The sequence below is a fragment of the Massilia sp. GER05 genome (assembly GCF_052056005.1).
GTDB lineage: Bacteria > Pseudomonadota > Gammaproteobacteria > Burkholderiales > Burkholderiaceae_D > Telluria > Telluria orientalis.
Genome location: NZ_CP178858.1, coordinates 3,434,136 through 3,549,478 on the forward strand (window position 1 = coordinate 3,434,136; position 115,343 = coordinate 3,549,478).

The following is a 115,343-nucleotide window of genomic DNA, read 5'->3' on the forward strand; positions in this document are numbered from 1 at the left end:
GGCGGGGTGGCCATGTGCGTGGCGATGGGCACCACGCCATGCTGTTTCAGTTCCGCCTCCAGCGCCAGGCGCCGCCGGTTGGCGCGCTCGTCGCGCGCGCAGATCGATGCGAAACGCCTGTAGCCTTTACTTAAAAGGTATTGCGCGACCTTTTCGCCGACCCGTTCCTGCGAAAAGCCGATGGCGATGTCGATGGGGGAGGGCGTCAGGTCCCACGCTTCCACGACGGGCACGCCGGTCGCCAGCAGTTTCTTGCGCACGCCGGGGTGATGATGGATGCCGGTGAGGACGATGCCGTCGGGCTGGCGCGACAGGATCGCCGTCAGCAGGTCTTCTTCCTTTTGGCGTGAATAGTTCGACACCGACAGCAGCAACTGGTAGCCGTGCGCCGACAATTCGTCGTTGAGGCCCTGCACCGTTTCGGCGAACATCGAATTCGACAGCTGCGGCACGATGGCGGCGATGAGCTGGCTGCGCTTCGTCGTCAGGCTGCCGGCCAGCATGTTCGGGATATAGCCCATCGCGGCCGCCGCTTCTTTCACGCGCGCGATCGTGTCCGGCTTGACGAGCTTGGGGTTGTGCAGCGCGCGCGATACCGTGATGGGAGAGAGGCCCGCCAGCCGCGCGACGTCCTTCAGCGTGATGCTTTTCGGGCGGTCTTCGTTGGTGGGGAGGGGGTCGTCTGCGGGATCCATCATGTTGTTGTGTTCTTTATCACTTGTACGACATCCGATCACAAAACGCTTGCGTTCGAAGATGATTGCGGTATCATACCAAACACCTCGGCCGACCTACCGGCCCTATTTTTAAGACAAGAATGATTGCGGTGTCATTTTTGCGCAAAGTGCGTGCTTGTTGTGCTTTGCTGTTAAATGATTGCGCAATCATGGAGACGCTGATGACTATCCCCCGCACCATCCGCATGCACGAGAACGACAACGTCGCCATCGTCGTCAATACCGGCGGCCTGCCGGAAGGCACTATCTTCCCGGACGGGCTGACCCTGGCCACCCGCGTGCCGGAAGGGCACAAGGTGGCGCTCGTCGACATCGCCCAGGGCGCACCCATCGTCCGCTACGACGTGACGATCGGCCATGCGCTGCAACCGATCGCCCGCGGCACGTGGATCGAGGAATCGCTGGTCGGCATGCCGGCCGCGCGCGGGCTGGACGACCTGCCGAAGCCCGTCCGCGACCGCGTACCGTTGCCGCCGCTGGAAGGCTATACGTTCGAAGGCTTCCGCAATCCGGACGGCTCGGTCGGCACGCGCAACATCCTCGCCATCAGCGAGACGGTGCAGTGCGTGTCGGGTGTCGTCGCGTTCGCGGTCGACCGCATCAGGAAGGAGCTGCTGCCCCGGTACCCGCACGTGGACGACGTCGTCGCCATCGAGCACACGTACGGCTGCGGCGTCGCCATCGACGCGCCCGGCGCCGAGATCCCGATCCGGACGCTGCGCAACATCGCGAAGAACCCGAACTTCGGCGGCCGCGTGATGCTCGTGAGCCTGGGCTGCGAGAAGCTGCAGCCGGCGCGCATGTTCCCGCAGGGTTCGATCCCGATCCAGACGCCGAAACAAGAGCTGGATACCGTGTGCCTGCAGGATGCCGCGCACGTGGGCTTCGGCGACATGATCGACTCCATCATGCGCACGGCCGAGAAGCATCTGGCGGTACTGAACGAGCGCCGGCGCGAGACGGTGCCGGCGTCGGAACTCGTCGTCGGCGTGCAGTGCGGCGGCAGCGACGCGTTCTCCGGCGTGACCGCGAATCCGGCCGTCGGCTTCGCGAGCGACCTGCTCGTGCGGGCCGGCGCCGCCGTCATGTTTTCCGAAACGACGGAAGTCCGCGACGGCATCGACCAGCTGACGGCGCGCGCCGCCGACGACGACGTCGCGCAGGCGATGATCCGCGAGATGGCGTGGTACGACGAGTACCTGAAGCGGGGCGGCGTGGACCGCAGCGCGAACACGACGCCGGGCAACAAGAAGGGCGGCCTCGCCAACATCACGGAAAAGGCGATGGGGTCCATCATCAAGTCCGGCACGGCGCCGATCGCGGGCGTGCTGGCGCCGGGCGACAAGCTCCAGCAGAAAGGCCTCATTTACGCGGCCACGCCGGCCAGCGATTTCATCTGCGGCACCCTGCAGCTGGCCGCCGGCATGAACATGCACGTGTTCACGACGGGCCGCGGCACGCCTTACGGCCTGGCCGCCGTGCCGGTCGTGAAAGTCGCCACGCGCGACGATCTCGCACGCCGCTGGCACGACCTCATGGACATCAACGCCGGCCGCATCGCGACCGGAGACGCCACGATCGCGGACGTCGGCTGGGAGTTGTTCCACTTCCTGCTCGACGTGGCGAGCGGCCGCAAGAAGACGTGGGCCGAGCACTGGAAGCTCCATAACGCGCTCACGCTCTTCAATCCGGCGCCCGTGACCTGACCGCACGGACGACCACACAAGACAGAGAACAGCAAGGAGACAATGTGAAGAAAGCAGTATGCATCGCCCTCGGCCTGGCCGCGGGCGCGGGCGCGCACGCCCAGACGAATGTGACCATCTACGGCATCGCCGACGCCGCGTTCGTCGGCGAGAACGGCGGCGCCGCCGGTCACCGGACGAAGATCACGAGCGGCGCCGCGTCCGCATCGCGCATCGGCTTCCGCGGCACGGAGGACCTGGGCAACGGCATGTCCGCGTTCTTCACGCTGGAGACGGGCGCGAAGATCGATACGGGCGAGCTCGATGCCGCGAACACGATCTTCAACCGCCAGGCGTTCGTGGGCATGAAAACGAAGGCGGGCGCGATCGCCTTCGGCCGCCAGTACACGCCTTACCACCTCACGCTGACGTCCGTCGCCGATCCGTTCGGCACGGGCTACGCGGGCACGGCGAAGAACCTCTTCCCCGACAACGGCACCAATGTCCGCACCAGCAACACGATCACGTACACGTCGCCCAAGGTGAACGGCGTGCACGCGGAACTCGCGTACAGCGCCGGCGAACAGACCGAATTGTCGGCCGGTCGCCAGTTCGGCGGTGCGCTCGACCTGGCCCGTGGCGCCCTGCGCGTGCGCCTCGCCTACAACAGCAAGAACACGGACGTGGCGGCGGCGGGCGTGAACCACGACCTGGGCCGCAACGTGCTCCTCGGTGCCAACTACGACTTCAAATGGATCAAGCTGTATGGCGCATTCGAAGTCGACAAGGGTTATAACAGCGCCACCCTGGGCAACGCGAACAACCCGTACGGCGGGGTGAAGCCGACGCCGTCGACGGACGGCCGCGAGATCCTGCTCGGGTTCTCCGCGCCCGTCGGGCCGGGCACGCTGATGTTCTCCACGCAGCACAAGGACGACCGCACGCACTTCGACCAGGACGCCCGCGAGTGGGGCATCGGTTACCTGTACGCGCTGTCCAGGCGCACGGGCCTGTACGCCGCGTACGCACATATCCATAACAAGAACGGCGCCGGCTACACGGTCGCCAACAACACGGAGCCGGGTACGGGCAACACCGGCTTCAACCTGGGCATCCGCCAAACGTTCTGAGTCCGGCGGCCACACCAATCTCTGGAGGGACCATGGAGCACACAACGACCGCCGCCATACCGGCCGCAACCACCAAACTCGCGTCGCGCACGCGCTGGGGCATACTCGCCATCCTGTTCATCGTCACGACGGTCAACTACGCCGACCGCGCCTCGATCTCGATCGCGGGTCCGGAAATCCGCAAGGCCCTGGGCCTGTCGCCCGTCGAGATGGGCTTCGTTTTTTCCGCGTTCGCGTGGTCGTACGTGGCGGCGCAGCTGCCCGGCGGCTGGCTGCTCGACCGCTTCGGCTCGAAGATCACCTATTTCTTCAGCATTTTTCTCTGGTCGCTGTTCACGCTGCTGACGGGCGGCGTCGGCTTCCTCACCGGCGCCGCCGCCGTCGGCACGCTGTTCGTGCTGCGTTTCCTCGTCGGCGCGGCCGAGGCGCCTTCGTTCCCCGGCAACAGCCGCATCACGTCGGCGTGGTTCCCCACGCACGAGCGAGGGCTCGCGTCCGCGCTGTTCAACTCCGCGCAGTATTTCGCGACCGTGCTGTTCGCGCCGATCATGGGCTGGCTCGTCCACGCGTTCGGCTGGGAGAGCGTGTTCATCGTGATGGGCGGCCTCGGGATCGCGCTGGCCTTCGTCTGGCTGAAGGTCATCCACGGCCCGAAGGACCACCCGTCCGTCAGCGCCGGCGAACTGAAATACATCGAGGAGGGCGGCGCGCTCGTCGACCTGGATGGCGGCAAACGCGCATCGCAGGCGCCCGCGGTCGACACGCTCGCCTGCGTCAGGGAGCTGCTGTCCAATCGCATGCTGCTGGGCGTGTACATCGGCCAGTACTGCATCAACACGCTGACGTACTTCTTCCTCACGTGGTTCCCCGTGTACCTCGTGCAGGAGCGCCACATGACGATCCTGAAGGCGGGCTTCGTCGCATCGCTGCCCGCCATCGCCGGCTTCCTCGGCGGCGTCGTGGGCGGCGCGATCTCGGACCGCCTCGCGAAGGCCGGCTTCTCGCTGTCGATGTCGCGCAAGGTGCCGATCGTGTGCGGCATGCTGCTGTCGATGAGCATGATCGCCTGTAACTACATCGACACCGACGCCGTCGTCGTCGCCGTGATGGCGCTGGCCTTCTTCGGCAAGGGCGTCGGCGCGCTGGGCTGGGCCGTCGTCGCGGACACGTCGCCGAAGGAAGCGGGCGGCCTGTCCGGCGCGCTGTTCAACACCTTCGGCAACATCGCCGGCATCACGACGCCCATCGTCATCGGCTACATCCTGCAGGGCACCGGCTCGTTCGCGGGGGCGCTCGTGTATGTCGGCGCCAACGCCGCCGTCGCGATCTTCAGCTATGTGTTCATCGTGGGCGAGATCAAGCGCGTGAAGCTGGTGAAGTCGCTGACAACGGCTTCGTAGATAGTTTGAATCCGATCGGCGGGTCGCTGCGTACAGGAGGGAGCGGGGGAGGCTGTTCTGTCCGCGTGCGGCGGCCGCGTCGTCGACGACGCGGCCGCCGGCCCGCTGGCCGATCCGAAGGAAGTTCGCCCGGTTCATGGTCGACCTGGCGGCCGTCATGACGCAGGCCACCTTGACGGCCGCGCACTTGCCGCAGACCGGATTGTCCGTGCGCGAGCAATACCTGTCCGCACGAATGTAATCGTTTCCAGTCCTGTCATTGTACGGTTACAATGTTTTCATTAAATCAATGACAGGGGCGACGTGAGCCAGGAGACCGACCAGGACGACCAGCTATACCACCTGCTCGCGGCCGTGGCCCTGCAGGACCGCGCCGCGTTCCGCAGGCTGTACGACGCCACGTCGGCGCAGCTGTTCGGCTTCGCGCTGCGCGTGGTGCACAAGGAAGAACTGGCCGAGGAGGCCGTGCAGGATGCGTTCGTCGCGATCTGGTACGCGGCCGCCGGCTATCAGATGCACCTGGCGTCGCCGCTCACGTGGCTGGTGACGATCGTGCGCAACAAGGCGCTGGATGTTCGCCGCCGCGCGCTGGCGGACGGCGGCGACGTCCGGGCCGAGCTCGAGGATGCCGACGGCCTGGCCGACATGACGGCGGGTCCGCACGGACAGGCACAGCTCTCGCGCGACGCGCAGGCGCTGGCGCGCTGCATGGACGCGCTCGCGGACCGCCAGCGCCAGGCGATCGGCATGGCGTACCTGCACGACCTGTCGCATTCGGAGGTGGCGGCGCGTCTCGCCCTGCCGCTCGGCACGGTCAAGACGTGGATCCGGCGCGGCCTCGACCGGCTGCGCGATTGCCTGTCCAGACGGGAGGCCGCATGAATATCCGCGACAACGCGCCGCTGCGCGACCGGCTCGCGGCCGAATACGCGCTCGGCACCTTGCGCGGCGGGGCGCGGCGCCGCTTCGAGACGTGGCTGCGCGACGACCGTCAATTGGGCGCCGCCGTCGCCGACTGGCAGGGCCGGCTCGCGGCGCTGGCCGAACTGCAGCAGCCGGTGACGCCGCCGGCGCGCGTGTGGGAAGGCATCGAGCGCCGCCTCGGACCTGCGGTGCAGACGCAGTGGTGGCAGTTCTGGCGCACGTCCGCCGCGCGGCCGTGGGGCGTGCTGGCGCTGGCCGCGGGCGCGGCCGCGCTCGTGCTGGCCGTGCGCCTCGCCGCGCCGCCGGCGGCCGCGCGGCAGACGCAGCAGATCGCCGCCCTGTCCGACGCCCAGTCGCAGACCGCCATGGTCGTCACGGCCGACACGCGCCACCGCCGCCTGCAGGTGCGCGTGGCGGAAGACGTCCACGTGCCCGCCGACCGCACCCTGCAACTGTGGGCGATCACGCGTACGGGCAAACCCCGCTCGCTCGGCATCCTGCCCGGCAACCGCAGCACGGACCTGGCGCTGGACGCGCGCGCGACCGCGCCGGACGTGGCGCTGCTCGCGATCAGCCTGGAGCCGAAGGTCGGCTCGCCCGATCCAACCGGACCGACGGGACCCGTGCTGTACAAGGGCAGCTGGGCAAGGCTGTAAATCCACTCTTTCATCATCGAGGTGTCGTCATGCGCATGTTCGCCGTCCTGTCCTTGTGTTGCCTGACCGGCGTGGTCCACGCACAGGACATCGTGCCGCGTCCGGCCCGGCTGGAGCGCGGGACGGGCGAGTACGTCCTCACGCCGGCCACCCGCATCGTCGCCAGCGGCGCCGCGCGGCCCGAGGCGTCGACCCTGCGCGACTACCTCCGCCCGGCCACCGGCTTCGACCTGCCGGTGACCGCGCACGACGGCGCCAACGCGATCCGCCTGCGCCTCGACCCGAAGGCGGACCTGGGCAAGGAGGGCTACCGCCTCGTGAGCGACACGCGCGGCGTGACCATCTCGGCGGCGCAGCCGGCAGGCCTGTTCTACGGCATCCAGACCCTGCGCCAGATGCTCCCGGCCGACATCTACCGCCAGGCGCGCGTGAAACGCACGTGGACGCTGCCGGCCGTGGCGATCGAGGACGCGCCCCGGTTCTCGTGGCGCGGCAGCCACCTGGACGCCTCGCGCCACTTCATGCCGAAGGAATTCGTGCTGAAGCACATCGAGCTGCTGGCCCAGCACAAGATGAACGTCTTCCACTGGCATCTGACGGACGACCAGGGCTGGCGCATCGAGATCAAGCGCTATCCGCGCCTGACGCAGGTGGGCGCGTGGCGCCGCGACAGCATGCTCGCGTACGATCCGCCGCGCTACGACGGCAAGCCGCACGGCGGCTTTTATACGCAGGACGACATCCGCGAAGTGGTCGCCTGGGCGGCCGCGCGCCACGTGACGATCGTGCCGGAGATCGAGATGCCGGGGCATGCGCAGGCCGCCGTCGCGGCGTATCCCGAGCTGGGCAACCGGCCGGATCGGACACTCCAGGTCGGCACCGACTGGGGCGTGATCCCGCACGTGTTCAACGTGGAAGACGGCACGATCGCCTTCCTGCAGAATGTGCTGGACGAGGTGATGGACCTGTTCCCGGGCCAGACCATCCACGTGGGCGGCGACGAGTGCCCGAAGACGGAATGGGCGCAGTCGCCGGCCGCGCTGGCGCGCATGAAGCAGCTGGGCCTCGTGCCCGCCACAGCCACGCTGCAGGACATCCAGAACTACCGCGACGCGCAGGGCAAGCCCGCCGAACATCCCGCGCTGCACGGCCTGCAGAGCTGGTTCATCGGCCGCATGGATGCCTACCTGACGCGGCACGGCCGCCGCCTGATCGGCTGGGACGAGATCCTGGAAGGCGGCCTCGCGCCGGGCGCCGCCGTGATGAGCTGGCGCGGCGAGGCGGGCGGCATCAAGGCCGCCGGCGCCGGACACGACGTCGTCATGACACCGGAGCGCGAGACCTATTTCGATTTTTACCAGGCCGACCCGAAGAGCCCCGGCTTCCGCGAACCGATGGGCGTGCGCGACGTGACGACGCTCGCGCGCGTGTACGCGTACGACCCGCTGCCGGCCGCGCTGCCGGCGTCGCAGGCGCGCCATGTGCTGGGCAGCCAGGCGCAGTTGTGGACGGAATACATGGCGACCCCGCGCGACGTCGAATACATGGCCTGGCCGCGCCTGGCGGCGCTGGCCGAGGGCCTGTGGACGCCGAAGGCGCTGAAGGAGTACGCCGGGTTCGAGGCGCGCATGCCGGCGGCGCTGGACCGCCTGCAGGTGCAGGACGTGAACTATCGTCCCCTGGAAGGTCCGAAGTAACGATCGCCCGCGGATGCCCCGCGGGCTGCAAGACCTACTGCATGAACCAGCCGTGGCTGACGACGATCGACTGGCCCGTCAGCGCGTTCGACGGGAACGTCGCGAGGAACAGCGCCGTGTGCGCGACGTCTTCCACGGTCGTGAATTCGCCGTCGACCGTCTCCTTCAGCATCACCTTCCTGACGACGTCCTCTTCGCTGATCCCCAGTTCCTTCGCCTGCTCCGGGATCTGCTTGTCGACGAGCGGCGTGCGCACGAAGCCAGGGCAGATCACGTTCGCCCGCACGCCGTGCTTCGCGCCTTCCTTGGCGACGACCTTGGCCAGGCCGACGAGGCCATGCTTCGCGGCGACGTACGGCGCCTTCAGCACGGAGGCTTCCTTCGAGTGCACGGACCCCATGTAGATCACGGTGCCGCCGCGGCCCTGCGCATACATCCGCTTCAGGCATGCGCGCGTCGTGAGGAAGGCGCCATCGAGGTGAATCGCGAGCATCTTCTTCCAGTCGGAGAACTTGAATTCGTCGACCGGCGCGACGATCTGGATGCCCGCGTTCGACACGAGCACGTCGATGCCGCCGAATTGATCGGCCACTTGCGCGATGCCCGCGTCGACCTGTTCCTCGTTCGTCACGTCCATCGCGACGGCCAGCGCGCGTTCGCCGGTGGGATCGAATTCACGCGCGACGGCCTGCGCGGCCTCCAGGTTGAGGTCCGCGATGGCGACCTTCGCGCCATGGTCGAAATAGGTCTTCGCGATCTCTTTGCCGATGCCGCTGGCGGCGCCCGTGACGACGGCGACTTTGTCCTGCATGTTCATGTCGGTTCCTTTTCTGCGGAGGTGGGGAGGGGAAGGGGATGCGCGGGCGGCGTCAGGAAATCGTAGGTGGCCGGGTTGCACTCGAAGCGCGGCAGCCGGAAGATCTCTTCATGCGCGAGCGTCTTCGTCGCATCCGCGTAGCCGGCCTGCCAGTGTTCCTTCATCGTGCGGCGCGAGAATTCGAAATCCTTGTACTGGCCTTCGTAGGTCGGCGAGCGGTAGACCAGTTCGACGATGTTGTACAGCGCGGGATCGGACGCTTCCGCCAGCATTTGCGCCTGCGGCGTCGCGGCCAGTTCGGGCGGCATCATCGCCAGCAGTTCGTTGAAGGCCGTGCGCAGCTTCTCCGTGCGGCGGAATGCGTCGGTCGCGGTGCGCGTGCGGCTCGAATACTGGATCTCCTTCATGCGCGTCGCGACGGCGGCAAGGTCTTTCGGCACTTCGCCGCGCGCGCTCCACAGGTCGACCTGGAACACGAGCGTGTGCAGGCGCGAACGCGCCGACAGTACCCAGTCGAGCGGCGTGTTCGACACCATGCCGCCGTCCCAGTACCGCTCGCCGTCGATCTCCACCGCGTCGAAGCCGGGCGGCAGCGCGCCGCTGGCCATGACGTGTTCCGGCCGGATGCGGTCCTTCGCATTGTCGAAGTAGGCGAAGTTGCCGGTCCTGACGTTGACGGCGCCGATCGACAGCCGCATCTCGCGCGCGTTGATGCGGTCGAAGTCGACGAGGCGCTCCAGCGTCGCCCGAAGGGGCGCCGTGTCGTAGAAACTCGTCGCACCCAGGCCGGGCCACGACAGGTACGGCGGCGGCACGCGCGGTTCGAAGAAGCCGGGCACGCCCTGCATGAGCACTCTTCCGGCCGCGATCTGGTTGACCCACGCGTGCAGCGTGTCGACGAGCGGCACGCCGGTCCACCGGTCGCCCACGATGCCGTCGCTGGCCGTGCTGACCAGTTCCCAGAATTCGCGCAGGCGTTCGACCCGCCGCTCGCGCGGATTGCCCGCGATGATCGCGCTGTTGATGGCGCCGATCGAAATGCCGGACACCCACGTGGGCTCGACGCCCGCTTCCAGCAGCTTTTCGTACACGCCGGCCTGGTACGCACCGAGCGCGCCACCGCCCTGCAGCACGAGTGCGATGCTGTCGAATTCGGTGGCGCAGGCTTTCGGTACTTCGGCGGGCGCCCGCGTGCCTTCGTGCAGTACGCTTTGATCCCGTGTGTTCACGTGCCGGCTCCGTCGCGGAGCGCTGGGGTTGGGTTCATCCATTCCTCGCTGTGTCAATACGAATCGCAAGCGACCTTGCGTTTGGTCAACGTGTCGCTTGGCCGATATTCTCACAAATTTGCGGATGAGGCTGTCGTACGATTGGATGATGCACACCATGTTTACGCGGCGCTGGTATAGTCGCCGGCATGGACGACACCTGGCATCCGCAACTGGACGAACACGGCCGCAAGGTGCGGCTGCGCGCGCCGTCGTGCGAAGCGAACCTGGCTGCGCTGGCCGACCCGCGGGCCGCGGTGACGTTCGTGCCGGGCAGCGTCTGCGCCGGCATGCTGGATGGTGTGCCGCTCGCGGCGTGCACGCGCGCCATGGTCGATGCCGCTTGCGCCGGTGGCGCCACGCTTGTCGAACCGCCGTTCGTCCTCCCGCCGGGGAAGCACGCGGCGGCCGGCGCCGTTGTGCGCGAAGCCGACGGCCGCATCTGGCTCGTGGCGCCGTCGAACGGCTTCGGCGGCTATGCGGTGACCTTTCCGAAAGGGCGCGTCGAACCGGGCCTGCCGCTCCAGGCCACGGCCATCCGCGAGGTATGGGAAGAATCGGGGCTGCTCGTGGAACCCGTGGCCTGGCTAGGCGACTTCCCTCGCACCCAGACCTTTACACGCTTTTACATCGCGCGCCGGATCGGTGGCCATCCCGCGCACATGGGGTGGGAATCGCAAGCCGTCCACCTCGTGACGCCCGCGCAGGCGCGTGGCCTGTTACACCGGGATACCGATCACGCGGTACTCGACGCCCTGAACGCATTTGAGGCGCATCAAGCCTGACGCCAGCCACGCGAGACACGGCAGCCTTTCCAATCTGTAATGTTCGACGACCCTGTTTTTAATTTTCGCTTCAGGTTCGCGGCGTACCGTTTTCATTGCATATCGGAAGCATTTCTTGCCCTGTCCGTCGTCCCTTTTAAGGCTGTCGCCCCGTGAAACTCGCCGCTTACCAAGAGCTCGCCCCGCAGGACCTCGCTCCACCGCAACCCGGCGGCCTGGCCATCCTCGGGGACGATCCCGCACAGCACCGCCAGGTCCTCGACAAGCTCGACGAGCTCGGCTTGCGGCCCTATCTCGCGCCGTTTGAACACGGCCGCGGTTTCGCGCTGTCGGCGGACGCCGCGCATGCGCTCGTGGACGATGGCGACACGCTGAACCTGTGCCGCGATCTCGGCCTCGACACCGCCGCGAACATGGTCCACCTGGAACGCGAGATCGTGCTGGCGCTGCTGGCCGCGCCGCGCCTGCTGCGCTTTGCGAGTGCCGCAGAATTCCTGGCGGCGGTCGCGATCCGGCGCAACATCGTCGTGGCCGCGCGCGCCACCCAGCTCGCGTTCGGCACGGCCGAAGCGGACCGCCCGGCCAGCCACTGGACGTACGACGAAGACCGCGGCTTCACGGTCTTGCCCGGACAGCCGCTGATCGAGGCCCTCACGCTCGCGACGCAGCCCGGTTCGGGCGACGGGCGCATGTACGCGTTCTCCTGCTACCGCGCGACCGAATACGTGATGCTGCTCGGGATCGCGCGCGAACTCGAACGGACCAACCCGCCGCTGCTCGCAGCCTTGCAGCGGCAGTGGGAGACGTCCGCGATCCAGTCGGGCGCCTTCCACGACGTCTTTCTCGTCGAATACGGTTCGTTCGACGCGCCGCTGCCGCCGCGCTGGTACGTGCCGGGCGATCGCGTGTGGTTCCGCAATCCGGACGCGCTTTCGTCGGACGCCTCCGGCTACGAAGGGTCGTGGGTGATCTATCTCGGCAACGGCCTGTTCAGCAATTTCTGGCAGCGCGACCGCCCGTACAGCCTGGTCGCGAAATGCCTGGAGATCTACCACTGGCGCCACGGCACGTATGTCGACGCCGCCGGCGACTTGCGGATGAACGAGGCGATCGTCGCCGCGCACGTGGCGGAGACGGCCGCCAACCCGGCCGCGCTGGCATCCGTCGTCGCGTGCATGTCGCGCCTGCGTGACACGCGCGGCGTGTATGCCGATGGCGGCTGCATCGACGTCTCGCGCGAATTCTCGCGTCCTGTCTGCCCCGGCACCACGGGCATCGTGCTGCCGGGCTGACGGCGCACGGCTGACGGCTTACGGCCTACGGCTTACGGCTCCAGGACGTAGTGGCCGGGCGCATCACGCACGCTGCGTCCTTGTGGAGGCGGCGCCACCCATGGACCGGCCAGGCGGGCCAGCCAATGTTCCCACGCCGGCCACCAGCTGCCTTCCCGCACGCGCGTCTCGGCCTGCCAGGTATCGGGATCGACGTACGGCGCGTCGTGCTCGTGCGTGCTCATCTGGTAACTGCGGTTCGGCGTACCCGGCGGCGACACGACGCCCGCATTGTGGCCGCCCGACGTCAGCAGGAACGTCACCGACGTATCGCTCAGCGGAATGATTTTATAGACGGAGCGCCACGGCGCCACGTGGTCCGTCATCGTGCCGACCGCGAGGATGGGGATGTGGATGTCGGTCAGCGCCACCGGCCGCCCGTTCACGAGGTAGCGCGAGCTGGCCAGGCTGTTCTGCAGGAACAGGTTGCGCAGGTATTGCGAATGCATGCGGTAGGGCATGCGCGTGGCGTCCGCATTCCACGAGGCGAGGTCATTGTCCTTGTCGGGGATGTCGAGCAGGTAGTGGCGCAGGCGGCGCGACCAGATCAGGTCGTTCGAGCGCAGCAGCTGGAAGGCGCCCGCCATCTGGCGCGTATCCAGGTAGCCCTGCTGCCACATCACGGCTTCCAGGAAACTGACCTGGCTCTCGTCGATGAACAGCGACAGCTCGCCCGGCTCCGTGAAGTCGACCTGCGCCGCCAGCAGCGTCATGCTGGCAAGGCGCTCGTCGCCGTCGCGCGCCATCGCCGCCGCCGCGATCGCGAGCAGGGTGCCGCCAAGGCAATAGCCGCACGCATTGATCTGCGGGGCGCCGCTCTCGCGCACGACCGTGTCCAGCGACTCCATGATGCCGTGCCGCCGGTAATCGTCCAGCGACAGGTCGCGGTCGTCGGCCTGCGGATTCTTCCACGAGATCATGTACACGGTGTGGCCATGCTCGACGAGGTAGCGCACGAGCGAGTTGTGCGGGGAGAGGTCGAGGATGTAGTACTTCATGATCCACGCGGGCACGATCAGCAGCGGCACGGCATGCACCTGCGGCGTGACGGGATCGTAGCGCAGCAGTTCGACGAGGTGGTTTTCCATCACGACCTTGCCGGGCGTAATGGCGACGTCGCGCCCGGGCCGGAGGCTGACGGGCGCCGACGTGCCGGCCAGCGCGCGGCGCATGTCCGTGCCCGCGCGGGCCATGCCGTGCACGAGGTTCTGCCCGCCGCTGGCGAACGTGACCTGCTGCGCGACCGGATTGGTGGCGATGAAGTTCGACGGCGCGATACCGTCGAGCAGCTGGCGCGCGACGAACGTGACCACGTCGCCGTGGTGCGACGACACGCCCCGCACGCCGGCCGTGGCCCGGTGCCACCATTGCTGCGTGAGCAGGAAGCCCTGGCTCAGCTGGTTCCACGGCCACGCATGCCAGAGCGGATCGCTGAAGCGCTTGTCCTGGGCCAGCGGCTGCACGGGCTCGGCCGGCGTGCCGAACATGGCGCTGGCACTGTACTGCAGCCAGCGCTGCATGTTGCTCGCGGCCTGCACGCCCAGCTCCAGCTGCTTGGCGGGCGAGAGCAGCAGGTGGGTGGCCCAGTCGTGCCACGCGCCGGCCAGCGCCGCCGGCGACACGTAGCCGGTCAGGCGCCCCAGCGCGGCGTTCAGCGCGAGGTCGACGTGCGCGTGTTCGACGCTGGCCTCGGGATAGCGCGGTCGCGCGCCGCCCTGCCACGTGCTGGCCTCGCGCCGCTGTTCGCTTGGCGGGATGTCGGACAGGATATTCATGATGCGATGCCTCCGAAGCAGGGCTGGAAGCACGTTTGACCAGAATCCGGCGAGTAAGTGCCGCACCATGGCGGTGCGTTCGCTTGATATGGCACAGATGCCCGTCATGGAGAGCCGTCTATCATTGTTTACGGCGAGGTAGCAAAGCGGTTATGCGACGGCTTGCAAAGCCGTTCAGACGTGTTCGACTCACGTCCTCGCCTTTCACTCTTCTTCCACACCGCTCCCCCACTTGAAGTTGTTGACCCCGGCCCGAAAAGCCGATAGCATTCGGTCAAATGACAACGTTGGACAATCTGCGGTGAGAGACAACCGCGACACCAGCGCTGACCAGTTCGAAGACCCGAAAGGGCGGAGGAGACGAGGTGTCGACCATTCACGATGTCGCCGAAAAAGCCGGCGTATCGATCAAGACCGTGTCGCGCGTGCTGAACGATGCGAGCAGCGTGTCGGAAAAGACCCGCCAGCGGATCGAGCACGCCATGCAGGCGCTCGACTTCGCGCCGTCCGCCGCCGCGCGCATGCTGCGCGGGCGCCCGACCGATCTCGTGGCCGTCATCGCGGACCAGCTCACCACGACGCCCGATTCGTCCGAGATCATCAAGGGCATCCAGTCCGTCTGCGAAGACCTGGGCAAGATGCTCATCATCGGCGAGACGGGCGGACAGGCGCACGTCGCCAGCCGCCTGGTGGCCGACATGCGCACCCGCCGTGTGGAGGCGATCATCTTCGCCACCACGTTCCACCGTCCCGTGACGGTCACCGACACGCTGGGCCAGACGCCGGCCGTGCTCGCGAACTGCTTTGAAGCGGCATCCCGGTTCGCGGAGGTCATCCCGGACGACGAGGGCGGCGGCTATGCGGCGGCCGAGACCGTGCTGCGCGCCGGCCACCGCAAGATCGCGTTCCTGCAGCTGATCGAGGGCATGGTGGCGACGCGCCTGCGCCTGCAGGGTTTTCGCCGCGCCATGCAGGACCACGGCGTAAGGCCGAACGCCGCCTGGCTGCTGCACGGCGCCACGCCCGGTGTCGAGGACGAGTTCGCGCAGTTGCGGACGACGATCGACGGCCTGTTCGCGGGCGCCGAACGTCCGACGGCCATCCTGTGCGGGAACGACAAGATGGCGATCCGCGTGATCTTCCTGCTGCAGCGGCGCGGCCTGCGGGTGCCGGAAGACGTGTCCGTCGTCGGCTTCGACGACTTCCGGCTTCTGTCGGAGGCGTCCGATCCCGGCCTGACGACCGTCACCCTGCCATATCGCGAGATCGGTGCGCTCGCCGCGCGGCGGGCGCTCGCCAAGGACCTGGAGCCGGGCATCGTCCGCGTGCCATGCCGCGCCGTGCTGCGCGGTACCGTGGCGGCGCCGTCGGGTGGCAAGGCGGGACAATGATGAAACGGGCGCTGCTTCCGGTACTCGCCATGGTGGCGCCGCCCGCCCTGGCGGCGCCCATCGACATTACCGTGTGGCGCCACGATACCGGCGACGCCGAAATGGTCGCGAGCCGGAACATGGTCGACCGGTTCAACCGCGCCCAGGACAAGTGGAAAGTCGTCGTCGAGACGATCCCGCAAGGCACGTACACGGAATCGATCACGGCGGCGTCCCTCGTCGGGCACCTGCCGTGCGTCATGGCGATCGACCAGCCGGCCGTGCCCAACTTCGCGTGGGCCGGCACCATCCGTCCGCTCGACCGGCTGCTGCCGGCGTCGGCGCTGCAACCGTTGCTGCCGGGCGGGCGCGGCACGTACCAGGGACGGCTCTACAGCGTGGGCCAGTTCGACGTCGTGCTGGCGCTGTTCGCGCGCCGGTCGCGGCTCGCCGCCGAGGGCATCCGCGTGGCGACCATCGATCAGCCCTACTCGGCGCGCGAACTCCACGACATCCTGCTGAAGGCCAAACGCGCCGGCCATTATCGCTATCCGCTCGACCTGAACGGCAAGGCGACAGGCGAGTGGTTCAGTTATGCCTTCTCGCCCTGGCTCGAGAGCGCCGGGGCGGACTTGATCGACCGCGGCAACTACCTGCGCGTCGAGGGTGTGCTCAACGGCGACGCCGCCGTGGGTGTCGCCCGCTACTACGGCCGCCTGTTCAGGGACCGTCTCGCCGAACGCAATCCCGCCGACGACAAGAGCTTCGAACAGGGGCGCTCGCTGCTCCAGTACACCGGGTCGTGGAAGGCGCGCGACTACAGCGAACGCTTCGGCGACGATCTCGTCGTGATGCCGCCGCCCGATTTCGGCCATGGCCCCCGGATCGGCGCGGCGTCCTGGCAGTGGGCGGTGTCGAGCAGCTGTCCTTATCCGGCGGGTGCCGCGGCGTTTCTCGAGCACGTGCTGTCCGCACGGGAGATGGCCGAGTTCTCGCGCATGACCGGGCTGGTCCCCGTCACGGCGGATGCCGCGGCGCTCACGGCGCACTACCGCCCGGGCGGCGCCTGGCGCATCTATTTCGACTTCGCCGCTCGCTATGCGCGGCCGCGGCCCGCGACGCCGGGTTACCCCGCGATCTCGGCCGCGTTCGAGAAGGCCATGGCGGACGTCCGTGCCGGGAAGGATGCGGCCGAGGCGATGGACGAGGCGGTCGAGACGATCGAACACGACATCGCCCGCAACGGCGGCTACGGGTTCATCCGGCACGACGCGGTGGCGCGCCAATGAAGACACTGCCCGGCCGCGACCATCCGCTGGCGATCGCCGGCTTCGCCGGTCCGGCGCTGCTGCTGCTCGGCTTCTTCATGCTGTTGCCGCTGCTGATCGCGGCCGGCGCCACGTTCACCGATCACCGGCTGGTGTCGCCGGCGCCGACCCGCTACGTCGGCCTGGAGAACTACCGGCGCCTGCTGGCCCTGCAGGTGGTCGAGGTCGGGCCGCTGCGCGACGCGGCCGGCGCGGCGTTGCGCGACGAGGAGGGCATCCGCTTCCCCACGTGGCGCCAGACGCGCCGCGCGCAGCCGCAGCTGGCGCAATACCGGCCGGCGTGGCAGGTCCAGCTGGGCGAGCGCCGGTTCGTGCTGGCCGCGACGGACCCGCTGTTCTACCGCTCCCTCATCAACACCTTCCTGTTCGCGCTGCTGGTGCTGCCGCTGCAATGCGGCGCGGCGCTGGGGCTGGCGCTGCTGGTGAACCAGCGCATCGCCGGGCGCGTCTTCTTCCGCACCGTGTATTTCGCGCCCGTCGTGACGTCGATGGTGGTCGCGTCCATCGTCTGGTCGTTCATGCTGAACACCGACCGCGGCATGATCAACGAACTGCTGCGCGCCGTGACGGGCGATCCGAACGTCGGGCCGGACTGGCTGGGCGAGCCCCGCTATGCGCTGCCCGCCATCGCCATCATGTCGGCCTGGCAGGGCGCAGGATTCCAGATGCTCGTGTTCCTCGCCGGCCTGCAGTCGATCGCGCCGGAGCTGTACGAGGCCGCGACCCTGATGGGCGCGAATGCGTGGCAGCGCTTCGTGCACGTCACCTTGCCGGGGCTGCGCAACACCATCGTCTTCGTCGTCGTGTCGACCCTGCTGCTGGCGTTCGGCCTGTTCACCCAGGTCGACGTGATGACGCAGGGCGGACCGCTCGATTCGACGACGACCGTCGTGTACCACGCCGTGCGTACCGGGTTCCGCCAGCAGGACATCGGGTACGGCTCGACCATCGCCATGGTCTTCTTCGGCATCGTGCTGCTCGTCGCCGTGCTGCAGCGCGTCCTCGTCGCGCGGGGGGAGAACGCATGAAGCCGTTCCTCCGCATCGCCTTCCTGGTCGCCGTCATGGGCGTGCTCGGCGTCGTGTTCGCGGCCCCGCTGCTGTTCATGTTCGCGTCGTCGTTCAAGCGCGACGACGCCATCTTCGCCAACCTCGCCAGCTGGTCCGCGTTCGTCCCCGATGCGGGATGGTCGCTGGCCAACTACGCGGCGATCTTCGAGCGCAGCAACCTCCCGTTGTTCCTGCTGAATTCCACGACCATCGCCGCGTGCGTCGTCGTCGGCGGCGTCCTGGTCAACAGCATGCTCGCGTTTTCGCTGAGCCGCATGCGCTGGCGCGGCCGCCGCGCGGTGCTGGCCGTGGTGGTCGCGCTGATGATCGTCCCGTTCGAAGTCATCGCCATTCCCCTGCTGTCGCTGGTCGCGCGCCTGCCCTGGCCCGGCATCGAACAGGGCGCGCTGACGTGGCACATCGGCTGGTTCAACAGCCTGCACGTGCAGATCATCCCGTTCCTCGCCAACGCCTTCTGCGTCTTCCTGTTCTACCAGTTTTTCCGCGACATCCCGCGCGAGCTGGACGAAGCGGCCAGGATGGACGGCGCCGGACCGTGGACCCTGTTCTTCCGCATCATCCTGCCCAACAGCCGCCCGGTGATCGCGACGGCCGCGATCGTGCTCTTCATCGCGGCGTGGAACCAGTACCTGTGGCCGATCATGGTCGTGCAGGGCGAAGCGGCGCGCCCCGTGCAGCCGGGCATCCAGCAATTCTTCGGGCGTTCCAATTCCTGGGGCCAGATCATGGCCTACGCGTCCGTGGTCACGCTGCCCGTGCTCGCCGTATTCCTCGCGTTCCAGCGCCAGTTCGTCGCCTCGGTGGCGGGTTCCGGCATCAAGGGCTGAATCGATTCAATCATCATGACACTCAAACTCGACGACAAATACATCTGGGATTTCTGGCACTACGCGGAAGGCGACGCCCAGCACCTGTTCATGCTGCAGGCCGACCGCGCGATCGGCGATCCGGACCTGCGCCACTGGAACGTCTCCATCGGCCACGCCGTGTCGCGTGACCTGCGGCACTGGGACTACCGCGGCACCGTGTTCGGGCCGTCCGCCGGACCCGCATGGGACGACTTCACGACGTGGACCGGTTCCGTGATCCATGCGGAAGGCCGCTACCACCTGTTCTACACGGGGACGTGCCGCGCCGAGAACGGGCTGCGCCAGCGCATCGGCCACGCGACCTCGAGCAGCATCGACGGCCCGTGGACCCGCGTCGGCGACGGCCTCGCGCTGGATCTCGACGAACGCTTTTACGAAGAACATGCGGAGGGCCGCTGGCACGACCGCGCGCTGCGCGACCCGTGGGTGCTGCCGGACCGGATCGACGGCATGTACCACATGTTCTTCACGGCGCGCCGCAACGACGGCCCCACGTTCGAGCGCGGCGTCATCGGCCATGCCGTCTCGCCCGACCTCGTGCACTGGGAAGCGACGGCGCCCGTGTACGAGGGCGGCCACTACGGCCAGCTGGAAGTGCCGCAGGTGTTCGCGCGCGACGGGCAGTGGTTCTGCACCTTCTGCAACGTGCGCGACCACTGGGCCGAGGCGCAGCGCGCGCGGCAGGGCGGCGGCGTCTCGGGCACGCATTACCTCGTGGCCGGGAATCCGCTCGGCCCGTGGCAACCGGCCGAAGGCTTCCTGGATGGCGACGTACCGTGCCGGCGCTATGCGGGCAAGATCCTGCGCGACCCGGTGACGGGCGAGGACTGCCTGATGGCCTTTCTCGATGCGGGGCCGGACGGCCGGTTCGTCGGCCAGATCAGCGACCCGATCCCGCTGCGCTTCGAGCATGGCCGCTACCGGCTGGACGACATTTTGGCGCCGGAATGACAACGATGGACAACCATCCTTGAGGAGACACCGTGATTCCCTTTGACCAGACAAGCCGGCCGTGGCGGCGCGGCGTGGCTGCAATGCTGCTGGCGCTGATCGCGCCGGCCCGTGCCGGAGCGGCTGCCGACATCGCCGCCTGGCCGCTCGACGAGCAGCGCGGCAGCAGGACGACGGAAGCCGTCTCGGGCCGCCACGACCCCGTCGACTACGTCTTCAACCATGCCCGCTTCAAGCCGGATTCCGACCCGCTGTGGCGCCCGGCCACGGCGTGCGTCAAGGGCGGCTGCCTGCTGTTCGACGGCTACTCCACGGACATCACGGCACCCGGCCTCGCGGCGGCGCAGCTGGGCGCCGGCTGGACGATCAGTGCGTGGGTGGCGCCGCATGCGTTCGAATGGGGCGACGGCGGTCAGTACTCGGCGTTCCTCAGCCAGTTCGACGAGGGCAGCAAGACCGGCTTCGCGTTCGGGATGTATCGCTTCGGTACCTGGGGCATCAAGCTGGGATTCGGCAGCGCGGAATTCGACCTGCGCGTGAGCGACCGCAAGCTGCCGAAGGACGCGTGGTCGCACGTGGCGGCCAGCTACGATCCGCGCGGCCGCGTGGTCCGGCTGTTCCTCGACGGCGAACAGGTGGCGGCCGGCACGGCGCCGGCGGAAGGCAACTTCGCGTTGCCCGCGCGGGCGCTGACGATCGGCCGCTATTCGCAGCCGCGCACCGTGGAGGGCGTGTTCCAGCTGAATACCTTCCTCGGCCTGATGGACGAGGTCCGCATCACGGCGGGCGCCGCGACGGGGGAGGATATCGCCCGCAAGGTGCACGCCGACCTGGCGTCCCGCGGCGGCAGGGCGCCCGTGCTGGCGCAGGCCGACGTCACCATCGCACCCGTCACGTTCGCCGGCGACCACCATCGCCCGCAGTACCACGCGATGCCGGATTCCGGCTGGATGAACGAACCGCATGCGCCGTTCTACCAGGACGGCCGCTACCACCTGTTCTTCCAGAAGAACCCGTTCGGCCCGTTCTGGCACCAGATCCATTGGGGGCACTGGGTCAGCCCGGACATGGTCCACTGGCGCGAGCTGCCCATCGCGCTGGCACCGGAAGACGACACGCTCGCGCCGGACGGCATCTGGTCCGGCAGCGCCACGCATGCGCGCGAAGGCACGCCGGTGCTGTTCTTCACGGCGGGAAACGACAAGGCGCCCATCCACGAGCGCACCGGTCTCGCGCGGCCTGCGGATGCGGACCTGGTGCGGTGGACGAAGCATCCGGTGCCGGTGACCGAGCAGCAGCCGGGCCCCGGGCACACGGGCGATTTCCGCGACCCGTTCGTGTTCCGCGACGACGCCGGCGACCGCTGGTTCCAGCTCGTGGGCTCGCGCATCGCGGGCGGTAGCGGCACGGCGCTCGTCCACGAATCGTCCGACCTCGTCCACTGGCGGTATCGGGGGCCGCTGTTCACGCTCGATGCGCAGCGCTATCCCGGCTTCGACAAGACGTTCGAGCTGCCCGTGCTGCTGCCGATCGGGATGGGGACGGACGGCCGCCCCCGTCACGTGTTCCTCACGGACGTGGGGGCGCAGGCGTACTACTGGATCGGCGTGTTCGACCCCTCCGCCGCGCGTTTCGTGCCGGACCGCGAGGCCCCGCGCGTGTTCGACCTGGGCGATCACCATTTTTCCGGTCCCAGCGGCTTCGTCGATGCCAGGACGGGACGGACCATCGTGTTTTCGATCGCCCAGGGCGAACGCACCCTGCGCGACGAATGGGCGAGCGGCTGGGCCCACAACGCGGGCCTGCCCGTGACGCTCGCGATCGGCCCGGACGACGACCTGCGCCTGGCGCCCATCGACGAACTCCGGAGCCTGCGCCAGGAGGTGTTGCTGGACCTGGCCGACGTCACGCCCGCCGCTGCGGCGGCCCGGCTGGCAACGATCAAGGGCGACGCGCTGGAAGTGGAACTGGACATGGAACTTGAACCGGCGGCGGACGGCCATGCGCGGCGCGGGCTCGTCGTCCGCAAGACGCCCGACGATGCGGAGCACACGGACCTCGTCGTGGATACCGCGCGCAAGCGTTTCGAGATCGACCGCACGCACACGACGCGGGATGCGGACGCCCGCTCGCGCGGCGTGCAGGGCGGCGCGTTCGACCTGCGCGGCGAGCACGTGCGCCTGCGCGTGTTCGTGGACCGGTCGATGGTCGAAGCTTATGTCAACGAACGCAAGAGCATCACGAGCCGCATGTATCCGTCGCGGCTTGACGCGACCGGGCTCGGGTTGATCGCGGCGGCGGGCGACCGTGTCGTCTGGCTGAAAGTATGGCGCATGGGCGGGCTGGATGCGGAGGCCTCGACATGGCATCCATCACGTTGACCGGCGTGGGCAAGACCTACGCAGGCAAGCGCGCCAACCGCGTCCTCGAGGACATCTCGTTCTCGATCGCGGACGGCGAGTTCGTCGTGCTGGTCGGTCCTTCGGGCTGCGGCAAATCGACCGTCCTGCGCATGATCGCGGGCCTGGAAGAGGCGAGCGGCGGCGAGATCCGCATCGACGGCGCGCGCGTCAACGAGACGCCGCCGGCCCGGCGCGGCCTGGCGATGGTGTTCCAGGGCTATGCGCTGTACGCGCACATGACCGTGTTCGAGAACATCGCCTTCGGCCTGCGCCTCGCACGCGTGCCGAAGAAGGAGGTCGAGGCATCCGTACGCACGGTCGCGCGCATGCTGCAGCTCGAGCACCTGCTGGACCGCAAGCCGCCGCAGCTGTCGGGCGGGCAGCGCCAGCGCGTGGCGATCGGCCGCGCCATCGTGCGCAAGCCGCGCGCCTTCCTGTTCGACGAACCGCTGTCGAACCTGGACGCCGCCCTGCGCGCCGACATGCGCGTCGAGATCGCGCGGCTGCACAAGCAGCTGGGCGCGACGATGGTCTACGTGACCCACGACCAGGTCGAGGCAATGACCCTGGCCGACCGCATCGTCGTGCTGGGGCCGACGGGCGTGCAGCAGGTCGGGGCGCCGATGTCGTTGTACGAGCGGCCCGCGAACGTGTTCGTCGCCGGCTTCATCGGCATGCCGAAGATGAACCTCGTCGACGGCACCGTCGACGCGCAGGGCCGGCTCGCGCTGGGCGGCGTGGCGCTGGACTGGCGCGGCCCGGCCGCAAGCGGCACCCCGGTGACGGTCGGCGTGCGGCCCGAACATCTCGTGCCGGATGCCGCGGGGCCGATCCGCGGCGGCGTCGCGCTCGTCGAGCGGCTCGGCGCGGAATCGCACGTGCACCTGGATGTCGCGGGGCTGGCGCGGCCCCTCGTGGTGTCCATCAAGGAGACGCCGCCGCCGCCGGGCAGCGCCTGGGCCGTCGCGCCCGCGGACGGCGCGCTGCACGTATTCGGACCGGACGGCAGGCGTATCGAAAACAATGTCAATCAGCAGGAGGAAGCATGATCGTAGTGTGTGGTGAAGCGTTGTTCGATGTGTTCGCGGCCGGGGAGGGGGAGAAAAGCGGGCGGCCGCCATCGACCTGTCGGCCTGCCAGGGCGGTTCGCCGTTCAACCTGGCGACCGGCGTGGCGCGGCTGGGTGGCACCGCGTCGTTCTTCGGCGGCCTGTCGCGCGACCTGTTCGGCCGCAAGCTGCACGCGGCGCTGGCGGCCGAGGGCGTGGACCTGTCCGCCGCGCCGCGTCCGGACGCGCCCACCGCGCTCGTGATGGTCAGCGTCGACGAGCGCGGCGTGCCCCTCTACACGTTCTACGGCAGCGGCACGGCCGACCGCATGGTGACCCAGGCCGACCTGGCGAGCGTGCCCGCCGACGCGGCCGCGATCCACGTGGGCTCGTACTGCATGGTCGTCGAGCCCGTGGCGTCCGCCTTGCGCGCGCTGGTCGACCGGCAGCGCGGCCGCAGCCTCATCGTCTACGACCCGAACGTCCGGCTGACCATCGAGCCCGATGTCGACACGTGGCGCGAATCCGTGCGCTGGATGCAGCGCCGCGCCGACGTGCTCAAGGTCAGCGAGGAAGACATCCACGCGCTGTATCCGGGCATGCGCGTCGACACGTTCATCGCGCAGTCGCTGGAAGCCGGCGTGGCCCTCGTCGTCGTGACATGGGGCGAGCGGGGCGTGGTGGCGGTCACGCGCTCGCAGCTGGCGGTGGAAGTGCCGGCCGTCCCCGTCACGGTCGTGGACACGGTCGGCGCCGGCGACACGTTCCAGGCCGGCCTGCTCGCCTGGCTGCAGCGCGCCGGCAAGCTCACCCGGCGCGCGGTGGAAGGCCTGGTCCAGGACGAACTGGTGGAGGCGTTGCGTTTCGCCGCGCGCGCCGCCGCCGTCACCTGCTCGCGCCGCGGCGCGGACCTGCCGTACACGAGCGAACTGGCCGATGTGGAAGGTTTCGAATTTTTTTAAGAATTTTTTCAAAAGAAATGACAACGTTGGACATCCGGTTCAAAAGACCGGCAGCTGGAAAAGCGAAGGCAAAGAAGTCAATATCACACAGGAGATAAATACAAATGCGTTACTCGCTCACCCCCTATATCGGCCGCTCGGCCGCCCTCGTCATCGCGCTGGCGCCCGCCCTCGCGTTCGCGCAGCAGCAGGCTGGCGCGGCCGCGGAGCAGTCCGCGGCCAAGGCCGACGAGCCCAATAACGTCGTGATCGTCACGGGCGTGACCCGGACGACGACGAAGAAGAACGCCACGTTCTCGATCAACACGCTGAGCGCGGAAGACATCCAGCGCCTGGCGCCGATGAGTACCGCCGACCTGCTGGGCAACCTGCCGGGCATCTATGCCGAGGGCAGCACCGCCGGCGAGGCCAGCAACAACATCACGGTGCGCGGCCTGCCCGTGGTCGGCGGCTTCCGTTTCGCGCCGCAGCTGATCGACGGCCTGCCGGCGTACGAGGAATCGGAAGCCCCGTTCCTGAACAACGACGTGTTCGTGCGCGACGACCTGATGACGGAAAGCGTGGAGGCGGTGAAGGGCGGCCCCGGCGGCATCCTGTATTCGAACGGCCTGGGCGCGACCATCAACCACATCACGCGCACGGGCGGCGACCACCTGGAAGGCGGCTACAAGCTCGAATACGCGGACTACGGCTTCATCCGCCAGGACGCGTTCGTGTCCGGCCCGCTGGGCAGGAACCTGACCGGCGCCGTCGGCGGCTACTACCGCAGGAGTCAAGGTATCCGCGATACGGGCTACACGGCGGACCGCGGCGGCCAGATCCGCGGCAACGTCATCTACACGAGCGACGACCGCCGGACGACGGCCCGCTTCGACGCGCTCGTCATCAACGACCGCACGGCGTTCTACCAGAACCTGCCGATCTCGGTGCCGCGCTTCACCCAGTCCGGCACGCCGGCGCATCCGACGGTCCTCAGCCAGGACACCATCCAGCCGCTGGGCATCGATTTCGCGCACGGCACGACGGCGTCGCCCTACAACCGCCGCTTCAACATGATCGGCGAATACGGCACGCGCACGATCGACCAGGCCGACGGCATCCACCCCGACTTCAAGATGTTCACCTTGAAGCTGGGGCATGACTTCGACTCCGGCCTGAAGGTCACGGCCGGCCTGCGCCACACGGGCGGCAGCAGCGGGTTCAATTCGGTCTTCACGGGCAACGACACGGCGACGGCGGCCACGTTCCTGAACGCGCGCTTCCAGAACGACGTGATCTCGCCGGCGCACGGGGCGGCGCTGGGCTGCAACCTGAGCAATGCGAAACTGGTCGGCTACTTCAAGAGCGGCACGTGCGCGGACTTCGCCAACATCAGCCGCGAGGACTTCATCGCGAAGTACGGAAAGGGCGCCGGCGTCGTCGGCACCTACCGGAACGACGGCACGCGCGTGGCGCCGGGGACCTACATGAACTTCCTGGTGCCGTTCATCGCGGACACCGACGCGGCCAGCACGGTGCTCGACCTGAAGGGCCAGCAGACGTTCAAGGCGGCCGGCACGCACGACCTGACGTTCGGCGTGTACCGCAGCCACTACACCTACGATCCGAACTTCCAGGCCGGGCTGCTCGTGTCGGAAAGCGCCCCCAACGCGCGCCTCATCGACCTGACGGTGGTCGATGCCGCCGGCAACCAGGTGGGCCCGTCGCTGACGTCGGGTGGCGCGATCCTGCCCGGCTGGTTCGGCTGGGTCAGCCACATCAAGGCCGATGGCCATGCGGCCTACCTGCTCGACCACTGGGAAACGCTGCAGGGCAAGCTGAAGATCGACGCGGGCGTGCGCTGGCAGGACGTGCGGGCCAACGTCGACCGCCGCGACCGCAACACGGCGGTCGACCTGACGCCGGCGAACGTCGTCGTCGGCTCCACCCAGGATACCGCGGCGGACAACGAGATCCAGTTCCCCGGCCAGCCCAACCTGCTGAACAAGACCTATCACGGCATCGGCTGGTCGCTCGGCGGCAACTACAGCTTCAGCCGGCCCCTCGCCGTGTACGCGCTGGCGTCGTACTCGTTCCGCCTGCCGAGCCTCGAGGACCTCAACAACCTGAGCACTGCGGGCGCAGTGGTGGTAAACGGGCGCCCGGTCGAGCTCAGCGCCGTCGAGCACATCCGCCAGTACGAAGGCGGCCTGCGCTACCTGACGCGCGAGTTCGGCGCCTCCGTTGCGCTGTTCTACAACAAGTTCTCGCCGCGCAGCGCCGTGAACATCTACAAGGACTTCCAGTCGCCGGCATGCTCCACGCTCGGCGGCGTCACGCAGATCAACTCGTGCCCGGACGTGGCCCAGCTGTACAAGCGCGGCGTGCGCAACGTCGGCACGGAGATCGAACTGAGCTGGCGTCCGCGCATGATCGAAGGGCTCGAACTGAAGGGTAACGTCGTGGCGCAGAATCCGAAGGTCGACGGTGCGCGCTACCAGATCACGCAGGAGGACAAGGATCCCCAGGGCGTGATCACGGGCTACCACTACGTGCAGATCAGCGAAGACGGCCGCCGTCCGCGCCGCCTGGCCAAGATCATGGCCAACTTCCAGCCGTCGTACGACCTGCTGGCCATGACGGGCATCCCGATGACGGTGTACGGACAATACCAGTACGTCGGCGACCGGTTCTCCGAGGCGACCGATACCAACGTGACCCTGCTGCCGTCCTACCACATCATCAACATGGGCGCGCAATACCAGGTCTCGTCGCGCTGGATGGCGCAGCTGCACGTGGCCAACCTCACGAACCAGCTGTCGTTCACGGAAGGCGATCCGCTGTTCTCCGACCTGCTGTCGCCGGACGGTACCCGTAACCGGGGTATCGCGCGGCCACTGTTCGGCCGCACGATCCGCGCCAGCCTCACGTACCGCTTCTGAGCGCACCGACGACTGCACCACGGGCGGCCGGGAGGCTGCCCGTCTCCGACACCAACAAGGAATTCCTGTGGCTTTGACCTTCCGATTCTCTTTGCTCGCCCTCGGCGCGGCGCTGCTGGCCGCCGGCTGCGCGAGCGGCTCGCCCGATCCCGCCCCGACCTACGGTGAGCCATTCCGCCCGCAACTGTCGTTCTCCCCGCAACGCAACTGGATGAACGATCCGAACGGCCTCGTGTACCACGACGGCGAGTATCACCTGTTTTACCAGTACAACCCGAACCAGAACACCTGGGGCGACATGTCCTGGGGCCACGCGGTCAGCCCCGATCTGCTGCATTGGACCGAGCTGCCGCTGGCGCTGCCCGTCGAACAGGATGCGAGGGGCCAACCCACGCAGATGTTCTTCTCGGGCAGCGCCGTCGTCGATCACGCCAACACCAGCGGATTCGGCCAGCCGGGCAAGCCGGCCATGGTGGCCATGTATACGTCCATGTTTCCGCAGGCGCGGACGGTGAACGGCAAGCCTGTGCGCGCGGGCACGCAGGCACAGTCGATCGCCTACAGCCTCGATCGCGGCCGCACGTGGACGCAGTACGCCGGCAACCCGGTGCTGCCGGAGCCGCCCGCGCCCTACGCGGCCGAGTACCGCGAATTCCGCGACCCGAAGATGTTCTGGTACGAGCCCGGACACAAGTGGGTATTGGCGACGGTCGCCGCGAAGCAGCACAAGGCATTGTTCTACAGTTCGCGCGACCTGGTCCACTGGGAGTGGACGGGCGAGTTCGGCCCGGCCGGCGCGACCGGCGGCGTGTGGGAGTGCCCCGACCTGATCGAATTGCCGGTCGACGGCGACCCGGCGCAACGCAAATGGGTTCTCGTCATCAGCCTCAATCCCGGCGGTCCGGCGGGCGGGTCGGGCATGCAGTACTTCGTCGGCGACTTCGACGGCAAGACCTTTACGCGCGACCGCGATGCCGCGGGCGACGCGCCGCGGTGGCTCGACTACGGCGCCGATTTCTACGCGGGCGTGACGTACAACGATGCGCCGGGCGGCCGCAAGCTGCTGGTCGGCTGGATGAACAACTGGCTGTACGGCGAGAAGGTGCCGACAGCGCCGTGGCGCAGCGCCCAGTCGCTGCCGCGCGAACTGGGGCTGCGCACGGTGAACGGGCAGGTGAAGCTCGTGCAGCAGCCGATCGCCCAGGCGCAGGGTTTGCGCGGCCGGTCGCTGTACAGCGGGGCCGGACAGGCCATCGCGCGCGGTACGAAGGCGGTGCCGCTGGCCGGCACGGCGAGTGCGCCGCTGGAATTGAAGATGGTCCTGCAACCGGGCACCGCGACGCGTGCCGGCATCCGCCTGGGACAGGGGACCTATACCGAGATCGGCTACGACGCGAAGCAGGGCGCCGTGTACGTGGACCGCACGACGTCGGGCGAAACCGGCTTCCATCCGCAGTTCGCCGCGCGCCACACCGCGCCGGTCGCGCTGCGCGCTGGGGGGCTGCCGCTGCGCATCTTCGTGGACCGGGGCTCGGTGACGGTGTTCGCCGGCGACGGCGAGGCGGTACTGACCGACCAGGTGTTCCCGCCCGCCGGGGCGGGGGGCGTGAGCCTGTTCAGCGTGGACGGCGACGCGCAGGTGCGCGACCTGGACATCTGGTCCCTGAATTCGATCTGGAAGGAAGCACGATGAATACGTTGTTGAAGGGAACCCTGGTCGGCGGCCTGGCGGGGCTGCTGTTCGGTTTCGATACGGCGGTCATCGCCGGCACCACGCAAGGCCTCACGCAGGCCTTCCGGCTCGACCCGTCGGGCCTCGGCATGACCGTGTCGAGCGCGTTGTGGGGCACCTTGCTGGGCGCGCTGTTCGCGGGCCGCCCGGGCGACCGCTTCGGGGCACGCAACTGCCTGCGCGCCATCGCGGGCCTGTACATCGTCTCGGCGCTGGGCTGCCTGTTCGCGCCCAGCCTGGCGGTGCTGGTCGCGGCGCGCGTGCTGGGCGGGATCGCCATCGGCGCCTCGTCCGTGCTGGCGCCGATCTACCTGGCGGAGATCGCCCCGGCGCACCGGCGCGGGATGCTGGTCGGCGCCTTCCAGTTCAACATCGTGCTGGGCATCCTCGTCGCGTACCTGAGCAATTACCTCGTCGGCCTGGCCGACCTGGGTGCCGACGAGTGGCGCTGGAAATTCGGCGTGGCGGCGCTTCCGGCGCTGCTGTTGTGCGGCCTCCTGTTCGTGATTCCCAACAGCCCGCGCTGGCTGGCCGTGAAGGGCAGGACGAAGGAGGCGGAACAGGTGCTGCGCGAGATCGGCGCCGCCGACGTCGCGGGCGAGCTGGCCCGCTACGCGCGCAGCCACGTCGCCGCGGGTTCGACGCTGTCCTGGAGCCGCTACCGCAAGCCGATGCTGCTGGCGTTCGCGATCGCGGCGTTCAACCAGCTGTCGGGCATCAACGCCATCCTCTACTATGCGAACGACATCTTCGCGGCGGCCGGATTCGGCAAGGTATCGGCGGACCTGCAGTCGGTGATGATCGGCGCGACGAATTTGCTGTTCACACTGCTGGCGCTGACCGTCATCGACCGCCTGGGCCGCAAGACGTTGCTGATCGTGGGCTCGGTCGGCATGGTCGTCGCGCTGACGGGAACGGCATGGATCCAGTGGAGCGGCATGCACCGCGACCTGCTGCTGTGGGCGCTGGTGCTGTTCATCGCGGCGTTCGCGTTCTCGCAGGGCGCGGTGATCTGGGTGTACATCTCCGAGATCTTCCCGACCGAGGTGCGGGCGCGCGGGCAGAGTCTTGGCGCGTCCACGCACTGGCTCATGGATGCCATCGTCGCCGGCGTGTTCCCGGCGATGGCGGCGCGCTCGAACGGCCTGCCGTTCGTCCTGTTCGCGCTGGCGATGCTTGTGCAGCTGTTCGTCGTGGCGCGCTGGTTCGTCGAGACGAAGGGAACGCGGCTGGAGGATATCGACGTGTGACGGGCGTGCCCGCCAGGCCGTCAATGCGGGAAGACGGCCCTGGCGGCTGCATCCGGCCGGTCCGCCGGCTGTGCATACATCTGCATCTGCGAAACGGGATGGTAGCGCCGGTGCCACGGCCGCGTCAGGACGCGCAGCGCGACGTCGAACGGCACGCCGTTTTCGCACAGGGTGCGCGCCGCATACGCGGTACCCTCGGCGGCGCTCGCGCTGATCACGGCGTCGACGAGGAGGGCGGTGACCAGGTCGGTCCGCTGCCCGGAACCGGCGGGTGCCGCCTGTGAGGGGGGCGCGCAGTGCGGACAGGCCACCCGGAGCGTGCAGCCGCACCCGGTACACGTGCACTCGACGATGTTCTTCGTTGTCATCTTGCCATTCTACATCTGGAACGTGATAGCTGGATGACTCGGCCCGCTATTCGCAACCGATATTTTCCGGTCAATGCGCCAGCAACACCGGAATGCGCGCATCGGCCAGCACCGCGCGGCTGGCCCCGCCCAGGCAGAGTTCGCGCAACTTGCTGTGGCCGAAGCAGCCCATCACCAGCAGGCCGCAATGCAGTTCGGCGGCCAGGTCCAGCAGGTCGTGCCCTGCGTCCCGCCGCGGCGCCCGCACGAGCATGTGCGGCGTGACGCCGTGGTGGCCGAGGAACCGGAGCAGGTCGGGCCGCTGGGACTCCAGTTCCGCCGCGCCGGCGTCGGGGCCGGTGAGCGCGGCGATCGTCACGGCACTGGCGCGGTGCAGCAGGGGCAGCGCGGCGGCCAGGGCGTGCGCGGCTTCCTTGCCGCCGTCCCATCCCACCAATATGTCGCGGGCGGCGCCGGGCGCCGCGTCCGTGCGCGGCAACACGAGCACGGGTCGGGGGCTGTTCAGGATCACGTAGTCCGGCAGGTGGACGGCCCGGTCCGGCAGCGCCTCGTCGGGGTCGTCCTGGCTGATGACGACGAGGTCGGCGAAACGGGCCAGCCGCGCCAGCCCGTCGTCGGCCTGGTCGCACACGAAGCGGGACTCGTGGGGGACGCGCATTGCGGTGGCGATCGCTTCGAATTGCACCAGTGCCCGCCTGGCGTTCTGCTCGAGGGGATCGAAGTAGCTGGCTTCGAGCGTACCCGGTCTCGATGTGTAGCCGAGCGGGAAGATACTGCGCGACACGCCGAACATGGCCGCGCCCAGCAGGTGCGCCTGGTGCGCGTGCGCCAGCGCGGCCGCGTAATGCATGCGTGCGGGCGCGTGGGACGACTGGTCGACGTGCACGAGGATCGTCTTGAACATGTGGAGCTCAATGGGCCAGCAGCAACGGTACGGGCGCGCGCTCCAGCAGCTCGCGCGTCACGCCGCCCAGCACCCATTCGCGGTAGCGGCTGTGGCCGTACGCGCCGGCGACGATCAGCCCGGCACCCGCGGTGCGCGCGAGCGCCATCAGGGTGTCGCCGACGGTCGCATGCGTGCGCTCGAGCACGACGTCGACCTTCACGCCGTGGCGGGCCAGGTAGAGCGCCATGTCGGCGCCCGGCTGTTCGCCGTGCGCGCCGGACAGCTGGTCCGGATTGACGAGGACGAGCCGCACGCCGTCCGCGCGCGCCAGCAGCGGCAGGGCGGCGGCGAGGGCGCGCAGTGCCTGCGTGCTGCCGTCCCAGCCGGCGACGACGGTGGCGGCGATCGGGGCGTCCGCGTAGCCGGGCGGAACGACCAGCACGGGCCGCGGACCGCGCAGCGCCACGTGTTCCGGCAACCTGCGCACGCGGGGCGGGATGCCGGGCCCGGGATCGACGTCGCGGCTGAGCACGATCAGGTCGGCATAGCGCGCCTGCAGCAGCAGCGCGCCGTCGGCCGTGTCCTCGACGAGCCGCGTTTCCACCGAGGCGACGCCGAGTTTAACGGCCTGGTCCGTGAAGGCGCGCAGATGCAGCGCCGCGGTCTCGCGCAGGCCGTCGAAATCGGCTGGCGGAACCGGCGCGGCCATGGATCCGGTGAGTAACAGGTAGTCCGTCCACGAGATGCCCGTCGCCGCGCTGCCCACCAGGTGCGCGCCGTGCTCGCGGGCAAGGCGGGCAGCGGCGGCCATGCGGCTGTCCTGCTGTTCACTGCCGTCGACGTGAACGACGATGGTCTTGTACATCGCAAATCCTTTCGAAGACGCACGGCGCTGCCGAAATGGCGTGGTGCAGTCGTTCGACCGGGATTTGCCCGCTTGGTGCCACGTGTCGTCGTGGAAGCGCGCTGTCAAGCGCTTCGGTCAAGCCGGCACGGTGCCGACGAACGCTTCCAGCTGCCGGTTGAACTCAGCCGCATGCGTCACGTTCATCCCGTGCGATGCGCCGGCAATGGTCCGCGCCGCGGCGCCTGCGATCCATGCCGCGAGCTGCCCGACATTGTCGCGATACATGCGCGGGCTCTTCTCGCCGGCGATCAGCAGCGTCGGGCAACTGATGGCCTGTGCCGCGGCGCGGGTGTAGGCGGGCAGCGGGTCGCGGAACTGCATCGGCAGGGTGGCCGCGTTGTCGATCGCCATCGTGCGGAAGGCCGCGGGGCTCTTGCGCCAGATGCCCGGCAGGCTGACGGAATCGACGAACAGTTCCAGGCCCGCGTCGACGTCGCCGTCTTCGATCAGCCGGGCTGCCCTTGCGCGCAGGGCTTCCGTCGCGGGCGGCAGCGACGCGTCGGCGTGCAGCGGGCCGCCGGGATCGGCCAGGGTCAGCGATTTCACGAGGTGCGGATAGTCGCGCGCCAGGTGGAACGCCACGCAGCCGCCGCGCGAGTGGCCGACCAGGTGCACCGGACCGAGGCCCATGGCGGTGATGAATTCGGCGAGTTCGGCGACGTGCGTCCACCAGTTGAACGCGCCCTGCAGCGCGAGGTCGTCGGCCGGCCAGTAGTGGCTGAGGCTCACGGAGACGCACTGGAAGCGTTTCGACAGCGCGGTCGTCTGGCCGTTCCAGTAGCGGTAGTCGCACAGCGAGCCGTGGACGAACAGCAGCGGCTCGCCGGCACCGCGCATCACGTACGGCATGCGCACGCCGGACGGCAGGGTGGCGAAGTAGATCTCGGGGACGGACAGGGCGTGCTGGTCGGTGCGTGCGTTCATCGTTGACTCCTTTTGCGCTACTATGCCGCACACGAAGTCCCAAGAAAATCGCATAATACTGAATCTATCAATCAGATTTTCTGATACCAATGAAAACACTCGACCTCGACGTCCTGGCGATGATCGTCGCCGTGGCGGATACCGGCAACATCAGCCGCGCGGCGGAAGTGGTGCACCGCTCGCAGTCGGCCGTGAGCATGCAGATCAAGACCCTGGAAGGCGCGCTCGGCAAGCCGCTGTTCGTGCGTGGCCCGCGCAGCGTGACGCCGACACAGGACGGCGAGGTCCTGCTCACCTACGCCCGGCGCATGCTGGCCTTGCGCGACGAGGCGTGGGCCGCGGTCGTGCGGCCGGACATCACGGGCCGCGTGGTCATCGGCGTGCCGGACGACTACGCGTCGTCGCTGTTTCCGCCGATTCTGAAAAAATTCTCGGCGACGTATCCGAAGGTGCAGATCCAGGTCGTGGGCCTGCCGAGCGTGGCGCTGGCGCCGATGGTGAAGGATGGCTCGGTGGACCTCGTGTGCGCGACGCGCGTGAAGGGGCTGTCCGGCGAGTTCGTCCGGTTCGAGCCGATGGTGTGGGCCGCGACGCCGAGCAGCCGCGACCTCTGGCGCGAGCGGCCGCTGCCCATTGCCGTGTTCCTGCCCGGCAGCGTGGCGCGCGAAAACGCGATCCGCAGCCTGGAAAAGGCGAAGATTCCCTACCGGACGTCGTACGAGAGCCCCAGCCTGATGGGCCTGCTCAGCATGGTCGAGGCGGGCCTCGCCGTGGCCCCGCTCGCGCGCTGCGCCGTGCCCGCGCACCTGAGCCTGCTCGGCCAGGCACAGGGCCTGCCGGAAATCGACCCGCTCGAAGTCATCCTCGCGCGCAGCACCAAGTCGAAGCGGCCGCCGTGCGACTTCCTGGCCGAGAAAATCATGTCGGAGCTGCGGCGCTGACCGGCCGTCAGCGGGCCGCGACCTTGTCGATCCCGCCCGGTTCCCATCCGCCCCCGAGCGCCTTGTAGGCCGCCACGGCCGCCCGCGCCACGTCCGTCTGGGCCTGCGCGCGCGCATCGGCCGTGCGCAGCAGCGTGTCGTCCGCGCGCAGGACCTCGATCAGGCTCGCGGCGCCCCGCCGGTAGGCCGCGAACGACGCCGCGCGCGAACGGGCGAGCGCCTCCTCGCCGCGCACGAGGACGGCCGTTTGTTGCGTGCGGTTGGCCAGCGCCGAGAACGCGTTCTCGACGTCTTCCGTCGCGTGCAGTACGGCGAGGCGGTAGGCGGCGAGCGACTCCGCTTCGCGCCCCTTGGCCTGGGCGATCTGCGCGTCGATGCGGCCGAAGTCGAACAGGCGCCAGCGCACGCCGAGCAGGGCGGCGCCCTCGCCGGCACCGCTGCCGAACAAATGGCCGGCGGACAAGGTCGTCGCGCTGCCGAGCAGGGCGCCCAGCGACACGTGCGGATAGTATTCCGCCATCGCCGCGCCGATGCGCGCATTGCCCGCGGCCACGCGCCGCTCCGCCGCGATCAGGTCGGGCCGGCGCTGCAGCAGGTCGGCGGGCGTGCCCATCGTGCCGATGGCCGGCACGGCCGGGATGGAGACAGGCGCGCGCAACTCGGCGCGGTGCGTGCCGGGTGGTGTGCCCAGCATGACGTCCAGCGCGTTCGACGCCGCATCGAGCGCGGCCTGTAGCGCGGGCACGGCCGCTTCGGCCTGCGCCAGTTCTCCCTCCGTCTGGTCGACCTGGTATGCGGGCGCCACGCCCTTGTCGTGCAGCAGCCTGACCTTGGCGAGCAGGTCGCGGCGCGTGGCGACCTGCTGCTGCGCGATGCCGAGGCGGGCCTGCAGGCCGCGGATGCCGATGTAGATGTCCGCCGTCTGGGCGGCGACGGCGAGCCGGGCCGCGACGAAGTCCGCCTCGGATGCCTGGTAGTCGGCACCCGCCGCTTCGCGCCCGCGGCGCAGGCCGCCGAACAGGTCGATCTCCCAGCTGGCGGCCGCGTTCACGTCGTAGGCGGTGCCCCAGCGTTCGTAGCCCGGTGTCGCACCGAGGACCCGGCCCAGCGGCGTCTCCACCGACTGGTACGCGCGTGTGGCGGATCCATTGACCGTGCCGGACGGCAGCAGCGCCGCGTCGGCCGCGTGCAGGCCGGCGCGGGCCTGGGCGACGCGCGCGGCGGCCTGTGCGAGGTCGAGGTTGCTTGCCAGGGCCTGCGCGACGTAGCGCGCCAGTTGCGGGTCGCCGAAGCTACCCCACCAGGCGGTCAGGTCGGCGGCCCGGCCTTGCACGGTGACGGGTTGGCCGAGGTAACGGTCAGGGACGGGCGCATCCGGCCGCCGGTAATCGGGGCCGACGGCGCAGCCCGTTGCCGCGACGGCGACGACGGCGGCCGCGAGCAGGCGAATCGTGATCATGGTGTATCCTCGTGTTTTGTGACTAGTGACTATAATACTTATTGGTCACACTTTGTCAAACGTTTCTTCAACGCGTTAAGCTATCGCCATGAACACGACAATCACTTCTTCTTCCCCGAGCAGGGGCCCGCTGGATCACGACGTACGCACGCAGATCGTCGACGCCGCGACGGATTACTTCACCCGCTACGGCTATACCAAGACGACCGTGTCCGACCTGGCCAAGGCGATCGGTTTTTCCAAGGCCTATATCTACAAGTTTTTCGATTCCAAACAGGCGATCGGCGAAGTCATCTGCGCCAACCGCCTGGGCGAGATGATGCGCGCCGTCGATGCCGCGGTCGCCGCAGGGACCAGCGCATCCGACCGCTTCCGTCGCATGTTCCGGGCATTCGTCGACGTGGGCACGACGCTGTTCTTCGAGGACCGCAAGCTGTACGACATTGCCGCGACGGGCGCCAGCGAGGCTTGGCCGTCGGTGCAGGCCTACGAGCGCTATATCGAGGAGCTCATTGCGAAAATCGTCCGCGAAGGGCGCGAGGCGGGCGAATTCGAACGCAAGACGCCTCTGGACGAGACGGCGAACGCGATCTGCCTCGTCATGAAGCCGTACATCAATCCGCTGCTGCTGCAATACAACCTGGACGGGGCGCAGGACGCCACGGTGCGCCTGTCCAACCTCGTGCTCAGGAGCCTGGCCCCGTAAAAAATATCGGTTGTGACCATTGACTTATTTGGTCACTAGTAGAAAAATGGGGACTTTCTTACCAAAGGGAGCTCCCATGTCCATTCGCTCACGCGGCGCCCGCGCCCTGTATCTGCTGCCGATTGTCCTGGCGGCGTGCGGCGACAAGCCCGCCGCCGATGCCCGCACGGCGGCGCCCCTCGTCGAGACCGTTCTCGTCCAGGGCGCACCGGCCACCGCCCGTTCATTCACCGGCGTCGTCGGCGCCCGCGTCCAGAGCGACCTGGGCTTTCGCGTGCCGGGCAAGGTGGTGCAGCGCCTCGTCGACGTCGGCCAGGCCGTCCACCGCGGCCAGCCCCTGATGCGCATCGATCCCGTCGACCTCGGCCTGCAGGCGCGTGCGCAGGCCGGGGCCGTCACGGCCGCCCGCGCCCGCGCGCGCCAGGCGGCCGACGACGAGGCCCGCTACCGCGACCTCGTTGCGGCAGGCGCGGTGTCGGCCTCCTCGTACGAGCAGCTGAAGGCCGCCGCGGACTCGGCGAAAGCGCAGCTGAGCGCGGCCGAGGCGCAGTACGACGTCGCCCGCAACGCGGCCGGCTATGCGCTGCTCGTGGCGGACGCGGACGGCGTCGTCGTCGACACGCTGGCGGAGCCGGGCCAGGTCGTCGGCGCGGGCCAGACCGTCGTGCGCCTCGCGCACGCGGGACCGCGCGAGGCGGTCGTCCACTTGCCCGAGACGATGCGGCCCCGGCCCGGATCGCAGGCGCAGGCCACGCTGTATGGCGGACAGGCTGCCGGCGTGGCCCGCCTGCGGCAGCTCGCGGACGCCGCCGACCGCCTCACGCGCACGTACGAGGCGAAATACGTCCTCGACGGGCCGCTGGCGGACGCGCCGCTCGGCGCCACCGTCACCTTGCGCCTGGACGGTGAACGTGGTGGCGACAGTGACGGCAAGGTCGGCGCGCTGCAGGTCCCGGCCGCGGCCGTCCTGGACGCCGGCAAGGGCAGCGGCGTCTGGACCGTCGCGGGCGATCCCGCCAAGGTGACGTGGCGCCGCGTCGACGTGCTCGCGATCGGCGACGACATGGCGCGCGTGACGGGCCAGTTAAAGCCCGGCGAGCGCGTGGTCGCGCTGGGTGCCCATCTGCTGCACGAAGGCGACACCGTGCGCGTCGATCGCGTGCCGGGCCGGCTTGCCGCCGCAACCGTGTCGCAAACCGCGCCACAAACCGCGCCACACTTCGCGCCACACTTCGCGCCGGGAGCCGCACGATGAGCCGCTTCAACCTGTCCGCGCTGGCCGTGCGCGAGCGGTCGGTCACGCTGTTCCTCATCCTGCTCGTCTCGCTGGCCGGCGTGCTGGCGTTCCTGAAGCTGGGCCGCGCGGAAGACCCGCCGTTCACGGTGAAGCAGCTCACGGTGATCACGGCCTGGCCCGGCGCCACCGCCCAGGAAATGCAGGACCAGGTGGCGGAACCGCTCGAAAAGCGCATGCAGGAACTCCGCTACTACGACCGCACGGACACCTATACCCGTCCGGGCCTCGCGTTCACGACGGTCACGCTGCAGGACAGCACGCCGCCCGCCGACGTGCCCGACCAGTTCTACCAGGCGCGCAAGAAGCTGCAGGACGCGCAGGCTTCGCTCCCGGGCGGCGTCATCGGCCCGATGGTCAACGACGAATTCTCCGACGTCACGTTCGCCCTGTACGCCCTGAAGGCGCGCGGCAAACCGTCACGCCTGCTGGTGCGCGATGCCGAAACCCTGCGCCAGCGCCTGCTGCACGTTGCCGGCGTCAAGAAGGTCAACATCATCGGCGAACAGGCCGAACGCATCTTCGTGTCGTTCTCGCACGACCGCCTCGCCACGCTGGGCATCGCCCCGCAGGACATCTTCGCGGCCCTCAATGCGCGCAACGTGCTGACGCCCGCCGGTTCGATCGACACGAAGGGCGCGCAAGTCTTCGTCCGCCTGGACGGCGCCTACGACGAGCTGCAAAAGATCCGCGACACGCCGGTCGTCAGCCAGGGCCGCACCTTGAAGCTGTCCGACATCGCGACGGTCGAACGCGGCTACGAGGATCCCGCCACCTTCCTGATACGTAACAACGGCGAACCGGCGCTGCTGCTGGGCGTGGTGATGCGCGACGGCTGGAATGGCCTCGACCTGGGCAAGGCGCTCGATGCCGAAGTCGGGTCCATCAACAAGGACGTCCCGCTGGGCATGAGTCTCGCCAAGGTGACCGACCAGGCCGTGAACATCAGCGGCGCCGTCGATGAATTCATGGTCAAGTTCTTCGTCGCGCTCCTCGTCGTGATGGTTGTCTGTTTCCTCAGCATGGGCTGGCGCGTGGGACTCGTCGTCGCCACGGCCGTGCCGCTGACCCTGGCGGCCGTCTTCATCGTGATGGCCGCGACGGGCAAGAACTTCGACCGCATCACCCTCGGCTCCCTGATCCTCGCGCTCGGCCTGCTCGTCGACGACGCCATCATCGCCATCGAAATGATGGTCGTGAAGATGGAAGAGGGCTACGACCGCGTGCAGGCGTCCGCGTACGCCTGGAGCCATACGGCGGCCCCGATGTTGTCCGGCACGCTCATCACGGCCATCGGCTTCATGCCGAATGGCTTCGCGAAATCGACGGCCGGCGAATACACGAGCAACATGTTCTGGATCGTGGGCATTGCCCTCGTCACGTCGTGGATCGTCGCCGTCGTGTTCACACCCTACCTGGGCGTCAAACTCCTGCCGGCGATTCCGAAGATCGAAGGCGGTCATCACGCCATCTATGACACGCCGAACTACAACCGGTTCCGGCGGCTGCTGGGCACCGTGATCCGGCGCAAATGGCTGGTCGCGCTGATCGTGATCGGCACCTTCGTGCTGGCCGGCGCCGGCATGGCCGTCGTCAAGAAGCAGTTCTTCCCGACGTCCGACCGGCCGGAAGTGCTGGTCGAGGTGCAGATGCCCTACGGGACCGCGATCGGGCAGACGTCCGCCGCCGCCGCGAAGATCGAGGCGTGGCTGGCGAAGCAGAAGGAAGCGCACACCGTCACCGCGTACATCGGGCAGGGCGCACCGCGCTTCTACCTGGCGATGGCGCCGGAGCTGCCCGATCCGTCGTTCGCCAAGATCGTGATCCGCACCGACAATGAACAGGAACGCGAAGCGCTCAAGCTGCGCCTGCGCGGCGCCATCGCCGACGGCCTGGCGCCGGAGGCCCGGGTGCGCGTCACGCAGCTGGTGTTCGGCCCGTACTCGCCGTATCCGGTCGCGTTCCGCCTGTCCGGCCCCGACCCGGACACGCTGCGCGCCAGCGCCGCGAAGGTGGAAGCCATCCTGCGCGCGAGCCCGCAGATGCGCACCGTGAACACGGACTGGGGTACGCGCGTGCCGACCCTGCATTTCACCCTGGACCAGGACCGCCTGCAGGCCGTCGGCCTGACGTCGGCCGCCGTGGCGCAGCAGCTGCAGTTCCTGTTGAGCGGCGTGCCCGTCACGGCGGTGCGCGAGGACATCCGTTCGGTGCAGGTCGTCGCCCGCGCGGCCGGCGACGTGCGCCTCGACCCGGCGCGGATCAATGCCTTCACGCTCGTCGGCGCGGCCGGACAGCGGATCCCGTTGTCGCAGGTCGGCACGGTCGACGTCCGGCCGGAAGAACCGGTGCTGCGCCGGCGCGACCGCGTGCCGACCATCACCATCCGCGGCGACATCGCGGAGGGCCTGCAGCCGCCGGACGTGTCGCTGGCCATGCAGCAGGCGCTGCAACCCGTCGTGGCGGCGCTGCCGTCCGGGTACAAGCTCGCCATGGCCGGGTCGATCGAGGAGGCCGGCAAGGCGAATGCCGCGCTGCTGCCGCTGTTCCCCATCATGCTCGCGTTCACGCTATTGATCATCGTGTTCCAGGTGCGCTCGATCGCGTCGATGGTGATGGTATTCCTGACCAGTCCGCTGGGCCTGATCGGCGTGGTGCCGACGCTGATCCTGTTCCGCCAGCCGTTCGGCATCAATGCGCTCGTGGGCCTGGTCGCGCTGTCCGGCATCCTGATGCGCAACACGCTGATCCTGATCGGGCAGATCGACCACAACCGCGCGGAGGGACTGAATCCGTTCGACGCCGTCGTCGAGGCGACGGTGCAGCGCGCGCGCCCCGTCATCCTGACGGCGCTGGCGGCGATGCTGGCCTTCATTCCGCTGACGCACTCCGTGTTCTGGGGCACGCTCGCCTACACGCTGATCGGCGGCACGTTCGCGGGCACGGTCATGACGCTCGTGTTCCTGCCCGCGATGTACGCCATCTGGTTCCGGATCGTTCCGGCGTCCGAGCCCGCGCCGGCACTGGCCGAGGCGGCGCCGGCCTGAGGCCCAGCAAAAAGCCCGGGCGGGCCTTGCGGCACCGCCCGGGCTGGCGTCGGTCGTGACCGGAATCAGAACTGGTTCATCGTGTTGTGCTTGCCGCCGGCCTTCAGCGCCGCTTCGCCGCTGAAGTATTCCTTGTGGTCGTCGCCGATGTCCGAACCGGACATGTTCTGGTGCTTGACGCAGGCGATGCCCTGGCGGATTTCCTTGCGCTGCACGCCGGCCACGTAGCCCAGCATGCCCTGGTTGCCGAAGTAGTCCTTGGCCAGGTTGTCCGTGGACAGGGCGGCCGTGTGGTAGGTCGGCAGCGTGATCAGGTGGTGGAAGATGCCCGCTTCGCGCGCCGCGTCGGCCTGGAACGTGCGGATGCGCTCGTCGGCGACCTTCGCCAGGATCGAGTCGTCGTACTCGGCGCTCATCAGGTGGGCGCGGTCGTAGGCCGACACGTCTTCGCCGCGGGACTTCATGCCGTCGTACACCTGCTGGCGGAAGTTCAGCGTCCAGTTGAACGACGGGCTGTTGTTGTACACCAGCTTCGCGTTCGGGATGACCTTGCGGATTTCCTTGACCATGCCGCCGATCTGGCCGATGTGCGGTTTCTCGGTCTCGATCCACAGCAGGTCGGCGCCGTTCTGCAGCGACGTGATGCAGTCGAGGACGCAGCGCGCTTCGCCCGTGCCTTCGCGGAACTGGAACAGGTTGCTCGCCAGGCGTTTCGGGCGCAGCAGCTTGCCGTTACGCTGGATCACGACGTCGCCGTTCTTCAGTTCGGCCGCCGCGATTTCTTCCGCGTCCAGGAAGCTGTTGTACTGGTCGCCCAGGTCGCCCGGCTCATGGGTGACGGCGATCTGCTTGGTCAGGCCGGCGCCCAGCGAGTCGGTACGGGCGACGATCACGCCGTCGTCCACGCCCAGCTCGAGGAACGCGTAGCGCACGGCGCGGATCTTCGCGAGGAAGTCCTCGTGCGGGACCGTGACCTTGCCGTCCTGGTGGCCGCACTGTTTTTCGTCCGACACCTGGTTTTCCAGCTGGATGCAGCAGGCGCCCGCTTCGATCATCTGCTTGGCCAGCAGGTACGTCGCTTCCGCGTTGCCGAAGCCGGCGTCGATGTCGGCGATGATGGGCACGACGTGCGTGACGAAGTTGTCGATCTTGTCCTGGAGCGCGGCCCTGGCGGCGCCTTCGGCCGCGTCCAGCTGGCGGAACAGGCCGCCCAGTTCACGGGCGTCGGCCTGGCGCAGGAACGTGTACAGCTCCTTGATCAGGGCGGGGACGGCGGTCTTTTCGTGCATCGACTGGTCCGGCAGCGGGCCGAATTCCGAACGCAGCGCGGCGATCATCCAGCCCGACAGGTAGAGGTAGCGGCGGTCGGTGCTGTTGAAATGCTTCTTGATCGAGATCAGCTTCTGCTGGCCGATGAAACCGTGCCAGCAACCCAGCGACTGCGTGTACTTGGACGGATCGGCATCGTAGTTCGCCATGTCGCGGCGCATGATCGCGGCCGTGTAGCGGGCGATGTCGAGGCCGGTCTTGAAGCGGTTCTGCGCACGCATGCGGGCGGCGGATTCCGGATTGATGGCGTCCCAGCCGCTGCCGTAGCGCTGCTTGAGGGTGGCGATGGCCTGGATATCGTTTTGGTACTCGGACATGTCGAACTCCATGAAAAGTGAATCGAAAGTGGTGAAGCGCATGGGTTCATCATAAGAGATCCAAGTGTCTAAATCTTCTGTCTTATATAAGACATAAAACTAAAATTAAACGCTAGAATTCAATGAGTTATCTCAAGCATTCCGCAATGCGGCAAAGAATTTTGCGGAATGGGATATTCATTCCACTTGCTGAAAGGTTGAGATTTCATATCGTGGAAAGCTATTCAGCCGAGTGAAAAATTCGGGGTCAGAGCACATTTCGAATTCAATTCGGGGTCAGAGCCTGACCCTTCCCCTCAAATTTTCACTACCTGCACCAGATTGATCAGTGTAAGTCGGGCGAGCTGGAAGGCGTGGCGATCCAACGGAGGTCGTACGCAATCGGCCAAATAATGACGTGCCAGGGTTAGTATTGAGAGCGTGGGCCCCGACTTCTTCGTGTTGCCGTAATTGATGTGGTAGCCAGCGCTTGCCGCCGCCAAGCCGATCAGCCAGAGGGCATAGCTGATCAATGCTCCGAGCATCAAGAGTACTTCCAGACGTTGGGGCGCGCGCGTCTGGCTCTCTGATAATGCCGTTCCCCATTGAGCATTTTTTAAATCCCGGAAGGTCTGCTCGATCTGCATCCGGCCAGCGTAGATCTCCACTACCTGTTTCGCACTCAACGCTTCCAGGTCCGGGGAGACGGCGAGTAACCACGGTTCAACTTGAGCAGCCCTGTTTTTCTTGCTATTGGAGCTCGTCGTCTTCTTGCCGAAGCTGGTGCGATGATGGCGCCCTTGAGGTGCCTTTTTGTACAGCACCAGCTGACATGGCGTCGCGTTGGAGCGTGCGTACTCAAAACGGCCAAGACAGCGTGGCTTTGCTGTCGCTCCGGCATACCAGGTCTTGCAGCCGTCCCATTGTCCGGATCCTTCGGCACATACCATGTCACGGTTCCGGATGCGCCCAACCCACGAAATGTGCATTCCCGTGGCCAGCTTGAACCACGTTGCCCGGAACCCGGCATCAGTGACCAGTATCGGCTGGCATTGATCGGGCAATAGCGAACATAACGTCTCGAGGAAGCGGCGGTGTACCTTCGAAGATCCCAGGTCGCATTCCGCATGCACCTCTTCGTAAAGAACCAAGGCACGTCCCTTGACGGTGACTGCGGCGCGCAAGAGATGCAAGCTTCCGTCAGGCACCAAATCGGACCAGTCGACACTAATGGCAATGTGCCGATGACCAGCCAGGACGGCTTCGTCCAGAGCACGAAAAATCGTTAGCCGCTCAGCCGGCAAATGACGATTACTCAGCAGACGATCACAGCACTTGATGCGATGACGAATGCTCGTCTTCGTGTCTAGACAGCGCCCCATCTTGACGACACCAAGCCCGCCGATTCTGCCGGCCTCTGCCACTTTCGCTATACAGTCGCGGCGCTTGGCATGGATCTCGGGACACTTCGTGTCCAATAGATTTTGTATGATGCGGTGTGCGTGCATGGTTGCTTCTCCTTCGCAGTTTGGACGCTACGAAAGAGAGGGCTAACACAGCCATGCATGCACCAGCTTTTTTCACCGGAAGCTAACAGCAACCCCGTCCACCTACAAGAAAAATATGTGGGGAAGGGTCAGGGTCAGAGCCCATTTCTGATCAATTTCTACATGCATTGTTGGTGCTTGCGGGCAGCGCGTCGAGTCGCGTCGACGTTTCGGTGGCTGTGGGGAGAGATCATTCGCGGCCAGAGCGTAGAGTTGCCGCAAGAACTGTGCACCGAAATGTGCTCTGACCCCGAATTTGAGAAATGGCCGGACATTCAGCCGGGAACGCAGGGACAAAAAAAAGCCCGCTGGTTGGCGGGCTTGAATCTATTTTCTTGGAGGAAGATAGAGGAGACAGGAAGCATTATGCTGCGATGCACAAAAACCGTCCAATGATGTTTCGTGATGACTGTCATCCGCCAGGCGCATGACTGCGCATGCGCGACGGTCAGAGGTGGTAGTGACCGGCGCGTTCCGGCTGGTAGATCACCTCGACGACTTCCACGCCGAGCGTCCGGCCGTCCGGGTGGGTCCACTCGATGCGGTCGCCTTCCGCCAGGCCCAGCAGGGCGCTGCCGACGGGCGACAGTACGGAGACCGTGTCGTCGCCCTCGCCGATTTCCTTCGGATAGACGAGCGTCTTGCACCACTCGCTGTCCTTGCCGTCCAGGCGGAAGCGGACGGTGGAACGCATGGTCACGACGCGGGGCGGCATGTCCCAGGGCGCGACGACGTCGGCGCGCGCGAGTTCATCGGATAGCGCGTCGCGCGCGGCCGCCTGGGCCAGCGGGAGCCGGTCCAGCATCAGGTCGATGCGGTCGAGGTCGAGCGTCGAAATGGTGATGGCGGGATACATGGCGGTCCTCCTTCAGTCGACATGGAGCAGCAGCCAGCCGAGCGGCAGGCAGACGGCGAGGGCGAGGCCGATGCGCTGGCGCAGGCGCTTGCGGTGCGCGATCAGGTCGTTGATGGCCCGGATGCTGGGCGGGCGGCGGAACAGCGAAGGTCGATCGAGTTTCATAATAAGTCTCTTGATGTCCTGGACAGGAATGGGGCATGGCCGCCCGATGCGGGTCGGGCGGATCGTTATGTTCTGTGGAGCCCGGCCAACGGCTGTGCCGCCGCCGAGCTTAATGAAGCCGGGCGAGAACGCGCGGCAGGGCGTAATCGAGCAGGCGCAGGCAGGCCGCCGTCGCGCGGACGGGGGCGTGGGGCTGTCGGCAAATCGGGAACTTCTCGTGAGCCATTGCGCTGCTATGTCACAAAGATCGATGGTTCATTGTACATCCGGTTGGGGCAACGTGGCGCGCCGATAGGCGTGGCCAGGCGCCGGTCCCATGCGTCGATAAACGAAGTAAGATGCAGGATTGTTGATACACCGTGTAATGAATGGAGCCTTCGATGAGCCGCCAGTTCGACGACATCCTGCTCGGCAGCATCGAGCTGTTCTGCTCCGCCGCGGAACTGGGCAGCTTCACGGCGGCGGCCACTGCGGCGGCCGTCACGCCGGCCGCCGTCAGCCGGGCCGTGTCGCGCCTGGAAGCGCGCCTCGGCGTGCGCCTGTTCGTGCGCACCACGCGCACCCTGCACCTGACGGAAGCGGGCCGCGAATATTTCGACCAGTGCCGCCAGGCGCTGGCCCAGCTGGTCGAGGCCGAGCGCGCCGTCACGGGCCGCCAGAGCGCCCCGTCCGGCCTGCTGCGCATCAGCATGCCCACGCCGTACGGCCATTACCGCGTGCTGCCGATCCTTCCCGAATTCACGCGCCGCCATCCCGACGTGAAGGTCGACTTCCACCTCAGTAACCGCAATGTCGATTTCGGCGACGAGGGTTTCGATCTCGCGATCCGGGGCCGCGCGCCGGCCGACTCGACGATGATCGCGCGGCCGCTGGAAGACGCGGAACTGGTCGTCGTCGCCGCGCCCGACTACCTGAAGCGCATGGGCACGCCGAAGACACCCGACGCGCTGCCCGGCCACAACTGCATCCAGTTCGCGCTGCCCAGCACGGGCCGCAACATCCCGTGGCTGTTCCGCGTGAACGGCGCGGACGTCGAACTGCCGACGGCAGGCCTGTACTGCTGCGCCGAGGACATCCTGGGCGCCGTCACGCTGGCGCGCGCGGGCGGCGGCCTGTTCCAGACCTACCGCTTCATCGCCGACGCCGACCTGAAGGCCGGCCGCCTCGTCGAGGTGCTGCCCGGGTTCGGCGGCCGGTCCAGGCCGTTTTGCCTGATCTACCCACATAACCGGCACGTGGCGGCGCGGGTACGCGCGTTCGTCGATTTCCTCGTGGAGCATTTGCGCGAACCCCCGCGATTCATTACATGATGTATCGATTGTCTTGCTGTAACCCATCTTTTTCCGGCCGCGGCCTGTTCATATAGTTGTCTCCATGGACGACGCATCCGCGCCGTCGACAACCCGGAGAACAGCATGAACGCAGCAGTCCATCACCCTCGTACCGTCGTCATCACCGGCGCCTCCAGCGGCATCGGCCTCGCCCTGGCGAAGGCATACATCGACCGCGGCGACAACGTCGTCGGCAACGCCCGCGGCGCGGCCCGCCTGGATGCCGCGGCGGCCCAACTGGGCAACCCGGCCAACTTCGTCGGCGTCGCCGGCGACATCGCCGACCCGGCCACGGCGCAAGCCCTGTTCGACACGGCGATCGCGCGCTTCGGCCAGGTCGACGTCCTGATCAACAATGCCGGCATTTTCAACGCGAAGCCGTTCCACACCTACACGCCGGACGAAGTCGACCGCCTCGTCGACACCAACCTGAAAGGCTTCTTCTATCCGTCGCAACGGGCCGCCGCACACATGGCCGCGAACGGCAGCGGCCACATCGTGAACATCACGGCGGGCATTGCGGTGCAGCCGAACGTGAAGGTCCCGGCCGTGCTGCCGGTGCTCGTGAAGGGTGGCCTGAACAGCGCGACGCGCGCGCTGGCGATCGAACTCGCGGCGAGCGGCGTGAAAGTGTCGGCCGTGGCGCCGGGGATCATCGAGACCCCGCTGCACGGGGACTACGAAGGCACGCGGGCCTTCTATAACACGCTGGCGCCGAGCGGCACGACCGGCACGACGGACGACGTCGTCGACGCGGTGCTGTACCTGACGGACGCGCGCTTCACGAGCGGCGTCGTGCTGAGCGTGGACGGTGGCGCCTCCGCCGGCACGTGGTAAGGCGGCCATCATGCCCTACATCCTCATCCAGGTGACCGACGAAGGGGTCACGAAGGAACAGAAGGCGGCCCTGATCGCGGGCGCGACCGACCTGATGGTGAACGTGTTGAACAAGGATCCGGAAACGACGTTCGTCGTCATCGACGAAGTGAATACCGATAACTGGGGCCACGGCGGCGAAGTCGTGACGAAGCGCCGCCAGCGCGCGGCGGACGGGCGCAAGGCCTGAAGCCATGGACGACCAGCGCGCCATCGTCGCCGTCCTCGGCGATTACTTCAAGGGCCTGTACACGGGGGACACGGCGCTGCTGCGCGCCGTGTTCCACCCGGACGCCACGCTGTTCGCGGAGCGGAGCGGGCAGCCGTACCACAAGCGCCTGGACGACTACCTGGACGGCGTGGCGGCGCGGGCGTCGCCCGCGGCGCTGGGGGAGCCGTACCGCATGCAGGTGCTGGCGATCGACGTCACCCACGACATCGCGATGGCCCGCGTGCACGTGCCGGCGCTCGGGTTCGACTACGTGAATTACCTGTCGCTCGTGCGCTGGCACGGGCGCTGGATGATCGTCAACAAGGTGTTTACGGATGTGCGGGTTAGCGGGTGACCGTCAGCGCGACGACGATGCCCAGGATGGCGAGCAGGACAATCCAGCACAGGCGCCGCAGGCCTTTGTACCTGCGCAGCTGGACGTTGAGGACGCTTTCGGCGATGGCTTGCAGGATCACGTCACCCGCCATGGGTTTCTCCGGTGGTATGCTGGTCGGCATATATTGACAGATGCGGCAAGTCGTTGCAACCGGGCAGCAACGCATCCATCCAAAGACGGAGTCGTATTCGCGGGCGCGGGTGTAGATTCGGGCAATCCGTTTCAACCATCAAGGAGTCATCATGGCTACACCCGACCTGAACCTCGCCAACGTCCGCGCCGCCGCGCCCGCGGACGGCCTCGACCGCACGGTGCGCACCGCGGGCCGCGTGCTCGTCGGCGTGCTGTTCCTGTGGGCCGGTATCGACAAGGTGCAGGGCTGGCAGGGCGCGCTGCAGGAAGTGGTGGCCGGCGGCCTGCCGGCGCCGACACTCCTGCTGGCGCTGACCATCCTGCTGCAGGTGGCCGGCGGCGCCGCGATCATCGCGGGGCGGCTGTTGAAACCCGCGTGCTGGGCGCTGGCCGGGTTTACGGCGCTGGCGACCGTGCTGTATCACGGCTTCTGGCACGCGACCGGTGCCGCGCGCCATGCGGAACTGATTCCGTTCATGGAGCACGTGTGCATCGTGGGCGGCCTGCTCGTCGTGTCGACGCTGGAACCCAGGCGCCGTTGATCAGCCGCCGACCGGGTTGCGCCACACGACCCGGTTCCTGCCTTCCTGCTTGGCGCGGTACAGGTGTTCGTCCGCCGCCTCGAACAATTCGGCCGCGCTCTCCGGCCCATGGCCGCCGAGCGTCGCGCCGCCCACGCTGACCGTCAGCACCGGCGCGACCTGCGACGCCGCATGCGGCATTTCCAGCGCGGCGATCGCCGCGCAGATCTCGTCCACCACATGGCGCGCCTGGACGATGTCCGTGTCCGGCAGCAGCAGCACCAGTTCCTCGCCGCCGTAGCGCGCCGCCAGGTCGGCCGGGCGGCGCAGGCCGGTCGCCGCCGTGCGCGCGATGGCGCGCAGCGCGCGGTCGCCGGCCGGGTGGCCGTAGTAGTCGTTGTACTGCTTGAAGGCGTCGATGTCGAGCAGGGCCAGCGACAGCGGCCAGCCATTGCGCTGGGCGCGCTGCCATTCCTGCGCGTACAGCTCGTCGAAGCGGCGCCGGTTCGCCAGTTCCGTCAGGCCGTCCACGTGCGCCAGGCGTTCCAGCATGCGGCGCTGGCGCACGAGCTGCAGGTGCATGGCCACGCGCGCCATCACGACGGTGGCGTTGAACGGCTTGGCGATGTAGTCGGCGGCGCCCAGCTTGAGGCCGTTCGCCTCGTCTTCCGGGCTGTCCAGGCCGGAGATGAAGATCACGGCGATCTGCTCCGTCTGCGGATCGGCGCGCAGCCGGCGCAGCACTTCGTAGCCGTCCAGGTCCGGCATCATCACGTCGAGCAGGATCAGGTCCGGCGCGTGGCGCGTGGCCCGTTCCAGCGCCTGTTCGCCGTTCTTCGCCAGCAGCACCGTGTATTCCGGCTTGAGCAGCTCGGCCAGTACCTGGCGGTTGATCACGTCGTCGTCGGCGATCAGGACTTTTTGCGGTTCCACGTTCACGATGCGGCCTCCACGCGGCTGTCGATGGCGTGCTCCAGCAACTCGAGATGGACCAGCGCGCGCTCGTATTCGATCTCGTCGACGGCCGCGCGGATGGCCGCCAGCGGCGCCGCGTGGCGCGGGTCGGCCAGCGCGGCCTGCACTTCGGCCAGCGCGTCCTCGGCACGCGCGTCATCGGTCTCCAGGAAGCCGCGCAGGCGCGCCAGCAGGGCGCCCGCATCCAGGCCGGTGACGGCCGGCGCCTGGACGGCGTCGATGCGCGCGAGGCCGGACAGCACGCTGTCCAGCGCGACGATCAGGTCCGGCGCGAGCACCGGCACCCGGTCGATACGGCCGGCGCGGAGTTCCTGCTCCAGGCTGCCCGCAAGCGTGGCCAGCGGCATGGCGCCGATGTAGGCCGCGCCGGATTTCAGGTTGTGCGACAGGGACTGCAGCGGCGCGTAGTCGCCGTGCGCCAGCGCGTCGCGCATCGCCTGCGGCGCCTGCACGTACTCGCGCAGGAAGCTGGCGATGCGGCGACGCAGGCGCTGCTGCTGGCCGCCGGCGTTGGCCAGCGCGCGGTTCCAGTCGATGCCGCGCACGAGCGGCAGCGCCGTCGGCGCGGAGGCGGGCACCGGGACTGGCGCTGCGGCCTGCGGCGCGGTGCGGCCCTGCAGGCGGGCCGGCGCGATCCACTTGACGAGCGTGCGCAGCAGCAGGTCCGGGTCGATCGGCTTGACGACGTGGTCGTTCATGCCGGCGGCCAGGCTCTTTTCGCGGTCGCCGGCCATGGCATGCGCCGTCATCGCGACGACCGGCACGTCGGCACAGCCGGGCAGGGCGCGGATCGCGCGGGTGGCCGTGTAGCCGTCCATCCCGTGCATCTGGATGTCCATCAGCACGAGGTCGTAGTCGCCCCCCTTCGCCATGCGCACGGCTTCCTGGCCGCCCGTGGCGACGTCGATCCGCATGCGCGCCACGGCCAGGAAGTCGAGCGCCACCTCGCGGTTGTTGGCGTTGTCGTCGACGAGCAGGATGCGCGCGCCGGCCAGGCGGTCGGCGTCCGGACGGTGGTCGGCGGGCGCGGGCGGCTTGTCCGCCGGCGCGGCCAGGTCGGGGCGCAGCACCTGCAGCAGGCTGTCGTACAGCAGCGCCGGGCCGACGGGCTTGGTGAGGAAACCGTGCAGCGGCAGGTCGCCTTCCTGCTGCAGCACGCCTTCGCGCGTGCAGGCGCTGACCATCAGGATCGCGGGCGGCGCCGCGAAGCGGGTGTCGGCGCGGATGCGGCGGATCGTCTCCACGCCGTCCCAGCCCGGCATCATGTAATCCATCAGCACGACCTGGTACGGGCTGCCTTCCTGCACGGCCTGCGCCAGCCGCGCCAGCGAGTCCTCGCCCGACGCGACGGCGTCCGCATGGATGCCGAAGCCGTCCAGCATCTCGACGAGCGCGTCGCGCGCGCCCGCGCTGTCGTCGACGACCATCACGCGCATGCGCTGCAGTTCCGCGCCCGGCGTGGTCGCGGCCGCGGCGTCGGCGTCGGCGATGCCCAGCGGGACCGTGAACGTGAAGCGGCTGCCGACGCCCGGCGTGCTGGTGACGGCGATCGTGCCGCCCATCAGTTCGACGAGCTGCTTCGAGATCGACAGGCCCAGGCCCGTGCCGCCGTACTTGCGGGTGATGGAGTTGTCGGCCTGCGTGAACGACTGGAACAGGCGCGCGATCTGGTCGGCGTCCATGCCGATGCCGGTGTCGCTGACGGAGAAGCGCAGCACCACGCGGTCCGCCTCGCGTTCGACGACGTCGACGGCGACGACGATCTCGCCGTCCTCGGTGAACTTGACGGCGTTGTTGGTCAGGTTGATCAGCACCTGGCCCAGGCGCAGCGGATCGCCCACGAGGCGGCCCGGCACGCCGCGCGGCACGCAGAACACGAGTTCGACGCGGCGCGCATCCGTCTTGATGGCGGCGATGCTGGCGAGGTGCTCGAGCATGTCGTCGAGGTCGAACGGCACCTTGTCGAGCGTCATGCGGCCGGCCTCGATCTTGGAAAAGTCGAGGATGTCGTTGATGATGCCCAGCAGGTGCTCGCCCGCGCCGAGGATCTTGCCGAGGTAGTTGCGCTGCTTTGGATTCGGATCGGCCATCAGCGCGAGGCGGCTCATGCCGATGATCGCGTTCATCGGCGTGCGGATCTCGTGGCTCATGTTGGCCAGGAATTCCGATTTCATGCGGGTCGCCGCTTCCGCGCGGACCATCGCGTCCTGGATGCTCTTGGTGCGCAGGCCCAGGATGCGCATGAACACGAGCATGTCGAACGTGCCGCCGAACTGCGTCGAATTCAGCGTCCAGTAGGTGGCGTCCATGCCGCCCTTGATCACCTGCGCCTGGACGACGGAACTCATGAAGCTCGCGGCCCAGCCGACGAGGAAGTAGATGCCGACCGTGTCGCCGCGGCGCGCGCGGTTGAACGCGCCGGGGAGGCCCAGCAGCATCGGCATGATGCCCAGCGAGCCGACGACGGCGACCAGGGCCTCGTCGTGGATCAGGCCGAGCCCGAACGCGACCGCGGCGATCACGCACAGCACGGCGCCCGTCTGCATCAGGCGCGGGAACACGCGGTCGACGCCGGGCCGCGTCAGCGCGGAGCCGACGAACAGGTAGGCGCCGCACGACGTCATCAGGGAGATGATGCCGGTGGCGTTCGCGGTGGCCCACGCGCTGGCGCCCCACAGGTATTCGGCGCCGAGGCCCCACCACGCGATGTTGTACAGCGCCAGGCCGCCGATCAGCAGCGAGTACTTGGCGAACAGGCTCTCGCGCAGGTTGGCCCATTGCGCGAGGCTGTACAGCAGCAGGCACAGGAACAGGCCCGTGAGGATGCCCTGCACGAGGCGGTCGCGCAGCGCTTCCTCGTAGAACACGCCGGGCTTGGCGAAGCTGATCGGGAGGATCTTCGGACCGTTGGCCTCCACGCGCAGCAGCACGTCGTAGCGCTGGCCCGGCTCCAGTTGCAGCAGGAAGGCCGGCACCGGGCCGCCGTGGAAGATCGACGGCCGTTCGCCCGTGCGTTCCGAGCCGGCCTGCGCATGGCGTTCGATGCGGCCGCCGCGCACGAGGTACATGTCGACGCGGTTCAGCAGCCCGAAATCGATCTTCAGCGTCCACGCGCCGTCGCTGCCGGGTGCCGGCTGCACGGGCACGCGCACCCAGACGACGCCTTTTTCCATGCCCAGCGTCGCGTACGCCGATTGCGGGACCGCGAAGCGCCCGGGCGCGGCGACGAGGTCGGCGACGTCGAGGCGGCCGGCGGGATCGCGCACGAGCGTGACGGCGGGCCATGCCTCGACGCGGGGCACGGCGTCGTCCAGCACGAGCGGCGCCGGGGCGGCATGGGCCACGTTCAGCAGGAACAACACGAACAGCGGCGCGAAGCGACGGAATACGGACATCGTTTATCCTTGATGGGCGGCGGGCTGGAGGCGCCCGGTGAAACGGCGTTCGAGGGCATTGACCCAGCGCGGCGCCTTGTCGTCATTGTGCCAGGCGTGGACGGCGTCGCCGACTTCGCCCAGCAGCGTGTCCGGCAGTTTCAGCGGACGGGTCTCGTCCATCAGCAGCTTGACCGTGAGGTTGTAGCCGAGGATGCGCGTGACGAGGCGCGAGATCGAGAACCCCGGGAACACGAGCCGCGCCATGGCATCGACGCCGCGGATGAAGCCGAACACCAGCACGAACAGGCCGCGCGACAGCAGCGACACGCGTTGATCGAGACCCAGGTCGCGCGAGGACGCCTTGCCGATCAGGTGGCGGGTGAGGAGCACCGGGAACGGTTTCAGGATGCGCGGCGGCAGGTAGCGCTGGATGTTCGCCATCAGCGCGCCGGCCAGCGCCGGGCGCGGGTCGTCCTTGCGCTGCCGGGTGCGCGTCTCCGCCTGGATGGCGGTGAACATGCGCTCCGCGTCCGCCATCGTGTCCGTCATCTGCTCGCGTTCGATGCCGAGCACGGCGCCCAGCACGTTCCAGGCGTGGATGTACGCTTCCTCGTCACCCTGGTCGAGGCGCAGGCCGAGGCGGCGCAGGCCCTGCAGGAACACATAATTAAACGTCAGCAGGGTGTAGCCCAGTTCTTCCTGGTTGCAGGGCAGGCCGAGGCGGTCGATGTCCCAGCCGTGCGCGTACAGCACTTGCGGCATCGTCTTCGCCTGCGTCAGCAACCGGGGCAGCCGGCGCGGCGCCACGAGGGCCTCGGCCACGTCGCCGCGCAGCACGAGGTGGCGGATCATGGCGTGGATCAGGCGCACCTTGATGGCTTGCGCGACGCCGCCGCCGGACGGTGCCGTCAGGCCGCCGCGCATCATGACGGGGAAGATCATGGCGGCGGTGGCGCGCACGCGGTAGTCCGTGTGCTGTTCGAGTTCGCCGGCCGCATGCAGCACGGCCGCGAGGTCCGGCATGATGTAGCACTGGGGCAGGCTCGCGCAGAACAGCAGCGTGCACGACGCCATGCTCATTTCCATGAACAGCACTTCGGCGCGCGCGATCTTCGCGGCGTCGGCCCAGTCGGGCAGCACGCGGGCCTCGACCACGTACGCTTCGAGCGCGGCGGCCATGTCGGGCGGCAGGCCGGGGCTGGCGCGCCAGCCGTCCAGGTCCCCGTTCAACTGCCAGCGCGCGATCTCCCGGTTCAGGAGGCCGATCGTCGCCATGTCCGGACCGCCGGGCCGGCCGGGGCCGAGGATGCGCGCGATGGTGGCGTCGGCCAGCGGGTCGGCGCGCAGCGCCGGGTTGTCGGCGAGGCCGGGTTCGAGGACGTCGCGTCTCACGCGGCCTCCTTCAGCGCTTCGGGCGGCACGGCAGCCGTCGGTTCGTCGATGGCCGGACGGGCCAGGATGCCTTGCCGGTGCAGCAGGCCGATGGTCGCCGCGAGCAGCGGGAATCCCATCGCGAACAGCGCGATCGTGCGCGCCTCGACGGGGTAGCCGAGCAGCACCTGGAACACCATCAGGCCGGCGTAGACGCCCAGCGGCACGAACACGTGGCGCATCGTCGGCAGTACTGCGCCTGCGTCTTCCGGCGCCGTGCGTACGCGCGCGAGGCGGCGGAACGCGAACAGGATCGCGAACGACACCGTCATCCAGCCGGCGAAGCCCTGCACCGTCTCGCCGAACCACCAGCCGTCCTTCTCCGTCATGATCCAGGCCTTCAGCACGTAGACCATGTACGGGTCGACGCCGAGGTCGTAGCACGTGACGACCATCGCGCCCAGCAGCGCCATGAGCGCGTCGTGGCCCGGCGACGCGGGGCGGTCGACGGGGTCGTGCCACACGATCAGGTTGGCGATCACGTAGCCGACGTACGCCAGCGCGAACCACATCAGCGGGATCACGACCGGGACGTCGCCCAGCGCGGGCCCGAGCACGGGCGTGTACGTGTAGCTGCCGAAGAACCAGCCGTACGACGACCCGAGCTGCTCGGCCAGCCAGCCGACACTCGTGGCGATGGCGACGAGGCGCAGCGCGGCACCGCCGCCCAGCAGGTGGGCGGCGCTGGCCCAGCAGCAGCCGAACATCAGCAGCGAGCTGGCGACGAGGGCGACGGTGGTGTCGCCGCCGATGCGCTTGGCCAGGACGAGGAGGAAGGCCGCCAGCAGCGTGGCGGCAAGGACGGGCAGACGACGGCGCAGCAATGGGGTCATATGAGGCTCCAGGGGCACGACGTAACGGTGAAAATGCGGCCACCGGCGACCGGCGGCCGCGCTTGAAATCAGAAGCGGTAGTCGAACCGGACGTCGGCCGTGCGCGGTTCGGTCGGCACGGCGAGGCCCGACGAACTGATCGTCATCGGCCGCACCTTGTCTTCCACGTTGCGCACGCGCGCGAGCACGCTCCACGGCGCACCGTCCGGCTCCCAGCCGAGGCGCAGGTCCGATTCCGTGTGGCCGGGTACGCGGAACTTCAGGCCCGCCTGCGGCACGCCCAGCAGGTAGCTCGCGCTCGCGCGCGTGCCCGCGCCGGCCGTCAGCACGCCGCCGTTGATGCGCGTCCGGTGCTCCCAGCCGAGCGACAGCGTGCGCGCCGGCGTGCGGTCCAGCTTGACCCCGGCCCACGAATGCACGCCGTCCGGCAGGTAGCTGGCGTAGTGCGCGTCGAGCAAGGTGAGGGCGTACGTGAAGCGGTCGGCGCTCGTCGCGAGCACCTGGCCATCCGCTTCCAGGCCGCGGATCGACGCCGCGCCCGCATTCGTCGTCTCGTAGCGCGGCCGGCCGTTGATCACCACCTCGTTCGACAGCTGCAGGTTGCGGTAGTCGTAGTGGAACACGGCTACGTTGAGTGTCGCGCGGCCGTCCCGGAAGCGGGTCTTGACGCCCGCCTCGTAGGCGCGCACGGTCTCCGGCCGGTACGTGAGGCTGGCGGCCGGCAGCGCGGTGGCGGCGGGACACCCGACGCCGTTGCGCGCATCGCCCGCGGCGCAGCCGTCGTTGAAGCCGCCGGCCTTGTAGCCGGTCGCGATCGAGCCGTAGACGAGCGTGGCCGGGGCCAGGTCGTAGTCGAGGCCCAGGCGCCAGGTCGTCTTGTCGGTGGAGATGCTGCCGGCGTTCAGTTCGCGCAGGTCGGTGGCCGCGTTGAAGGCCGCGGTGCGCTGGTAGCCGATCGTGCCGGTGCGCGACTTGTCGTCTTCCGTGTAGCGGGCGCCGGCCGTGGCGCGCAGGCCGTCGGCCAGGCGGACCGTCGCCTGCCCGAACACGGCCTTGCTGCGCGCTTCGACCGGGTCGTTGCCGAACACATAGTAGGGCGGTAGGCCGACCGCTTGCAGGTCGCGGAAATAATAGGTGTCGCGCGCCCGTTCGCGGAACCAGTACACGCCGCCCTGGGCGGTCACGGGGCCGGCCCCGTTCGTCGCGAGGCGCAGCTCGTGCGAATCCTGGCTGTACGTGCCGGTGAACGGCTGGCGCACGCCCAGCGCGATCGTCGGCGCCACGCGGTAATAGAAGTTGTACAGGTAATCGTGGTCGAAGCTGCGGTGCGCGCCCAGCCACGACAGGGTCGCGGGGCCGAGGTCCCAGCTCAGGTCCGCCGTCAGGCTGGACGCCTTCTTGCGCGAATAGCCCTGTTCGAAGCGTGTGTTCGGCGGGTTGAAGCGGTAGGTCAGCTGGCGGTCGGTCGAATCGCCGTTCCACACCGGCTGGCCGGTGGCGATGCCGTTATAAAAATTCGAATCGGGCACCGTGCTGTCGTTGTTGCTGTCGTCGCGGCTCGCCTCGTAGCGGACGAGCAGCGTGGCGTTCTTTGCGAGCGCGAGCCTGGCCGACAGGCGCGCGGCGCGGTCGCCGCGGTCCAGGCCCAGGCCGCGCGGCGTGTTCGACCCGTTCTTCAGGTAAGCGTCGTGCTCGTTCCAGGTGGCGGCGGCGCGCAGCGCGAGCACGTCGTTCACCGGCACGTTGACCATGGCGCCGACCTTGCGCTCGCCGTGGTTGCCGACGGCCGCGTTGACGTCGCCCTCGAAGCGGCCGACGGGCGCCTTCGTGATCACGTTGACGACGCCGGCCGTCGTGTTGCGGCCGTACAGCGTGCCCTGCGGACCGCGCAGCACTTCGACGCGCTCGACGTCGTACAGCGCCGTGTTCTGGCTCTGCGGCCGCGCGACGTAGACGCCGTCGACCATGAAGGCGGCCGACGGGTCGCCCTTTTCCGTGACGTCGGCGTTCGAGACGCCGCGGATCGTGATGCGCAGGCCGTCGTACGAATTTTCCAGGTACGTATTCGGCAGGCGCGCGGCGAGGGCGCCCGGCGTGTCGGCGCCGATGGCGTCGAGCTGGCGCGCCGTGAGCACGCTCATCGCCACCGGCGTCTTCGATGCCGGCGCGGCCGTGCGCTGCGCCGTGACGATCACCTCCTGGATGCCGTCGCCCTGTGTCTCCACCTGCGCGCACGCCGGCGCGCTCCATGCGATCGCCGCGATCGACATGGCGAGCAGGTTGGGGGTCAACCGACCCTGCTGATTCTTCATGAACTATCCCAGTTTTTTTATAGTCGTTGCTTGGTGCGCCGTGTCGTTTGCACTGGCGTCGCCTGCCTGCGTGATTTTCGTGAGACTTTATTGCAGGCGGGTGAAACGGAGGAGTCTATCAGGTAGTGCGAACGGGCAATAGTGCCCAGTAACCACAAAGTGGTGCAATAAGGTTCACAAGTTGTTGTTTCCGGGGCACGCGCACGACTGATCCGGCGCAAACGCGCACAGCCTCGCCTCCTTATGCTTGTTGCATGGCGACGACATCTTTCCAACCCCGCGTGAGCGTGCTGGTGCCGACCTTCGACCAGGCGCACTTCATCGCCCGCGCACTCGCGAGCCTGCAGGCCCAGACGCTCGACGCGTGGGAGGCCGTCGTGGTGGACGACGGCTCGCGCGACGCCACGGCGGCCGTCGTCGCGCCGTTCCTGGACGATGCGCGCATCCGCTACCTCGCGCTGGACGCGAACGAGGGGCTGGGCCGGGCGTTGAACGTCGCGCTGGACGCGACGACGGCGCCGCTCGTCGCCTACCTGCCCGCCGACGACGTGTTCTATCCGCGCCACCTGGAGACGCTGGCGGCGGCGCTCGGGGCGGCGCCGGAGGCCGTGCTGGCGGTGTCCGGCGTGCGCTGGCGCTACAACCGCGAGGCGGAAGGACCCGTTCCCGGCGAGGGCCTGCAGCTCGTCCAGGCGATGCACCGGCGCACGGGCCTGCGCTGGACCGAGCGCGCGGCGCTCGAGTCCGACGACCTCGACCGCCTGTACTGGTCGCGCCTGCAGGCGCTGGGAGCCAGCGTGGGGACGGGCGTCGTGACCTGCGAATGGGTCGACCACCCGCGCCAGCGCCACAAGCTGATGCGCGAACCGGCAGGCGGGATCAACCCGTTCCGCCGCCACTACCGCGTGCGCGCGCCGCTGCGCTTCCACACGCGCAGCGGCAACGCTATCGACGAGGTCGCGCTGTACCGCCGCCTGCGCGAGCGATCGCCCACACCGCGCGCAGCGGACGGCCTCACGATCCTGCTCGTGGGCGAACTGGCGTACAACGCGGAACGGGTACTGGCGCTGGAAGAGCTGGGGCACACGCTGTACGGCCTGTGGACGGACACGCCGTACTGGTTCAACACGGTGGGCCCGCTGCCGTTCGGCCACGTCGAGGATCTGCCCCGCGACGACTGGCGCGCGGCGCTGCGAAGGCTGCGCCCCGACGTGATCTACGCGCAGCTGAACTGGCAGGCCGTGCCGTTCTGCCACGACGTCCTGCTGGCGAGCAGCGGCATCCCGTTCGTCTGGCATTTCAAGGAAGGGCCGTTCATCTGCCTGGAACAGGGCACATGGCCGCAACTGCTCGACCTGTACCGCATGGCGGACGGGCGCATCTTCAGCTGCCCCGAGGCGCGCGACTGGTTCGAGCTGGCGGCGCCGGGCCTGGCGCGCACGCGTCCGTGCCATGTGCTCGATGGCGACCTGCCCAGGCGCGACTGGTTCGACGGCCCCGTGTCACCGCCGCTGTCCGGCGCCGGCGGCGACGTGCACACCGTGGTGCCGGGCCGCCCGATCGGGCTGCATCCGCCCACCGTGGCGGCGCTGGCGGCGGCCGGCATCCACCTGCATTTCTACGGCGACTACACGCACGGCCAGTGGCGCGAGTGGATCGCAAAGACGCAGGCGCTGGCGCCGCACCACCTGCACCTGCACGGCAATGTGGCGCAGGACCGCTGGGTCGAGGAATTCTCGCGCTACGACGCCGGCTGGCTGCATTGCTTCGCGAGCCGCAACGGCGGCGACCTGCGCCGCGCCGACTGGGACGACCTGAACCTGCCGGCCCGCATCGCCACATTGGCGGTGGCCGGCCTGCCGCTGATCCAGCGCGACAATGGCGATGCCGTCGTGGCCGCGCAAGCGCTGGCGCGCCGGCTCGGCGTGGGGGTGTTCTATGACGGCATCGACGACCTGGCCGCGCAACTGCGCGACGGGTCCCGCATGGGCGCACTGCGCACGCGCATGTGGGCGCAGCGTGAGCAGTTCTGCTTCGATACGCATGTGCCGGACCTCGTGGCCTTCTTCCGGCACGTCATCGCCACCGCGGGACGCGGTCCGCGGGTGGCGGGCTAGGCGCTCATGGCGACGCGCGATCCTGGTGGTCGAGGTGATCCAGATGATCCAGATGATCCAGATGATCCAGATAAGCGGCGGCTTCGTTCACGCCTTCCTCGGCCGCCTTGTGAAGCCATGTCCGCGCTTCGGCGATATTTTTCTGGATGCCATATCCCTCCGCCAGGGCCACGCCATAGTGATAGCGGGCCAGGCTCGGATAGGTCGAGCCGTCGTCCAGCTGGGCCGCCCGGCGCATCAGCGCCGTCGATTGTGCGGCGTCCTGCCGGATGCCGATGCCGGTTTCGTACATCTGCGCAAGACCGATCATGGAAAACACGTCGTTCCAGCGCCGGATGCAGTCTTCGAAGATCTGGATGGCGGCCGCGTGGTCGCCTGTCTTGTTCGCCGCATAGCCGTACAGGCATTTGATGCGCTTGTCGCTTGTCACGTAGGACCGATAGCTCAGTTCGTTTTCCGCGGACTTGATGTCGGGTGCGCCATCGCCTGGCGGCCGGGCATGCGCCGCCGTGCCGTAAAGGGTGGCGCAGCATACGGTCGAGATAAGTAACGTTCGCATCGGATCTCCCTGGTTGTGAAGGTGGTTGATCCTCGAGCAATATCCGGGCCACATGTTGGCCGCCGGCGAGCGCGACGATGTGTCACGTTATGGCACATTCTTGTGCCCCCGCTGTGTTCAAGGCTGCCGCAACAGGTCCGCGCGCGGATAGCCCCAGTCCGGCATGGGACGGGGGCAGGGCGTGTCTGCGAGGTGGGCATAGTCCAGCGTCGAGAAATTGGCGCTGCCCAGCGGGCTCCAGCGCGCATCCGTCGCCGTCGTGCCGTCGATCGCCGGCGCGCGGGCGAACCGCATCCAGGCGTTGAAGTGGCAATTGTTCTGTTGCAGGTCATGCAGTCGCGCGAGGCTGTCGCGTGCGTCGCCTTGCCAGGCCAGTTGCGCATCGTTGCCGGCGGCACGGCCCGCGATCCCGGCCGGGCAGGAGGCGACCGGCGTGATGCCCGGTGCGACGCTGAGCTGGCCGCGGCGCAGGTGATAGCTGCCGTGCGCGGCATCCGTGGCCACCGTCACGAACGACCAGCACAGCGGATTGGCGGGATAGGCGGACAGGGCCGTATCGAGCAGGCGCTCGCCCGGGTCGAGGCGGGCGATGGCGGCAGCGACCGTGTCCCGTGCCGTGTGCATGGCCGCCGCCTGGACGAGGACGAAGGCGAGCGCCGCAGCCAGCCCGGCAGCCAGTGCGGTGCGGCCACGGTCGCCGCCGGCTCGCCGCGCGCGCCAGCGTGCGATCCCCGCCAGGAAGCTGGCGAGGACCAGCAGCCCGGCCAGCGAACCCCATTGCAGGAACCCGGCGAACGTGACGGCGACGGGCACGCCGACCAGCAGGGCCAGCAGCAGTCCGCGCCGCAGCGGTCCCCTCGCCATGAAGGCGAGCGGGATGCCGAACGCGATCCAGAACACGGGTTCGACGATGAAGATGAGGTCGCCGTAATACCAGCGCGCATCGAATGGCCAGAACGGATGCACGCCGTAGACGTTGAGTCCGTCCATCGAGATGTGCAGCACCATGCCCACGCAGGCCGTCAGGAGCGCTGCGAACCGGGCACGCGGGCTGGTGCGCAGCAGTCCGCGCGCCGCCGGCCACAGCAGCCAGACCAGGCCCAGCAACAAGGCAACTTCGCCGAGTGCCGCCAGCAATGTGTGCGTATGGCCGCGGTGATGCAACAGATAGCCCAGCGGTGCCTCGAGCAGCTTCGTGAGCACGAGGTCCAGGTCGGGGAAGTTGCTGGCGAGGCAGCCGATGGTGAGAAGCAGGCGCGTGCGGACGCGCTGCGCGTCGGATGCGGGCTCGGCAGGCACGCTGCGGTCGATCAGCGCGCCGATGCCGAGGCCGACGACGGAGTGGGTGAGATTATCCATCCTGCAATCTTACCCAAACCGCAAGCTGGCGGATCGAACGGCTTACTGCGCCGACGGTGCGTTCAACGCGGTCCGGCAGATCCGGGCCGCTTGCAAGCCCAGCCAGGCAGCGTTCGTCCAGAAGAAGACGTAAGGCAGGGCGACGAGGGCGACGCCGGCCGTCCGCGCGTAGAACGACAGCAGGATCGTGACTGCGCCGCAGAACGAGGCGAGCACGAACGCCGCGCCATGCCGTGCAGCCGTTTCCGACGTGCCGGCCGCGAAGCCGATCAGCAGCGCGATGGCGAGGCAGATGGCGATGACGGCGGTCGAGGCGATCCCGGAAAAGCTGTTGTGGAGGTGGGCAAGGACGACGACGGTCGCGAGGTATCCACCCAGGAAAACGGTAAGTTGGCGTAATTTCATTGGAAACTCAGGCAAGCGGTGGCATCGTCGATCAACGCGCGCGACGATGCGGGAATGCCGCGAGTATACCTGCACTCAGGAAAGCTTGCCTGGACCAGCCTTACTGCAAGAAAGGAATGCCCTGCAATTTATCTGGGTTTCTTACTACGTATATCTGCGAAATGGTGCCGTCGCGAATGCAAAACGATTGCACCGATTCGACTTTCCCATCGATGTACCGAACCAATCCTGGTTCGCCATTCACGCGTGCCATCTTGTAGACGACGCGTTCACGGAACGCATGTTCGACTGCCCAATACAGTCCCGCCACGCGTCCCGTCCCGATGAGAACCTTGTGCAGGGACTCTACTTTTCCTCCGCCGTCCGCCCGGAATTCGACATCTGCCGACAGGAGCGTCTTCATCGCATCGCGATCGGCGTTGGCGGCCGCCTGCATGAATTTTTCGAGGACGAGGCGATGCATCGTCTTCGAGACCGTGAAGCGCGGACTCTCCTGCCGTATCCGTTCCCGGGCCCGGTGGACGAGCTGCCTGCAGGCGGCTTCGCTTTTGCCAAGCATGGTCGCAACATCACCATAATCCTGGTCGAATACTTTGCGCATCAGGAATGCGGCCCGCTCTTCCGGCGTGAGCCGTTCCAGCACCCAGAGCATGGCGACAGAGACATCGCTTGCCAATTCGGCGGCGGCCTCGGGCGTGTCTTCGACGATCTCGACGACAGGTTCCGGAAGCCACCAGCCGGTGTAGGCGTCACGCTCGGTTTTTCGGCTGCGCAGGCGATCGATCGACAGTCGCGTCGTGATGGTCACCAGCCAGGCTTCGGCCGACCTGACGTCGTCACGCACGCTTGCGCTGTACCGCAGCCAGGCGTCCTGGACGACGTCTTCCGCGTCGGCGCGCATGCCGAGCATGCGATAGGCAATCAGGAAAAGACGTGGGCGTAATGCTTCGAACACATGCGGGTCGGCGGACTTCATGGCTACCCCAGGGACTTGAACAATACTGACTAGACGATCCGGCACCGACTGTTGTGACGGATCCGTCCGGTGTGTCACGGCAGCGCGCGGCCGCACGTCTTGTGGAAAGCGGCGGGCAGGGTTGCCAACCGCATGACCAATCACCGCATGAAAGGAACACGCACGATGAATCGCGCAAACTGGTTTCAAGTGTCGCAGGAAGGCGCCAAGGCGCTGGGAGCACTCCACCATTACGCAACGACGGGTACGGGTCTGGAACCGGGACTCATCCACCTTGTTTTCCTCAGGACGTCGCAATTGAATGGTTGCGCACATTGCATCGACGTCCACACCCGCGATCTCATCAAACACGGGATGTCCGTCGACAAGATTGTACTGGTGCCGGTATGGGAAGAGGCCGCCTATCTGTTTTCGGACGGGGAACGGGCGGCCCTGGCGTGGACGGAGGAAGTGACGCGCGTGAGCGAGACCCATGCATCGGACGCGGCCTACGCGGCGGCATTGGCCGCGTTTGGAGAACAGGCCCTGGTCGAACTGACGATCGTGATCGCGGCCATGAACGCGATCAATCGCATGGGCATCAGCTTCCGGTTGAAACCGCGCGCAAAGGCCTGAAACGGCGCCGGTACCGACGGACCGTCAGCGCTGCGGACATGGCGCGGGCAGCACCGCCACGGTACCCGCGTAACCGTCCGGCAGCACCAACGACAGGCAGGTGCACGCCGCCAGCAGGGGTTCGTCGCACGCCCCCCATTCCGCCAGCGCCAGCCCCCGGCATTTGAGCCTGGCTTCGCGCTCGCTCCACGCGCGCGCGAACGCGGGCACGCCGGCCAGCGTGGCCGCGGCCGCCGGGCCGAGATAGTCGCGGGCGACGGCTTGCCAGTCCGGGACGTCGGCGACCTGCATGACGTCGATGCCGACGGCGCCGCCGTCCAGCCGCAGGGCCGCCACGGACAGGTCGCCGTCGTGGCTGATCGACAGTGCGAAGCGGCGGCCATCGTCGAGCAGCGCCCAGGGCGCTGCGCCCGGCGCACCACACAGCCGGATCGATGACGACGGAAGCCCGCTCGCCTCAGCCAGCGCGGCAAGCAGCGCCGCACGAATCGTGCGCCGCGCCGTCGCGCGGTCGGGTTGCCCGCGCACGCCGACGATCTGCACGCCCGAAGCGTAAGCAGGCGCATCTGCAAACCGGCCCCCGTGCCACCAGCGTACGGGCAAAGCGCGATCCATCACACCCGCTGCGGCGCCGCCGGCAACCCGTTCCAGCTCGTCGCGGCCGGAATGTGCTCGCCCTTCATGACAAGGGTCAGCGGCCCGATGCGGGCATTGTCCCCGACCTTCGCGCTGTACAGCACGGCGCTGCGCGGGCCCAGGTACACCTTGCTGCCGATGTCGACGTGATCGATCTTCATCACCCGGTCTTCGAACAAATGGGTCTGCGGGCAGGACAGCGCGTTCAGCTCGCTATGGTCGCCGATCGTCACGCAGTCGAATTCCGTGATGTCCGTCGTGTCCATGTAGACGCCGCGGCCGATGCGGCAGCCGAGCAGGCCGAACGCGACCGGCAGCCAGGGCGTGCCACGCAGGTAGCGCATGAAGTTGGGCACGGCGATGCCTTCGTACATGTTCGTGACGCCTTCGGACAGCCAGACGAACGGCGTCCACATCGGCTCGGCCCGCTTCTTGTAGCGGCCCAGCAGCAGCCATTTGAACGCGAGCACGAACAGGTAGTTGCCGATGCCGTAGGCGAGGCTGATCAGGGCGAGGTCCCAGATCACTTCGCCCCAGCGGCCGGCCCCGGCGATCGGCATCAGGTCCAGCACGACCGTGTAGCCGACGGCGATGACGACCGCGTGCGGCGCGACGATACGGAACGCTTCGACGAGCGCGCGGCCCAGGCGGCGCGCCGGCGACGGGCGGTAGGTCAGGTGTTCCGGGTAGCCGCTGACCTGTTCGCGCGCGGGCAGGTGGATCGGCGGCGAGCCGAGCCACGTGTCGCCGCCCGTCATGCGCTCGTTCGCGGGCGCATGCGTGTGCACGCCCACGAGGACGCCTTCCGGCAGCACGGTGCCGTCCGGGATATAGCTGCCGTTGCCGACGAAGCTGCGGTTCGAGACGACCGTCGCTTCCATCGTCATCCAGCCGCCGTCGATCTGCTCGTCGCCCAGCATGACGGCGTCGGCGATGAAGGTCTCGTCGCCCAGCGTCAGCATGTCGGGGACGACGCCCAGCGCCGTCGAGATCTCGGCGTCGCGGCCGACCTTCGCGCCCAGCAGGCGGTACCAGAACGGCGCGAACACGGTCGCGTAGATGCCGTGCAGGACGTTCAAACTCGATTCCTGGATATGGCTCACGAGCCATTTTTTGCAGTACGCGTCGCTGTGCACGGCCGAGCGGCCCGGCATCATGCGGGGCAGGAAGCCCCAGCGGATGGCGGCCGACACGAGCATCGTCAGCGCGATCAGCACGGCGGACGCGGGCAGTGCCAGCACGAAGTAGCGCAGCAGCTGGCCCTGGATCGAGTTCTGCGCGAGGATCGGCAGGGTGCCCCGTTCGTCGAACCAGTCGATCAGCACGAAGCTGGGGAACACGGGCATGAAGAACAGCGTGGCGACGAGCAGCATGCCGAACACGAAGAACAGGGCTTCGCCGGCGAGGCGGGCACGGCTGACGCGCGGGCGCGGCGGCAGGGTCGACGGATCGAACGCGCCGGCGTCGCGCGCGGGCGAGCCGTTCCAGACGCGGCCGGCGGGGACAATCCCCCCATCCGGCAGCGCGGATTGGCCCTCCAGGTGGCCGCGCCGGCCCACCTGCGTATTGCCTTCCAGGATCGCGTACGACGACACGCAGGCGTCGTCGTCGAGCGCGATGCGGCCGAGGATCAACCGGCCCCGTTCCACGCGCGCGTTCTCGAAGTTGACGGCATTGCCGATGCTGACGTTGGCGCCGATGGCGAGCAGGTCGGGCGCGCGGATCGTCAGCGAGCCGATCACGACATCGTGCCCGATCTTCGCGCCCAGCAGGCGCAAATACCAGCCGTACAGCGACGAGCCGGCCAGCAAATAGGTCGGGGCCGCCTCGACGAGGCGGTCCGCGAGCCACCAGCGGAAATAGGTCGCGCCCCACAGCGGATACACGCCGGGTTTCAGGCGGCCCGCGACGAGCCATTTGCCCCCGATGGCGAAGACGAATTCCAGCAGGGTCGCGAGCAGGAACACGCCGATCGACGCGGCGATGGCGCGCGCCACGGAGTCGCCCGGGTCGCCCGTGAAGAAGTGGTACGTGAAGAACGGCGCCAGCCATTGGGCCATGCGCAGCGTGATCAGCACGGGGACGGTCGCCAGCTGGGCGATGCCGCACAGCCAGCGGCGGGCTTCCGACGGCGGCGTCCAGTCCGGCTCGACGGCGGCCGTGCCGGCGGCCTGGTCCAGGCTCGACGCGATGGCGCCGATCTGGCGTTGCGAATAAATGTCGCGCACCGTGACGTGGGCGAAGCGCGGGTCGGCGCGCAGTGCCGTGGCGAGGCGGGCGGCGAAGAACGAGTGGCCGCCCAGGTCGCTGAAAAAGTCCAGTTCGCGGCGGATCGGCTGGCCCGGGAACAATTTCTCCAGCGCGGCGAACAGCGCTTCCTCGCCCGGCGTTTCCGCCACGTCCGATTCGGCCGGATCGCTCGGTAGCGGGGCCGACAGGGCCATCGCCTTCAGGGCTTTCCGGTCGATCTTGCCGGACGTCAGGCGCGGCATCACGGACAATTGTTCAAAGCGGCTCGGCACCATGTACGGCGGCAGCTTCCCGGACAGCGCGCGGCGCAACGTGGCCGGTGCGAGCTGTTCCCGCGTCGCGCCGGCGGCCGGCACGAGGTAGGCGACGAGGCGGTCGATGCCGTCGTCCTTGCGCAGCAGCACGGCCGTCGTGCCGACGCCGTCCTGTTGCGCGAGCTGGGCTTCGATCTCGCCCAGTTCGACGCGGAAGCCGCGGATCTTGACCTGGTCGTCCGTGCGGCCCAGGCACACGACCTGGCCGTCCGGCTCGATGCGCGCGAGATCGCCCGTGCGGTACAGGCGCGGATCGTCCGGGCCCGCGCTCCACGGGTTCGCGAGGAATTTCTCGGCCGTCAGGTCGGGGCGGCCGAGGTAGCCGGCCGACAGGCCCGGGCCGATGATGCACAGCTCGCCCGTGTCGCCGCGCGGCAGCAGTTGCAGGCCCTTGTCGGTCTCGGTGGAAATGACCAGCAAACCGTAGTTCGGCAGCGGCGTGCCGATCGTGATCAACCGGCCCGGCTCCAGGCGCGCGAGGCTGGCCGACACGGTCGCTTCCGTGGGGCCATACGTGTTGAACATCTGGCGGCCCGGCCTGGAAAAGCGCTCGACCACCGTTTCCGGGCACATCTCTCCACCCAGGTTGATGATGCGCAGGCTCGGCACGTCGTCCGCGAACAGCGCGAGCAGCGTCGGCACCGCGTGCAGCACGGTGACGCCATTCTCCGAAAGCAGGCGCGGCAGCGCCTCCGGATCGCCGGCCGTCTCCTTTGGCCCGATCCAGAGCGTGGCGCCGACGAGGTAGGAAATCCAGATTTCCTCGAACGACATGTCGAAGGCGACCGAAAAGCCCTGGTAGACGCGGTCGGTGGCCTTGACGCCCAGCACTTCGTTCTCGCTGCGCAGGAAGTGGCAGATGCTGCGCTGGTCGATGAGGATGCCTTTCGGCTTGCCCGTCGAGCCCGACGTGTAGATGACGTAGGCGGGGGCGGCGCCGTCGACCTTGCCCCGGCGGCGCAGTTCGTAGCCGCCGGGCGCGGGCGCCAGCAGTGTTTCGGCGGTGTGGATCGGTTGCGTCACCGTGCCGAGACGGTCGCGCATGCGCTCGCTGCTCACGAGGGCGGGCGAGCCGGCGTCGTCCATGCACACGAGCAGGCGCTCGACGGGCGTGTCCTCGTCGACCGGCAGCCAGGCGGCGCCGGCCTTGGCGATCGCCGCCTGCATGACGAGCAGCTCGATGCCGCGCGGCATCCACAGGCCGACGATATGGCCGGGCCGGATGCCCGCGTCGATCAGGCGCGACGCGGCCAGGCTGGACAGGGCGTCGAGCTCGCGATACGTGAGGCGGCGGTCGCCGGCGATGAGGGCCAGCTGGTCCGGTGCGCGGGCCGCGCTTGCTTCCAGCAGGTCGGCCAGGATCTCGTCGCGCAACAGCTCGGGCTGGTGCGGGCCGTACAGGACATCGGGGTGCCGTGTCAGAGGAGAGATATCGTTCATCGACGGCTATGTTGGGGTTGGTTGAATTTCATCAAGACACAAAATGCAAACCTGGCAGCCACATCCGCGCAGGGTACGCCATTTTAACGGCCGGGCGGCGCATGTGTTCATTACGCCCGTGTTCACCAGCCAATCCGTCATTTTTGATCTGGATCAAGGATTTAGGCGGACCACATTTCATAAAATTTCCCAAAAACAATATTTCCTCACTAAAAGCCAGGAGCCACGCTTGCGTACCAACCTACCCGTCACGGGCATCGAATACCCGGTGCATGACGACCAGTCCATCGTGTCCAAGACCGACACCAAAGGCCGCATCACCTACGTCAACCCCACGTTCATCGAAGTCAGCGGCTTTACCGAAGATGAGCTGATCGGCAAGGCCCATAACATCGTCCGCCACCCGGACATGCCGCCTGCGGCGTTCGCCGACCTGTGGCAAACGCTGCAGGCGGGCGAACCGTGGACAGGACTCGTAAAAAATCGTCGGAAAAATGGCGATTTCTACTGGGTCGTGGCGAACGTCGTGCCCATCAGGCAGGAGGGGGCGACGGTGGGCTACATGTCGGTCCGCACCCGTCCCGCGCGCGACCAGGTCGAACGCGCCGAAGCGATCTATCAACGCCTGCGCGACGGCCGGGCCGAGGGGCTCGCGCTCCGGCGCGGCGCCGTCGTCCGCACCGCGTGGTGGGCGCGCCTGCTGGACCTGCGCACCTTGCCGCTGGGCCGGCGCCTGGGCGTCATGATGTGCACGCAGGCGCTGCTGATGGGCGTGCTGGCCTGTGCCACCCAGGCCTGGGGCTGGCGCCTGCTGGCGCTGGCCGGCGCGGCGGCGACCCTGCTGGCCTGGGCCGAGCTGCACCGGTCCATCGTGGCGCCCATGCACCGGGCGCTGGAGGCCGTCCACGCGCTGGCCGGGGGCGATCTGTCGCGCCCGCCCGAACGGGGACGCGACGACGAGATGGGCCGCCTGCTGCTCGCATTGCGCCAGTTGAACATCAACCTGACGGCGATCGTCGGCGACGTGCGCACGGGCGTCGGCGCGATCCATGCAGCCACGCGCGACATCGCGACGGGCAACCACGACCTCGCGCGCCGCACGGAGGCGCAGGCCGCGAGCCTGGAGCAGACGGCTGCGAGCCTCGCCCACATCGCGGCCAGGGCGGGCCAGAACACGGACAGCGCCGAGCGCGCCGACAACCTGGTCGGCGAAGCCTCCCAGGTGGCGGGACGCGGCGGCGCGGCCGTGCTGGAAGTCGGCACGACGATGGGCCAGATCAGCGGCTCGGCCACGCGCATCGTCGACATCATCGGCCTGATCGACGGCATCGCGTTCCAGACCAACATCCTGGCCCTGAATGCCGCCGTGGAAGCGGCGCGCGCGGGCGAACAGGGGCGCGGGTTCGCCGTCGTGGCGGGCGAAGTCCGCAGCCTGGCCCAGCGCTCGGCGGGGGCGGCGAAGGAAATCAAGGCGCTGATCGAGGATTCCGTGCACCAGGTCGGGCAGGGCAACGAGCTCGTCGACGCGGCGAGCCAGACGATGCGCCAGGTCGTGGGCGCCGTGCGGGACGCGGCCGCCATCATGGGCGACATCTCGGCGGCGTCGCGCGCGCAGAACGAGGGCATCGCGGAAGTGAATGCGGCGATGGTCGAGCTCGACGGTATCACGCGCGAGAACGCGGCCCTCGTGGAGGAGTCGGCCATGGCGTCCGCCAGCGTGGCGGAGCAGGTGGGGCATCTGGGGCAAGTCTTGTCGGTATTTAGATTGAGCCGATAGCGTTCGCGTGGGCACGGGGTGCCCACCCTACGATTGGCCGCCGTATGCTCTGGATGCGCGGCGGCACCGTGTCGCGCGGCCCGACGCAGGGGTAGGGTGGGCGGCCCCCGCCCACGCGTGTTAGCACACCGGCTTCGGCGATTTTTGATGCAAGTCAAGGATTTTGTGGACCCGCCTCAATAGACTCATCTTGTATGTTCACGCCGCAGGCCCAGGAGTTTCCCCGATGTCAGATGCAGTTTCCGCATTCCAGCCCGTCGTCGAGTTCGACGCGGACCTGATCGCCCGGCTGAGCCGCAACGGTCCCCGCTACACGTCGTATCCGACGGCGGACCGCTTCACGGAATCGTTCGGCTACCGCGATTTCCTGCACGCCGTGGCGGCCCTGCGCACGCGCGGCGGCGGCAAGCCGCTGTCGCTGTACCTGCACATTCCGTTCTGCGACACCGTCTGCTATTACTGCGCCTGCAACAAGATCGTCACGAAGCACCGCGAGAAGGCGGCGACCTACCTCGCTTACCTGAAACGCGAAGTCGAGATGCGGGGCCGCCTGTTCGCCGGCATGAACGACGTCGAGCAGCTGCACTTCGGCGGCGGCACGCCGACTTACCTGTCGGACGCGCAGATGGCAGACCTGATGGCGCACCTGCGCCGCTGCTTCCGCTTCGCGCCCGACGCCGTCGGCGAATACTCGATCGAGATCGACCCGCGCACGGTGTCGCAGGAGCGCGTGCACGGCCTGCGCCGCCAGGGTTTCAACCGCATCAGCCTCGGCGTGCAGGACTTCGATCCGGACGTGCAGCGCGCCGTCAACCGCATCCAGCCCGAGGCCGCGACGCGCGCCATCATCGCGGCCGCGCGCGATGCGGACTTCCGCTCCGTCAGCATCGACCTGATCTACGGCCTGCCGAAGCAGACGCCGGCCACGATGCGCACGACGCTCGACAAGGTGATCGATGCGGCGCCGGACCGCATCGCCGTGTACCACTACGCGCACCTGCCGCACCTGTTCAAGCCGCAGCGCCGCATCGTCGATGCGGACATGCCCGACAGCGACGCGAAGCTGCGCATGCTCCAGCTGTGCATCGAGCGCCTGACGGCCGCGGGCTATGTCTACATCGGCATGGACCATTTCGCCCGGCCGGACGACGACCTCGCCATCGCGCAGCGGCAGGGCCGGTTGCACCGCAACTTCCAGGGCTATTCGACGCATGCCGACGCGGACCTCGTCGCATGCGGCGTGTCCGCCATCGGCGCGGTCGGGGCCACGTACAGCCAGAACGTCAAGACGCTGGACGCCTATTACGCTGCGCTCGACCGCAACGAGCTGCCGGTGGCGCGCGGTGCGCGGCTGTCGATGGACGATGCGCTGCGCCGGACGATCATCCAGAAGCTGATGTGCCAGTTTGAGCTGTCGATCAGCACCATCGAACTCGCGTTCCCGATCGCGTTCCACGCCCATTTCGCCCGCGAGATGGCGCAGCTGGCGGCGCTGGAGCGCGACGGCCTCGTCGAACTCGCGCCGGACTGGATCAGCGTCACGTTGAAAGGGCGCCTGCTGATCCGCAACGTGTGCATGGTGTTCGACCACTATCTCGCCACGCGCGGCCCGGCCACGCATTCCAGGACGGTGTGACCCCATGAACGTCGCGCTCCTTCCCGTCCTCGTCGTGGGCCTGCTGGGCAGCGTCCACTGCGCCGGCATGTGCGGCGGGATCGTGGGCGCGCTGTCGGTGGCGCCTTCCGTCGGACGGGTCATCCCCGTGCGGGTAGCAACCGGGCGGGCGCCCGTCGCCAACGTCCTTGCCTACAACGCGGGACGCATCGGCAGCTACATGGTCGCGGGCGGGCTGGCCGGCGGCTTCGCACAAGGCGCGCAGGCGCTCGCCGGACTGCCGGCGCTGCAGGCCGGCGCGTACTGGCTGGCGAACCTGATGCTGGCCGCGCTGGGCCTCTACCTGATGGATGCGTGGCGCGGCCTCGCGCGCCTGGAGCAGGGCGGCCGCCTCGTGTGGCGCGGCGTGCAGCCCCTGCTGAAAAAAGTCGGGCCGCTGGACCGGCCCGCGCGCATGTTCGTCGCGGGCGGCCTGTGGGGCTGGCTGCCGTGCGGGATGGTCTACAGCGTCCTCGTCACCGCGATGCTGAGCGGTTCCGCCCTCCACGGCGCCCTCGTGATGCTGGCGTTCGGCCTCGGCACCCTGCCGATGCTGCTCGGCCTGGGCCTGATGGGCGCGCGCCTGCGCGGCTGGCTCGCGGGCCCGCGCGTGCGGCTCGCATGCGGCGTCGTCGTGCTGGGCTTCGGCCTGCTGGGCCTCGCGCGCGCGGCCGGCGGCCTGCCGCACGGCTGGGTGCGGGAGATCTGCGTCGCACCCGGAGCCGGCGCATGAGCGCGGCCGTCCTCGACACCGCCGCGTGCTGGCACTGCGGCCAGCCGGCACCGGCCGCGAGCCCGTGGTCGGCCGTCGTCGACGGCGCGAGCCGCACCATGTGCTGCCCCGGCTGCGCCGCCGCCGCGCAGACGATCGCGGACGCCGGCCTCGCCGACTATTACGACAACCGCACCGAGTTCGCCGCGCGCATCGGGGATGAGGCCGACCTGGCCGCCCTGCGCGCGTACGACGACGCGGTCGATGGGAACGATGTCGTCTTCACCATCGAAGGCATGCGCTGTGCCGCGTGCGTGTGGCTGATCGAACGCCGCATGAACGCGCTGCCCGGCGTGACGGACGCGTTGCTGAACGTGGCGACGGAACGCCTGCGCGTGCGCCGCGATCCCGCCGTGGCGAAGGCCAGCGACATCATCGCGGCACTGCGCGCGATCGGCTACACGGCGTATCCGCTGGATGCGGCGCGCCAGGCGGCCCACCTCGAACGGGAGCGCAAGACCCTGTTCCGCCGCCTGTTCGTGGCCGGCATGGCGATGATGCAGGTGATGATGTACGCCGTCCCGGTGTACCTGGCGACGGACGGCACGATGGACGCCGACATGCGCGCGCTGATGCACTGGGCCGCGCTGTTGCTGACCGTGCCGGCCGTCGCCTACTCGTCGTGGCCGTTCCTGCGCGGCGCGTCGACGGATCTGCGGCGCGGCGTGGCGGGCATGGACGTGCCGGTGGCGCTGGGCATCCTGGCCGCATCCGCCGCCAGCGTCGTCGCGGTCGTGCGCGGGCACGGCGACGTGTACTTCGATTCGATCACGATGTTCGTGTTCCTGCTGCTGGGCAGCCGCTACCTGGAACTGGACGCGCGCCGGCGCGCCGCGCGCGCGCTCGAGGGCCTGCAGCGCGCAGGGCCCGCGACGGCGCAGCGCTTCGTCGACTTTCCGGGCGCGCGCGCGACTGACACCGTATCCGCCGGCGCGCTCGTGCCGGGCGACGTCGTGCTCGTGCCGCCGGGACAGGCCGTGCCGGCCGATGGCGTCATCGTGGAAGGCGACACGGAAGTCGACCTCGCGCTGCTGACGGGCGAGAGCCGCACGCGCGCGCTGGGGCCGGGCGCGCCACTGCCCGGCGGCGCCGTCAACGTCGCGCAGGCGATCGTCGTGCGCGTGACGAGCAGTGCGCGCGACAGCACGCTGGCGCTGCTGGTGCGCCTCGTCGAGCGCGCCGGCCAGGACAAGCCCGCGCTGGCGTTGTGGGCCGACCGCGTCGGCGCGTGGTTCGTGCTCGCGCTGCTGGTGCTGACGGTCGGCGTGTGCGCGCTCTGGTATCTCGTCGATCCGGCGCGCGCGTGGCCGGCGGCGATCGCGGTGCTCGTCGTGTCGTGTCCGTGCGCGCTGTCGCTGGCGACGCCGACGGCGCTTGCCGCCGCCACCGACCGCCTGCTGCGCAGGGGCGCGCTGGCCGTCAAGCCGCATGTGCTGGAAACACTGGGCCGTGCGACGCACGTCGTGTTCGACAAGACGGGCACGCTGACCTACGGCCATCCCGTGCTGCGCCAGACGGTGACGTTCGGCGGCGCGAGCCGGCGCATGGCGCTGCAGCTGGCCGCCGCGCTGGAAGCGGGCAGCGCGCATCCGCTGGCGCAGGCGATCCGCGCTGCCGCCGGGCCGGCCGCGCTGGTCGCGAACCTGGTCAACCAGGTCGTCGGCAAAGGCATCGAGGGCGAGATCGGCGGCCGCCGTTACCGTCTGGGCAACGCCGCGTTCGTGGCCGGCATCGCGTGCGGCGACCTCCCGGGCGGCCAGCCGGGCGGCGTCACGGCCGTGTGGCTGGGCACCACGTCCGGCTGGGTCGCGCGCTTCGACCTCGTCGACGACATCCGGCCGGAGGCGCGCGACGTCGTGGCCGGCCTGCGCGCGGCCGGCAAGACGGTCGTACTGCTGTCCGGCGACGACGACGAGGCCGCGCAGGACGTCGCCATGCAGCTCGGCATCGCGCACGCGCTGGGCCACCAGTTACCCGAAGATAAACTGACCGTCGTGCGCGGCCTGCAGCGCGACGGCGCCGTCGTGGCGATGGTCGGCGACGGCATCAACGATGCGGCCGTGCTGTCGGGCGCCGATGTGAGTTTCGCGATGGGGCAGGGCGCGCAGCTGGCGCAGCTGCACGCCGACTGCGTGCTGCTGGGTGAGGGCCTGCGCCCGCTGGCGGCCGCACTGGACACGGCGGCGGACACCTTGCGCGTGATCCGCCAGAACCTGGGGTGGGCGATGGTGTACAACGTGGCGGCGATTCCGGCGGCGGCGAGCGGCGTGCTGAATCCGTGGCTGTCGGGCGTGGGGATGGCCGCGAGTTCGGCGCTCGTGGTGCTCAACGCGGCACGGCTGAGGAGGGAGCCATAATGGAAGCCTTGTATTTGCTGGTGCCCCTGAGCGTGATGCTCGTTGCGTTCGCAGTGTGGATCTTTTTCGGCGCGGCGGACAGCGGGCAGTTCGACGATCTGGAAGGGCCGGCGTTGCGGATTCTCAGCGACGACGATTGACGGACTCCGTCGTTCCCGCGCAGGCGGGAACCCATGCAGAAGATCAGCATTCAGTACGTCGGAAACACCCGGGCGGATCTCGGCGTTCGACTTCAGAGGCTCAGTATGGGTCCCCGCGTGCGCGGGGATGACGGTGATCCGCGCAAGCGAAGGTATTACATGCTCGGCCCGCGTCCCGTCCGCTGTTCCTTCTCGATCCGCTCCTGGCAAGCGATACACGTCCGCACCGTCGGCGTCGCCAGCAACCGCGCTTCCGGAATATCGCGCCCACACGACTCGCAGATCCCGATCGCGCCCGATTCCAGGCGCCCGATCGCCGCGTCGATCTCGTGCAGCAGGTTCGCTTCGTGTTCGGCCAGGTGTTCCTCGTTATGGCTGAGCATCTCGCCCGCCGGCGCGTCGTCGTTCTGGCCCATATGGGCATTCGGCGAGATCGCCGGGCGGTCGTCGGTATCGCCATCCGTGCGCGCACGCACGGCGGCCAGCGCATCCTCGCGCGCCTTGTGCAGGCGCTGGCCGAGTTGCTCGTGGAGTTCAGGTGAAATTGGCGGCATGGTCATCGTCCTCTTCGTTGTCAAAAGCTTCGGATCAGTGTGGCGGACCATCGAGCGTCATGTTTGACGCACCTCATATCGTCCTTTCAAAACGCCAGTCTGCTTTCAGCAACATCGAGGAAGAAGCCGGCTCCTTCCTTGGACCCAATCTGGAATTTTTGATTCACATCAAGGATTTGGAACCCCCAGGAAACCTACCCTGACGGTGTCGTCTTTCTTATTCTTCAGGGAGTGCACCTTGGACAGCAGTCTAAACTATAACTACAAGATCGTGCGCCAGTTTGCCGTCGCAACTGTCGTCTGGGGCGTGATCGGCATGCTCGCGGGCGTGTGGATTGCCGCGCAGCTCGCCTGGCCGGCATTGAACTTCGATATCCCGTGGCTCACGTACGGCCGCCTGCGGCCGCTGCACACGAACGCGGTGATCTTCGCGTTCGGCATCTGCGGCCTGTTCGCCACGTCGTACTACGTCGTGCAGCGCACGTGCCAGGTCCGGCTGTTCTCCGACCGGCTGGCCGCTTTCACGTTCTGGGGCTGGCAGGCGGTGCTCGTGGCGGCCGCCATCACCCTGCCGCTGGGCTTCACGCGCGGCAAGGAATACGCCGAGCTGGAATGGCCGATCGCCATCCTGATCGCCGTCGTGTGGGTCGCGTATGCCGTCGTCTTCTTCGGCACCATCGTCAAGCGGGCCGTAGCACACATCTACGTCGCCAACTGGTTCTTCGGCGGCTACATCCTCGCGGTGGCCATCCTCCACATCGTCAACGGCATGTCGATGCCCGTCACGCTGTTCAAGTCGTACTCGATGTACGCCGGCGTGCAGGACGCGATGATCCAGTGGTGGTACGGCCATAACGCCGTCGGCTTCATCCTCACGGCCGGCTACCTGGGCATGGTCTACTACTTCATCCCGAAGCAGGCCGAGCGTCCGGTGTACTCGTACCGCCTGTCGATCGTGCACTTCTGGGCCCTGATCTTCACCTACATGTGGGCCGGTCCGCACCACCTGCACTACACGGCGCTGCCCGACTGGACGCAGTCGATCGGCATGGTGTTCTCGCTGATCCTGCTGGCGCCGTCGTGGGGCGGCATGATCAACGGGATCATGACCCTGTCCGGGGCGTGGCACAAGCTGCGCTCGGACCCGCTGCTGAAATTCATGATCGTGTCGCTGTCGTTCTACGGCATGGCCACGTTCGAAGGCCCGATGATGTCGATTAAAACGATCAACTCGCTGTCGCACTACACGGACTGGGGCATCGCCCACGTGCACGGCGGCGCGCTGGGCTGGGTTGGTTTCATCACGATGGGTTCCCTGTACTACCTGATCCCGCGCCTCGCCGGCAAGAAGCAGATGGCCAGCATGGCACTCGTCGAGACGCACTTTTGGCTCGGCACCATCGGCATCGTGCTGTACATCGCCGCGATGTGGATCGCCGGCGTGATGCAGGGCCTGATGTGGCGCGCCGTGAACCCCGACGGCACCCTGACCTACACCTTCGTCGAAGGCGTCAAGGCGACGTATCCGTACTACGTGATCCGTTTCGGCGGCGGCCTGATGTACCTGACCGGCATGTGCCTGATGGCGTACAACACGTGGCTGACGATGCGCGGCACGAAGTCCGTCGACGCGCGCATCCCCGCACTGCATTCGCTTGGCAGGACGCATGCGGTCCCGGAACACGCCTGATAGAACACGCAGGAGCATAACCATGAAATTCACCCATGAGTGGATCGAGAAGAACCCCTGGCTGCTGATCGGCCTCGTGCTGGTCGTGGTCTCGTTCGGCGGCCTCGTCGAGATCGTGCCGCTGTTCTTCCAGCATTCGACCACCGAACCCGTCGCCGGACTGAAGCCGTATTCGCCGCTGCGCCTCGCGGGCCGCGACGTCTACATCCGCGAAGGCTGCTACAACTGCCACTCGCAGATGATCCGCCCGTTCCGCGCCGAGACGGAGCGCTACGGCCATTACTCGGTCGCGGGCGAATTCGTCTACGACCACCCGTTCCAGTGGGGATCCAAGCGCACCGGCCCCGACCTGGCGCGCGTCGGCGGCCGCTACTCGGACGAGTGGCACCGCACGCACCTCGACAACCCGCGCGACGTCGTGCCGGAATCGAACATGCCGGGCTATCCGTGGCTCGCGACGGCAAAACTGGACCCGCAGTCGATCGTGCCGAAGATGCGCGCGATGCAGCGCCTGAACGTCCCGTACACGGAGCAGGACATCAAGGACGCGCCGGCGCAGCTGGCCGACAAGACGGAGCAGGACGCGCTGGTCGCCTACCTGCAGGGACTCGGCACGCAAATCAAATCGAGGAATTGAGATGGCCATCCAGCATATGTTCGACGGCGCGAGCCGCGTGATGACGGTCGTGAGTTTCGTTTGCTTCCTGGGCATCCTGGCGTGGACCTTCGTGCTGCGCAAGGAGCAGGATTTTGCGGCAACGGCCGCCATTCCGTTCGACGACGACGTGGAGGACGACTATGTCTGACTTCACGAGCGGTTTCTGGAACTGGTACATCGTCCTGATCACGGTGCTCGGCATTGCGGGCTGCGCGATCCTGCTGTGGTCGCAGTCGCGCCACAAGGTGCGCCTGGACGAACACGGCCAGCCCGACAAGACGACGGGCCACGTGTGGGACGAGGACCTGACGGAACTGAACACGCCGATGCCGCGCTGGTGGATGTTCATGTTCTACCTGACGATCCTGTTCGCCATCGGCTACCTGGTGCTGTATCCGGGCCTCGGCAGCTATGCGGGCCGCCTCGGCTGGCAATCGGCCGGCGCGTACAAACAGGAACTGGCGAAGGCCGATGCCGACTACGGCCCCCTGTTCGCGCAATACCTGAAGCGCGACCTCAAGGACGTGGCAGGCGACCCGCAGGCCCACGCCATCGGCGAGCGCCTGTTCCTCACGTACTGCGCGCAATGCCACGGCTCGGATGCGCGCGGCAACAAGGGCTACCCGAACCTCACGGACGGCGACTGGCTGTACGGCGGGGAACCGTCGGTGATCAAGGAAACGATCATGAAGGGCCGCAACGGCCAGATGCCGCCGATGGGCGCGGCACTCGGCTCGGACAACGACGTGGAAAACGTCGCGCACTACGTGATGAGTCTCTCCGGGGCGCCGGCCGACCCGATCAAGGTCGCCTTCGGCAAGCCGAAGTTCGCCGCCTGCGCCGCGTGCCACGGCCCCGACGCGCACGGTAACCCGATGCTGGGCGCGCCGAACCTGACCGACAAGGTATGGCTGTATGGCGGCAGCGCGGAGACGATCATGGAGACGATCCGCAAGGGCCGCAACAACACGATGCCCGCGTGGGGCGAATTCCTCGGCGAAGGCAAGGCGCACGTGCTGGCCGCCTACGTCTGGTCGCTGTCCAACACGCCGGGCACGCCCCGCGAGGTGGCGGCAAAATGAACACGCGCGCGCCCAGGGAGGCGGTCATCAAGATGTACGCCAGGCGCGAGGACATCCATCCGCGCGAGGTGAAGGGCCCGTTCGCCACCCTGCGCTGGGCCTGCGTCTGGCTCACGCAGGCGCTGTTCTACGGCCTGCCGTGGCTGTCCATGCACGGCCGCCAGGCCGTGCTGTTCGACCTGGGCGCGCGCAAGTTCCACCTGTTCGGCCTCGTGCTGTGGCCGCAGGATTTCATCTATCTCGCCGGTCTGCTGATCATCTGCGCCTACGGCCTGTTCCTCGTGACCGCCGTGGCGGGGCGCGTGTGGTGCGGCTATGCCTGCCCGCAGACGGTCTACACGGAGATCTTCCTGTGGATCGAGCGCCGCATCGAAGGCGACCGCAGTGCGCGCATCCGCCTCGACCGCCAGCCGTGGACGCTGGCAAAGCTGGGCAAGCGGGGCGCCAAGCACCTGGCCTGGGGCACGGTCGCGCTGTGGACGGGTTTTACCTTCGTCGGCTATTTCACGCCGATCCGCGCTCTCGGCGACGCGGTGGCGCACCTGGGCCTCGGCCCGTGGGAAGCGTTCTGGATCCTGTTCTACGGCTTCGCCACGTACGGCAACGCCGGCTGGATGCGCGAGCAGGTGTGCAAGTACATGTGCCCGTACGCCCGCTTCCAGAGCGCGATGTTCGACCGCGACACGCTGATCGTCAGCTACGACATGGCGCGCGGCGAACCGCGCAAGATGGAACGCAATGCGGCGCGCAACGGCGCAAACGGTGGCGACCGCCGAGGCGACTGCATCGACTGCTCGCTGTGCGTGCAGGTCTGCCCCGTCGGCATCGACATCCGCGACGGCCTGCAGTACGAATGCATCGGCTGCGCCGCCTGCATCGACGCCTGTTCCGGCGTGATGGACAAGGTAGGCAGGCCCCGTGGCCTGATCCGCTATTCGACCGAGAACGCACTCGCCGGCGGCTGGAACGCGAAGCAGATCCGCGCCCGCCTGCTGCGCCCGCGCACGCTCGGCTACGGCCTCGTGTTCGTCCTGATGGCGGCGGGCCTGGGCACCGCGCTGGCGCTGCGCACGCCGCTGAAGCTGGACGTGATCCGCGACCGCGGCTCGATGGGCCGCGAAGTCGAAGACGGCAAGATCGAGAACGTGTACCGCCTGCAGCTGATGAACACGGGCGAGCGTCCGCACCGGTTCCACATCGGCGTCTCCGGCATCCCGTCGGCCGCCATCGCCGACGAGGATCTCGTCGAACTGGACGGCGCCTCCGCGCGTGCGGTGCCCCTGCGCGTGCGCGTGGACCATGGCGCCGCACGCACGGGATCGAATGCGCTGGCGTTCACCGTGACGGCGCAGGACGATCCGGCACTGCGCGTGACCGAGAAGGCCGTCTTCATCGTGCCGCGCTGAACTGACAAGGATAGAACATGCACGCGACTCCGACTCCCTGGTACACCCACCGCTGGCCATGGCTCCTGATGCTCGGACCGGCGACCGTGCTGGCTGGCGGCGGCTACGTGGCCTGGCTGGCCGCCGGCCATCCGGACGCCCTCGTCGTCGACGACTATTACAAGCAGGGCAAGGCCATCAACCAGGACCTGCGCCGCGACCGCGCGGCGACGGCACTGGGCCTGTCGCTGCGGGCGGAATACGATCCGCGCGCGGGCACGCTGGCCGGCCGCCTGGCGGGACAAGCGGCGCCGTTCACCATCTACCTCGCGCATCCGACCCTGCCGCGGCGCGACCTGCGCGTGTTCGTGAAGCCCGCGCCGGACGGCTCGTTCAGCGTCGCGCTGCCGGACCTCGAGCGCACGCACTGGCAGGTCGTCGTGGAAGGAGCGTTGCGCGACTGGCGGCTGGCCAAGGGGTGGGATGGCGTGCGGGCGCTGGAGATCGTGGCGGACGAGCCCTGAGCGGCCTCACAGCGCCTGGCCGAGGCGCTGTTCCAACTGGCCGCGGTAGGTGCGGCTGACCTTCGTTCGCCCGCCGTGCTTCAATACCACGTCGAACTCGCCGTGCGACAGCGGTTCGAGGCGCAGGATGCTTTCGAGATTCACGATGGCCGAGCGGTGGATGCGCACGAAGTGGGCGGGATCCAGCTTGTCGGCCAGCACATGGATCGGTGACCGGTACAGCAGCGCCTTGCCGCCGATGTACAGGTTGACGTAGACGCCGACGGCTTCGATCCAGTCGATGTCCGTCGTCTTGACGATGTGCGTGGCGCCCGCGGTTTTTACCACCAGCCGGTCCCAGCGCGGCGGTTCTTCGGCGGGGCGGTGTTCTTCCAGCCGCGCGAGGACGCGCCGCATGGCCGCCTCGAAGCGTTCGTCGCTGAACGGCTTCAACAGATAATCGAGGGCGCTGGCCTCGAACGCGCGGACCGCATACTGGTCGTAGGCGGTGACGAATACGGTGACGGGCATGCGGCCGGCACCGACGGTGGCGACGACGTCCAGGCCGGACGGCCCTGGCATCTGCATGTCCAGGAAGACGGCGGCGGGGCGATGGTCGGCGATCATCCGCACGGCCGCCGCGCCGTCCCCGGCTTCGAGCACCTCGCCGACCCCGTCTACCCTGGCCAGCAGGTCGACGAGACGCCGCCGCGCCGGCGCTTCATCGTCGACGACGAGTATCTTCAATGGACTGGCGGGCGGCATGCGCGGCATCTCCTTGTTCAAGTCAGGGGCAGGACGATCGTCGCTTGCGTGCCGCCGCCGGCGTGGGGCGCGATGGCGAACAGGCTGGCGCCGGACGGGTACATGGCCGCCAGGCGGTCGCGCGTCACACTGATGCCCAGTCCGCGCGCGGCGTCCATCGTCCAGCCGGGCGGCAGCCCGACGCCGTCGTCGGTCACGCGGATCTCGACCTGGTCGCCCACGCGCCGCGCCGACACGTCGACCTTGCCGCCGGACGCGCGGACCGCGATGCCGTGGCGGATCGCGTTTTCCACCAGCGGCTGCAACAGCAGCGACGGGACGCGCGTGTGCGCCACGTCGGGCATGACGGACACCGTGACGGCGAGGCGCTCGGCGAAGCGCATCCGGTGCAGTGCGAAGTAATGCTCGAGGAACTCGACTTCGTCGGCCAGGCTCACCTCGCTCCGGTTCCGGCTGTCGAGCGTGAAGCGCAGCAGGTCGCCCAGGTGCTCGATCATGCGGCGGGCCACCCTCGGCTCGTGCTCGACGCACGCGGAAATGCCGTTCAGCGCGTTGAACAGGAAGTGCGGATCGAGCTGGGTGCGCAGCGTGTTCAACTGGGCTTCGAGAAAGCCGCGCTGCAAGCGCTCGATCTGCAATGCGTCGACGAGCACGCGCCGGTAGTATTTCAGGCCGGTCAGCGCACCGATGATGACGCAGTACACGAGCATCGCCCAATAGAACCAGTCGAGCAGGCCCAGGGGCTGGCTCCAGGGATCCCAGTCGAGCAGGCCGAGCCGGTCTTCCACGGCCGCCGCCGTCAGGACGTACAGCGCCGTCAACGCCAGCCCGCACACGGCATGGGCGGCCAGCAGGGGCAGGGCGCGCCGGAACGTCGCGGCCAGGCGGTCGTGCAGGCGCTTGATCAGCGGCGTCAGCGCGCCCCACAGCCAGCAATTGATGGTGACGGACAGCAGTGCGCTCCAGCCGGCGCCGCGCAGGATGTACGGCAGCGCGAACACGCCGCCGGCGGCCGTGCAGGCCAGGATTGCGACGACATGGCGTGAGGTGCGTTGTTTCACTGGTTGATCGTTGACGTGTAAGCGGCCTGCGCACGGGAACGGGGCGCCGCCCGTTCGATGGGCGCCACAACCGTCTCGCAACAGCGGAATCCGGACTGTGACAAAGCCATTGTAAATACCTATTGCACTCCGGCATTCTACCCAAAAAAACGGAGACCTCAACCTATGCCCCCGATGAAATCCCATTACGAAGCCCTCGATGGCCTGCGCGGTACGGCCGCGCTCTGCGTCCTCATGTTCCATTTCTGGGAAATGATGGTGCCCGACATCGCCCACAACCCGATGGGCCATGCCTTCCTGGCCGTCGATTTCTTTTTCGCGCTGTCCGGATTCGTTCTCGGCCACGCCTACGACGCGCGCCTGGCGCCGCACGCCGCGCCCCGCGAGGCGCTGTCCCTGTCCGGGTTCTTCAAGCGCCGCCTGATCCGCCTCCATCCGATGACGCTGGCGGCGCTGGCGATCAGCGTGACGGTGTACCTGCTCGATCCGTTCGTCGGCGACACCCAGCGCATCGGCGAAAAGATCTCGCTCGCGGCGTTCGCCGGCACGATCGCGCTCAGCGTGCTGTTGCTGCCGACGCCGAACGTGCCGAACAGCTTCGGCGAAACGCATTCGCTGAATGGGCCGTGCTGGACGCTGTTCCAGGAATACATCGCCAACGTCCTGTACGGCGTGCTCGGGCACAGATTGACCCGGCGCCTGCACGTGGGCCTGTGCGTGCTGAGTGCCGTCGCGCTGGTGTGGACGGCGCATCATTTCAATGACCTGAGCCACGGCTGGGGATGGGCCGATTTCTGGGCCGCTCCGGTGCGCCTCGCCTGTCCATTCCTGGCGGGGCTGCTGGTGTACCGGACGGGGTTCCGGCTGGCGGTGCCGCAACCGTTCGTCGTCCTGTCGCTGGTGCTGGCCGCGATCTTCGTGGCGCCCCAGATGGGCACCTGGAACGGCCTGTTCGAAGCGGCCTGCGTGATCGTCGTGTTCCCGCTGGTCCTGGCCGCGGGCGCGGGCGTGACCCGGACCGAGGGCGCGATCGGCGCACTGTGCCGGTTCATGGGCGAACTGTCCTATCCCGTCTACGTCGTGCACTACGCGTTCGTCTACCTGTTCGCGCACTGGAACTGGAATACGCATCCGGCGCCTGCGCGGGTGGCGCTGGTGGCGGCGGGATCGCAGATCGGCATCGTGCTGCTGGCGTACGCGTTGCTGCGCTGGTTCGACCGGCCGGTGCGTGCGTGGCTCACGCGGAAGTATGCGGGTCCGGTTCACGTTCCCGCCGCGGTGGCTGAGGTAAACGCGTAACCCCGGCCCTCTTGCAGACTCATCCATGATAGATTGCCATCGCCAGGCTTACCGAGCCGGCGACTACCACTATCCATGGAAAAGAGAGAGATGCCCAAGAACCATCTTCACGCGCGCGCCCGCACGGCCGCCGCCATCGCCACCCTGTTCGTTCCCCTCGTCCTCGGCACCGCCGCGCCAAACATCGCGGCGGCCGCACAGACCACCCAGGCGGTCAGACCCGACGCCGCCTTCGACACCTGGTCCGACCGTTTCGCCGCCGACTGGGTCCGCGCCAATCCGCAGCTCGCCACGTCGACGCAATACTTCGACGGCGCCGAACAGGACGCGCTGGACCGCCAGCTCACGCCGCTGACGGCTTCACACCGCAAGAAGATGGTCGCGCTGGCGCGGGCCGGCGTCGCGCGGCTCGATAAATTCCTCGCCGGGCCACTGGGCGAAGAACAGCGCACGTCCGCGTCCGTGATGCGCTGGAGCCTGGCCAACACGGTCGCCAGTGCGCCGTACGACGATTACCAGTTCGTCTTCAACCAGTTCGGCGGCACGCAGGTCGGCCTCGTCAACTTCATGACGACGACGCATCCGCTGCGCCGCGCGTCCGACGTCGCCAGTTACCTGGCGCGCCTGGACCAGGTGGCCACGCGCATGGACGAGGCCCTCGCGCGCGCCCGCGCCGCCACGGCGCGCGGCCTGGTGCCGCCGCGCTTCATCCTCGAGCGCGCGCAATACCAGGTCGACCTGTTCCTGAAGCCGGCGGCGGAGCAGAACGTCCTCGTCACGACGTTCGCCCAGCGCACCGAAAAGCTCGCGGACCTGGCGCCGGGTGCGCGCGCCAAGGCCATCGCCGACGCCACCCGCATCGTCGAGACGAAGATCCGCCCCGCGTACCTGCGCGTGCAGGCCTACATGGCCGAGCTGCATCCGCAGACGAACGACACGGCCGGCATCGCGCGCCTGGCGAACGGCGCGGCCGCCTACCAGCAGGCGCTGAAGACCTACACGAGCACGAATTTGACGGCGCAAGAGATCCACGCGATCGGCCTGGGCGAAGTGGCGCGCATCGAGGCCGAGATGGACAAGCACCTGCGCGCCCTCGGCTACGCGGAAGGCGGCATCGAAGAGCGCATGAAGCAGCTGGACGCGACGTTCCAGCCCAAGACCGCGGGGTTGGGTAACCCTGATCCGCGCCCCGAACTGCTGCAGCGCTATGCGGGCATCGTGCAGGACGCATTGAAACGCAGCGACGCGCTGTTCAACCTGAAGCCGCGCGCGCCGGTCGACGTGCGCCGCGAGCCGCCGCTGACGGAGCCGTCGGCCGCGGCGCATTATTCGCTGCCCGCGCCGGACGGCAGCCGACCCGGCATCTTCTGGGTGCCGATGCGCGGGCCCACGTTCGACGTGATCCGCATGCGCAGCCTGTCGTACCACGAGGCCGTCCCGGGCCACCACTTCCAGCTCGCGATCCAGCAGGAGCGCACGGACCTGCCCAAGTTCCGCGCCCAGCGCATCTTCGGCGGCGGCAGCGCGCACAGCGAAGGCTGGGCGCTGTATGCGGAGCGGCTCGCGGTGGAGCAGGGCTGGTACGAGGGCGACGTCCCGGGCCTGCTGGGCGCCCTCGGCTCGGAACTGTTCCGCGCGCGCCGGCTCGTCGTCGACACGGGCCTGCACACGAAGGGCTGGACGCGCGAGCAGGCCATCGCCTACGGCATCGGCGCGCAGGAAGTGGAGCGCTACGTCGCGTGGCCGGGCCAGGCGTGCGCGTACATGATCGGCATGCTGCGCATCATCGACCTGCGCGAGCACGCGAAGCAGGAACTGGGCGCGAAGTTCTCGCTGCCCGCGTTCCACGACGTCGTGCTGCGCAACGGTTCCGTGCCGCTGGACGTGCTGGGCGAGATCGTCGAGCGCTGGATCGCGGCGCAGAAGCAGGCTTAGAAGCAGGCTTTGAAGCAGGCTTGGAAGCAGGCCGCGTGATCAGCGGCTGGCCACCAGTGCTTTCAGGCGGGCGATCGTCGCCGCCGGCGTCACGCGGTCGTCGCGCCAGAAATCACTGATGATGGCCCGCATGGCGTCTTCCACGGGCGGTGGCTGCGACATGTTGATGCTCGGGACCAGGACGCCGGTGCGCGCCGCGTGCTGGAACGCCGCCCTGGACGCTGCCGCGCAGCGGTCATGGCGGCCGAGATCGACGTCGGTCCGGACGGGCAGGGCGCCCTTGTAGAGATTGAACCGTTCCTGGATGTCCGGACGCAGGAGCGCGGCGGCGAGGTGACGCTGCGCGCCGACCTTCGCTTCGCCCCGCACCTTGAACATGACGAACGAATCGACGTCGAACACGAATGCGTCGGTGGCGCCCGGCACCGGCAGGCACTCGAACTCGAAGTCCGACGTCTTGCGGGCCTCCATCAGCACCGGCTTGTTCCAGTCGCCCATGAATTGCATGCCCGCTTTGCCGCTGGTGAGCAGTGCCGACGCCTGGATCCAGTCGTTCTGGTACGTCGAGCGGCCGGTATAGGATTTGATCCGCCTGAAGGTCGCCAGCGCGCGTTCCATCGTTGGGCTGGACAGCGCGGCCGGGTCCAGTTGCACGAGCGCCCGCCGGTAAAACTCCGCGCCGCCCAGGCCGATGACGACGTTCTCGAACAGGCGCAGGTCTTCCCAGGGCTGCTCGCCATGGGCCACGGCGACGAAGCCCGCGCGCTTCATCCGTTCGGCGGCCTGGAAAAACTCATCCCACGTCGCCGGCGCCTTCGCGCGCGCCGCTTTCAGGACGCGCGCGTTAATCCACAACCAGTTGTTGCGGTGGAGGTCCACCGGCACGGCGACGTAGTGCCCGTTGTATTTCATGCGCGCGCTGATCGCCTCGGGCAGGACCTTGTCCCATTGCCCGGACCGGGCGATGTCGTCGAGGTTGGTGAGGTACCCGCCCTGCGCCCACGCGGCGATGGCGGGCGCCTTCATTTGCGCGGCGGTCGGCGGGTTGCCGGCCGCGACCCTCGATTTCAGCAGCGTCAGCGCCATCCCGTTGCCGCCGCCGGCGACTGCGAAATCGCGCCAGGTCTCGCCCTCCTGCGTCAACGTCGCTTTCAGGAAGGCGATGGCCCTGGCGTCGCCGGCCAGGTCCCAGTAATGGAACACTTCCAGCTCGCCCGCCCGGGCAGTCGTCGACGCGCACAGCGCCAGACATGCCGCCAGGGCGACGAATACACGCGAAACAGTCATGCGCCCAACCTTATCACAAGGCGGGCCGGGCATCCAGGCCGTCAGTCGGGCGACAGGCGCAGCAACACCACGCCATGGGCAGGCACCGTCAGCGCCAGCGGTTTGCCGGTGTCGCCCGTGGCGCCCGTCCACAGGTCGGTGAACCGGTGGCGCTTCTGCCCGAAGTCGACGCTGTTGTTGCTGACGCGGTCGGACAGCGTATGGCTGTTCCAGTCGAACCGGTAGCGCCGCGCGTGGTCGGCGCGATTGAGGAACATGAGCGCCCATTCGCCGTTCGCCAGCGGCTTGGCATACATCTCGAGCTGGCCGTCGTTCATGAAACGCCAGGCCTGGATGCCCCGTTCATCCTGGTTCACGGCGATGACGGCGCGGTTGGTCAGGATCGCGCGCGTGGTGGCCGACATCGAACGGATGTCGTTCCCCGCGATCAGCGGCGAATTCATCATGGCCCAGATGGAGAAGTGGGCCCTGTCCTCGTCCTCGGCCATGCCCTTGCCGACTTCCAGCATGTCCATGTCGTTCCAGCGTCCGGGTCCGGCATGCCTGCGCAGGCCGTCCTGCTTGTCGAGGATGGGCAGCACGCCGAACGACGACCAGTCGCCGTGATTGAATTCGCAATCCCAGCACGGATAGATGTCGCCCGTCGTGCGCCATGAATGGCCCACGTCGCCGGCCCACTCCCAGGGCTTGTTGTCGCCCCATTCGCAGATCGACAACAGGACGGGGCGGCCGGCGGCGCGCAGTGCGTCGCGCATCGTCGTGTAGCCGCCTTTCGCGCTCAGGCCCTCGGTATTGCACCAGTCGTATTTCAGGTAATCGATGCCCCAGGCGGCGTACGTCAGCGCGTCCTGGTACTCGTGCCCGCGGCTGCCCGCGTGGCCGCCGCACGTCTTGTCGCCCACGTCCGAATAGATGCCGAGCTTGAGTCCTTTGGCGTGGACGTAGTCGGCCAATGCCTTGATTCCGGACGGGAAGCGCTGCGGATCGGCGTGGATGAAGCCCTGCGCATCGCGCTCGCCCTGCCAGCAGTCGTCGATGTTCAGGTACACGTACCCGGCATCGCGCATGCCGCTGGCGACCATGGCGTCGGCCGCGTCGCGGATGAGCTTTTCGTTGATGTTGCAGGCGAACGTGTTCCAGGTGTTCCAGCCCATTGGCGGGCGTTGTCCCAGTTCGGTGAACTTGCCGGGCGTGCCCGGTGCCGTGCGGACCGTCACGCCCTGCGCGTACGCCTGGTGCGAGACGGCGCCGCCGAGCAGCAGGACGGTGATAAATGCTTTCAACATGGGATGATGATTCCGAATAAAAAAAGGCGCGCGCCGGCAGGGCGCGGCCGAAAGGCCCGGTTGCCCGGGCAAGGAGATCAGGACGTGGAGATCAGAACGTGTAGCCCACGCGCAGGCTGTAGCGCGGTCCGGAGACGAAGACGGCGCGCACCTTGTCGCCGATACCCTGGTGCATGGTCTGGCTGTAGCGGGCATCCGTCAGGTTCTGCGCCTGGAAGTCGAATTTCAGGTTTTCGCTGAATTTGTACGAGACGCCGCCGTCCAGCTGGCCGTACGCGTCCGCCCACAGCGGCAGGCCCCAGGCCACGTTGTGCTGGCCGAAGGTCGGGCTGGCGGGATTGGTGTCCGTACCGTTGCTGCCCTGCGTCCCGTTCGTGTTGGTGCTGAGGAGGTAGCGCGAGCGCCAGTTGTAGGCCAGGCGCGCCGACCACGGCCCCTGGTCGTACAGGATCGCCAGGTTGTAGGCGTTCTGCGACAGCTGGGGCAGCGGCAGGTTGCCGAACGCGCGTCCGTCGATGTCGCAGCCGTTCAGGTTCAGGTTGACGTTCGCGGCGTTCTGTCCGCCCGAGCAGTATTCGCTGAAGACCGGGTTGTACAGGCTGCGCTTGCTGTGGACGTAGGTGTAGTTCGCCGACACGCCGATCCCGCGCAGCCAGTCCGGCACATTGTCGAAATACTGCTGGTACGCGATCTCGCCGCCGCGGGCGATGCCTTTCGCGCCATTCACCGGCGCCGTCACCAGGAACTGCTGCGTGTTCCCGTTGATATCCTGGAGGCCCACCGACGTCGTCTGGTTGATGATCACGTCCTTGAGGCGCTTGTCGAACAGCGCCAGCGTCAGCGATCCGGATTTGGCGAAGTACCATTCCGCAGTGACGTCGAGCTGATTCGACGTGATCGGACGGAGCGCCGGGTTGCCCTGCGCGTTGCCGGTGCGGTTCACGGCCGTCACGTTCACGACCTTGGTCTCCTCGTTCACCGACGACACGATTTCCTGCGACAGCGTCGTGTAGGCCTGCAGTTGCGAGAAGTCCGGCCGCGACATCGACTTGCCGTAGGCCAGGCGGAACTGCAGCGTGTCGCTGGCCTTCAGGCGCAGGTTCACGGTCGGCAGGAAGTTGTTGTACCTGTTCTCGACATCGCTCTTGTTCAGGTAAGCGGGGATGTAGGGAACCGGGATGCCGGTGGCCTGCGTGCCTTGCCCGAACGGCGCGCCCGGCGTGTACGACATGTAGCCGGTCGAGTGCGAGCGGGTCTGCACGTAGCGCAGGCCGACGTTGCCGTCGATCGGGTATTTCAGGTCGTCGAAGCCGAAGCGCAGCTGCGTGTAGAACGCACGGGTCTTCTCTTTCTGGTCGTTGGTGCCGGCCGGGTTGTCGCCGCCGAATTTCGCCGCCTTCCAGATCTGGCACGGGTTGCCGCCATCGCCGCCATTGGCCGCGATCCGTTCCGGACACAGGATCGCGTCGTGGTAGTCATGCAGCGTCTGGTACGAAGCCGGATAGCCGCTGGCCACGCTCGGCGCGGGGAACACGACTGCGGGGACGCTGACGTCGCCGCCGAAGAAGTTGTTGAACTGTTGCGTCACGTGCGGCGCGTTGAAGCGCGGGTCGTTCAGGTAGGCCAGTTTCGGAATGTCCCAGCCCAGCAGCCACGGCGGCGTCACCCCGGCCCAATTCCAGCTCGGATCGGAGTTGACCGTCCGCGCTTCGCGGTCCGTCAGGCGCACGCCGAAGCGCACGTCGCGCAGCACCGGATGGTCGAACGCATAGCGCGCATCGCCCTTCCAGGCCTTCATGGTCCCGTCGGTCTTGTCGAGGTGTTCCATGGTCGACTCCCAGTAGTAATTCGCGGGATCGGCCAGGAAGGCGCGCTGTGAATCGGTAAAGTTAATCCTGGGCAGGCTGCCGCGCAGGTCGAGGCTCTCGTTCGGCATCAGCATGCCCAGGCCGACCGCCGAGGTGAAGTGGCTGCCGGTGGAGCGCACGTGCTGCAGGTCGCTCGTCAGCGTCCAGTTGTCGGCCACCTTCCACTGCACGTTCCAGGACACGTCGGTGGTCTTCGAATCGCCCTTGTTGAAGCCGCCCGCATTGCTGAACGGGATGCCGCCGTTCGTCGTGTCGCTGATGGTGCCCGTGACGAACGCGCCCTTCGCGTCGTACACGGTATCGGGGCTCACCTTCAGGTCATACGGGCTGGCCGACGAGAAGATCGACTGCTCGTTCGCGCTGTCCTTGTAGCGCGACTGGAAATACGTCAGGTGGCTCTGGAGGTTGTCGCGCTTCCACTGCAGGGCGCCGTAGGCACCTTGCCGCTTGCGGTCGTACTGGTAGTTGCGCCATTGCGCGCCTTTCGGTATCCACACCGTGCGGCCCGGTTGGATGTCGGTGCGTGGGAAGAAGGGTTCGAATTGGAACGTATCCGTCTGCGTGGAGCTGTCCGACGACGCGATATCGACCAGGGCGCCGAATTCGCCGAAGCCGGTTTTCCAGCGGTTCGAGTACAGGCCGGACACGGAAGGATCGGGCTTGCCCTTCCTGAGCGTGGAGTGCGTCGCCTCGACGGACAGCGCGCCGCGCTGGCCCTTGAAGTCGAACGGCAGCGCGGTGCGCAGGTTGACGAGACCCGAAATGCCGCCTTCGGTCTGCTCCGCCGAAGGGTTCTTGTAGACGTCGACGCCGGCCATCAGTTCGGGCGGGATGTCGCCCCAGCTGATCGAGCGGCCGCCGTTCGATGCGAACGCCTCGCGCCCATTGAGTTCGGAACGGACGTAGTTCAGGCCGCGGATGTTGACGCCGGCGCCCTCGACCGAGAAGCGTTCATTGTCGCCCGCCTGGCGGTTGATGCTGATGCCGACGACGCGCTGGAGCACCTCGGTGACGGAGCGGTCCGGCAGCTTGCCGATGTCGTCGGCGACGATCGAGTCGACGATCTCGTCGGCATCCTGCTTGAGTTTTTGCGCCGAGGCCAGCGCGGCGCGCTGGCCGGTCACGACGACAACGGCCTTGCCTTCGTTGTCCGCTTGCGCGTGCGCCAGGCCCGTTCCCCACGCGAGGTGAGCGACGGCGATTGCGATGGCAGTCTTGTTGGTGCGTTTCATGTGTCCCCTTCTGGTTGTCCAGCCGTCGAGTGCGGCGATTTCCGTTGTGCATGCACGTAAATCCGGCGCTAATAAAAAAACATCTTGCAAAAGACAATTTATTAACGCCGGATATACGAGTTATTGACGCCGGGTTTTGTCGACGGGCGGAACGACGCGCGAAATCGGTGTTGTTTAGCGTTGTTTCGCGAAACTCGCCGGGTACGCAGTGGGGCAGGCAACGCTGTTGCGAGAAACGTCACTAAACAATGAGGGGAGGAAGGGGAGTGTGAAGGGCAGGTATGGACCGGTGGAATAATCGCCGTCGTTAATTTTTCGATGTGAAACGCATCGTCAAATTAACACCGACCCATTGATGGAGGAGATAACATGTCTAACGATACAAAAATTTCTTTGGACCGCCGCAGCCTGTTGTTCAAGGCGGCCGGCGCCGCGGCGGCCACGACGTTGCTGGGCGCTTGCGGGGGGGCCACCGGCCGCGCCGGCAACGACGCAGCGTCGGCAGCAGCGACGGCATCCCGGCAGGCCGCGCCGAAACCCGCGACCGTGACGATCGATGCCTGCGGGCAGGCGGGCGCGACCTCCACTTGCGTCGTGCGGCGCTTCACGATCAACGCCGCCCCCGTCGATCCGGCGGCCACGCCCGCCGCCCAGGCCCTGTACGGCTGGCTGCTGTCGAAGTTCGGCAAGTTCATCGTCTCTGGACAGACCGACCAGGATCACTTCGACTACGTGAAGAACCTGACCGGTCATTACCCATTGCTGCGCGGCTTCGACATGCAGCATTACAGCCCGATGTATTCGTGGCTGTGGGACGGCAATGCGATCAATCCGGGCACCGGCCAGCCGGGCTATTTCACGTTCGGGTCCCGATGCGGCCGACCCGTCGGTCGCCAACTCGATCGCATGGCGCCGGGACCACGGGGACAAGCCCGTCATCGCCTATCAATGGCACTGGCATTCGCCGTCGGGCGGCACCGCCGGCACGAACACGTTCTACACCGAGTTCACGACCTTCGATGCATCCCGGGCCGTGAGGAAGGGGACGCCGGAATATGCGGACACCCTGCGCGACATCGACGCGATCGCCGTCCAGCTCGCGAAGCTGCGCGATGCCGGCGTCCCCATCATCTGGCGGCCCTTGCACGAAGCCGGCGGCAGTTGGTTCTGGTGGAGCGCGAAAGGCAGCACCGTGTACAAGCAGTTGTGGGACATGATGTACGACCGCCTCGTGAATTACCACGGCCTGCACAATCTGCTGTGGTGCTGGTGCGGCGACGACGTGGCGTGGTATCCGGGGAACGACAAGGTCGATCTCGTCGGCATCGATTCCTACCCCGGCAACTTCGTCTACATTAACAACAAGACGGAGTTCGACAAGGCCTATGCGCTCAGCAACGGCGCGAAGCTCATCGCGATGACCGAGAACGGCCCGATGCCGGACATCGACAGCAGCCTCGAGGGCGGCGCGCCGTGGTCGTTCTTCATGTCCTGGGTCGACATCACGGCGGCCAATGACGATACGCGCATCAAGGCCGTGTATGCCGATCCACGCGTCATCACGCTGGAACGATACGTGTGATCAGAAGTTGTGACGCATGCCGAGCACGTACGCCTTAAGCGTCGCGCCCGGCGTGGCACCCAGACCGTTGATCGCGAAGTCGTAGACCCCGTTCGCGCGGTTGTCCAGGCGCGTCGTGTACGCGTACAGGCTGCTGCGCTTGCTGAGCGTGTAATCGTAGCCGAGCGTCGCATGCGTGGCGCCGGTGCCCGCGCCGGCGCGCACGAAGCCGATGCGCGTGCCGGCCGGCCCGCTCGCGTCGCCCGCGCGCGCAATGCCGATGCGGATGCCGTGCGGTCCCATCTGGTGCGACACGGACAGGTACACGGCATTGCGCGCCAGCTCGCCGGCGCCCGTCCCGTATTTCAAACGTTCGGCGACGACGGCGATGCGGGTCTGCGGGAACTGGTAGGCGAGGGCGGCCTTCGCGCCGGTGTCGTCCAGGCCCGGTCCCTGGTACTCGTGGTGGCGTTCGCCCGCCAGTACGGCATACCACGGGCCCCGTTCGTAGATCGCGGCGGCCGACGTCAGCGACGGCTGCGCGCCGCTTGCCGGCTTTTCTTCGTTCAGGCCGTGCGTCACCCGCAGCGACAGACCGTGCCAGGACGGGCTCCAGTAGTGAATCGAATTGGACTGGCGCCGGTCGAACGACGACTTGTCGCTGACGTTGTCCGCGTCCCCCGCGGATCCATTGCCCATGATGCTCATGTAGCCGGCCGTCGTCGGATAGAACGGGTCGAGGCCGGACGTGGCGCTGTTGTAGGCCGTCGTCCAGTGGCCCGCGAACAGCGTGCCCCACGTGCCGGCGAGGCCCACGCGGGTATCGCGTGCGGCGAGGGCGCCGGTGCCCGTGTCGGGCGACAGCGTGCCTTCGACCTGGAAGATGGCTTTCAGGCCGCCGCCCAGGTCTTCGCCGCCGCGGAAACCCAGCACGGAGCGGTTGTTCACGAGGCGCGTGAGGCCGGGGCCGGAGGACGCCGCCGCGTGTTCGAGGGCGACGTTGAGGCGGCCGTAGATCTGCACGGCGCCGTCTTGCGCGTGGACGGTGCCCGCGGCCAGCAGCATGGCGGCGGGGATTGACTTGATATGCATGGGGGATCTCCTTTGCCCGCATTGTCGATGCGGACGCGGAGACCGGGAACTACCGAAAGGTCAGGCCATCGGACTGCACTGCTCCGTCCCGGCCGCCATCGCCTTCAGGCGCGCCGGTTCGAGCAGCTCGACCTCGCGCTTGTCGACCTGCACGAGCCCCAGCTTTTTAAAACGGGACAGCAGGCGGCTGATGCTTTCGATGGTCAGGCCCAGGTAGTTGCCGATGTCTTCGCGCGACATGCGCAGCTGGAAGCGCGTGGACGAATAGCCGCGCGCCGCGTAGCGGGCCGAGAGGTTGATGAGGAAGACGGCGAAGCGCTGCTCGGCGCGCATGTTCCCCAGCAGGAGCATGACGTTCTGTTCGCGCGTGATTTCCTGGCTCATGATGCGGTGGAAGTGGCGCAGCAGCGCCGGCACCTGGCCGAACAGGTCCTGCAGGTTCCCGAACGGGATTTCGCACACTTCGCTGTCTTCCAGTGCGACGGCGTCGCAGTGGTGGCGGTCGGCGCTGATGGCGTCCATGCCGAGCAGCTCGCCGGCCATCTGGAAGCCCGTGATCTGCGCCTCGCCGGCCGCGTTGATCTGGTACGTCTTGAAGTGGCCGAAGCGCACGGCGTACAGGTTGCGGAACGGCTCGCCCATCTTGTACAGCGGTTCGTCGCGCTCCAGGCGGCGGCGCTTGCCGATGATCCGATCCAGGCGGTCGATGTCCGCGTCTTCCAGCCCCATTGGCAGGCACAGCTGGTGCATGCTGCAGGCCGCGCAACTGGACTTGAGTGCGGTGACGTTGATGGGGGATGCGGACGTGGTATCAGCGGCAATCATGGCAAGTACCTTCGGGTGATGTCTCGATTATAGACGTGCAGCCCGACTGCAACGAGGGAATTTGTCCCGACGTTGGTTGCCTGGCCAACGAAGTGTCGCGTGGACGTCAAGCGTGCGCGCCTTTGCGTTGTCAAGGATTACACTTCCCATGAATATTTGCCAACGGGAGAACCATGTCCGTCGAACAGCGTTCTGCTTCATCCGATTTGCATGACGGCGTGGAGAGAGCCGTCGCTGCGCCGCTGGCCGACGAGGACCAGGCCCGCGCCGATTTCTACGCGCTGTTCGCACGCCTGCTGCTGGCCCCGCCCGACGACGCACTGCTCGCGGCACTGGCCGCCGCGGACCCGATCGGCGCCGCCGGCGAATTCGCTCTCGAGGACGCCTGGCTGAAGCTGACCCAGGCCGCCACCGTCGTCGATGCGGCCGCCGCGGCCGATGAATTCTCGGCCATGTTCATCAGCACCGGCACGCCGCCGCTGAATCCGTACGGTTCCTTCTACCTCACGGGCCACCTGAACGATGCGCCGCTGGCCGACCTGCGCCACGACCTCGCGCGCCTGCGTCTCGCGCGGGCGCCAGGCGTGGGCGAGTTCGAAGACCACCTGGGCACGCTGTGCGAGACGATGCGCGTATTGATCCAGGGCGGACCCGGCATGCCGCCGCGTGGCCTGGCCGTGCAAAAACACTTTTTCGAAACGCATGTCCGGCCGTGGTATGCGGCCTGCCTGGCCGACATCGCGGGGAGTGCCGACGCGAATTTCTACCGGATCGTCGCAGGCGTCGTCGATGCCTTCCTGTCGATCGAAGCGCAGGCGTTCGCCGTGCTCGATGCCACCGACCCGATTGCCGCATGAGGACCATCATGAACGATGACAAGCAACCCGATCCGACCCGCCGCAGCCTGTTGAAGGCCGCGCCGCTGGGCGCGCTGGCCGTCGCCGCGGCCGCGCGTGCGCGGGCGCCCGGGCCGCAGCCCGAGCCCGCCGCACCGGTGGCGCCGCAGCAGGCCAAGGGCTATCACGAGACGGAACACATCCGGCGCTACTACCGCACCGCGGCTTACTGGTAGAAGGAGACCACGACCATGACCCTGGTGAAGACATCACGCGACAGCGGGCTGAAACGGCGCCGCTTCCTCGTCGGCGCGGGCGTGACGGCCGGCGCGGGCGCCCTCGCGCGCCACCTGCCGCTGAACGTGATCCAGCCCGCGACCGCGGCGGACCCCGTGCCGGCCAGGCCGAACACGGAGGTCAAGCACACCGTGTGCAGCCACTGCTCGGTGGGCTGCTCGGTGGAGGCGGTGGTCAGCAACGGCGTGTGGATCCGCCAGGAGGCCGCGTTCGACTCGCCGATCAACATGGGGGCCCACTGCGCGAAAGGCGCGTCGGTGCGCGAGCACGGGTTCGGCGAACACCGCCTGCGCTATCCGATGAAGCTCGTGAACGGCAAGTACGAGCGCATCACGTGGGACCAGGCCGTGGGCGAGATCGGCGACCGGCTGCTGAAACTGCGCGAGCAGTCCGGGCCGGATGCGCTGATGGTGATCGGCAGCTCGAAGCACAGCAACGAGCAGTCCTACCTGCTGCGCAAATGGGTGTCGATGTGGGGCTCCAATAACTGCGACCACCAGGCCCGCATCTGCCACTCGACGACGGTGGCCGGCGTCGCCCAGACCTACGGGTATGGCGCGATGACGAACTCGTTCAACGATCTCCACTACAGCAAGGCCGTGCTGTTCATCGGCTCGAACCCGGCCGAGGCGCATCCGATCTCGATGCTGCACTTCCTGCATGCGAAGGAACTGGGCGCGAAGATGATCGTCGTCGACCCGCGCTTCACGCGCACGGCGCGCTTCGCCCACCACTACGTGCGCATCCGTCCCGGCACCGACATCGCATTCGTGTGGGGCATGCTGTGGCACATCTTCAACAACGGCTGGGAAGACAAGGCGTACATCGCCGCGCGCACGTACGGCATGGACGACGTGCGCAAGGAAGTCGCGAAGTGGACGCCCGATAAGGTCAGCGACGTGACGGGCGTGCCGGAAGCGTCCGTGCGCATGGCGGCCGAAATGCTGGCGACGAACAAGCCATCGTCCGTCGTCTGGTGCATGGGCATCACGCAGCACCACGTGGGCACGGCGAACGTGCGCGCGCTGTCGATCCTGCAGCTCGCGCTGGGGAACATCGGCGTGCAGGGCGGCGGCGCCAACATCTACCGCGGCCACGACAACGTGCAGGGCGCGACGGACGTCGGTCCGAACGGCGAGTCGCTGCCCGGCTACTACGGCATCGCGGAAGGCGCGTGGAAGCACTTCGCGACCGTGTGGGGCGTCGATTACGACTGGGTCAAGTCGCGCTTCGGCTCGAAGGAGTTGATGGAAAAGCCGGGCATCACGGTGTCGCGCTGGTTCGACGCGGTCCTGGAAGACAACCAGTACGTCGACCAGCCGGCGAACCTGCGTGCCGTGTTCTACTGGGGCCACGCGCCGAACAGCCAGACGCGCCTGCCGGACATGAAGGCCGCGATGCAGAAGCTGGACTTCATGGTCGTCATCGATCCGTATCCCAGCATGACGGCCGCGATGCACGGCAGGAGCGATGGCGTCTACCTGCTGCCGGCCGCGTCGCAGTTCGAGACGCAGGGTTCCGTCACGGCGTCGAACCGCTCGATCCAGTGGCGCGAGCGCGTGATCCAGCCGCTGTTCGAATGCAAGACGGACCACGAGATCATGTACCTGTTCGCGCAGAAGCTCGGCTTCGGCGAACAGCTCGTCAAGAACATCAAGGTCGTCAACAACGAACCGGTCATCGAGGACATCCTCCGCGAGATCAACCGCTCCTGCTGGACCATCGGCTACACGGGCTGCTCGCCCGAGCGCTTGAAACTGCACATGGAGCACAAGCGCGATTTCAATCCGACGACGATGCGTGCCGAATCCGGTCCGTGCAAGGGCGACTATTACGGCCTGCCGTGGCCGTGCTGGGGCACGCCGGAGATGAAGCACCCGGGCACGCCGATCCTGTACGACCTGCACAAGCCGGTGGCGGAGGGCGGCCTGCCGTTCCGCGCCAACTGGGGCGTGGAGCACAACGGCGAGCCCCTGCTGGCGGCGGACGGCTCGTTCACGAAGGACAGCGAGATCGACACGGGCTATCCGGAATTCGACCACGTGTTCCTGAAAAAGCTGGGCTGGTGGGCCGAGCTGACGCCGGAGGAGCAAGTGCAGGCCGAGGGCAAGAACTGGAAGACGGACCTGTCGGGCGGGATCATCCGCGTCGCCATCGCCCACGGCTGCGCGCCGTACGGCAATGCGCGCGCCCGCTGCAACGTGTGGAACTTCCCGGACCCCGTGCCGACGCACCGCGAACCGCTCGTCACGCCGCGGCGCGACCTGGTGGCCAAATACCCGACTTACGACGACAAGGCCGCGTTCTGGCGCCTGCCGACGCTGTATAAATCCGTGCAGGCGGTCGACTTCTCGAAGGAGTACCCGCTGATCATGACGTCCGGCCGCCTCGTCGAATACGAGGGCGGCGGAGAGGAGACCCGGTCGAATCCGTGGCTCGCCGAACTCCAGCAGAACATGTTCTGCGAAGTGAATCCGGAAGACGCGGCGCAGATCGGCGTGAAGCTGGGCGAATTCATGTGGGTCGAGACGCCGACCGGCGCGCGCCTGAAGCTGATGGCGATGGTGACGCCGCGCGTGCCCGTGGGCCTCGTGTGGATGCCGTTCCACTTCGGCGGCTGGTGGATGGGCGAGGACCTGGAAAAGCATTATCCGGACGGCGGCGCGCCCGCGGTGCGCGGCGAGGCAGTCAATACCGGGTGGACGTACGGGTACGACGCCGTGACGATGATGCAGGAAACGAAGGTGTCGTTATGTCGCCTGGTGCGCGCGTAGGGTGGGCACTCCTGTGCCCACGCGTAACGCCAACATACCGCGAACATCGCGCGTGGGTACGGGGTGCCCACCCTACCGAAGGAGATTGAGATGGCCCGAATGAAGTTCATCTGCGACACGGAGCGCTGCATCGACTGCAACGGCTGCGTGACCGCCTGCAAGAACGAAAACGAGACCCCGTGGGGCGTGAACCGCCGCCGCGTCGTCACCATCAACGACGGCGTGCCGGGTGAGCGCTCGATCTCCGTCGCGTGCATGCATTGCAGCGACGCGCCGTGCCTGGCCGTCTGCCCCGTCAACTGCATCTATCACACGGAAGACGGCATCGTCCTGCACGACAAGGACCAGTGCATCGGCTGCGGCTACTGCTATTACGCGTGCCCGTTCGGCGCGCCGCAGTTCCCGTCCACGGGCCTGTTCAACCACCGCGGCAAGATGGACAAATGCACGTTCTGCTCCGGCGGTCCGGAGCCCGACACGTCCGAGGCCGAGTTCAAGAAGTATGGCCGCAACCGCATCGCCGAAGGCAAGCTGCCCGCGTGCGCGGAGATGTGCGGCACGAAGGCGCTGATCGGCGGCGACGCGACCGTCATCGCCGACATCTACCGCCAGCGCGTGGAGACGCGCGGCTACGGTCCGGAGCTGTGGGGCTGGAAGATCGCGTACGGCAAGCCGAAACGCGGCGGCGACATCAAGGCGAAGGGCGACGGCCCGCGCGAGAACCAGAATCTCAAGGACTCGCAGAACGACGAGGGGAGGCTGCCGACATGAAGCGCATCCTCATCCTCTGCCTGCCGCTGGCGCTGCTCGCGGGCTGCCTCGAAGTCGACCAGCATCCGAACTGGGTGCACGGCATGGTCGCCGGGAAGAAAGACGACCGGCCGTTCTTGCGGCACTTCCACAACGACAAGCTGTCGTGGTGGGGCACGATCAGCAACCGCAACATGAACCAGAACGAATACAACCGGGCCAACCCGTAACAGGAGCCGACCATGTCATTCACGCTACGATCGATATTGTCATTGCTCCTGTCGCTGTGGCTCGTCGGCATCGCGCACGCGGGCGTGCCGAACAACCGCGCCGAACCCGCGTATGCCGAGGAACAGACCATCCTGCAGGCCGAGAAGGATTCGCGCACGCCCGAGCCGGGACTGGGCTCGTCGGCCTCCGGCCGCGTGCACATCGACCGCCACTACCTGGGCCAGTACGGCGGCACGGAAGGCACCGTCATCGTGCAGCGCGGCGGCAACCAGTGGCGCATCTGGCGCAACGGGCCGATCGCGACGGCGATGGGCACGATCCTCGTCGTCGTGCTCGTCGCGATTTTCTTCTTCTACCGCGCCATCGGTCCCGCGCGCACCGAAGAACCGGACACGGGCCGGCGCATCCGCCGCTTCACGGGCTGGGAGCGCGGCGTGCACTGGGCGACGGCGATCAGCTTCATCATCCTCGCGGTGACGGGCCTCGTCATCATGTTCGGCAAGAAGCTCCTGATCCCGCTCGTCGGCCACGACGTGTTCGCGGCGCTGGCCTACGTCTTCAAGTACCTGCACAACTTCGTGGGTCCGCTGTTCATCGTGTGCTCCGTGCTGATGTTCTTCACCTTCCTGCGCCGGAACTTCTTCCGCCGCATCGACTGGCAGTGGGTCAAGCAGGGCGGCGGCCTCGTGTCGCACAAGCACGTGCGGGCCGGGTTCTTCAACGCGGGCGAAAAATCCTGGTTCTGGCTGGGCGTGACCCTGCTGGGCCTCGTGATGTCGATCAGCGGCCTGGTCCTGGACTTCGTGACCTTCGGGCAAACGCGCTACATCATGCAGGTCGCGAACTACCTGCACATCGCCGGCGCCACGTTCTACATCGCGGCCGCGATGGGCCACATCTACATCGGCACGTGGGGCACGCCGGGCGCCTACGAAGCGATGCGCCACGGGACCGTGGACGAATCGTGGGCCAAGGCGCACCACGCCGTGTGGTACGACGAAGTGAAGGCGGGCGTGGAACCGGGCACGTTCGACGACCGCGCGCCGCCGGACCAGCGGCCGCCGGCCGGCAGTCCACCGCCGCGGCCCGCGCATTGAGGAGCCGCCGATGAAAACGACGATGAAGGTCATGGCCCTGCTGCTGGCGCTGGCCGCCGTGGGCTGCAAGCAGCATGGCGACGAGGCCCAGCGCAAGACCAGGTTCCCCGGCATGGTGACGGCCGACGGCGGCACGAGCGGCCAGGTGATGGCCGCGCATGCGGGACCGAAGACGAACGCGGGCTATGCGGGCGGCACGCCGGGCATCGCGGGCGGCAGCGGCGGCAACACGGCCGGCGCGGAGACCGGCGGCAGCGTGCGCGAGACGGGACAGGGACCCAGCCAGGGCGTGACGCCGCCCAGCGGCGCGGGCACGCAGGGCACGACGCAGACGCCGCCCGGCGACCACGGCAAGCCGGCCGCGCCGACGCCGGCCGAACAGGGGCCGCTGCCGGGCGCCGTCAACCGCGACCCGAGCCACTCGGCGGCGCCGGGACGATGAGGAGACCAGGATGAGCCACATGACCAGGATCGCGGCGCTCGCGCTGGCGCTGTCCGCCGCGGCGGCCCACGCCGCGCTGCCGCCGCCGACACCGGCGCAGCAGGAGGCCGCCGCCGCGAAGAAGGCGGCCGCGGATGCGCAGGCGGCCAGGGACAAGGCGTTGCTTGCCGCATCGATGGACGCCATCACGGCCCGCTGGCGCAGCCGCGCGTCCGCGCAGGGCTGGACGGCGCATGCGCCGGTCGCCATCGCCGCGGCCGCACCGGCGCAAGCGGCCGCACCGGCCGGACAGCCGGAAGGCAAGCTGACCGCGGCCGGCGCCGCCGCACCCATCAAGAGCGAAAAACTGGGCACGGCGCCGCCCAGCGCGGACGTGAAGGCCCACCCGACGCGGGCCGAGCCGGCGGGCACGCCGCCGACCGTCCAGAAAGGCACGCCGAAGGTGAACAACAGATGAAGATGGGATCCATGCCGATCGCCGTGCTGATGCAGCGGCGGACCCTCCAGCACCGCTGGGCCGACGAGGCCTGGGAAGCGGTCGGCGTCGTGCCGGACCGCGGCGACCTGCCGCCGCTGCAGGTGCTGAGCCAGACGCCCGGGCGCGACTACTACCTCGTCTCCGGTCTCGAACTGGAACTGTATCCGGACGAGAACGAAGGCTATTACGAGAACTGCGTGGCGCCCGAATCGAAGGTCTTCGTGCTGTGGCGGATGGAGAACGGCCGCGCGATGCCCGTGCGCGCATCGGTCAGCTATGTCGAGGGCACGCGCATGTTCGATTCGGGAGAAAACGCGGACGGCGTGACGATGCCGGCCGAGATCTATGCGTGGCTCGCGGGCTATTTGCGCGCGCACTACCAACCGCAGCCGCGGCGCGGCCGCCAGCACGGATGACGGACGAAGGCTTCCTGCGCCGCTGGGCGCGCCGCAAGACGGAAGCGCGATCGGGAATCGAGCCGCTGCCGGAAGCGGCTGCGCCGGTCGAAGACCTGCCGGTTCCGGTCGTCGAAGCGCCTGCCGTGGCACCGGCCGCCGTGCCGCTGCCGACGATGGACGACGTCGCCCGCCTGACCGGCGACTCCGATTTCTCCGCGTTCGTCGTGCGCGGCGTCGATGCTGCCGTGCGCCGGACGGCGCTGAAAAAACTGTTTGCCGACCCGCACTTCAATGCGATGGACGGGCTGGACGTCTACATCGACGACTACACGAAGCCGAGCCCCGTGTCCGAGGCGATGCTCGCGTCGCTGGAGCACGCGAAGAACGCGTTGCAGCGGGTTGTCGACGCCGTCGAAGAACCGCCGGCCGCGGAAGATGTGCCGGAGGACTCCAATAAAACCACCTGAAACCGGGACAGCATGAACATCCGTTTGATCGAAGGGCAGGGCGTCGCCCTCGACCCCGTCCAGGACGACCGCGACCGCGTCGCCCGCAACGCCGCGCTAGCCGCGCTGTCCGGGATTCCCGCACCCGACCCGCTGGACACGGTCGGCTACAAGTCCGCCGGCCGCACGCTCGTCATCGGCACCCGCGCCGACGCGCTGCCGTGGGCCGAGCGCCTGGCTGCCGCGCTGCCCGTCACCGTGCTGCTGCTGGACGACGACGGCGGCGACACGGCGCTGCGCCTGTATCCCGTGTTCGCGGCGCGCGCGCTCGTCGTGACGGGCTGGCTCGGCGCGTTCGACGCGACGTGGCAGACGGGAGGCAGCAAGCCGGAACACGCGCGCTTCGACCTCGTGCTCGACCTCGGCGCGGCGCCGCAGATCGCGACGCACCAGCGCCCGCACGGCTATTACGCGCCGGGCCTCGATCCCGCCGCGCGCCAGGCCGCCGTCGACGAACTCGTCGGGATGGTCGGCGAATTCGAGAAGCCGAAATATTTCGCCTACAAGGAACGCCTGTGCGCGCACGGCCGCAACCGCAGGAGCGGCTGCAATGCGTGCATCGAGATCTGCTCGGCGGGCGCGATCTCGGGCGCGGGCGACCTGATCGCCGTGAACCCTTACCTGTGCGCGGGCTGCGGCGCGTGCACGACCGTCTGCCCCACGGGCGCGCTGGGCTATGCGTATCCCGGCGCGGCGCACACGGGCATGCGCATCAAGGCCGCGCTGAACGCCTACGCGCAGGCGGGCGGACGCGAGCCGGTGCTGCTCGTCCACGGCCCGGAAGGCGCGGCGCTGCTGGACGCCGTCGACGTGCCGGGACGGGTGCTGCCGATGGGCGTGCACCACACGGCATCGACCGGCATCGACATCTGGCTCGCGGCGCTCGCCTGGGGCGCGGCCGGCATCACGGTCCTCATGACGGACGCGGAGGCGCCGCAGTACGCGGCCGCGCTGGATGAGCAGATGACCATCGCGCAGACCATCATGACGGGCCTCGGCTACGCGGGCGCGCACGTGCGGCTGCTGCGCGTGACGGGGCCGGACGAGCTGGCGCGCGCGCTGCGGCACGCGCCGCGCGGCGAAGTGCCGGCGCGGCGGGCCGGCTTCAACGTGGCGGCGGACAAGCGCAACACGCTCGACTACGCGCTCGAGCACCTGCTGCGCGAGGCGCCGCAGCAGGTCGAGGAGATCGCGCTGCCGGCCGGCAGTCCGTTCGGTACGCTCGACGTCGACGCCGGCAAGTGCAGCCTGTGCATGGCGTGCGTGGGCGCGTGTCCGGCGTCGGCGCTGCAGGATGGGCAGAACGCGCCGCAGCTGCGCTTCATCGAAAAGAACTGCGTCCAGTGCGGGCTGTGTGCCGATACGTGTCCGGAAGATGCGATCCGGCTGGTGCCACGCCTGTCGTTCCGCGACACGCGCAAGCAGCCCGTGGTGCTGAACGAAACGCAGCCGTTCCACTGCATCCGTTGCAACAAGCCGTTCGGGACGCTGCGCATGGTCGAGGGCATGCTGGCGCGCCTGGCCGGACATCCCGCGTTCGCCGGTCACCTCGACCGCATGCGCATGTGCGGCGACTGCCGCGTGATCGACATGATGACGCCGACGGACGAGCAGACGATCCACCAGGCGCAGGAGCTGCGTCGGCGCTGACCGTGGCAGAATAGGCACGAGCCGCTACACGACCACCGGAACGGGCGCTCACGAGGCGCCCGTTTCGCAACCACAAGGAGACGACCGATGGCATCCCCGTACGAGCGCTTCATCCGCGCGCGCGACTTCCTGCACCAGCATCGCACCGACTACGCGACGGCCTACCGCGACTACGAGCCGCCCGAGCTCGACGAATTCAACTGGGCACTCGACTATTTCGACACGCAGGCGCAAGGCAACACGACGCCCGCGCTGTGGGTCGTGGAACAGGACGGCAGCGAGCGCAAGATCGGTTTTGCCGACATGGCGGTGCGTTCCAGCCAGGTCGCGAACTGGCTGCGCGATTGCGGCGTGCGGCGCGGCGACCGCGTGCTCCTGATGCTGCCGAACCGCGTCGAGCTGTGGGAGGTCATGCTGGCGGGGATCAAGCTGGGCGCCGTCCTCGTGCCGACGACCATGCTCGTGTCCGGCAACGACCTGCAGGACCGCCTGCAGCGGGGCCGCGTGCGCCACGTGATCGCGCAGGCGTCCGAGACGCACAAGTTCGCGGACCTCGCCGGCGATTTCACGCGCATCGCCGTCGGCGGAAGCGCCGCCGGATGGCGCGATTATGCGGACAGCGCGACGGTGGCGGCAGGCTTCGTTCCGGACGGGGTCACGCGCGCCACCGATCCGCTGCTGCTGTACTTCACGTCGGGCACGACGGCGAAGCCGAAACTCGTGCTGCACAGCCACCAGAGCTATCCGGTGGGCCACCTGTCGACGATGTACTGGATCGGGCTGCGGCCGGGCGACGTCCACTGGAACATCAGCTCGCCCGGCTGGGCCAAGCATGCGTGGAGCTGCTTCTTCGCGCCGTGGAACGCGGGCGCCACCGTGTTCGTCTACAACTACGAACGCTTTTCCGCGCGCGCCTGCCTGGACACGATCGTGCGCTGCGGCGTGACGTCGCTGTGCGCGCCGCCGACCGTGTGGCGCATGATGATCAAGGAAGACCTCGCGCAGTGGCAGCCGCCGCTGCGCGAACTGGTCGGCGCGGGCGAGCCGCTGAATCCGGAAGTCATCGAGCAGGTCGAGCGCGCGTGGGGCATCCGCATCCGCGACGGCTTCGGCCAGTCCGAGACCACGTGCCAGATCGGCAATCCGCCCGGCCAGCCCGTGAAGCCGGGCTCGATGGGCCGGCCGCTGCCGGGCTACCGCGTCGCGCTGCTCGACATCGACGACCAGCCTGCGGAGGAGGGAGAGATCTCGCTTCGCCTCGATCCGGCCCCGCTGGGCCTGATGCTGTGCTACGAGAACGACGAGACCAAGACGGCGGACGTCATGCGCGCCGGCCACTACCACACGGGCGACACGGCGCGCGTCGACGAGGACGGCTATTATTTTTACGTTGGCCGTAACGACGACGTGTTCAAGTCGTCCGACTACCGTATCAGCCCATTCGAACTGGAGAGCGTATTGATCGAGCATCCGGACGTGCTGGAAGCGGCCATCGTCCCGAGCCCCGACCCGGTGCGCCTCGCGGTGCCGAAGGCGTTCATCGCGCTGCGTCCGGGCGTGGAGCCGACGCGCGAACTGGCCGCCGCGATCTTCGCCTTCGCGCGCGACCGGCTGGCGCCGTACCAGCGCATCCGCCGCATCGCGTTCGCGGACTTGCCGAAGACGATCTCCGGCAAGATCCGCCGGGTCGAGTTGCGCCGGGCGGAGGCGGCCGGCGATCGGGCCGTGCTTGAGTTCAGGGACGACGAATTCGGCGGCTGAGCAGCCGACACGGTAAGATAAAGGCGTGCGGCAGGATTGCCGCGATCCGATCAATAATAGATCGTGTCCATCCAACCGAACGCCGATCCATGAACCCGTCCGTCCGTCCGACCACATCGAAGCAGACCGCAAGCAAGGGCGCCGCCAAGCCGGCCCGCCCGGCCTCGTACGAGGTGCGGAAATCGCCCGTGCACGGCAACGGCGTGTTCGCGCTGCGCGACATCCCGGCCGGCGAGCGCATCATCGAATACCGCGGCGAGCGCATCACGTGGGACGAAGCGACCCGCCGTGCCGCCGAACGGGGCGGCCCGGTCAATCACACGTTCTATTTCAGCCTCGCCGACGGCAACGTGATCGACGGCGGCCGGCGCGGCAACGACGCCCGCTGGATCAACCACGCGTGCGAACCCAATTGCGAAGCCTACGAAGAAGACGGCCGCGTGTACATCCACGCGCTGCGCGACATCGACGCGGGCGAGGAACTCAATTACAACTATGCGCTGATCTACGACGAGCGCCACACGCCCGCGCTGAAGCGTTTGTTCGCGTGCCGCTGCGGCACGCCGGCCTGCACGGGCACGATGCTGGCGCCCAAGAAGCGTGTGCGCAAGCAGGGGCCGCGCAAATCTGCCGGCGCCCCGACCTGAAGCATCCGGACCAGACATCGACACCACAACAACAGGAACCCCCACCCGCCCATGAAACCCGTCGTCCGCAGCCTGCTCGAAACCGATCTCTATAAATTCACCATGTGGCAGGCTTTGATGCACATGCACCCGAACGCCATCGGCGAATACGAGTTCAAGTGCCGCAACACGCCCGCCTATCCGCTGGCGGAATTGAAAGAAGAAGTCGAACGCGAGTTGGACCATCTGTGCACGCTGATGTTCACGGAGGACGAGGTCAGTTACATGAGGTCCCTGCGCTTCATCAAAAGCGACTTCGCCGACTTCCTCACCTTGTTCCGTTTCCAGCGCAAGTTCATCCACGTGGAAACGGACGGGCCGCACCTGCGCATCCGCGCCTGCGGCCCCATCGTGCACGTGATGGGCTTCGAGATCTTCGTGCTGTACATCGTCAACGAGCTGTATTTCCGCCGCTTCGACCAGCAGGCCGCCATCGAGGAGGCGCGCAAGCGGCTCGACCAGAAAATCGCCGAGTTCCGCGCCTTCGACCAGGAGCCGAAGAAGACCAACCCGTTCGAGTTCTTCGATTTCGGCGTGCGCCGCCGCTTCTCGGGCGACTGGCACGAGGAAGTCGTCGCCACGCTGGCACGCGAGCTGCCGCAGTTCTTCAAGGGCACGTCGAACGTCTACCTGGCGAAGAAGTTCAACTTGGTGCCGATCGGCACGATGGCGCACGAATACATGCAGGCGTTCCAGTCGTTCGACGTGCGCCTGCGCGATTTCCAGAAGAAGGCGCTGGAGGACTGGGTGCAGGAATACCGCGGCGACCTCGGCACGGCGCTGACGGACGTCGTCGGCATGGACGCCTTCCTGCGCGACTTCGACCTGTATTTCGCCAAGCTGTTCGACGGCCTGCGCCACGATTCCGGCGACCCGGTGGAGTGGGGCGAGAAGGCCATCGCGCACTACGCCAAGCTGCGCATCGACGCGCGCACGAAGCGCCTCGTGTTTTCGGATGCGCTCACCGTGCCCAAGGCGCTCTCCCTGTACCGCCACTTCGCCGACCGCGTGATGACGGGTTTCGGCATCGGCACCATGCTCACCAACGACACGCAGTACGACCCGCTGAACATCGTCATGAAGCTCACGCGCTGCAACGGCCAGCCGGTCGCCAAGCTGTCCGACAGCCCCGGCAAGGGATTCAGCACGGACGAGACGTTCATCGCCTATCTGCGCCAGGTGTTCGACCAGCACATCTGAACGGTTGCCGCTGTCAATTTTTTCGCGACAAAGACTTTCGTGCTTTTTTATTGCGTTGAGTCTACTATTGTTTTGATATCGCTCACATTTGCATCGAATTCCCGGGGCGTCGCTCGGCCCTGACAGCAACGCCCACCAGGAGCGCACGTTTTGATAATGTTTTGGCAAAAAAATCCGTGTCGGGAGGGGCGGTCGCGTGCCATCACAGGAGGACCGGCCGCGCGCGCCTACCGGCTGACCGGATTGTTATTGGCCGTGGCCGGACCGCCGTGCCAGGCGACGCCGCAGGGCAGCGCATTGCTCGACCTCAGTTTCGACCAGCTGGCCGATATCCGCGTTACCTCCGTGTCCAAGAACAGCGAGCGCCTGGCGGAGGCGGCGGCTTCCGTATTCGTGATCACGAGCGACGACCTGCGCCGCAGCGGCGTTGCCAGCCTGCCGGAGGCGTTGCGCCTGGCCCCGAACCTGCAAGTGGCCGAAGCAAGCGCCTACGGTTATACGATCAGCGCGCGCGGCTTCAACAGCAGTGCAGCCAACAAATTACTGGTGCTGATCGACGGCAGGTCGGTGTATACGCCGTTGTTCTCCGGCGTGTTCTGGGACGCGCAGGACGTGATGCTGGAAGATGTCGAGCGGATCGAAGTGATCAGCGGGCCGGGCGGAACCCTGTGGGGCACCAATGCGGTCAACGGCGTCATCAACATCATCACCCGTTCGTCCGCGGATACGCAGGGCGGCCTCGCCGGTGCCGGGGGCGGTAACCGCCGGGCCGATGGCGCGGTACGTTACGGAGCGAAGCTGGACAGCGGTGCGACCTACCGGATGTACGCGAAATACACGGGCCTCCGGCACACGTCGCTGGCAACCGGCGACCCCATCGACGACGGCGCCCACCATGTACAGGCCGGTTTTCGTGCCGACTGGCAGCACGGTATCGACCGGTTCACCGTCCAGGGCGACGCTTACCACGGTATCGCGGACCAGCCTTTGCCCGGCATGATCGCGATTTCCGGGATGCAGCTTGCGCTGGGCCCGATCACGCTGGCCGGCGCGAATCTCAACGCCCGCTGGGAGCGCCAGCTGGAAGCCGGGGGGCGCCTCAGCTTCCATGTGATCGAAGATCATACCGAACGCACCGTGCCGCCGACGTTCGGCGAGGTGCTCGATATCGTCGATGTCCAGTTCCAGCACAACCTGGCGCCCATCGGCATGCACGCGCCGGTGTGGGGCGCGGGCTACCGCTACAGCATCGATCGGGTCCGCAACAGCCGCTACGTCGCCTTCCTGCCGGCGGACCTGAACCAGAAATGGGCCAGCCTGTTCGTCCAGGACGAGGTGTCCCTGCGTGCCGACCTGCACCTGACCGTCGGCACCCGCCTCGAACGCAACGACTATACCGGCGTCGACATGCTGCCCAATGCCCGGCTGGCCTGGACACCGGCACCCGGGCACACCCTGTGGGGCGCGTTGTCGCGCACCGTACGCGCGCCGTCGCGCTTCGACCGCGACATCTACGTGCCGGGCGCCCCGCCGTACCTGCTCGACGGCGGATCGACGGTGAAGTCGGAGACGGCGCGGGTCGCGGAACTCGGCTATCGCGGCCAGGCCACCGCGACGCTGTCCTATTCGGTCACGGCGTTCCATGCCCGATACGACGATCTGCGCACGCAGGAGGTCGCGGCCAGCCGCACCTATGCTTACTACGCCAGCAAGATGGAGGGGAGCACCCGCGGCATCGAGATGTGGGGCACCTGGCAGGCCGCGCCGCACTGGCGCCTGAACGCGGGGATGAATGCGCTGCATGAAGGCCTGCGCCTGCAACCCGGCAGCAACGACGCCGGGGCCACCGCGACGGCCGGGCTGGACCCCGCGCATCAATGGCTGCTGCGTTCGTCGCTGGACCTGGACGGCCAGCGTTCGCTCGATTGCACGCTGCGCCATGTGGCCGCGCTGTCCGGCCCCGACGTGCCGGCCTACACGAGCGTGGACGTGCGCTATGGCTGGCGGCCGCGCCCGGCCTGGGAGTTGTCGATCGCCGCGCAGCACCTGAACGGCGGCGGGCACGCGGAATTCACCCCGGCGGCGACGCGCAGCCACTTCGGCCGCGGCGTCTATGCCAAAGTCGTCCATCGCTTCTGAACCGCCCGCGCCACGACGACCATGTTCATTTCCAGGCTCCAGCGTAAGGGCGCCGCCGGCTTGTGGGGCCGGCTGTCGGCGCTTGCATGCGTTCTCGTCGTCATGGCCGGCGCCGCGCGCGCCGATACCCAGGCGAACGGACGCTCCGACCAGGTCGTGCGTCAGATCGAGGCCGCTTATCTGTACAAGTTTGCCAGCTTTGTCGAATGGCCGCCCGAGGCGTTTGCCGGGCCCGACAGCAGCTTCACGATCGGCCTGGCCGGCTCGGATGCGCTGGCCGACGAACTCGAGGCCAGCCTGGCGGGGCGCACCGTGAACGGGCGCAAGGTGGCCGTGCGCCGCCTGCGGCGCGGCGAGGCGCCGACCGACGTGCAGATGCTGGTCGTCGGCACGCCGGATGCCCGCTGGGCGCGCGAGCTGTATGCGGCCATCAAGGACCGCCCGGTCCTGACGGTCGCCGAACCCGGTGCCGAGCCCGGCGCCGACAGCATGATCAGCTTCACCGTCGTCGACGACCGCCTGCGCTTCGAAGTGTCGCTCAGGCCGATCAAGCCGAGCCGTCTGAAGATCAGCGCACTGATGCTGAGTGCAGCTTACAAAGTGGAAAAAGGGAACCCGTGATGCTGCGCTCCTACTCCATCCGCAACAAGATGTTCGTCATCGTGTTGTCGACCACGCTGGTGGCGCTCGCCGTGGCGCTGGTCGGCAATGTGGCCGGCGACATCTGGACCTACCACCGCGGGCTCGTGACGGAAATGACGACCCAGTCGACGCTGCTCGGACGCATGACGGCGCCGGCACTGGCGTTCGACGATCCGAAGCTGGCGACCAGCAACCTGCACTTGTTCGACACCTGGCCGAACATCGAGGCCGCGGCGATTTATGACGAGCACGGCAAGCTGTTCGCGTCGTATGTGCGCCCTGGCCACGGCAAGGACCTGCCGGTGCTGCCGGAGGCGGACGGTGCGCAGGTCGACGGGGCGCGCCTGCACGTGTTCCGGCGCATCGTCGGCGAGAACGGCATCGTCGGCACCGTCTACATGCGCGCCAGCTACGATCCGACGACGACTGTTGCGGTCGACGTCGCCATCGCCGTGGTCGTCTGGGTGGTCGCGATGGCGATTGCCCTGCTGATGGTCGTGCGCATGGAGAAGCTGGTGAGCCGTCCAATATTGGCGGTCGCGGAGACGGCGCGCGACGTGGTGGCCCAGCGCGACTATTCGCGCCGCGTCGAAGCCAGCAGCAGCGACGAAGTCGGCATGATGGTGGGCGCGTTCAACGACATGCTCGGCGAGATGGAGCGCCGCACCGGCGAACTGGAGTCGTCGAACCTGGCCATCATGCGCGAAGTGGAACAGCGCGAGCGCGCCCAGCGCGAGGTCATGCGCCTCAACGTCGACCTCGAGCAGCGCGTGACGGAGCGCACCTCGGAGCTGGAACTGGCCAAGGCGGCGGCGGAGGAGGCGAACCAGGCAAAATCGTCGTTCCTGTCGAGCATGAGCCATGAATTGCGCACGCCGCTCAACGCCATCCTCGGCTTTACGCAACTGCTTGCCAACGACGCCCAGCCGAACAACGTCGAGCGCAAGAAGGAATTTACCGGCTACATCCTCAAGGCGGGAAAACACCTGCTCACGCTGATCAACGAGGTGCTCGACCTTGCCAAAGTCGAGTCCGGGGCGGTCACGCTGTCGCTCGAGGCCGTGGCGCTCGAGGAAGTCATCCAGGAGTGCCGGGCCATGATCGAACCGCTGGGCGACCAGCGCGGGTTGCGCATGACGTTTCCCGACGCGTCGGGCGTGACCGTGCTGGCCGACCGGACGCGCCTGAAGCAGATCCTGTTGAACCTGTTGTCGAACGCGATCAAATACAATCGGGCCGGTGGCGTGGTGGCGCTCGACTGTGTGCCGGACGCGGCACGGCGGGTGCGCATTTCCGTGCGCGATTCCGGGCCCGGTCTGAGCGCGGCGCAAATGGAGGAGCTGTTCCAGCCGTTCAATCGCCTGGGACAGGAAGCGGGCACCGAGGAGGGAACGGGCATCGGCCTCGTCGTCACGAAGCGCCTGGTCGAATTAATGAACGGCAGCATCGGCGTGACCAGCACGGTCGGGATCGGCAGCGTGTTCTGGATCCAGCTCGACAGTGTGGCGCCGGCCGCGTCCGGCACCGCGGACGGCGCGGCGGCGCCCCCGCCCGCGGCCGCGGCGCGGGATCCGCTTGCCGTCGGCCATGGCTACACCTTGCTGTATGTGGAGGACAATCCCGCCAACCTGAAACTGGTCGAATCGATCATCGCGCTGAGCCCGGACCTGCGCCTGCTGTCGGCGCCGGATGCCCACCTCGGCATTGCGCTGGCGCGCGCGCATACGCCCGACCTGATCCTGATGGACGTGCACCTGCCCGGCATGAGCGGCATCGACGCGCTCAAGGTCCTGCGTGCCGACCCCGCGACGGCGGACATACCGGTGATCGCCGTCAGCGCCAGCGCCATGTCGCACGACATCGCACTGGCGATGAGCAATGGTTTTTTCCGATATGTCGCCAAACCGATCGATATCGCAGAATTTTCCGCCGCGATCGACAGCGCGCTGGAAGCCAACGGCGCCGTTCGCCGTCCAACCATAGCGGAGCGAAAAGAGGTGCCATGATTTCCTTATCCGACATCCATCGTGCCCGCATCCTGATCGTCGACGACCAGGAAGCGAACGTCAAACTGCTCGGCTATATGCTCGAAGACGCGGGGTACACGTGCGTCACGCTGGCAACCGACTCGCGCACCGTGCTCGACCTGCACCGCGCGAATCGCTACGACATCATCGTGCTCGACCTGAACATGCCGCACATGAACGGCTTCCAGATCCTCGAAGGCCTGCGGCCGCTGGAAAGCGAGGGCTACCTGCCGGTGCTCGTAGTCACCGCCGAGCCCGCGCACAAGCTGCGCGCACTGGAAGCCGGCGCCCGGGATTTCGTCAGCAAGCCGTTCGACCAGGTCGAGGTGCTCACGCGCATCCGCAATATGCTCGAGGTGCGGCTGCTGTACACGGCGACACGCGAATATGGCCTGCGCCTGGCCCGCTTCGACACGGTCACGGGCCTGCCGAACCGCATGCTGATGCACGCCTCGCTCGACCAGGCGCTCGCGCAGGCGCAACGCGACGGCGAGATGGTCGCGGTGATGGCGATCGACCTGGACCGCTTCAAATACGTCAACGATACGCTCGGCCACGTCGGCGGCGACGAGTTGCTGTGCCAGTTCGCGCAGCGCCTCGGCGACTGCGTCCCCGCGCGCGCCGCCCTGGGCCGTGTCGGGGGCAACCAGTTCGGATTGGTACTGGCGGGACCGCAAATGCAGCATGACGTGCTGCAGATCGACCAGCGCATCAGGGCGGCCCTGCAGCGGCCCTTCGCCCTCGAGACGCAGCACTTCACGATGACCGCGAGCATCGGCGTCGCGCTTTATCCGGCCGACGCCACCGATGCGGCGACCCTGCTCAAATATGCCGATACGGCGTTGCACCAGGCCAGGGCCGAGGATCGGGGACGATGCCACTTCTTCACCGACGAAATGAACGTCCAGGCGCGGCGCCGGCTGACGATCGAGAACGCACTGCGCGCGGCCATCGGCAACCATGAGTTCGAGCTCCATTACCAGCCGAAGGCCGGGATCAATACCGGCCGCATCACGGGGGCCGAGGCCCTGCTGCGCTGGAATCGTCCGGGGCACGGCCTGATATCGCCGGGAGAGTTCATTCCCGTGCTCGAGGAAACCGGCCTGATCGTCGAGGTCGGCCGCTGGGTGATCGACGCCGCATGCCGGCAGATTGCAGCGTGGACGGGCGTGATGTCGGCGCCGATGCATATCGCCGTCAACGTCTCGGGCCGCCAGTTCGCGGGCGGCGGCCTGGAGATGGCCGTGCTGGAGGCGATCGACGCGCATGGCATCGACGCCGGCATGCTGGAGCTCGAAGTGACCGAAAGCGCGCTGGTCGACAATGTGGAATGCGCGGTCGCCACCCTCCAGCGTCTGCGGGCGCGCGGCGTGCGCGTGTCGATCGACGACTTCGGCACCGGTTATTCCAGCCTGGCCTATCTGAAACGGCTGCCGCTCGATGCCCTGAAAATCGACATCGCGTTCATCCGCGAGGTCACGACCAATCCGGACGATGCGGCCATCACGGAGGCCATCATCGGCATGGCGCACAGCCTGAAGCTCGACGTGATTGCCGAGGGCGTGGAAACGGTGGCCCAGCTGTCCCTGCTCAGGCGCTATCGCTGCGACCAGATGCAGGGTTTCTACTTCAGCCGCGCGGTGCCGGCGCAGCAGTTCGAGGCGATGCTCCGTCAAGGCGCGGCCCTGGCGCTGCCGCAGGACCTGGCGGCGGCACCGCCGCGTACCCTGCTCATCATCGACGACGAGCCGAGCGTGCTCGCGTCGCTCAACCGCCTGCTGCGCCGCGACGGTTATCGCATCCTGACGGCATCGGGCGCGGCGGAGGGATTCGAGATGCTGGCGCTCCATCCCGTTCACGTCATCCTGTGCGACCAGCGCATGAGAGGGACGAGCGGCACCGAGTTCCTCGGCAAAGTGAAGGAGATGTATCCCGACACGTTCCGGATCGCGTTGTCGGGGTACCCCGACCTCGACACCATCATGGACGCGGTCAATCTCGGGGCGCTGTATCGCTTCTTTACGAAACCATGGGACGACGAGGTGCTGCGCGGCAGCATACGCGCCGCGTTCCGGCACTACTGGCAATTGCACGGCATGGAGCCGGACAATGGCCGGCCGGCGCCGCCGTAAGAGGCCTCAGGCGCGCGCCGTGCCGGGCGGGCCCGCGGCCGCATCCGCGTCGTCCGCCCCCAGCGCCCGCCGCAGGTCGTCCAGGCTGGCCGGCTTGGTGAGATGCAGGTCGAACGCGGCCCCATCCGGCGGCGCGTGCGCGGCCGCGCCGGCCTGGCGGCCGTAGCCCGTGAGCGCCGTCAGCCGCAGCGGTGTCACGGCCGCGCGGCGCATGGCGGCGGCGAGGGCGTAGCCGTCCATGTCGGGGAGGCCGATGTCCAGGATCGCGGCGTCCGGCGGCCAGGCCGTCTGCACGTCCAGCGCCGCGTTCGCCGTGTGCGCCGTTTTCACTTCGTGGCCCAGTTCGCGCAGGATCGCGGCCGTGAGGGCGGCGGCGTCCTCGTTGTCGTCCACGACCAGGACGCGCAGCGGCCGGCTCGGCGCGCGGATGGGAGCGGGCGCCGTGAGGGACGGCGGCGCGCCGGGCGGCAGCACGATCTCGAAGCGGCTGCCAAGGCCGGGCCCGTCGCTGTGCGCGCGCACGCGGCCGCCGTGCAGCTCGACGATGCGCTGCACGATGGCGAGACCGAGTCCCAGGCCGCCGTGGTGCGCCAGCGGTTGCGGCGCCTGGTAGA

The 115,343-nt window shown here is 67.9% G+C and carries 97 protein-coding genes and 1 tRNA gene (2 of these 98 cut by a window edge); 63 read left to right on the forward strand and 35 right to left on the reverse strand.

The window, feature by feature from the left end:
• A protein-coding gene (locus ACL58G_RS15500; RefSeq protein ID WP_440967709.1) for a LacI family DNA-binding transcriptional regulator crosses the window boundary here: on the reverse strand, positions 1-698 show its 5' portion. Its footprint begins 349 nt before the window's first position; only the first 698 of its 1,047 coding nucleotides appear in the window; its start codon is at positions 696-698; the stop codon falls past the left edge of the window.
• Positions 699-898: 200 nt separating this feature from the next.
• Here ACL58G_RS15500 and garD point away from each other — a divergent pair, with 200 nt between their 5' ends.
• From garD to ACL58G_RS15530, 6 genes are all read left to right on the forward strand, one after another.
• Positions 899-2,443, forward strand: coding sequence for a galactarate dehydratase (garD, locus tag ACL58G_RS15505; protein ID WP_440967711.1), 1,545 nt, complete (start codon positions 899-901; stop codon positions 2,441-2,443).
• Positions 2,444-2,487: 44 nt separating this feature from the next.
• The gene (locus ACL58G_RS15510; RefSeq protein WP_440967713.1) at positions 2,488-3,552 is read left to right on the forward strand and encodes a porin; all 1,065 of its coding nucleotides are present in this window, start codon (positions 2,488-2,490) and stop codon (positions 3,550-3,552) included.
• A gap of 32 nt (positions 3,553-3,584) precedes the next feature.
• Positions 3,585-4,952 (forward strand): MFS transporter, encoded by a 1,368-nt coding sequence (locus ACL58G_RS15515; RefSeq protein ID WP_440967715.1) that lies wholly within the window; start codon positions 3,585-3,587, stop codon positions 4,950-4,952.
• Between the two features lie 303 nt (positions 4,953-5,255).
• A complete protein-coding gene (locus ACL58G_RS15520) occupies positions 5,256-5,834 on the forward strand; it encodes a sigma-70 family RNA polymerase sigma factor (RefSeq protein WP_440967717.1) in 579 nt (192 codons plus the stop codon).
• Complete coding sequence (locus tag ACL58G_RS15525; protein ID WP_440967719.1) at positions 5,831-6,532, forward strand: anti-sigma factor; 702 nt, start codon at positions 5,831-5,833, stop codon at positions 6,530-6,532. The genes ACL58G_RS15520 and ACL58G_RS15525 overlap by 4 nt, the downstream gene beginning before the upstream one ends.
• A gap of 29 nt (positions 6,533-6,561) precedes the next feature.
• Positions 6,562-8,229: a beta-N-acetylhexosaminidase gene (locus tag ACL58G_RS15530; RefSeq protein WP_440967721.1), complete on the forward strand. Its 1,668-nt coding sequence runs from the start codon at positions 6,562-6,564 to the stop codon at positions 8,227-8,229.
• Between the two features lie 34 nt (positions 8,230-8,263).
• Here ACL58G_RS15530 and ACL58G_RS15535 read toward each other — a convergent pair whose 3' ends face one another.
• Together ACL58G_RS15535 and ACL58G_RS15540 are read right to left on the reverse strand one after the other, a co-directional pair.
• Positions 8,264-9,046 carry a 3-hydroxybutyrate dehydrogenase gene (locus ACL58G_RS15535; RefSeq protein WP_413384911.1) on the reverse strand — a complete coding sequence of 261 codons (783 nt, stop codon included), beginning with the start codon at positions 9,044-9,046 and terminating at the stop codon, positions 8,264-8,266.
• Positions 9,043-10,275, reverse strand: coding sequence for a patatin-like phospholipase family protein (locus ACL58G_RS15540; protein ID WP_413384913.1), 1,233 nt, complete (start codon positions 10,273-10,275; stop codon positions 9,043-9,045). The genes ACL58G_RS15535 and ACL58G_RS15540 overlap by 4 nt, the downstream gene beginning before the upstream one ends.
• Positions 10,276-10,463: 188 nt before the next feature.
• Between ACL58G_RS15540 and ACL58G_RS15545 the strand changes: the two genes are divergently transcribed.
• Both ACL58G_RS15545 and ACL58G_RS15550 read left to right on the forward strand, forming a co-directional pair.
• Entirely contained in the window at positions 10,464-11,099 is a 636-nt protein-coding gene (locus ACL58G_RS15545; protein WP_413384915.1) for an NUDIX hydrolase, read from the forward strand.
• A gap of 152 nt (positions 11,100-11,251) precedes the next feature.
• Entirely contained in the window at positions 11,252-12,391 is a 1,140-nt protein-coding gene (locus ACL58G_RS15550) for a hypothetical protein (RefSeq protein ID WP_440967724.1), read from the forward strand.
• 32 nt (positions 12,392-12,423) lie between these two features.
• Here ACL58G_RS15550 and ACL58G_RS15555 read toward each other — a convergent pair whose 3' ends face one another.
• On the reverse strand, positions 12,424-14,205 hold the full coding sequence (locus ACL58G_RS15555) for a PHA/PHB synthase family protein (protein ID WP_440967725.1): 1,782 nt from the start codon (positions 14,203-14,205) through the stop codon (positions 12,424-12,426).
• A gap of 132 nt (positions 14,206-14,337) precedes the next feature.
• Here ACL58G_RS15555 and ACL58G_RS15560 point away from each other — a divergent pair.
• From ACL58G_RS15560 to ACL58G_RS15615, 12 genes are all read left to right on the forward strand, one after another.
• Positions 14,338-14,408, forward strand: a tRNA-Cys gene (locus ACL58G_RS15560).
• Positions 14,409-14,570: 162 nt separating this feature from the next.
• A complete protein-coding gene (locus tag ACL58G_RS15565; RefSeq protein WP_413384921.1) occupies positions 14,571-15,596 on the forward strand; it encodes a LacI family DNA-binding transcriptional regulator in 1,026 nt (341 codons plus the stop codon).
• Complete coding sequence (locus ACL58G_RS15570; RefSeq protein ID WP_440967728.1) at positions 15,593-16,864, forward strand: extracellular solute-binding protein; 1,272 nt, start codon at positions 15,593-15,595, stop codon at positions 16,862-16,864. Before ACL58G_RS15565 ends, ACL58G_RS15570 begins: the two co-directional genes overlap by 4 nt.
• The gene (locus tag ACL58G_RS15575; RefSeq protein WP_413384926.1) at positions 16,861-17,931 is read left to right on the forward strand and encodes a carbohydrate ABC transporter permease; all 1,071 of its coding nucleotides are present in this window, start codon (positions 16,861-16,863) and stop codon (positions 17,929-17,931) included. The genes ACL58G_RS15570 and ACL58G_RS15575 overlap by 4 nt, the downstream gene beginning before the upstream one ends.
• Positions 17,928-18,800 (forward strand): carbohydrate ABC transporter permease, encoded by an 873-nt coding sequence (locus ACL58G_RS15580; RefSeq protein WP_440967730.1) that lies wholly within the window; start codon positions 17,928-17,930, stop codon positions 18,798-18,800. Before ACL58G_RS15575 ends, ACL58G_RS15580 begins: the two co-directional genes overlap by 4 nt.
• Before the next feature lie 15 nt (positions 18,801-18,815).
• Positions 18,816-19,793: a family 43 glycosylhydrolase gene (locus ACL58G_RS15585; protein ID WP_440967732.1), complete on the forward strand. Its 978-nt coding sequence runs from the start codon at positions 18,816-18,818 to the stop codon at positions 19,791-19,793.
• A 32-nt stretch (positions 19,794-19,825) separates the two neighbouring features.
• Positions 19,826-22,174, forward strand: a complete 2,349-nt coding sequence (locus ACL58G_RS15590) for a GH32 C-terminal domain-containing protein (protein WP_440967734.1) — start codon at positions 19,826-19,828, stop codon at positions 22,172-22,174.
• Positions 22,156-23,244, forward strand: a complete 1,089-nt coding sequence (locus ACL58G_RS15595; protein WP_440967736.1) for an ABC transporter ATP-binding protein — start codon at positions 22,156-22,158, stop codon at positions 23,242-23,244. Before ACL58G_RS15590 ends, ACL58G_RS15595 begins: the two co-directional genes overlap by 19 nt.
• Before the next feature lie 121 nt (positions 23,245-23,365).
• A complete protein-coding gene (locus tag ACL58G_RS15600) occupies positions 23,366-24,205 on the forward strand; it encodes a carbohydrate kinase family protein (RefSeq protein ID WP_440967738.1) in 840 nt (279 codons plus the stop codon).
• 104 nt (positions 24,206-24,309) lie between these two features.
• On the forward strand, positions 24,310-27,126 hold the full coding sequence (locus ACL58G_RS15605; protein ID WP_440967740.1) for a TonB-dependent receptor: 2,817 nt from the start codon (positions 24,310-24,312) through the stop codon (positions 27,124-27,126).
• A 73-nt stretch (positions 27,127-27,199) separates the two neighbouring features.
• Positions 27,200-28,819, forward strand: coding sequence for a glycoside hydrolase family 32 protein (locus tag ACL58G_RS15610; protein WP_440967741.1), 1,620 nt, complete (start codon positions 27,200-27,202; stop codon positions 28,817-28,819).
• Positions 28,816-30,108 carry a sugar porter family MFS transporter gene (locus ACL58G_RS15615; RefSeq protein WP_440967742.1) on the forward strand — a complete coding sequence of 431 codons (1,293 nt, stop codon included), beginning with the start codon at positions 28,816-28,818 and terminating at the stop codon, positions 30,106-30,108. Before ACL58G_RS15610 ends, ACL58G_RS15615 begins: the two co-directional genes overlap by 4 nt.
• Positions 30,109-30,128: 20 nt before the next feature.
• Here ACL58G_RS15615 and ACL58G_RS15620 read toward each other — a convergent pair whose 3' ends face one another.
• The 4 genes from ACL58G_RS15620 to ACL58G_RS15635 form a co-directional block, all read right to left on the reverse strand.
• Entirely contained in the window at positions 30,129-30,476 is a 348-nt protein-coding gene (locus ACL58G_RS15620; RefSeq protein WP_440967743.1) for a hypothetical protein, read from the reverse strand.
• 70 nt (positions 30,477-30,546) lie between these two features.
• Entirely contained in the window at positions 30,547-31,380 is an 834-nt protein-coding gene (locus ACL58G_RS15625; protein ID WP_440967745.1) for a universal stress protein, read from the reverse strand.
• Between the two features lie 7 nt (positions 31,381-31,387).
• Positions 31,388-32,227: a universal stress protein gene (locus tag ACL58G_RS15630; protein WP_440967747.1), complete on the reverse strand. Its 840-nt coding sequence runs from the start codon at positions 32,225-32,227 to the stop codon at positions 31,388-31,390.
• A gap of 117 nt (positions 32,228-32,344) precedes the next feature.
• Positions 32,345-33,193, reverse strand: a complete 849-nt coding sequence (locus tag ACL58G_RS15635; protein WP_440967748.1) for an alpha/beta fold hydrolase — start codon at positions 33,191-33,193, stop codon at positions 32,345-32,347.
• 89 nt (positions 33,194-33,282) lie between these two features.
• Between ACL58G_RS15635 and ACL58G_RS15640 the strand changes: the two genes are divergently transcribed.
• Positions 33,283-34,134, forward strand: coding sequence for a LysR substrate-binding domain-containing protein (locus ACL58G_RS15640; protein ID WP_413344661.1), 852 nt, complete (start codon positions 33,283-33,285; stop codon positions 34,132-34,134).
• Between the two features lie 7 nt (positions 34,135-34,141).
• Here the strand turns inward: ACL58G_RS15640 and ACL58G_RS15645 are convergent, their stop codons facing one another.
• The gene (locus ACL58G_RS15645; protein ID WP_440967750.1) at positions 34,142-35,593 is read right to left on the reverse strand and encodes an efflux transporter outer membrane subunit; all 1,452 of its coding nucleotides are present in this window, start codon (positions 35,591-35,593) and stop codon (positions 34,142-34,144) included.
• Between the two features lie 88 nt (positions 35,594-35,681).
• Here ACL58G_RS15645 and ACL58G_RS15650 point away from each other — a divergent pair, with 88 nt between their 5' ends.
• The 3 genes from ACL58G_RS15650 to ACL58G_RS15660 all read left to right on the forward strand — a co-directional run bounded on the left by ACL58G_RS15650 (position 35,682) and on the right by ACL58G_RS15660 (position 40,640).
• Positions 35,682-36,299: a TetR/AcrR family transcriptional regulator gene (locus ACL58G_RS15650; RefSeq protein ID WP_440967752.1), complete on the forward strand. Its 618-nt coding sequence runs from the start codon at positions 35,682-35,684 to the stop codon at positions 36,297-36,299.
• Between the two features lie 76 nt (positions 36,300-36,375).
• The gene (locus ACL58G_RS15655; protein ID WP_440967754.1) at positions 36,376-37,554 is read left to right on the forward strand and encodes an efflux RND transporter periplasmic adaptor subunit; all 1,179 of its coding nucleotides are present in this window, start codon (positions 36,376-36,378) and stop codon (positions 37,552-37,554) included.
• Positions 37,551-40,640 (forward strand): efflux RND transporter permease subunit, encoded by a 3,090-nt coding sequence (locus ACL58G_RS15660; protein WP_440967756.1) that lies wholly within the window; start codon positions 37,551-37,553, stop codon positions 40,638-40,640. The genes ACL58G_RS15655 and ACL58G_RS15660 overlap by 4 nt, the downstream gene beginning before the upstream one ends.
• A 65-nt stretch (positions 40,641-40,705) precedes the next feature.
• Here ACL58G_RS15660 and ACL58G_RS15665 read toward each other — a convergent pair whose 3' ends face one another.
• From ACL58G_RS15665 to ACL58G_RS15680, 4 genes are all read right to left on the reverse strand, one after another.
• Positions 40,706-42,286, reverse strand: a complete 1,581-nt coding sequence (locus ACL58G_RS15665; RefSeq protein WP_440967757.1) for an isocitrate lyase — start codon at positions 42,284-42,286, stop codon at positions 40,706-40,708.
• 296 nt (positions 42,287-42,582) lie between these two features.
• Complete coding sequence (locus ACL58G_RS15670) at positions 42,583-43,773, reverse strand: IS4 family transposase (RefSeq protein WP_440967759.1); 1,191 nt, start codon at positions 43,771-43,773, stop codon at positions 42,583-42,585.
• A 487-nt stretch (positions 43,774-44,260) separates the two neighbouring features.
• Entirely contained in the window at positions 44,261-44,668 is a 408-nt protein-coding gene (gene rnk, locus ACL58G_RS15675; RefSeq protein WP_413342933.1) for a nucleoside diphosphate kinase regulator, read from the reverse strand.
• Between the two features lie 12 nt (positions 44,669-44,680).
• Positions 44,681-44,833 carry a hypothetical protein gene (locus tag ACL58G_RS15680; RefSeq protein ID WP_413342934.1) on the reverse strand — a complete coding sequence of 51 codons (153 nt, stop codon included), beginning with the start codon at positions 44,831-44,833 and terminating at the stop codon, positions 44,681-44,683.
• A gap of 380 nt (positions 44,834-45,213) precedes the next feature.
• On the opposite strand from ACL58G_RS15680, the gene ACL58G_RS15685 reads away from it, so the two are divergent.
• The 4 genes from ACL58G_RS15685 to ACL58G_RS15700 all read left to right on the forward strand — a co-directional run bounded on the left by ACL58G_RS15685 (position 45,214) and on the right by ACL58G_RS15700 (position 47,606).
• Positions 45,214-46,143: a LysR family transcriptional regulator gene (locus ACL58G_RS15685; protein WP_440967761.1), complete on the forward strand. Its 930-nt coding sequence runs from the start codon at positions 45,214-45,216 to the stop codon at positions 46,141-46,143.
• A gap of 105 nt (positions 46,144-46,248) precedes the next feature.
• Entirely contained in the window at positions 46,249-47,001 is a 753-nt protein-coding gene (locus ACL58G_RS15690) for an SDR family NAD(P)-dependent oxidoreductase (protein ID WP_440967763.1), read from the forward strand.
• Positions 47,002-47,011: 10 nt separating this feature from the next.
• Positions 47,012-47,230 (forward strand): tautomerase family protein, encoded by a 219-nt coding sequence (locus tag ACL58G_RS15695; RefSeq protein WP_440967765.1) that lies wholly within the window; start codon positions 47,012-47,014, stop codon positions 47,228-47,230.
• A 4-nt stretch (positions 47,231-47,234) separates the two neighbouring features.
• The gene (locus tag ACL58G_RS15700) at positions 47,235-47,606 is read left to right on the forward strand and encodes a nuclear transport factor 2 family protein (RefSeq protein ID WP_440967767.1); all 372 of its coding nucleotides are present in this window, start codon (positions 47,235-47,237) and stop codon (positions 47,604-47,606) included.
• Here the strand turns inward: ACL58G_RS15700 and ACL58G_RS15705 are convergent.
• Positions 47,596-47,739, reverse strand: a complete 144-nt coding sequence (locus ACL58G_RS15705) for a hypothetical protein (protein ID WP_413344841.1) — start codon at positions 47,737-47,739, stop codon at positions 47,596-47,598. The genes ACL58G_RS15700 and ACL58G_RS15705 overlap by 11 nt on opposite strands.
• A 151-nt stretch (positions 47,740-47,890) precedes the next feature.
• Between ACL58G_RS15705 and ACL58G_RS15710 the strand changes: the two genes are divergently transcribed.
• Complete coding sequence (locus ACL58G_RS15710) at positions 47,891-48,322, forward strand: DoxX family protein (protein ID WP_440967769.1); 432 nt, start codon at positions 47,891-47,893, stop codon at positions 48,320-48,322.
• On the opposite strand, the gene ACL58G_RS15715 is transcribed toward ACL58G_RS15710, so the two are convergent.
• The 5 genes from ACL58G_RS15715 to ACL58G_RS15735 form a co-directional block, all read right to left on the reverse strand.
• Complete coding sequence (locus ACL58G_RS15715) at positions 48,323-49,240, reverse strand: diguanylate cyclase (RefSeq protein ID WP_413384976.1); 918 nt, start codon at positions 49,238-49,240, stop codon at positions 48,323-48,325. It lies immediately after the preceding gene.
• A complete protein-coding gene (locus ACL58G_RS15720) occupies positions 49,237-52,671 on the reverse strand; it encodes a response regulator (protein ID WP_440967772.1) in 3,435 nt (1,144 codons plus the stop codon). The genes ACL58G_RS15715 and ACL58G_RS15720 overlap by 4 nt, the downstream gene beginning before the upstream one ends.
• A gap of 3 nt (positions 52,672-52,674) precedes the next feature.
• Complete coding sequence (locus ACL58G_RS15725) at positions 52,675-54,045, reverse strand: oxygenase MpaB family protein (RefSeq protein WP_413384981.1); 1,371 nt, start codon at positions 54,043-54,045, stop codon at positions 52,675-52,677.
• On the reverse strand, positions 54,042-54,917 hold the full coding sequence (locus ACL58G_RS15730; protein WP_440967774.1) for a carotenoid biosynthesis protein: 876 nt from the start codon (positions 54,915-54,917) through the stop codon (positions 54,042-54,044). Before ACL58G_RS15730 ends, ACL58G_RS15725 begins: the two co-directional genes overlap by 4 nt.
• Positions 54,918-54,985: 68 nt before the next feature.
• The gene (locus ACL58G_RS15735; RefSeq protein ID WP_413384986.1) at positions 54,986-57,229 is read right to left on the reverse strand and encodes a TonB-dependent receptor; all 2,244 of its coding nucleotides are present in this window, start codon (positions 57,227-57,229) and stop codon (positions 54,986-54,988) included.
• A gap of 254 nt (positions 57,230-57,483) precedes the next feature.
• On the opposite strand from ACL58G_RS15735, the gene ACL58G_RS15740 reads away from it, so the two are divergent.
• Positions 57,484-59,346: a glycosyltransferase gene (locus tag ACL58G_RS15740; RefSeq protein ID WP_440967776.1), complete on the forward strand. Its 1,863-nt coding sequence runs from the start codon at positions 57,484-57,486 to the stop codon at positions 59,344-59,346.
• Positions 59,347-59,350: 4 nt separating this feature from the next.
• Here the strand turns inward: ACL58G_RS15740 and ACL58G_RS15745 are convergent, their stop codons facing one another.
• From ACL58G_RS15745 to ACL58G_RS15760, 4 genes are all read right to left on the reverse strand, one after another.
• Positions 59,351-59,959 (reverse strand): tetratricopeptide repeat protein, encoded by a 609-nt coding sequence (locus ACL58G_RS15745; RefSeq protein WP_440967777.1) that lies wholly within the window; start codon positions 59,957-59,959, stop codon positions 59,351-59,353.
• Between the two features lie 63 nt (positions 59,960-60,022).
• Positions 60,023-61,264 carry a metal-dependent hydrolase gene (locus tag ACL58G_RS15750; RefSeq protein WP_440967779.1) on the reverse strand — a complete coding sequence of 414 codons (1,242 nt, stop codon included), beginning with the start codon at positions 61,262-61,264 and terminating at the stop codon, positions 60,023-60,025.
• 42 nt (positions 61,265-61,306) lie between these two features.
• Entirely contained in the window at positions 61,307-61,669 is a 363-nt protein-coding gene (locus tag ACL58G_RS15755; RefSeq protein WP_440967781.1) for a hypothetical protein, read from the reverse strand.
• 100 nt (positions 61,670-61,769) lie between these two features.
• A complete protein-coding gene (locus tag ACL58G_RS15760) occupies positions 61,770-62,645 on the reverse strand; it encodes an RNA polymerase sigma-70 factor (RefSeq protein ID WP_440967782.1) in 876 nt (291 codons plus the stop codon).
• A gap of 165 nt (positions 62,646-62,810) precedes the next feature.
• On the opposite strand from ACL58G_RS15760, the gene ACL58G_RS15765 reads away from it, so the two are divergent.
• Entirely contained in the window at positions 62,811-63,260 is a 450-nt protein-coding gene (locus ACL58G_RS15765; RefSeq protein ID WP_440968048.1) for a carboxymuconolactone decarboxylase family protein, read from the forward strand.
• A 24-nt stretch (positions 63,261-63,284) separates the two neighbouring features.
• On the opposite strand, the gene ACL58G_RS15770 is transcribed toward ACL58G_RS15765, so the two are convergent.
• Positions 63,285-63,875, reverse strand: coding sequence for a 4-phosphopantetheinyl transferase (locus tag ACL58G_RS15770; protein WP_440967783.1), 591 nt, complete (start codon positions 63,873-63,875; stop codon positions 63,285-63,287).
• Positions 63,875-67,900, reverse strand: coding sequence for a Pls/PosA family non-ribosomal peptide synthetase (locus ACL58G_RS15775; protein WP_440967785.1), 4,026 nt, complete (start codon positions 67,898-67,900; stop codon positions 63,875-63,877). Before ACL58G_RS15775 ends, ACL58G_RS15770 begins: the two co-directional genes overlap by 1 nt.
• 229 nt (positions 67,901-68,129) lie before the next feature.
• Here ACL58G_RS15775 and ACL58G_RS15780 point away from each other — a divergent pair, with 229 nt between their 5' ends.
• The 5 genes from ACL58G_RS15780 to ccoS all read left to right on the forward strand — a co-directional run bounded on the left by ACL58G_RS15780 (position 68,130) and on the right by ccoS (position 74,600).
• Entirely contained in the window at positions 68,130-69,677 is a 1,548-nt protein-coding gene (locus tag ACL58G_RS15780; protein WP_440967786.1) for a methyl-accepting chemotaxis protein, read from the forward strand.
• Positions 69,678-69,903: 226 nt separating this feature from the next.
• Positions 69,904-71,313, forward strand: a complete 1,410-nt coding sequence (gene hemN, locus ACL58G_RS15785; RefSeq protein WP_440967788.1) for an oxygen-independent coproporphyrinogen III oxidase — start codon at positions 69,904-69,906, stop codon at positions 71,311-71,313.
• Between the two features lie 4 nt (positions 71,314-71,317).
• Entirely contained in the window at positions 71,318-72,064 is a 747-nt protein-coding gene (locus ACL58G_RS15790) for a sulfite exporter TauE/SafE family protein (protein WP_440967790.1), read from the forward strand.
• Positions 72,061-74,460, forward strand: a complete 2,400-nt coding sequence (locus ACL58G_RS15795; protein ID WP_440967792.1) for a heavy metal translocating P-type ATPase — start codon at positions 72,061-72,063, stop codon at positions 74,458-74,460. The genes ACL58G_RS15790 and ACL58G_RS15795 overlap by 4 nt, the downstream gene beginning before the upstream one ends.
• On the forward strand, positions 74,460-74,600 hold the full coding sequence (gene ccoS, locus ACL58G_RS15800) for a cbb3-type cytochrome oxidase assembly protein CcoS (RefSeq protein WP_036240176.1): 141 nt from the start codon (positions 74,460-74,462) through the stop codon (positions 74,598-74,600). The genes ACL58G_RS15795 and ccoS overlap by 1 nt, the downstream gene beginning before the upstream one ends.
• A gap of 155 nt (positions 74,601-74,755) precedes the next feature.
• On the opposite strand, the gene ACL58G_RS15805 is transcribed toward ccoS, so the two are convergent.
• Entirely contained in the window at positions 74,756-75,160 is a 405-nt protein-coding gene (locus ACL58G_RS15805; protein ID WP_413385016.1) for a TraR/DksA family transcriptional regulator, read from the reverse strand.
• Positions 75,161-75,392: 232 nt separating this feature from the next.
• Between ACL58G_RS15805 and ccoN the strand changes: the two genes are divergently transcribed.
• From ccoN to ACL58G_RS15835, 6 genes are read left to right on the forward strand one after another with little or no spacing between them, the layout of a single operon-like run.
• Entirely contained in the window at positions 75,393-76,844 is a 1,452-nt protein-coding gene (ccoN, locus tag ACL58G_RS15810; protein ID WP_440967794.1) for a cytochrome-c oxidase, cbb3-type subunit I, read from the forward strand.
• A 22-nt stretch (positions 76,845-76,866) separates the two neighbouring features.
• Positions 76,867-77,481: a cytochrome-c oxidase, cbb3-type subunit II gene (gene ccoO / locus ACL58G_RS15815; protein WP_413340846.1), complete on the forward strand. Its 615-nt coding sequence runs from the start codon at positions 76,867-76,869 to the stop codon at positions 77,479-77,481.
• 1 nt (position 77,482) lies between these two features.
• Positions 77,483-77,650: a cbb3-type cytochrome oxidase subunit 3 gene (locus ACL58G_RS15820; RefSeq protein WP_440967797.1), complete on the forward strand. Its 168-nt coding sequence runs from the start codon at positions 77,483-77,485 to the stop codon at positions 77,648-77,650.
• The gene (gene ccoP, locus ACL58G_RS15825) at positions 77,643-78,584 is read left to right on the forward strand and encodes a cytochrome-c oxidase, cbb3-type subunit III (protein ID WP_413385023.1); all 942 of its coding nucleotides are present in this window, start codon (positions 77,643-77,645) and stop codon (positions 78,582-78,584) included. The genes ACL58G_RS15820 and ccoP overlap by 8 nt, the downstream gene beginning before the upstream one ends.
• Entirely contained in the window at positions 78,581-79,990 is a 1,410-nt protein-coding gene (ccoG, locus tag ACL58G_RS15830) for a cytochrome c oxidase accessory protein CcoG (RefSeq protein WP_440967799.1), read from the forward strand. Before ccoP ends, ccoG begins: the two co-directional genes overlap by 4 nt.
• A 17-nt stretch (positions 79,991-80,007) precedes the next feature.
• Positions 80,008-80,493 carry a FixH family protein gene (locus tag ACL58G_RS15835; protein WP_440967800.1) on the forward strand — a complete coding sequence of 162 codons (486 nt, stop codon included), beginning with the start codon at positions 80,008-80,010 and terminating at the stop codon, positions 80,491-80,493.
• Positions 80,494-80,499: 6 nt separating this feature from the next.
• On the opposite strand, the gene ACL58G_RS15840 is transcribed toward ACL58G_RS15835, so the two are convergent.
• Positions 80,500-81,237 carry a LytR/AlgR family response regulator transcription factor gene (locus ACL58G_RS15840; protein ID WP_413385031.1) on the reverse strand — a complete coding sequence of 246 codons (738 nt, stop codon included), beginning with the start codon at positions 81,235-81,237 and terminating at the stop codon, positions 80,500-80,502.
• A gap of 17 nt (positions 81,238-81,254) precedes the next feature.
• Positions 81,255-82,298, reverse strand: coding sequence for a sensor histidine kinase (locus ACL58G_RS15845; protein WP_440967801.1), 1,044 nt, complete (start codon positions 82,296-82,298; stop codon positions 81,255-81,257).
• 165 nt (positions 82,299-82,463) lie between these two features.
• Here ACL58G_RS15845 and ACL58G_RS15850 point away from each other — a divergent pair, with 165 nt between their 5' ends.
• On the forward strand, positions 82,464-83,597 hold the full coding sequence (locus tag ACL58G_RS15850; RefSeq protein WP_440967803.1) for an acyltransferase family protein: 1,134 nt from the start codon (positions 82,464-82,466) through the stop codon (positions 83,595-83,597).
• A gap of 90 nt (positions 83,598-83,687) precedes the next feature.
• Positions 83,688-85,532 carry a DUF885 domain-containing protein gene (locus tag ACL58G_RS15855; protein ID WP_440967804.1) on the forward strand — a complete coding sequence of 615 codons (1,845 nt, stop codon included), beginning with the start codon at positions 83,688-83,690 and terminating at the stop codon, positions 85,530-85,532.
• Positions 85,533-85,571: 39 nt separating this feature from the next.
• Here ACL58G_RS15855 and ACL58G_RS15860 read toward each other — a convergent pair whose 3' ends face one another.
• From ACL58G_RS15860 to ACL58G_RS15875, 4 genes are all read right to left on the reverse strand, one after another.
• Positions 85,572-86,819, reverse strand: coding sequence for an ABC transporter substrate-binding protein (locus ACL58G_RS15860; protein WP_413385040.1), 1,248 nt, complete (start codon positions 86,817-86,819; stop codon positions 85,572-85,574).
• Positions 86,820-86,860: 41 nt separating this feature from the next.
• A complete protein-coding gene (locus ACL58G_RS15865; RefSeq protein ID WP_413385042.1) occupies positions 86,861-88,105 on the reverse strand; it encodes a glycoside hydrolase family 27 protein in 1,245 nt (414 codons plus the stop codon).
• 91 nt (positions 88,106-88,196) lie between these two features.
• The gene (locus ACL58G_RS15870) at positions 88,197-91,205 is read right to left on the reverse strand and encodes a TonB-dependent receptor (protein WP_440967806.1); all 3,009 of its coding nucleotides are present in this window, start codon (positions 91,203-91,205) and stop codon (positions 88,197-88,199) included.
• A 338-nt stretch (positions 91,206-91,543) separates the two neighbouring features.
• Complete coding sequence (locus ACL58G_RS15875) at positions 91,544-91,900, reverse strand: hypothetical protein (protein ID WP_413385047.1); 357 nt, start codon at positions 91,898-91,900, stop codon at positions 91,544-91,546.
• A 125-nt stretch (positions 91,901-92,025) separates the two neighbouring features.
• On the opposite strand from ACL58G_RS15875, the gene ACL58G_RS15880 reads away from it, so the two are divergent.
• Entirely contained in the window at positions 92,026-92,787 is a 762-nt protein-coding gene (locus ACL58G_RS15880; protein ID WP_413385050.1) for a glycosyl hydrolase, read from the forward strand.
• Here ACL58G_RS15880 and ACL58G_RS15885 read toward each other — a convergent pair whose 3' ends face one another.
• Entirely contained in the window at positions 92,788-93,858 is a 1,071-nt protein-coding gene (locus ACL58G_RS15885) for a porin (protein ID WP_440967807.1), read from the reverse strand.
• Between the two features lie 60 nt (positions 93,859-93,918).
• Positions 93,919-94,683 (reverse strand): fumarate/nitrate reduction transcriptional regulator Fnr, encoded by a 765-nt coding sequence (gene fnr, locus ACL58G_RS15890; RefSeq protein WP_440967809.1) that lies wholly within the window; start codon positions 94,681-94,683, stop codon positions 93,919-93,921.
• Positions 94,684-94,901: 218 nt separating this feature from the next.
• On the opposite strand from fnr, the gene ACL58G_RS15895 reads away from it, so the two are divergent.
• The 18 genes from ACL58G_RS15895 to ACL58G_RS15980 all read left to right on the forward strand — a co-directional run bounded on the left by ACL58G_RS15895 (position 94,902) and on the right by ACL58G_RS15980 (position 114,729).
• A complete protein-coding gene (locus tag ACL58G_RS15895) occupies positions 94,902-95,540 on the forward strand; it encodes a TorD/DmsD family molecular chaperone (RefSeq protein WP_440967811.1) in 639 nt (212 codons plus the stop codon).
• A gap of 8 nt (positions 95,541-95,548) precedes the next feature.
• A complete protein-coding gene (locus tag ACL58G_RS15900; RefSeq protein WP_440967813.1) occupies positions 95,549-95,755 on the forward strand; it encodes a formate dehydrogenase in 207 nt (68 codons plus the stop codon).
• Between the two features lie 15 nt (positions 95,756-95,770).
• Entirely contained in the window at positions 95,771-98,590 is a 2,820-nt protein-coding gene (locus tag ACL58G_RS15905; RefSeq protein WP_440967815.1) for a formate dehydrogenase subunit alpha, read from the forward strand.
• Between the two features lie 90 nt (positions 98,591-98,680).
• Entirely contained in the window at positions 98,681-99,361 is a 681-nt protein-coding gene (fdh3B, locus tag ACL58G_RS15910) for a formate dehydrogenase FDH3 subunit beta (RefSeq protein WP_371766427.1), read from the forward strand.
• Positions 99,358-99,570 (forward strand): hypothetical protein, encoded by a 213-nt coding sequence (locus tag ACL58G_RS15915; RefSeq protein ID WP_413343801.1) that lies wholly within the window; start codon positions 99,358-99,360, stop codon positions 99,568-99,570. Before fdh3B ends, ACL58G_RS15915 begins: the two co-directional genes overlap by 4 nt.
• A gap of 12 nt (positions 99,571-99,582) precedes the next feature.
• Positions 99,583-100,668 carry a formate dehydrogenase subunit gamma gene (locus ACL58G_RS15920; RefSeq protein ID WP_440967817.1) on the forward strand — a complete coding sequence of 362 codons (1,086 nt, stop codon included), beginning with the start codon at positions 99,583-99,585 and terminating at the stop codon, positions 100,666-100,668.
• A gap of 10 nt (positions 100,669-100,678) precedes the next feature.
• Positions 100,679-101,110 (forward strand): hypothetical protein, encoded by a 432-nt coding sequence (locus tag ACL58G_RS15925; protein ID WP_440967819.1) that lies wholly within the window; start codon positions 100,679-100,681, stop codon positions 101,108-101,110.
• 10 nt (positions 101,111-101,120) lie between these two features.
• Positions 101,121-101,567: a hypothetical protein gene (locus ACL58G_RS15930; RefSeq protein ID WP_440967821.1), complete on the forward strand. Its 447-nt coding sequence runs from the start codon at positions 101,121-101,123 to the stop codon at positions 101,565-101,567.
• Positions 101,564-102,004 (forward strand): DUF3305 domain-containing protein, encoded by a 441-nt coding sequence (locus ACL58G_RS15935; protein WP_440967823.1) that lies wholly within the window; start codon positions 101,564-101,566, stop codon positions 102,002-102,004. The genes ACL58G_RS15930 and ACL58G_RS15935 overlap by 4 nt, the downstream gene beginning before the upstream one ends.
• Entirely contained in the window at positions 102,001-102,453 is a 453-nt protein-coding gene (locus ACL58G_RS15940) for a DUF3306 domain-containing protein (protein ID WP_440967824.1), read from the forward strand. The genes ACL58G_RS15935 and ACL58G_RS15940 overlap by 4 nt, the downstream gene beginning before the upstream one ends.
• Positions 102,454-102,465: 12 nt before the next feature.
• Positions 102,466-104,142, forward strand: a complete 1,677-nt coding sequence (locus ACL58G_RS15945) for a 4Fe-4S binding protein (RefSeq protein WP_440967826.1) — start codon at positions 102,466-102,468, stop codon at positions 104,140-104,142.
• A gap of 87 nt (positions 104,143-104,229) precedes the next feature.
• Positions 104,230-105,903: an AMP-binding protein gene (locus ACL58G_RS15950; RefSeq protein WP_440967827.1), complete on the forward strand. Its 1,674-nt coding sequence runs from the start codon at positions 104,230-104,232 to the stop codon at positions 105,901-105,903.
• Positions 105,904-105,992: 89 nt separating this feature from the next.
• Positions 105,993-106,550: an SET domain-containing protein gene (locus ACL58G_RS15955; RefSeq protein ID WP_440967829.1), complete on the forward strand. Its 558-nt coding sequence runs from the start codon at positions 105,993-105,995 to the stop codon at positions 106,548-106,550.
• Between the two features lie 51 nt (positions 106,551-106,601).
• Complete coding sequence (pncB, locus tag ACL58G_RS15960; RefSeq protein WP_440967831.1) at positions 106,602-107,789, forward strand: nicotinate phosphoribosyltransferase; 1,188 nt, start codon at positions 106,602-106,604, stop codon at positions 107,787-107,789.
• 156 nt (positions 107,790-107,945) lie between these two features.
• Positions 107,946-109,928, forward strand: a complete 1,983-nt coding sequence (locus ACL58G_RS15965; RefSeq protein WP_440967832.1) for a TonB-dependent receptor plug domain-containing protein — start codon at positions 107,946-107,948, stop codon at positions 109,926-109,928.
• Positions 109,929-109,949: 21 nt separating this feature from the next.
• A complete protein-coding gene (locus tag ACL58G_RS15970) occupies positions 109,950-110,549 on the forward strand; it encodes a YfiR family protein (RefSeq protein ID WP_413385085.1) in 600 nt (199 codons plus the stop codon).
• On the forward strand, positions 110,549-112,576 hold the full coding sequence (locus tag ACL58G_RS15975) for an ATP-binding protein (protein ID WP_440967835.1): 2,028 nt from the start codon (positions 110,549-110,551) through the stop codon (positions 112,574-112,576). The genes ACL58G_RS15970 and ACL58G_RS15975 overlap by 1 nt, the downstream gene beginning before the upstream one ends.
• Positions 112,573-114,729: an EAL domain-containing protein gene (locus ACL58G_RS15980; protein ID WP_440967837.1), complete on the forward strand. Its 2,157-nt coding sequence runs from the start codon at positions 112,573-112,575 to the stop codon at positions 114,727-114,729. Before ACL58G_RS15975 ends, ACL58G_RS15980 begins: the two co-directional genes overlap by 4 nt.
• A 6-nt stretch (positions 114,730-114,735) precedes the next feature.
• On the opposite strand, the gene ACL58G_RS15985 is transcribed toward ACL58G_RS15980, so the two are convergent.
• On the reverse strand, positions 114,736-115,343 hold the end of the coding sequence (locus ACL58G_RS15985; RefSeq protein WP_440967838.1) for a hybrid sensor histidine kinase/response regulator. Its footprint extends 1,585 nt past the window's final position; 608 of the gene's 2,193 nt are visible here — the last part of the coding sequence; the start codon falls outside the window, past its right edge — the gene reads right to left on this strand; it ends in the stop codon at positions 114,736-114,738.

Excerpts from the sequence above, each read along its gene's own strand:
- garD (WP_440967711.1), top strand. The coding sequence starts at position 899 with ATGACTATCCCCCGCACCATCCGCATGCACGAGAACGACAACGTCGCC.
- ACL58G_RS15515 (WP_440967715.1), top strand. The coding sequence starts at position 3,585 with ATGGAGCACACAACGACCGCCGCCATACCGGCCGCAACCACCAAACTC.
- ACL58G_RS15525 (WP_440967719.1), top strand. The coding sequence starts at position 5,831 with ATGAATATCCGCGACAACGCGCCGCTGCGCGACCGGCTCGCGGCCGAA.
- ACL58G_RS15530 (WP_440967721.1), top strand. The coding sequence starts at position 6,562 with ATGCGCATGTTCGCCGTCCTGTCCTTGTGTTGCCTGACCGGCGTGGTC.
- ACL58G_RS15535 (WP_413384911.1), bottom strand. The coding sequence starts at position 9,046 with ATGAACATGCAGGACAAAGTCGCCGTCGTCACGGGCGCCGCCAGCGGC.
- ACL58G_RS15545 (WP_413384915.1), top strand. The coding sequence starts at position 10,464 with ATGGACGACACCTGGCATCCGCAACTGGACGAACACGGCCGCAAGGTG.
- ACL58G_RS15555 (WP_440967725.1), bottom strand. The coding sequence starts at position 14,205 with ATGAATATCCTGTCCGACATCCCGCCAAGCGAACAGCGGCGCGAGGCC.
- ACL58G_RS15570 (WP_440967728.1), top strand. The coding sequence starts at position 15,593 with ATGATGAAACGGGCGCTGCTTCCGGTACTCGCCATGGTGGCGCCGCCC.
- ACL58G_RS15575 (WP_413384926.1), top strand. The coding sequence starts at position 16,861 with ATGAAGACACTGCCCGGCCGCGACCATCCGCTGGCGATCGCCGGCTTC.
- ACL58G_RS15580 (WP_440967730.1), top strand. The coding sequence starts at position 17,928 with ATGAAGCCGTTCCTCCGCATCGCCTTCCTGGTCGCCGTCATGGGCGTG.
- ACL58G_RS15585 (WP_440967732.1), top strand. The coding sequence starts at position 18,816 with ATGACACTCAAACTCGACGACAAATACATCTGGGATTTCTGGCACTAC.
- ACL58G_RS15595 (WP_440967736.1), top strand. The coding sequence starts at position 22,156 with ATGGCATCCATCACGTTGACCGGCGTGGGCAAGACCTACGCAGGCAAG.
- ACL58G_RS15605 (WP_440967740.1), top strand. The coding sequence starts at position 24,310 with ATGCGTTACTCGCTCACCCCCTATATCGGCCGCTCGGCCGCCCTCGTC.
- ACL58G_RS15615 (WP_440967742.1), top strand. The coding sequence starts at position 28,816 with ATGAATACGTTGTTGAAGGGAACCCTGGTCGGCGGCCTGGCGGGGCTG.
- ACL58G_RS15620 (WP_440967743.1), bottom strand. The coding sequence starts at position 30,476 with ATGACAACGAAGAACATCGTCGAGTGCACGTGTACCGGGTGCGGCTGC.
- ACL58G_RS15625 (WP_440967745.1), bottom strand. The coding sequence starts at position 31,380 with ATGTTCAAGACGATCCTCGTGCACGTCGACCAGTCGTCCCACGCGCCC.
- ACL58G_RS15630 (WP_440967747.1), bottom strand. The coding sequence starts at position 32,227 with ATGTACAAGACCATCGTCGTTCACGTCGACGGCAGTGAACAGCAGGAC.
- ACL58G_RS15635 (WP_440967748.1), bottom strand. The coding sequence starts at position 33,193 with ATGAACGCACGCACCGACCAGCACGCCCTGTCCGTCCCCGAGATCTAC.
- ACL58G_RS15640 (WP_413344661.1), top strand. The coding sequence starts at position 33,283 with ATGAAAACACTCGACCTCGACGTCCTGGCGATGATCGTCGCCGTGGCG.
- ACL58G_RS15645 (WP_440967750.1), bottom strand. The coding sequence starts at position 35,593 with ATGATCACGATTCGCCTGCTCGCGGCCGCCGTCGTCGCCGTCGCGGCA.
- ACL58G_RS15650 (WP_440967752.1), top strand. The coding sequence starts at position 35,682 with ATGAACACGACAATCACTTCTTCTTCCCCGAGCAGGGGCCCGCTGGAT.
- ACL58G_RS15655 (WP_440967754.1), top strand. The coding sequence starts at position 36,376 with ATGTCCATTCGCTCACGCGGCGCCCGCGCCCTGTATCTGCTGCCGATT.
- ACL58G_RS15660 (WP_440967756.1), top strand. The coding sequence starts at position 37,551 with ATGAGCCGCTTCAACCTGTCCGCGCTGGCCGTGCGCGAGCGGTCGGTC.
- ACL58G_RS15665 (WP_440967757.1), bottom strand. The coding sequence starts at position 42,286 with ATGTCCGAGTACCAAAACGATATCCAGGCCATCGCCACCCTCAAGCAG.
- ACL58G_RS15670 (WP_440967759.1), bottom strand. The coding sequence starts at position 43,773 with ATGCACGCACACCGCATCATACAAAATCTATTGGACACGAAGTGTCCC.
- rnk (WP_413342933.1), bottom strand. The coding sequence starts at position 44,668 with ATGTATCCCGCCATCACCATTTCGACGCTCGACCTCGACCGCATCGAC.
- ACL58G_RS15680 (WP_413342934.1), bottom strand. The coding sequence starts at position 44,833 with ATGAAACTCGATCGACCTTCGCTGTTCCGCCGCCCGCCCAGCATCCGG.
- ACL58G_RS15685 (WP_440967761.1), top strand. The coding sequence starts at position 45,214 with ATGAGCCGCCAGTTCGACGACATCCTGCTCGGCAGCATCGAGCTGTTC.
- ACL58G_RS15690 (WP_440967763.1), top strand. The coding sequence starts at position 46,249 with ATGAACGCAGCAGTCCATCACCCTCGTACCGTCGTCATCACCGGCGCC.
- ACL58G_RS15695 (WP_440967765.1), top strand. The coding sequence starts at position 47,012 with ATGCCCTACATCCTCATCCAGGTGACCGACGAAGGGGTCACGAAGGAA.
- ACL58G_RS15700 (WP_440967767.1), top strand. The coding sequence starts at position 47,235 with ATGGACGACCAGCGCGCCATCGTCGCCGTCCTCGGCGATTACTTCAAG.
- ACL58G_RS15705 (WP_413344841.1), bottom strand. The coding sequence starts at position 47,739 with ATGGCGGGTGACGTGATCCTGCAAGCCATCGCCGAAAGCGTCCTCAAC.
- ACL58G_RS15710 (WP_440967769.1), top strand. The coding sequence starts at position 47,891 with ATGGCTACACCCGACCTGAACCTCGCCAACGTCCGCGCCGCCGCGCCC.
- ACL58G_RS15720 (WP_440967772.1), bottom strand. The coding sequence starts at position 52,671 with ATGTCCGTATTCCGTCGCTTCGCGCCGCTGTTCGTGTTGTTCCTGCTG.
- ACL58G_RS15730 (WP_440967774.1), bottom strand. The coding sequence starts at position 54,917 with ATGACCCCATTGCTGCGCCGTCGTCTGCCCGTCCTTGCCGCCACGCTG.
- ACL58G_RS15735 (WP_413384986.1), bottom strand. The coding sequence starts at position 57,229 with ATGAAGAATCAGCAGGGTCGGTTGACCCCCAACCTGCTCGCCATGTCG.
- ACL58G_RS15740 (WP_440967776.1), top strand. The coding sequence starts at position 57,484 with ATGGCGACGACATCTTTCCAACCCCGCGTGAGCGTGCTGGTGCCGACC.
- ACL58G_RS15745 (WP_440967777.1), bottom strand. The coding sequence starts at position 59,959 with ATGTGGCCCGGATATTGCTCGAGGATCAACCACCTTCACAACCAGGGA.
- ACL58G_RS15750 (WP_440967779.1), bottom strand. The coding sequence starts at position 61,264 with ATGGATAATCTCACCCACTCCGTCGTCGGCCTCGGCATCGGCGCGCTG.
- ACL58G_RS15755 (WP_440967781.1), bottom strand. The coding sequence starts at position 61,669 with ATGAAATTACGCCAACTTACCGTTTTCCTGGGTGGATACCTCGCGACC.
- ACL58G_RS15760 (WP_440967782.1), bottom strand. The coding sequence starts at position 62,645 with ATGAAGTCCGCCGACCCGCATGTGTTCGAAGCATTACGCCCACGTCTT.
- ACL58G_RS15765 (WP_440968048.1), top strand. The coding sequence starts at position 62,811 with ATGAATCGCGCAAACTGGTTTCAAGTGTCGCAGGAAGGCGCCAAGGCG.
- ACL58G_RS15770 (WP_440967783.1), bottom strand. The coding sequence starts at position 63,875 with ATGGATCGCGCTTTGCCCGTACGCTGGTGGCACGGGGGCCGGTTTGCA.
- ACL58G_RS15775 (WP_440967785.1), bottom strand. The coding sequence starts at position 67,900 with ATGAACGATATCTCTCCTCTGACACGGCACCCCGATGTCCTGTACGGC.
- hemN (WP_440967788.1), top strand. The coding sequence starts at position 69,904 with ATGTCAGATGCAGTTTCCGCATTCCAGCCCGTCGTCGAGTTCGACGCG.
- ACL58G_RS15790 (WP_440967790.1), top strand. The coding sequence starts at position 71,318 with ATGAACGTCGCGCTCCTTCCCGTCCTCGTCGTGGGCCTGCTGGGCAGC.
- ACL58G_RS15795 (WP_440967792.1), top strand. The coding sequence starts at position 72,061 with ATGAGCGCGGCCGTCCTCGACACCGCCGCGTGCTGGCACTGCGGCCAG.
- ccoS (WP_036240176.1), top strand. The coding sequence starts at position 74,460 with ATGGAAGCCTTGTATTTGCTGGTGCCCCTGAGCGTGATGCTCGTTGCG.
- ACL58G_RS15805 (WP_413385016.1), bottom strand. The coding sequence starts at position 75,160 with ATGACCATGCCGCCAATTTCACCTGAACTCCACGAGCAACTCGGCCAG.
- ccoO (WP_413340846.1), top strand. The coding sequence starts at position 76,867 with ATGAAATTCACCCATGAGTGGATCGAGAAGAACCCCTGGCTGCTGATC.
- ACL58G_RS15820 (WP_440967797.1), top strand. The coding sequence starts at position 77,483 with ATGGCCATCCAGCATATGTTCGACGGCGCGAGCCGCGTGATGACGGTC.
- ccoP (WP_413385023.1), top strand. The coding sequence starts at position 77,643 with ATGTCTGACTTCACGAGCGGTTTCTGGAACTGGTACATCGTCCTGATC.
- ccoG (WP_440967799.1), top strand. The coding sequence starts at position 78,581 with ATGAACACGCGCGCGCCCAGGGAGGCGGTCATCAAGATGTACGCCAGG.
- ACL58G_RS15835 (WP_440967800.1), top strand. The coding sequence starts at position 80,008 with ATGCACGCGACTCCGACTCCCTGGTACACCCACCGCTGGCCATGGCTC.
- ACL58G_RS15840 (WP_413385031.1), bottom strand. The coding sequence starts at position 81,237 with ATGCCGCCCGCCAGTCCATTGAAGATACTCGTCGTCGACGATGAAGCG.
- ACL58G_RS15850 (WP_440967803.1), top strand. The coding sequence starts at position 82,464 with ATGCCCCCGATGAAATCCCATTACGAAGCCCTCGATGGCCTGCGCGGT.
- ACL58G_RS15855 (WP_440967804.1), top strand. The coding sequence starts at position 83,688 with ATGCCCAAGAACCATCTTCACGCGCGCGCCCGCACGGCCGCCGCCATC.
- ACL58G_RS15860 (WP_413385040.1), bottom strand. The coding sequence starts at position 86,819 with ATGACTGTTTCGCGTGTATTCGTCGCCCTGGCGGCATGTCTGGCGCTG.
- ACL58G_RS15865 (WP_413385042.1), bottom strand. The coding sequence starts at position 88,105 with ATGTTGAAAGCATTTATCACCGTCCTGCTGCTCGGCGGCGCCGTCTCG.
- ACL58G_RS15870 (WP_440967806.1), bottom strand. The coding sequence starts at position 91,205 with ATGAAACGCACCAACAAGACTGCCATCGCAATCGCCGTCGCTCACCTC.
- ACL58G_RS15875 (WP_413385047.1), bottom strand. The coding sequence starts at position 91,900 with ATGAACTTGCCGAACTTCGACAGCAGCCAGCCGTACAGGGCCTGGGCG.
- ACL58G_RS15880 (WP_413385050.1), top strand. The coding sequence starts at position 92,026 with ATGCGATCAATCCGGGCACCGGCCAGCCGGGCTATTTCACGTTCGGGT.
- ACL58G_RS15885 (WP_440967807.1), bottom strand. The coding sequence starts at position 93,858 with ATGCATATCAAGTCAATCCCCGCCGCCATGCTGCTGGCCGCGGGCACC.
- fnr (WP_440967809.1), bottom strand. The coding sequence starts at position 94,683 with ATGATTGCCGCTGATACCACGTCCGCATCCCCCATCAACGTCACCGCA.
- ACL58G_RS15900 (WP_440967813.1), top strand. The coding sequence starts at position 95,549 with ATGAACGATGACAAGCAACCCGATCCGACCCGCCGCAGCCTGTTGAAG.
- ACL58G_RS15905 (WP_440967815.1), top strand. The coding sequence starts at position 95,771 with ATGACCCTGGTGAAGACATCACGCGACAGCGGGCTGAAACGGCGCCGC.
- fdh3B (WP_371766427.1), top strand. The coding sequence starts at position 98,681 with ATGGCCCGAATGAAGTTCATCTGCGACACGGAGCGCTGCATCGACTGC.
- ACL58G_RS15915 (WP_413343801.1), top strand. The coding sequence starts at position 99,358 with ATGAAGCGCATCCTCATCCTCTGCCTGCCGCTGGCGCTGCTCGCGGGC.
- ACL58G_RS15920 (WP_440967817.1), top strand. The coding sequence starts at position 99,583 with ATGTCATTCACGCTACGATCGATATTGTCATTGCTCCTGTCGCTGTGG.
- ACL58G_RS15925 (WP_440967819.1), top strand. The coding sequence starts at position 100,679 with ATGAAAACGACGATGAAGGTCATGGCCCTGCTGCTGGCGCTGGCCGCC.
- ACL58G_RS15930 (WP_440967821.1), top strand. The coding sequence starts at position 101,121 with ATGAGCCACATGACCAGGATCGCGGCGCTCGCGCTGGCGCTGTCCGCC.
- ACL58G_RS15935 (WP_440967823.1), top strand. The coding sequence starts at position 101,564 with ATGAAGATGGGATCCATGCCGATCGCCGTGCTGATGCAGCGGCGGACC.
- ACL58G_RS15940 (WP_440967824.1), top strand. The coding sequence starts at position 102,001 with ATGACGGACGAAGGCTTCCTGCGCCGCTGGGCGCGCCGCAAGACGGAA.
- ACL58G_RS15945 (WP_440967826.1), top strand. The coding sequence starts at position 102,466 with ATGAACATCCGTTTGATCGAAGGGCAGGGCGTCGCCCTCGACCCCGTC.
- ACL58G_RS15950 (WP_440967827.1), top strand. The coding sequence starts at position 104,230 with ATGGCATCCCCGTACGAGCGCTTCATCCGCGCGCGCGACTTCCTGCAC.
- ACL58G_RS15955 (WP_440967829.1), top strand. The coding sequence starts at position 105,993 with ATGAACCCGTCCGTCCGTCCGACCACATCGAAGCAGACCGCAAGCAAG.
- pncB (WP_440967831.1), top strand. The coding sequence starts at position 106,602 with ATGAAACCCGTCGTCCGCAGCCTGCTCGAAACCGATCTCTATAAATTC.
- ACL58G_RS15965 (WP_440967832.1), top strand. The coding sequence starts at position 107,946 with ATGTTTTGGCAAAAAAATCCGTGTCGGGAGGGGCGGTCGCGTGCCATC.
- ACL58G_RS15970 (WP_413385085.1), top strand. The coding sequence starts at position 109,950 with ATGTTCATTTCCAGGCTCCAGCGTAAGGGCGCCGCCGGCTTGTGGGGC.
- ACL58G_RS15975 (WP_440967835.1), top strand. The coding sequence starts at position 110,549 with ATGCTGCGCTCCTACTCCATCCGCAACAAGATGTTCGTCATCGTGTTG.
- ACL58G_RS15980 (WP_440967837.1), top strand. The coding sequence starts at position 112,573 with ATGATTTCCTTATCCGACATCCATCGTGCCCGCATCCTGATCGTCGAC.